Here is a 115,343-nt window from a genome sequence, read left to right on the forward strand (position 1 = left end):
CCGTTATTACGCGCCGTGGTTGCAGCGCTGGGTCAGTGCGGATCCGGCGGGGGATGTGGACGGTTTGAATCTGTATGGTTTTGTCGGTAACAACCCGATTCTGTTCATCGATAACGACGGTAACAAAAAAGACTTACCGTCTGACGTCAGGCAGGACATCGCGACCTACGCAAAAGTCCTGGATAACCTGGGCAATGAGCTGCAAACGTACAATCGGCAATTGAACGGACTGTTCAGCGCTACGGACATTTCCAAACGCATGGCCATAAACACCGGCTTCAACATTGGCAAGGGAGTTGCCACCACGACAGCAGGGAAAGGCGGCGAAGCACTTGGGACGCTGATATTGCCCGGAGTCGGGACATTTATCGGAGGGATCGTCGCCTCAAAAATCTCCGGCGCGGCAATCGACAAACTCGGCGAAATTACAACTGTTTCCACTCCCGTCCTGCCCGATGCCAAAAAACTGAACCCCGAGAGCATTCACAGCAATGCCACAACAAGCATTTTAACCCCTCTGAGATACGCAAAAAAAATAGCCAGATCTTATGATCCTCGGACTTCCGAGGGAGCAAATAAGCTGATCGGAACAGTAGCCGAGAAAACGCTCAGCAAGTTTGCGCAGGTACCCGCTGCGAGTGACATGATGGCCATTGCTTACGCGGGGAAGGACACAGCCACAGCGCTGGCCGGTTTAAGGGATATCGAAATTGATGACCTCGAGACAGCGTTGGGTTTGATTATCGACATGCTTGAACAGGACCAAAGCGACATCAATGCGGCTTTCAGTGAAATCGGAGTCAACGAATTTTATGACCAAGGCCTGGTGGGCTCATTCGGTTTTGCGCTGGACCTTGCAAAAGGTAGCGTCGGAACCCAGAACTCCAGCTCAATCAGCCGGGATCGGATCAAGAAAGAAATTTCCGTGCGCATGGCTGAAGCAAGGCGCGGTATTGAGTTGATTGGCAGGTATCGCCAATACAGCGGTCAAAAGACGGCGTAAACAAGTTCGCCTACCTTCAGGCAGTTTTGCCGTGGTTCTGCGCCTGGATAAATCATGAGCACCTGGCCCTTGAATAGATCAACGCATATCCATACGCCAAGCGTGCAGGTCAAGGATCCTCGGGCTTTGGTTGTCAGGCATATTGCCTATCTGTGTGCAACGACGCATGGAGAAATCAAGCCCCTGATCACCTGCCAGACTCACAACCCTGCCGGGCGCCTGCTAGAAAAACGGGATCCGCGCTTATCTGCACCCAACCTCACTACTCACTACTCGCTCAACGGCACCGTGTTGAAAATCGACAGCGTCGATGCCGGCTGGCGTTTGGTACTGCCGGGACTGGCCGGTGAGCCTCGGCAACGTTGGGACGAGCGCGGCCATGTCTGGCGATCGACCTTTGACGACCAGCTGCGTGTCGTCAGACTCCAGGTCACCAGAAAGGATGAGGAGGAAGAGGAAGAGGTCGAAACTTTCCTCTACGCCGGTGGCGCCGACACCACCAACCACAACCTGCGCGGACGGTTGATCAAGCAAACCGATGCGTCTGGTGTTCTGGCGATATCCAGCTATTCCCTCGCCGGCCAGCCGATGCAGGAAACCCGAACTTTCCAGGACACACAGGCTTTCACCAGCCATCAGGTGTTCAGCCCGCTGGGCACGGTGCTGGAGCAAACCGATGCCGGCGGCCATCGCAGAGCATCGCGCTATGGTCTTGCCGGGCAACTCAGGCAAATGGAGCTGCAAGTCGAGACGAAAGTCACGCAGGTCTTGCTGGATGCGCAGTACAACGCCAACAATCAGATCATCTCGCAACTGGCCGGTAACGGTGTCCTGAGTCAGTGGACGTATGACCCGGCCGATGGACGCCTGCATACGCGCACCAGTCAGAAAACCGCTCACCCCAGATTGCAGGATCTGCAATATTTCTACGATCGCGTCGGCAATATCATCCGCATCGAAGACCACGCCTTCGAGCCAACCTGGTTCGCCAATCAACGGGTCGACGGCCACCGTGAATTCGACTACGACTCCCTGTACCGTCTGATTCGTGCGACCGGTCATGACGACACCCTGCCCCCGGACATTCCCGGCCTGCCGCGACCGCCCGACGAGCGAAACCGCCTCAATTACACCCAGACGTATAGCTACGACGATGGCGGCAATCTGANGGATCCGCGTCCGTTGGTGAGCATGGACGACATGGGCATGGGCGGCATGGATCATGACGACGCCCTGCCCCCGGACATTCCCGGCCTGCCGCGACCGCCCGACGAGCGAAACCGCCTCAATTACACCCAGACGTATAGCTACGACGATGGCGGCAATCTGACCGAGTTGCGTCATCAGCGCGACGGCAACAGTCGTACCCGCACSATGCGCATCGACGACAAAAGCAATCGCGGGGTGCGTTGGCAAACAGGTGACGAGCCGCCGGACTTCGACATCTGGTTCGACCCGCACGGCAATCAACGCAAGCTGCRCCACGGTCCGTCATTGCACTGGAACAGCCGTGAYGAACTGGAGCGCGTGGATCTGGTTATCCGTCAGGACAGCGATAACGATGCCGAGTATTACCAGTACAGCGCGGGCCAGCGGGTCCTCAAATGTCATGAATGGTTYACCGACAAGGTCCGCCACTTCCACCAGGTGCGYTACCTGCCRGGGCTGGAAATTCGCAGCAARGACAACGGCGAAGAGCTGCACATCATCAGCCTCGGTAACGCGCGCTGCCTGCATTGGGCGCAACGTTCAGCRCCGATAGACGACCAGATGCGCTACACCCTCGAAGACCACCTAGGCTCTTGCGTGATGGAGCTCAATGAAGACGCTGTGGTCACCAGCGCAGAAGGCTATTACCCGTTCGGCGAAACCGCATGGATGGCGCCGGAATCGGAAATCGAATACCGCTTTATCCGTTATTCCGGCAAGGAAATGGATGTCAGCGGTTTGTATTACTACGGCGCCCGTTATTACGCGCCGTGGTTGCAGCGCTGGGTCAGTGCGGATCCGGCGGGGGATGTGGACGGTTTGAATCTGTATGGTTTTGTCGGTAACAACCCGATTCTGTTATTACGCGCCGTGGTTGCAGCGCTGGGTCAGTGCGGATCCGGCGGGGGATGTGGACGGTTTGAATCTGTATGGTTTTGTCGGTAACAACCCGATCGTCCATGTCGACCAGACCGGTGCCTTCAAAGTGGTGTTTGACCTGATCAGAAAAGCGGTGGGTATCTTTGATCAAGCGCAAACTGCGGCGGAGCAATTGCACAACCTGACTACCGAGTTCGATGGCCTGATTCCTGAAGGCCAGAACATCGAGGAGGTGCGCAAAAGCATGACGTTCGGCAAATTCATCACCTCACGGGCCGGCATCAAATCGGTCTTTTACGGTATCGGCAAAGGCATCGCCATCGGCAGTGTCATCGGCACCGTGGTACCCGGAATCGGCAACGCCATCGGTTCCGGCGCAGGGGCAATCGCGGGGGCAATAGTGTTTCCGGTATTGCGTTACCACTTTTTCAAGAAGGGTTTGAAAGCAGCGCAGACACTGCACACCCAAGAGCTCAAGGACGGGCTGAAAACGCTGGGCGACGGCGCTGCAAAAGCCGTCGACGGCGCGGGGGCTCTTCTCGATGGAGGTGCTGCGCTTATCGACAGCATCAAGACTTTCACGGATAACCTCAACAGCTACTCCGAGCACATCCAGAAGATGTTCTACGCCCAACTGGACGCACTGGATGCAGAAAAACAGCGTCAGGTCATGAAGCTGTCCAGGAATGGTGTAGACCCGTTCGAAGCCATCGACAAGGTCATGCAAACCGCCCAGGCGACTATCGAAGCGCCAAGCGAGGCGCAAGGCGTGACTGAACGCCTGCAGCAACTGGAGCGCTCGCTCGCTGCCGAACCTAAGCCAAGACCGGTGCCGAAGCCGAGGTTGAATCTTGTGCATCGACGTCAGGTACAGGAGACAGCTGTCTAGCAGACACGGCCGGCGCGAACAGCGCGCCCGGCCACCTCGGCCCATGCTATCGTGCCCGCCCGTCCTGCCGACCTTTCATCCAGCATGCTGCCGACTTCCCGTACCCTGCGTCTGTCGTTGTATTCCCTGCTGATCATCGCCGGCACGGTCATTGCCGCGACGCTCGCGATGCGCCACGCGGAACGTCAGGCGCTGGAAGAAGACGCCGCCCGCGCCAATCAGCAACTGGGGTTGTACGCCAACTCCTTGCACACCCTGATCGACCGCTATCGCGCCCTGCCCGCCGTACTGGCGCTGGATCCGCAATTGCGTTCGGCCCTCGCCGGCCCGGTCGATGCAGCGCAGCAAGCGGCATTGAATGTGAAGCTGGAAAAGATCAACGGCGCCGCGCAATCCTCGACCCTCGAACTGCTCGATCGCACCGGCCTGGCCGTGGCCGCCAGCAACTGGCGCTTGCCCAGCAGTTACGTTGGCCACAATTACGGCTTCCGCCCCTATTTCAGCCAGACCCGCACCCAAGGCACCGGGCGTTTTTACGCGGTAGGCGTGACCAGCGGCATTCCCGGGTATTTCCTTTCCAGCGCCGTACTTGGCGACAACGACGAGTTTCTCGGCGCGATGGTGGTCAAGCTGGAGTTTCCCGAACTGGAGCGCGAATGGAGCCAGGGCAGCGACACGCTGCTGGTCAGCGATGCACGCGGGATCATCTTTATCGCCAATCAGCCGGGCTGGCGTTATCGCGCCTTGCGGCCGTTGAGCGCTGATGATCTGGCCGAGATCAAAACCACCCGCCAGTACGACAAGCAATCGCTGCTGCCGCTGACCCATTTGCCGCTGCGGCGCTTCGATGACAACAGCGATCTGCGCCGGGTCGAAGGTCCACAAGGCACGGCGGATTATCTGTGGGAATCGCTGCCGCTGACGACCGAGGGCTGGACCCTGCATCTGCTGCGCCGTCCGCAAGTGGCCTTCGAGGATTTGCGCAACGCCGCGCTGGCCGCCGCTGGCGTGTGGCTGGCGCTGGTGTTCCTGTTGTTGTTCCTCAATCAGCGCTGGCGGCTGGCCAAGGTCCGTCAGCGCAATCGTGAAGAACTCGAGCGCCTGGTCGAGGAGCGCACCCGCGACTTGCGCACCGCGCAGGAAGGTCTGGTGCAGTCGGCCAAACTCGCCGCGCTGGGGCAGATGTCCGCCGCGCTGGCCCACGAAATCAATCAACCGCTGACCGCCCAGCGCATGCAACTGGCAACCCTGCGCCTGCTGCTCGAAAATGGCCGCGTCGATGACGCCTACAAGGCGCTGAAACCGGTGGACGACATGCTCACGCGCATGGCCGCCCTCACCGGCCACCTCAAGACCTTCGCCCGCAAAAGCCCGAGCGGCTTGCGCGAACGTCTGGATCTGGCGACGGTGGTCGATCAATCGCTGCAACTGCTCGATGCGCGACTGCGTGACGAACAGGTCAGTCTGGTCCTGCATCTGACCCGCCCGGCGTGGGTACGCGGTGATGCGATTCGTCTGGAACAGGTGTTGATCAATTTGCTGCGCAACGCGCTGGATGCGATGCAGGGTAAAGCCTGCAAGCGTCTGGAAATCCGTCTGGAGGCCGATGAGCAATTGTGGCGGCTCAGCGTCAGCGACAACGGCGGCGGCATTGCCGAGGAACATCTCGGCCAGGTGTTCGATCCGTTCTTTACCACCAAACCGGTGGGTGACGGTCTGGGCCTGGGGCTGGCAGTATCCTTCGCCATCGTGCATGAATCCGGCGGACGCCTGAGCGTCGAGAATGGCGACCACGGCGCGGTGTTCAGCCTGACCCTGCCAATCGATCTGGAGGCACATATCTGATGCTCAATTCGGTGATGGTGGTCGACGACGAAAGCAGCATTCGCGACGCCGTTGAACAGTGGCTGAGCCTGTCGGGGTTTCAGGTGCAATTGTTCAGCCGTGCCGAAGAATGCCTCGCCGCGCTCCCGGAACATTTTGCCGGGGTGATCCTCAGCGACGTGCGCATGCCCGGCATGGACGGTTTGCAATTGCTCGCCGAAGTGCAAAAGCGCGACGCCGATCTGCCGGTGATTCTGCTCACCGGCCATGGCGATGTGCCGATGGCGGTCGAAGCCATGCGCGACGGCGCCTACGACTTTCTGGAAAAACCGTTCAGCCCGGAGACCCTGCTCGGCAGTCTGCGCCGGGCGCTGGACAAACGCCGCCTGGTCCTGGAAAACCGCGCCCTGCACGAACTGGCCGACAATCGCGCGAAGCTCGATGCAACATTGCTCGGCGTGTCCCGAGGTTTGCAGACTTTGCGTCGGCAAGTGCTGGATCTGGCGACGTTGCCGGTCAATGTGCTGATTCGTGGCGAAACCGGCAGCGGCAAGGAACTGGTCGCGCGTTGCCTGCATGATTTCGGCCCGCGCGCCGGCAAACCTTTCGTGGCGCTGAACTGCGCGGCGATCCCGGAGCAACTGTTCGAGGCCGAGCTGTTCGGCCATGAGAGCGGCGCGTTTACCGGCGCCTCGGGCAAGCGCATCGGCAAGCTGGAATACGCCGATGGCGGCACGCTGTTTCTCGATGAGATCGAAAGCATGCCGCTGGCCCAGCAGGTGAAATTGCTGCGGGTCTTGCAGGAGCAAAAGCTTGAGCGGCTGGGGTCGAACCAGAGCATTCGCGTTGATTTGCGTATCGTCGCGGCGACCAAACCGGACCTGCTCGACGAAGCCCGCGCCGGGCGTTTTCGTGAGGACCTGGCTTATCGCCTCAACGTCGCCGAACTGCGCCTGCCGCCGCTGCGCGATCGCCGCGAAGACATTCCGTTGCTGTTCGAGACCTTCGCGCAGAATGCCGCTCAGCGTCTGGGCCGGACCTTTCCGCCGTTGACCGGTGCGCAGCTCAGTCACCTGCTCAGCCATGACTGGCCGGGCAATGTGCGCGAACTGGCCAACGTCGCGGAACGTCAGGTATTGGGGCTGGATGAACCGGTCGCCGGAATCGATCCGGGGCAATCGCTGGCGGCGCAGCAGGAAGCGTTCGAAGCGCAATGTCTGCGCGCGGCGTTGACCCGGCACAAAGGTGATGTGAAAGCCGTGCTCGAAGAACTGCAACTGCCGCGCCGCACGTTCAATGAAAAGATGCAGCGGCATGGGTTGAGTCGGGAGATGTTTCTGGCGGAGTGAGGCAGAGATTTGTGGTGTAGCTGAAATCCATCCCCCTCACCCCAGCCCTCTCCCCCAGGGGGGCGAGGGGGGAGGGAGCCGATCTCCATGCTTTCCCGAATCTGTATTCGACTCGATATTGCAGGTCGATGTAACCCACGAGAACACCTCGGTCAGTCCCCTCTCCCTCTGGGAGAGGGCTAGGGTGAGGGGCTTTTGATCTTCACGCGGTAAGCGGAAATCCGCTCACTCAGCCCAATCAGTCGGCACAAATCCGCTCACTCCTCCCCGCTACCCCCTCTAAACCGGCCCCTCACCCCTTGGCACACCTCCTGCTATAGCCCTGGCAGGCTGCGTTCCGACGCGCTCCACAAAAACAATTAAACGAAGGATCCTTCAATGGATAACTCCAACGCCCTGCCCCTTGGGTCGGCTGCCGTGCCGGCCAAACCGAGAACCACCGCCAGCCGGATCAAATCGATCTTCAGCGGCTCTGTCGGCAACATGGTCGAGTGGTACGACTGGTATGTGTATGCCGCCTTCTCCCTGTACTTCGCGAAAACCTTTTTCCCCGCCGGTTCCACCACTGCGCAACTGATGAACACCGCAGCGATCTTCGCCGTGGGCTTCCTGATGCGTCCGATCGGTGGCTGGCTGATGGGCATGTACGCCGACAAGGTCGGGCGCAAGAAAGCGCTGATGGCCTCGGTGTACCTGATGTGCTTCGGCTCGCTGCTGATTGCCCTGAGCCCGAACTATGAAACCATCGGCATCGGCGCGCCGATCCTCTTGGTGTTCGCCCGCCTGCTGCAAGGCCTGTCGGTCGGTGGCGAGTACGGCACCTCGGCGACTTATCTGTCCGAGATGGCGACCAAGGAACGTCGCGGCTTCTTCTCCAGCTTCCAGTACGTGACCCTGATCTCCGGCCAGCTCATCGCCCTTGGCGTCTTGATCGTGCTGCAAAACATGCTGACCACCGAACAGCTCTACGCGTGGGGCTGGCGTATCCCGTTCGCCATCGGTGCGCTGTGTGCGGTCGTGGCGCTGTACCTGCGTCGCGGCATGGAAGAAACCGAGTCGTTCACCAAAAAAGAGAAATCCAAGGAAAGCGCGATGCGCACCTTGATGCGCCACCCGAAAGAGCTGTTGACCGTGGTCGGCCTGACCATGGGCGGCACCCTGGCGTTCTACACCTACACCACCTACATGCAGAAATACCTGGTGAACACGGTCGGCATGAGCATCTCCGACTCGACCACCATTTCCGCCGCCACGCTGTTCCTGTTCATGTGCCTGCAACCGATCATCGGTGGCCTGTCGGACAAGATCGGTCGTCGCCCGATCCTGATCGCCTTCGGTGTGCTCGGTACGATCTTCACCGTGCCGATCCTGATGACCCTGCACACCATCCAGACCTGGTGGGGCGCGTTCTTCCTGATCATGGCGGCGCTGATCATCGTCAGCGGCTACACCTCGATCAACGCGGTGGTCAAAGCCGAATTGTTCCCGACCGAAATCCGCGCCCTGGGCGTTGGCCTGCCGTACGCACTGACCGTGTCGATCTTCGGCGGCACCGCCGAATACATCGCGCTGTGGTTCAAGAGCATCGGCATGGAAACCGGTTACTACTGGTACGTCACCGCGTGCATTGCCGTGTCGCTGCTGGTGTACATCACCATGAAAGATACCCAGAAGCATTCGCGGATCGTCACTGACTGATCGCACCGCATCGCTGGCAGGCCACAAAATCTGTGTCCTGCCACGAACCCTACGGGGTCTCGCGTCTGGCTGGAAATATGCGCTGGGTCCTTGCACTATGGCTGCATCCGAATGCAGCTCAGGAATCCGCTCCCCATGCCCGATGACATCCACTTCTACGAACCCGCCAACGGCCACGGCCTGCCTCACGATCCGTTCAACGCCATCGTCGGCCCGCGCCCCATCGGCTGGATTTCCTCGCAGGATGCCGAAGGCCGACTCAATCTCGCGCCGTACAGTTTCTTCAACGCCTTCAACTACGTGCCGCCGATCATTGGTTTTTCCAGTGTCGGGCGCAAAGACAGTCTGAACAACATCGAGCAGACCGGTGAGTTCGTCTGGAACCTCGCCACCCGCCCGTTGGCCGAGCAGATGAACCAGAGCTGCGCGATGGTCGCGCCTGAGGTCAACGAGTTTGAACTGGCGGGGCTGACCACCGTGGCGTCAAAGGTGATTTCGGTCCCACGGGTCGCCGAGAGTCCAGTGTCCTTCGAGTGCAAGGTCACGCAGATCGTCCAGCTGCAACGCGCCGATGGCGAAACGGTGCCGAGTTGGCTGATCCTCGGCGAGGTGGTCGCGGTGCACATCGCCAAATGGCTGCTGAAGGATGGCATCTACGACACCGCCGCCGCACAACCGATTCTGCGCGGCGGCGGGCCGGCGGATTATTTCCAGCTGGGGCCTGAGGCGCTGTTCAAGATGTGGCGCCCGGGCGCACAGAAGTAATTACCAGATCAGCTCGGCGTCGTCAGTGACGCCCTTGAGCTTGTCCAGTTCGTTGATGGCTGCATCATCGGCAGCAATGGCGCCGGGGAACACCTGCTCATTGAGCAATTTGTGAAAGCGTGGGGCGCCGCCATCGACCAGGGCCTTGACCGCGATCGCCGCGTAATAACCCTTGTTGCCGCCCAGCTCGACGGGGACGACTGCGGAGACTGCTTCGAAGCGTTCAAACTCTTTACGTGCCATGTCGCGGATCCTGGCTCAATCAAATAAGCCGGACATTAAACCCTCAACCGGCGAGTTTGTGTATCGGCGCCGCGCATTGACCGAGGGCCTGCGCGGCGGAAACGTCCCTGAACGTGTGGAAGTCGAGGCTGTTGACCACCAGGTCCTGCACCAGCTCGGCGAAGACTTCCATCGACGGACTGTTGAAATACGCCGTCATCATTTGCTGACTGCTCCAGTAGCCGCTGACCAGCCACAGGTCGGCGTCGCACTGCGATTGTTGCAGGGAAAAACTCAGGCAACCGGGCGCCGCGCGCGACACTTCGATCAATGCGCTCAGGCGCACACCGAGTTCCGCCGAACGCCCGGCCTGGGCACGAACGAAGGCCATATGACTGACAGGCATTTGCTTGGACATGATCAACCCTCCATGAAATCGCGTGGCAGCCGGGGGACGGGCTGCGACTGAAGCAAAGATTAAGGGCCGGGCCGGCTGCGCCGTTAGTCGATTCCTGCCTTCGCGTTGCACAATCCTGCGAGACTGCGCAGACGACCTGTAACAACCTGTAAACCCGCGCAACACGTCTGTCATACGCGTTTTGTGTAGGAGCTGCCGAAGGCTGCGATCTTGTGCTTTTGCCTCGAAGATCAACGGATCGCAGCCTTCGGCAGCTCCTACAGAATCGTATGGCGGGAGACCTGTGCGCACCTGCGGGCAGAATCAGGCAAGCATTTGGCAGAATGTGTCTACCGCCGCCGCTTGCACAAACATATGCTCTGCTGCATTCCCCCCTCACTTGCCGAGGATGCCGTGCATGACGTCATTCGATCGTTTTCAAGCCGAACCCAGCGCCGACATGGAAAAGCAGCGCGCGGAGCTGGCGGCGATCATCCGCCGCAACACCAGCGACGATGGCAGCTACCAGACCGCGATCGGTTCGCTGGTGATGTCGCGCCACACCCAGTCCCATGACTTTGCCCCGGTGCTCGCGCAGCCGGCGCTGTGCATCATGGCGCAGGGGCGCAAAGAGGTGCGCCTGGCCGACGAGTTCTTCAACTACGACCCGCTGAATTATCTGGTGGTGTCGGTCTCGATGCCGCTCAGCGGGCGCGTGGTCAATGTCTCGCCGGAAGAACCGATCCTCGCCGTGCGCCTCGACATTGATCCGACCGAAATCACCGCGCTGATCGCCGACGCCGGCCCGATGGGCGTACCGACGCGGCCGACCGGACGCGGTCTGTACGTGGAAAAAATCGACAGCGCCATGCTCGACGCGGTGCTGCGGCTGGCGCGGCTGCTCGACGCGCCGAAAGACATCGCCATGCTCGCGCCGCTGATTCGCCGGGAGATTCTCTATCGCCTGCTGCGCAGCCCACAGGGCCATCGTCTGTATGAGATTGCGATTGCCAACAGTCAGAGCCATCGCATCAGCCAGGCCATCAAATGGCTCAACGGCAATTTCGAACAACCACTGCGCATCGATGATCTGGCGCGGGAAGTGAACCTCAGCGTGTCGACGTTGCATCACCGTTTCAAGGCGATGACCGCGATGAGTCCGTTGCAATATCAGAAGCAGCTGCGCCTGCAAGAGGCGCGGCGGCTGATGTTGACTGAAGGGCTGGAAGCGTCGGCGGCGGGGTATCGGGTGGGCTATGAAAGTCCCTCGCAGTTCAGCCGCGAGTACAGCCGATTGTTTGGCGCGCCGCCGTTGCGGGATCTGGCGAGGTTGCGGCTTTCGGTGTGACTCCATAGAAGCCCCTCACCCTAGCCCTCTCCCAGAGGGAGAGGGAACCGATTGTGGGATATTGGAGAGGTTCATCGATTTGCGATATCGGTGCTGAATCCGGAATCAGCCAAGCCAGGCCAACCCGGCGTTGGATTGATGACCTTCAAATCCATAATCGACTCGGTTTTTCAGGTCGACGGAGAACGCAAGACACCTCGGTCAGCTCCCTCTCCCCCAGAGGGAGAGGGAACCGATTGTGGGATATTGGAGAGGTTCAGCGACTTGCGATATCGGTGCTGAATCCGGAATCAGCCAAGCCAGGCCAACCCAGCGTTGGGTTGATGACCTTCAAATCCATAATCGACTCGGTTTTTCAGGTCGACGGAGAACGCAAGACACCTCGGTCAGCTCCCTCTCCCCCCGGGAGAGGGCTGGGGTGAGGGCAGGCTTCTACACCGCGCGCACGACGTGCTTGATCTCCAAAAACGCCGCCAACCCCCAAGGCCCCAGTTCGCGGCCGACGCTGCTCTGCTTGTACCCACCCCATGCCGCCTGCGGGAAGATCACCTGCGGAGCATTGATCCACACCAGCCCTGCCTGCAACGCATTGGCCACACGATCCGCCGCTGTGGCATCGCGTGTCACTACGCTCGCGACCAGGCCGAACTGCGTGTCGTTGGCCAGCGCAATCGCCTCGTTCTCACTGGCGAAACCGCGCACACACACCACCGGGCCGAAAATCTCTTCACGCCATAACGCGCTGTCCAGCGACACGTCGGTGAACACCGTCGGTTGCAGGAAATAACCGCGCGGCAAATGCGCCGGACGATTACCGCCGCACACCAACCTCGCCCCGGCGCTCAAACCGCGATCAATATGCCCAAGCACCCGTTGGTACTGCGCCTGATTGACCAGCGCGCCCATCTCCATATCCGCATCAAACGGATCAGCGACTCGAATCGCCTCTGCGCGCTTTTGCAGACGCTGAAGAAATTCGTCCATCAATTCCTCGGCAACCAGCACCCGACTGGTGGCCGAGCACATTTGCCCGGCGTTGAAGAACGCCCCACCACAAGCCAGTTCCACCGCCAGCTGCAGATCGGCATCCGCCAGCACCAGCAACGACGATTTGCCACCCAGCTCCAGACTCACACCCTTCACGGTTTCAGCAGCGCGTTGCATTACCTGCACGCCAACCGCATTGCTGCCAGTGAAGGAAATCTTGGCGATGCGTGGATCCGCCGACAACGGCGCGCCCACCGCCAGACCAGTGCCGCAGACCAGATTGAACACGCCGTCGGGCAAACCGGATGCAGCGATGATCGCGGCCAGTTCCAGCTCCGGCAACGGCGTCACTTCAGAAGGTTTCAGCACCACGCAGCAACCGGCGGCGAGCGCTGGCGCCAGTTTCCACGCGGTGGTGACCATGGGGAAATTCCACGGCACGATCAGCCCGACCACTCCGCACGGCTCGCGCCGCAGGCGCGCACTGAAATCATCGCTGGGCAGCGGCACGTTGCTGTCCTGCCCGGCGTCGAGGCCTTCGGCGAGTTCGGCGTAATAGTCGAAAGTGGCGATCACGTCATCGACATCGATGGCCGCTTCAAACTGCGGTTTACCGTTATTACTCGACTGCAGATTCATCAAGTGATCGCGACCGTTGCGCACGCCGTTGGCAATGTTGCGCAGGATCGCAGCGCGTTCGGCGCCGGTGGTTGTCGACCAGTGTTTGAACGCCTCGGTCGCCGCGCTGATCGCCTGGTCGACGGCCTGTTCGTCGCCGCCATTGACGGTGGTCAGCAGCGCTTCGGTAGCGGGGTTGATCACCCGCAGATGTTCGCGGCCTGACGACCATTGGCCGTTGATGTAGAGGCCGTCGAGTGTGGTTGGAAAGCTGATCATTGGGCCACCGCCTGCATCCACTGGTTCTGGTCGATTTCAATCAGCGTCGGGCCTTGCCGGTCCGTCGCTTTACGCAGCGCTGCGCGCAATTCGTCGATATTGCTGATGGCTTGCGCGGCGCAACCGAGGCCCTTGGCCACGGCGACGAAGTCCGGGGTGTAGATGTCCACGCCGACCGGTTCAATGGCGCGGTTGACCATGTACTTTTTGATTTCCTCGTAACCCTGGTTATTCCACAGCAGCACGATCACCGGCACCCGTGCTTCAACGGCGCTGGCCAGTTCCGGCAGGGTGAACTGCAAGCCGCCGTCACCGATCAGGCACACCACTGGCGGGCGCGCGCCGTTATCGAGTTGTCCACCGAGCCACGCCCCTATCGCCGCCGGCAACGCATAGCCGAGGGTGCCGTAACCGGTGGATGCGTTGAACCAGCGACGCGGACGCTGGGGGTTGAACGTGAGGTTGCCGGTGTACACCGGTTGCGTGGAATCGCCGACGAACACCGCGTCAGGCAGCTCGTGCAACACGGTTTCGAGGAAACGCGTCTGCGCCAGCGTCGGTGCATCCCAGCTCGCCGCCAATTCATTACGCAGGCGCGCGGCGCGAACATGGCCCCAATCATTACGGCGCTCGGCCAGCGGCTTTTGCGTCAGCGTGCTGAGCAAGGCTTGCGCGGCGTTGCGCGAATCAGCGACCAGTGCGACGTGCGGCGGGTAGTTGCGCACGGTCTGATCGGCATCGATGTCGATGCGCAGCAGCTTGCCGGGAATCTCGAAGCCGCCGGCGAAGGTCACGTCGTAATCGGTCTCGGCCAGCTCCGTGCCGATCGCCAGCACCACGTCGGCTTCAGCGACCAGTGCGCGAGTGGCGACCAGGCTTTGCGTCGAACCGATCAACAACGGATGGCTGGTCGGCAGCATGCCTTTGGCGTTGATGGTCAGCGCCACTGGAGCGTCGAGCAGTTCGGCGAGTCGGGTCAGCTCCGGCGCCGCGTCGATAGCACCGCCGCCAGCAAGAATCAGTGGACGTTGCGCGCTGGCCAGCATTTCGCTCATGCGGCTCACGGCAGCCGGTGCGGCGCCGGCGCGATCGATATTCACCGGCAGGCTGGCGAGCAATTCATCGGCCTCTTCCACCAGCACGTCCAACGGAATTTCGATGTGCACCGGACGCGGTCGCCCGGCCTGGAACAGCGCGAAAGCGCGAGCAAGCACCACCGGCAGTTCGGCAGCGGACATCAGCGTGTGCGAGAACGCTGCGACGCCGCCGACCAGTGCGCTCTGGTTCGGCAGCTCATGCAACTTGCCGCGCCCACCGCCCAACTGACTGCGCGACTGCACGCTGGAGATCACCAGCATCGGAATCGAATCGGCGTAAGCCTGGCCCATGGCCGTGGTGATATTGGTCATGCCCGGGCCGGTGATGATGAAACACACACCGGGTTTGCCGCTGGTACGCGCGTAGCCGTCAGCCATGAACCCGGCGCCTTGTTCATGACGAGGCGTGACGTGGTTGATGCTTGAGCGGGCAAGGCCTCGGTACAGCTCAACGGTATGCACACCGGGAATGCCGAACACCTGCTCGACCCCGTAATTCTCCAATAGCTTGACCAGTACTTCGCCGCACGTTGCCATGTTGATTGCCCTTTCATTCACTGAACACTCCCTGTGGGAGCGAGCCTGCTCGCGAATAAGCGGTCCAGCCAACATCCGTGTCGAACCTTGAACCGTCTTCGCGAGCAGGCTCGCTCCCACAGGGTCCGTGGAGTGCCCATTGGAACGGTGCGCAACTGGCAGCAACAATCGATTAAAAGTCATACTAGCCATGTCCCCACGTCATACCTCGGATCGCCATGAAACGCCTGCCACCCCTGCCCGCTCTGCATACGTTCTGGATCACCGCGCAATGCTGCAATTTCACTCGCGCCGCCGAGCAGTTGCACATCACTCAGGGCGCGGTGAGCCGGCAGATCGCCGGGCTCGAAGAACAGCTCGGTTATCCGTTGTTCATTCGTCTGGCCCGAGGTCTGGCGCTGACGGCCGAAGGCCGCGAATGGCTGCCACAAGTGGAGAAGGTTTTCGGGCTGATCAGTGAAGCGACCGAGCAGATCGGGCTCAAACACCAGACGTTGCAACTCAAGGCCCCAAGCTGCGTGATGCGCTGGCTGCTGCCGCGCCTGCTGCAATGGCAGAAGGAACGCCCGGACGTGCCGGTGAAACTGACGGCGTCACTGCAACACGGTGTGGATTTCCAGCGCGAGCAATTCGACGCCGCGGTGATCTACGGTCCGCCGCCGGACAATTCGCCAGGCGCACTGCATCTGTTCGACGAGCAACTGACACCGGTCTGCTCGCCGCAACTGCTCAAAGGCTCGCCGGCGCTGAATTCACCAAAGGACCTGCAGGAACACTTGTTATTGCACCCGACCCACGACATTCAGGACTGGTCGGTGTGGCTCGACGCGGCGGGATTGCGACTGGGCAACCTTGGCAGCGGGCAGCATTTCGAAACGCTGGATCAGGCGATGTCGATGGCCTCGCACGGCACGGGGGTGGCGATCGGGGACTGGTCGCTGATTGGTGATGATCTGAACGCTGGACGACTGGTGATGCCGTTTGCGTTGAAGGTGAAGACGGGGTTGGCGTATTACGTGGTGGTGCCTGCTGGAGCCGAACCCTCGCCGCAACTTGAGGAACTGATGCTCTGGCTGGTTGAGCAGGCACATTTGCGCTGAAGCCTCTCCCCTCACCCTAGCCCTCTCCCCAGGGAGAGGGAACTGATTGGGGATACTCAAGAAATTCATCGACCTGACACAGCCACGCCGAATCCATAATCGACACGGCCGTTCAGGTCAATGCGTGACCCAAGACAACTCGGTCGGCTCCCTCTCCCCAGGGAGAGGGAACTGATTGGGGATACTCAAGAAATTCATCGACCTGACACAGCCACGCCGAATCCATAATCGACACGGTCGTTCAGGTCAATGTGTGACCCAAGACAACTCGGTCGGCTCCCTCTCCCCCGGGAGAGGGCTGGGGTGAGGGGAAAAGGCTTGACTCAATACCCGACGGTATAACGCTGCCGCGAATGCTTCGGCGTTTCCACTTCGTCAATCAGCGCAATCGCGTAATCGGCAAATGTGATCCAGCTGCGTCCTTCGGCACTGACCAACAGATGATCCTTGCCGACGCGGAATGTGCCACTGCGCTCACCCTCGACGAACTCCGCCGACGGCGACAAAAAGGTCCAGTCCAGTTCCTGCTCGTGACGCAACGCATCAAGAAACTCAGCACCTGCGCTCGCCTCGGCTTTGTATTCGGCCGGGAAACCGGCACTGTCGATCACTCGCGTGTCATCCGGCAGCAACAGCGAACCGGCGCCGCCGACCACCAGCAAGCGCTTCACGCCCGCCTGTTTTACCGGTCCGACAATCGCCGAGGCCGGGACGGTGGCGAAATGCGCTGCGCTGATCACTGCGTCGTGACCGGCCACCGCCGCTTGCAGCGCCGCCGAATCCAGCACGTCGAGGCTCTTGCTGACGACACCGGCGCGATCACCGACCTTTGAGGTATCGCGGGCAATGGCGGTGACGCTGTGGCCGCGACGCAGGGCTTCTTCCAGCAGTTGGCTACCGGCACGGCCGGTGGCGCCAATGATTGCGATCTTGCTCATGACATTCTCCAGTTGGCTTGAAAATGCTGCGTGTTCAGGTTCGGCTTACCACTGCATCTCGCCCTTGGCGACTTTCGCGCTGAGCTCCAGCGAGCTTTCCTCGCCCAGCTGCGGGTAGCGTTTTTTCATCGCCGCGATCAGTGCAGCGGAGTCTTTGGCCTTGGCGGTTTCGGCATCGAAGGCCTTGATGTAATCGGCGGTGAATTTCACGCTGGCCAGCGAGCGGCTGCTGTCACCCAGGTAATGACCGGGCACCACGGTTTGCGGTTTCAGGCTTTCGATGGTGTGCAGGGTGTGCAGCCAATCGGCGTGGGATTGCGCGGTCTGGGTGTCGGCCATCCACACATGAATGTTCTCGGCGACCACTACGCCACCGACCACTGCTTTGAGCGACGGGATCCATACGAAGCTGCGATCCGGTTGCTTGCCGTCGAGGCCGATCACCTGCAATTGCTTGCCTTCGAGGGTCAGGCTGTCGCCCTTGAGCACGTCCGGGACGATGGTTTTCGCCGGCACGTCGGCGCCCATTTTCGGCCCCCAGTAGGCCAGTTTGCCGTCGACGGTGTGCTTGATGTGATCGACAGTCGGCTGCGAAGCCAGCACTTTCGCCTGCGGGAATGCCTTGGTCAGGGTGTCGAGGCCAAAGTAGTAATCCGGGTCGCCATGGCTGATGTAGATGGTGGTCAATTGCTTGCCGCTGGCGCGGATCTTTTCCACGACCTGCTCAGCCTGGGATTTGCCGAATTGCGCGTCGACCAGAATCGCTTCTTTCTCACCGCTGACCAGCACCGAGCTGACCGGGAAAATCGCCTGGGTGCCCGGGTTGTAGACATCGAGGCTCAGCTCGGCGGCGGATGCATGGGCGGCAAAGCCGAAAAATGCTGCGGCGAGCAGAACGCGTTTGAAGGGGGTAAAGCCGATCATGTGTTGCTCCGGATTGCGAATGCCAGTCTGGCGATGCAACAGAGCTTAGTTGCCAGACTCAGTACAAAAAATGCGATGCTTGGACATAGTTTGTTTCTGAAAGCGGGCAAATCATGGATCGGCTTCAAGCAATGCGGGTATTCGTCACGGTCGTGGACCTGGGCAGCCAGTCGGCGGCGGCCGACCACCTCGACCTGTCGCGGCCGGTGGTGTCGCGCTATCTGGCGGAGCTGGAAGACTGGGTCGGCGCGCGGCTTATGCACCGCACCACGCGCAAATTGAGCCTGACCGCCGCCGGCAGCGAAATCCTCCCGCGCTGCCGGCAGATGATCGACCTGTCGCACGACATGCAGGCCGCCGTCAGTGAACCCCATGACGCGCCGCGCGGATTGCTGCGGATCAGCGTCAGCACCTCGTTTGGCCAGGCGCAACTGGCCGATGCGGTGGCGGCGTACGTCAGGGTTTACCCCGGTGTGAGTATCGATCTGCAAATGCTCGACCGCACGGTGAATCTGGTCGATGAGCGTATCGATCTGGCGATTCGCACCAGCAACGATCTTGATCCGAATCTGATCGCCAGACGCTTGACCGTGTGCCGTTCGGTGGTCTGCGCAGCACCGGCGTATCTGCTTAAGCATCCGGCGCCGTTGCGGGTGGAGGAACTGAGCCGACACAACTGCCTGACCCATTCCTATTTCGGCAAGAGCCTGTGGCATTTCGAGGAGGATGGCGAACCGGTTTCGGTGCCGGTGCAGGGCAACATCAGCGCCAACGAGGCCAGCACCCTCCTGCGCGCAACCCTGGCCGGCGCGGGCGTGGCGATGCTGCCGACCTACCAGGCTGGCGTGCATATTCACAGCGGCGAACTGCTGCGTTTGCTGCCACACGCAGAACCGCGCCAGATGAATATCTACGCGGTGTACGCCTCACGCAAACACATGCCGGCGGCACTGCGCAGCATGCTCGACTTTCTTGTGCAGCGCTTTCCCGAGGCCCCGGCCTGGGATGCCGGCCTGTAAACCCGATCCCTTGTGGGAGCGAGCCTGCTCGCGAAGAGGCCAGTACATTCAACATTGATGTCGCTTGGACCACCGCCTTCGCGAGCAGGCTCGCTCCCACATAGGCATCAATTCGCTGAATGGCCGGCTAAATCCTCAAGCGCACTCGCTGGCAAGTACGCGCCGCTGACCTATGCTCAAAGTAATACCGCAAGGTAGACGTTCAGAGGTCGAACACCATGAACATCAAAACAAAAAGATACGCCGCCATCTTCATCACCTGCGCCGCCACGCTGGCGCTGTACGGCACCGCTGCCTGGCGGGTCGAGCAGTTGCGCCAGCTGCCGCGTGAGTATGCGAGCTGCAACTATGAGCGGTGTATTCCGCACAATGCCACGCTGAACGCATTGCGCTGATAGACCTGCGCTGGAATGCAACTGCTGTGGGAGCGAGCCTGCTCGCGAATGCGCTGTGTCAGCCAGCCTAGTTGCTGAATGAAAGACCGTATTCGCGAGCAGGCTCGCTCCCACAGGGCTCATCAGCGCATCAGGATTGTTGCTCGGCCTTCAAGCGGTCGCGGAATGCCTTTGGCGAAATCCCCACCCGGCGACGGAACAGGCGCGTGAAGTTGGTCGGATCGGAAAAACCGAGCAACTCCGACATCTCGTAAATCGTCATGCTGGTGTAGGTCAGCAGGCGCTTGGCTTCCAGCAATTGACGCTCGTGCATGATCTGCAACGCCGGTTGCCCGGCCAGTTCACGGCAGGTGCCGTTGAGATGCGACACGGAGATGCCCAGGCGATGGGCGAGGTCTTCGACCTTGACGTGCTGGCGGTAAGTCTCTTCCACCAACTGAATGAAACCGTTGAGGTATTCGCGCTGGCGTTGCGGCCGTTGGCTGGCCTTGTGGCGGACGATCGCCTGGCGGCTGACCCAGACCATGATCACGCTGACCAGCGAATGCATGAGCATTTCCCGCGCCGGTTGATGACCGTTGTACTCGGCCTGCAAGGCTGAAAACAGGCTGTTGAGATAATCGCCATCCTTGCCGGCCGGGTAGTTCTCCGCCCGGGCCAGCGCGTGTACCGAATCGCCCAATTGCGCCTGCAAATGATTGATCAGCGGCGTGGCCAAGGTGACGATGAAGCCTTCAACATCCTCGGAAAAACGAAACCCGTGCACCGATAACGGTGGCAGCACCTGAATCGCTGGCGTCTCGAGTTGCGTGCGCTGGCCTTCGATTTCAAGCTCTGCCTGACCTTTGAAAACGAACAGCAGCTGGCACAGATCCGCGTGGCGGTGAGGTTTGATTTCCCATTGATGTTCGCGACTGCGCGAGGAAATGGTTTCACAGTGCAGCAAGTCCGGGGTCGGCCAGTCCAGGCTTTCACCGTAGAGCTTGAACACCGGAATAGAAGGCAGGGCAGGCTTGTTCATACTTCAATCCAGGCCTCTGGTTTTTGGGCGATAATCGCACCGATTGGCAGAATGTACAGGTATCGGCTCAGTTTTCACCTTCAATTGACAGACCCGCAAGGGAAAAATGCAAGCACTCGATCCATAAAATCATTCACCGGCTGTTGCTGCGTGAAGCTTGCGAGTCATAAAAACAATGAAAACCCTGAAAACCCAAGTCGCCATTATCGGCGCCGGTCCTTCCGGACTGCTCCTCGGCCAGTTGCTGCACAACGCTGGCATCGAAACCCTGATCCTCGAACGCCAGACGCCTGATTACATTCTTGGGCGCATCCGTGCCGGCGTGCTTGAACAAGGCATGGTAGAGCTGCTGCGTGAGGCCGGCGTCGGTCAGCGAATGGATGCCGAAGGTCTGGTTCATGGCGGCTTCGATCTGGCGCTGGAAGGGCGTCAGGTGCACATCGATCTGCACGCTCTGACCGACGGTAAAACAGTAATGGTCTACGGTCAGACCGAGGTCACCCGCGACCTGATGGCCGCTCGTCGGGACGCGGGGGCGCTGACAATTTATCAGGCAAGCAATGTCGTTCCCCACGGCATGAAAAGCGACGAAGCTTTCGTCACCTTTGAAAAGGACGGTGAAAGCTGGCGCGTCGATTGCGATTACATCGCCGGTTGCGATGGTTTCCATGGCGTCGCGCGGCAGTCGATTCCGGCCGATTGCCTGAAGATCTTCGAGCGGATCTACCCGTTCGGCTGGCTGGGCATTCTCGCCGACACGCCGCCGGTCCACGACGAATTGGTCTATGCCCGCCACGAGCGTGGCTTCGCTTTGTGCAGCATGCGTTCGGCCACCCGCACCCGCTATTACCTGCAAGTCCCGGCAGATGAAAACGTCGATGACTGGAGCGATCAGCGTTTCTGGGATGAGCTGAAAAAACGCCTGCCGGATGCCCTCGCGGAAAAACTGGTGACCGGCCCTTCGATCGAAAAAAGCATCGCGCCGCTGCGCAGTTTTGTCGTCGAACCGATGCAATACGGCCGGATGTTCCTGGTCGGCGACGCCGCCCACATCGTCCCGCCCACTGGCGCCAAGGGCTTGAACCTGGCGGCCAGCGATGTCAGCACGTTGTTCAATATTCTGCTGAAGGTCTATCGCGAAGGCCGCACTGATCTGCTGGAAAAATACTCGGAAATCTGCCTGCGCCGGGTGTGGAAAGCCGAACGGTTTTCCTGGTGGATGACGTCGATGCTGCATCGCTTCGACGAGCACGATGAATTCAGCCAGCGCATCTGCGCTTCGGAACTGGACTATTTTGTCAGCTCGCAAGCCGGGCAAAAAACCATTGCAGAAAATTACGTCGGGCTTCCGTACGAGGCTATCGAATAGCTTCCTACCGACTTACACTGCGAGCATCCACCCGCGCGCGATGGCCGCGCGGGTCCATCAATGCCCGCAGGCTCGCCCGTGACCACTCTCAATCAACCTGAAACGCCCAAACCGGCCATTCGCAGCGTGCTGGTCGCCTTGATGATGGCGATCTTCCTCGGTGCGCTGGACCAGACCATCGTCGCCGTGTCGATGCCGGCGATCTCCGCGCAATTCAAGGACGTCAGCCTGCTGGCCTGGGTGATTTCCGGTTACATGGTGGCGATGACCGTGGCGGTGCCGATCTACGGCAAACTCGGCGACCTGTACGGGCGGCGCAAACTGATGTTGTTCGGCATGGGCCTGTTCACCCTCGCCTCGCTGTTCTGCGGTATGGCGCAGAGCATGGAACAACTGGTGCTGGCGCGGATCCTTCAGGGCATCGGCGCCGGCGGCATGATTTCGGTGAGTCAGGCGATCATCGGCGACATCGTCCCGCCACGTGAACGCGGGCGCTATCAGGGTTACTTCAGCAGCATGTACGCCGTGGCCAGCGTCGCCGGCCCGGTGCTCGGCGGCTACATGACCGAATACCTGTCGTGGCGCTGGGTGTTTCTGATCAACCTGCCGCTGGGGCTTGGCGCGTGGTGGGTGGCACGGCGCAACCTGCGCGGCTTGCCGATTCCGCAGCGCAAACCGGTGATCGATTATCTCGGTACGGTGTTGATGATCATCGGCCTGACCTCGTTGTTGCTCGGTATCACCGAAGTCGGCCAGGGCCATTCATGGCGTAGCAGCGAAGTGCTCGGCCTGTTCGCTGGTGCCGTGGTGGTATTGGCGCTGTTCGTCTGGCATGAACGCCGGGCGCGGGAGCCGTTGCTGCCGATGCACTTGTTCACCAATCGCAGCGCGCTGCTGTGCTGGTGCACGATTTTCTTCACCAGTTTCCAGGCCATCTCGCTGATCGTGCTGATGCCATTGCGTTTCCAAAGCGTCACCGGGGCTGGCGCCGACAGTGCGGCGTTGCACTTGCTGCCATTGGCGATGGGCTTGCCGATCGGCGCCTATTTCGCCGGTCGCCGCACCTCGATTACCGGACGCTACAAACCGCAGATTCTCACCGGGGCGATCCTCATGCCGATCTCGATTCTCGGCATGGCCTTCAGTCCGCCCCAAGCAACCTTGCTCAGCGGTTTGTTCATGTTGCTCAGCGGCATCGCCGGCGGCATGCAGTTCCCGACCTCGCTGGTCGGCACACAAAACTCGGTGGAACAACGCGACATCGGCGTCGCCACCAGCACCACCAACCTGTTCCGCTCACTGGGCGGCGCGGTGGGCGTGGCTTTGATGTCGGCGCTGCTGCTGGCGTTGCTGCACCATTCCAGTTTCGCCCACCTGGCGAACAGTTCGCTGATCAGCGAAGGGCATTCGGGCAACGTCCTGCTCGATGGCCTGAACGCCGCACCCGGTGAAGCGCAGAACGCTTTGCGCGCGGAGCTGCTGGTGACCTTCCGCCACTTGCTCTGGGTCAGCACGGCAGTGTCGTTGCTGGGGCTGGCAGCGGCGATTGCCATGCCGAACAACCTGCTGCGCGGACGGGAGCACGGCGCGAAATAATTGCCGCAACAAATACCACTGTGGGAGCGAGCCTGCTCGCGAATGCGCGGTGTCAGCCGACACATAGCTGAATGACACACCGCTTCGCGAGCAGGCTCGCTCCCACAAGGGAACGGTGTTCTCTCAAGGGCTGTAGTAGCCCACCGCGACGAGGAAATGCCCGACCTTTTTCAGGTACGCATGCTTGTCCTCGATCTTGCCGGTTACCGGGTTTTTCCAGCGGTATTCATATTCGCCTTCATCCTGCTTGCCGATCAGCGCCAGAATCGGCTCGCCCACCGGTTTGCCTTCCGGGTCCTTGACCTTGCCAAAATCAGTGTTGATCAAGCGCAGATTGGTGCCGTGGGCGACATAACGCTGGTTGTTCAGATCGACCACGAAGACATACAGGTCATCCTGCAGATATCCGCCCTTGAGCGAGTTGATCGCAACCAGCGTGCCCTTCTCGTCCTTGCCCAGATCCGTCGCGGCTTTGTCCAGCAAGGCCTTGGCCTGCTCAGCCGAAGCCCGTGGCAAGTAGTAACCCACCGCGAGAATGCGCAGCCCGACGCGCTGATAAAACACATGCTTGCGCTCGACCTTGCCGTCGGCCCAATTCTGCCAGCGGTATTCGGCCTGCTGGATGCCGTTGCCTTCCGGCACTTTCAGCGCATCCTTGAACGCCTTCTGCAGATCCGGCCCGAGCACTTCGCTGACATCACGGCCGATCAGCGCCGATGACGGCCCGCCACTGGCAAGCATGACGCCTTTGGTGTCGAGGACGAACACGTAGCGATCCTTGTCGACGAACTCACCCTGGCGGCTGAAGGCGGCGAAGGCCTTGTCGCCATTGTCGTGGTAGTAGGCCAAGGCTTTTTCCAGCAGGGCGATGGCCGCCTGACTGTCATCCTTGGCGGCGGTGGCGGCGCTGGCCTGGCCGAAACCGGCCAACAGAATCAGGCCGAGCCAGGCCACTTTATGCAAAAACCCCATAGCGCATCCCTCGTTCTTTTTGGTGTCTCAAGAGCGTAGACGGCTTGGGCTGATGTACGAGTATTCAGAATGATGCAGGGGATTACAGGCCCCTGTGGTGAGGGGACAAAGCCCTCCGGGCAACAGATCAGTCGCTACGGGCGGGAATTGATCTGCTGCTGGAGATTCTGGATCTGCGCCTGCAAAGTGTTGAGGTTGCGGGTCATCTGCGCGCGGAACGCATCGAACTCGGCGGTATTGCCGCCACCCTGCGGCGCTGCCGGGCGATTGTCCTGCTGACTTTTCAGCACCACGATGTCCTGCTCCAGACGATCGATCGCCGCGCTCGGGTTGCCCTGTTTCTTCAGCGCGGCGATATCGGCACCAAGGCTTTTGAACTGGGCGTCGAAGGCTTTCAACTGCGCATCGACCTTGCTGGTATCGGCCGGGGTGCTCTTGATGGTCGCCAGCTCGGCGCTCAAGGCTTTGACCTGAGCCTGCAACTGCGTATTGGCGTTCTGCTGTTCGGTGGTCTGCGCGGTCATTTGCGCCAGCCGCTTGTCCAGTTCGCTGGCCTGACCGGCCACGCCTTGCTGCTGCTTGCTCTGGTCGAGCAGCTTGCCTTCGAGTTGTTTGATCTGCAGCTTCAGCGCTTCGCTGTCACTGTTGACGTTGCTCTGGCTGGCGACAACCTTGCCGGAAATATCCTGCAGGCGCCCCGCCGCTTCTTCGCTGATGCGGGCGAAGCTTTCCTGGGTGGCGACCAGTTGCTGTTCCATCAGCGAGATCTGCTGGAAGCTCCACCAGGCCAGACCGATGAAGGCGAAAAACAACGCACCGACCAGCGCCCACAGCGGCCCGGTGCTGGCGGCCTTGACCTTGACCACTGGCGCCGTGCGCGAATGCACGGAAGTGCGGGGGCCGGGCGCGATGTCATCGTCGTCGAACGGGTCAGCGCGCAGGCTTGGCACGTTATCGAAATCGTCGTCGTGGGCATCGTTTCGCATGGACATTGAGGCAACCTTTGGCAAACGCGGTGATGGCTAAATGCTGCGAAGTATAACCGCCGCAGCCGCAGGCATTGACCCTCAACCCGCAAGGCGGTTCATTGCCGCCCGGCCGAATCGTTTCAACGGATGTCCTGGGCTTTCCACCACGCACAGAACTCATCGAGGGCAGCCCAGAGGCTGACTTTCGGATCGTAGTCGAGATAATGCCGGGCGCGGCTGATGTCGAGGGTGAAATTTTTTTTCATGACCTGCATGCCCAGGCGCGACAGTGTCGGCTCCGGGCGTCCCGGCCAGAGCATGCACGCGCCTTCGTTGAGCGCCGCGACGCTGTACGCGAGACCGTAGGAGCGATATTTGCGCACCTGATCGACGTCCATCCGCCGCATCACGTAATTGACCACGTCCCACAGCGGCACCGGCGTACCGTTGCTGATGTTGTAAGCCTTGCCGAGCGCAGAACCTTGCGCCAACAGGCTGCTGAGCATGGCTTCGTTGAGGTTCTGCACGCTGGTGAAATCGACCTTGTTCAAGCCATTGCCGATGATCGCCAGCCGGCCCTTGCGTTGCATCTTCAGCAGGCGCGGGAAGATGCTCATGTCACCGGCACCGGTGACGAAACGCGGGCGCAGGGCGATGGTTTCCAGACCGAATTCCTGGGCGCCGAAGACTTTCTGCTCGGCCAGATACTTGGTCGCGGCGTAGGGATGCTTGAAGCGTTTGGGCACTTGCTCTTCGGTCAGACCGAGATGGTCGCGGCCATCGAAATAGATCGATGGCGACGACAGATGCACCAGCCGCCGCACCCTCTGCTTGAGGCAGGCTTCGACGACGTTTTCGGTGACTTCGACGTTGCCCTGATGAAAGTCCTGATAACGCCCCCACACGCCAACCGCACCGGCGCAATGCACCACGGCTTCGACGTCACGGCACAGGTCGCGCACCAGATCGGCGTCGCTCAGATCGCCTGGCACGAACTCCGCGCCCCGGCGCACCAGATGCTCTACGCTCTCGGCCCGGCGACCGTTGACCCGCACTTCAAGGCCCTGCTCCAGGGCGAAACGCGCAAAGCGCCCGCCAATAAAGCCGCTGGCGCCGGTAACCAAAATCTTCATCAAAAACTCCAGGGAAGCAGCTGCAAGCTTCGAGCTTTCAGCTGCAAGTTGAAACGGTGCGTGTTCTTGCCGCTTGCAGCTTGACGCTTGATGCTGCGTTCAAGCCACTAGCCATTGCTTTGACGAGCGCAGCAGTTGCTCGGTCAGTAGATTGAGCAACTGGCCGCCATTGCGCCAATGATGCCAGTACAGCGGCACGTCGATCGGTTTATCTGGCAGCAATTCCCGCAGCACCCCGCGTTGCAATTGCTCGCGCACTTGCAGTTCCGGCACCAGGCCCCAGCCCAGACCGGCTTCGGTCAGGCGGATGAAGCCTTCGGAGGACGGGCATAAATGGTGCTCGAACGCGCCGTCGACACCCAACAGCGCCAGATAGCGATGCTGAAGGAAATCGTCCGGACCAAACACCAGCGCCGGGGTGCGCGGCAGCTGTTCGGCGCGCACGCCATCGGGAAAATGCCGAGCGAGGAAGGCTGGACTGGCCAAGGCGCGATAACGCATGGCGCCGAGCAATACGCTGCGTGCGCCGGCCACCGGCCGCTCGCTGGCACACAGGCATGCGGCCACTTCACCGGCACGCATGCGCTTGAGGCCAACGGTCTGGTCTTCGACGATCAGGTCGAGCAGCAAATGCTGCTCGGCGCAGAAATCGCCGACGGCCTCGGCCCACCAAGTGGCGAGGCTGTCGGCGTTGAGGGCGATGCGCAGGCGATCGGGCAGGCCTTCTTCGTCCAGCGCCGGCACCACTGATTGCAAGTCGCGCTCCAGCAGACGCACCTGCTGCACATGGTTGAGCAAGCGTCGGCCGATCTCGGTCGGCGATGGCGGTGTTTCGCGCACCAGCACTGGCTGGCCGACCCGCGCTTCAAGCAATTTGATGCGCTGGGAGATCGCCGACTGCGACAGGCCGAGCACCTGTGCGGCGCGATCGAATCCGGCCTGCTCGACCACTGCGGCGAGCGCGGAAAGCAATTTATAGTCGAACATCAGTTTTCCTAATGGGCGATCAGCACTATTGGTTTTTCTTATACAGCGTCACACCGGAGAATAGCCAGCAAGCACTCTCTTTCAAGGATCTCTCCCATGTGGCAAAGCTACGTAAACGGCCTGTTGGTGGCGTTCGGCCTGATCATGGCGATCGGCACGCAGAACGCTTTTGTCTTGGCGCAAAGCCTGCGCCGTGAACACCATTTGCCGGTGGCGGCATTGTGCGTGGTGTGTGACGCAATTCTGGTCGCGGCCGGGGTGTTCGGCCTGGCGACGATCCTCGCGCAGAACCCGACCCTGCTGGCGATCGCCCGTTGGGGCGGTGCGACGTTTCTGATCTGGTACGGCAGCCAGGCACTGCGCCGGGCCTGCTCGAAACAGAGCCTTGAGCAAGGCGAAAACCAGAGCGTGCGTTCGCTGCGCGCGGTCATGCTCAGCGCGCTGGCGGTGACCTTGCTCAACCCTCATGTTTATCTCGATACGGTATTGCTGATCGGCTCGCTGGGCGCGCAGCAATCGGTGCCGGGCGCTTATGTGGTCGGTGCGGCGAGTGCATCGTTGCTGTGGTTTTTCACCCTGGCCCTCGGCGCGGCGTGGCTGGCACCGTGGCTGGCACGCCCGAGCACATGGCGCATTCTCGATCTGGTGGTGGCGTTGATGATGTTTGCCGTGGCCGCGCAGTTGATCATCGCCGGATGATTTATTCGCAAAGGCTCTGGAACCTCTATCCCACACAGTTGTTGCGTGGTTAAGGCGCGACCCCGGTGCTATGATCCGAACCCTGCGCCGCAAAGAGTAAAAACTCGCCGGTGCATTTCCGGCCGCCCGTGATCGGCCTTGCGCTCACCGCAACAGACCTGATTAGGAGAATCATCATGGCTTTCGAATTGCCGCCGCTGCCTTACGCACACGATGCCCTGCAGCCGCACATCTCCAAGGAAACCCTGGAGTTCCACCACGACAAGCACCACAACACCTATGTCGTGAACCTGAACAACCTGGTGCCAGGCACCGAGTTTGAAGGCAAGACCCTGGAAGAAATCGTCAAGACTTCTTCGGGCGGCATCTTCAACAACGCCGCTCAGGTCTGGAACCACACCTTCTACTGGAACTGCCTGGCGCCAAACGCCGGCGGTCAACCAACCGGCGCCCTGGCAGATGCCATCAACGCAGCGTTCGGTTCGTTCGACAAGTTCAAGGAAGAATTCAGCAAAACCTCGATCGGCACCTTCGGTTCCGGCTGGGGCTGGCTGGTGAAAAAGGCTGACGGTTCCCTGGCCCTGGCCAGCACCATCGGCGCCGGCAACCCGCTGACCAGCGGCGACACCCCGCTGCTGACCTGCGACGTCTGGGAACACGCTTACTACATCGACTACCGCAACCTGCGTCCGAAGTACGTTGAAGCGTTCTGGAACCTGGTCAACTGGAAGTTCGTGGCCGAGCAGTTCGAAGGCAAAACCTTCACCGCTTAAGCTGCGCGCCAGATGAAAAACCCGGCTTCGGCCGGGTTTTTTTATGCCTGGCGCATGGCGTTTCTCGCACGGTAAAAGCAGCTTCGCGCCGTTTGCCGCCAGCCCCCAGCGGTCTACCATCACAGACAGGAAAAAATCTTTGGCCCAGTGCTCAAGTTGAAGGCAATTGCAACCGACACAGTTAATTCAGAGCTATTACTCAAATGACGACATTGCGGCCAGGATCACGGCGACTTTTCCCGTGCCCGATTGTCCCTTTGACTGCCAACCCGGGATTGCCAATACTCATGGCAACTTGACGCTACCCGCACGGAACAAGGAATAACCCTTTGAAGCTGGAACTCAAGAACAGCTTGTCGGTGAAGTTGCTCCGGGTCGTGCTCCTGTCGGCATTGATCGTAGGCGTAGTCTTGAGCTGCGCGCAGATTGTCTTCGATGCCTACAAGACCCGTCAGGCGGTTGCCGGCGACGCCGAGCGCATCCTCGACATGTTCCGCGATCCATCGACCCAGGCCGTGTACAGCCTGGACCGGGAAATGGGCATGCAGGTGATCGAAGGGCTGTTCCAGGACGACGCCGTGCGTCAGGCCTCCATCGGCCACCCCAACGAAGCCATGCTCGCGCAGAAATCCCGCGAACTGCAGCATTCCAATAGCCGTTGGCTGACCGACCTGATTCTCGGCCAGGAACGCACCTTCACCACGCAACTGGTCGGCCGCGGCCCCTACAGCGAATACTACGGCGACCTGAGCATCACCCTCGACACCGCCACCTATGGCGAAGGGTTTATCGTCAGCTCAGTGATCATTTTCATTTCCGGGGTGTTGCGCGCACTGGCATTGGGGCTGGTGCTGTATCTGGTCTATCACTGGCTGCTGACCAAACCGCTGTCGCGAATCATCGAGCACCTCACCGAGATCAACCCCGATCGTCCCAGCGAGCACAAGATTCCGCAGATCAAGGGCCACGAAAAGAACGAACTGGGCCTGTGGATCAACACTGCCAACCAGTTGCTCGAGTCCATCGAACGCAACACCCACCTGCGCCACGAAGCGGAAAACAGCCTGCTGCGCATGGCCCAGTACGACTTCCTTACCGGTCTGCCGAACCGCCAGCAATTGCAGCAGCAACTGGACAAGATTCTCGTCGATGCCGGCAAATTGCAGCGCCGCGTCGCGGTGTTGTGCGTCGGCCTGGATGACTTCAAGGGCATCAACGAGCAATTCAGCTACCAGACCGGCGACCAATTGCTGCTGGCCCTGGCCGATCGTCTACGTGCCCACAGCGGTCGCCTGGGCGCCCTCGCTCGCTTGGGCGGCGATCAGTTCGCGCTGGTGCAGGCCGACATTGAACAGCCTTACGAAGCAGCGGAACTGGCGCAGAGCATTCTCGATGACCTCGAGGCGCCCTTCGCCCTCGACGATCAGGAAATCCGCCTGCGCGCGACCATCGGCATCACCCTGTTCCCCGAGGACGGCGACAGCACCGAGAAGCTGTTGCAGAAAGCCGAGCAGACCATGACCCTGGCCAAGACCCGCTCGCGCAATCGCTATCAGTTCTATATCGCCAGCGTCGACAGCGAGATGCGCCGTCGTCGCGAGCTGGAAAAGGATTTGCGCGATGCGCTGATCCGCGACCAGTTCTACCTCGTCTATCAGCCGCAGATCAGTTATCGCGATCACCGCGTGGTTGGCGTCGAAGCGCTGATTCGCTGGCAACATCCGGAACACGGGCTGGTGCCGCCGGACCTGTTCATTCCGCTGGCCGAACAGAACGGCACGATCATCGCCATCGGCGAGTGGGTGCTCGATCAGGCCTGCAAGCAATTGCGCGAATGGCACGATCAAGGTTTTGTCGATTTGCGCATGGCGGTCAATCTGTCCACCGTGCAACTGCACCACGCCGAGCTGCCACGGGTGGTCAACAACCTGTTGCAGATGTACCGCCTGCCGCCGCGCAGTCTGGAACTGGAAGTCACCGAAACCGGCCTGATGGAAGACATCACCACCGCCGCCCAGCATCTGCTCAGCCTGCGCCGCTCCGGTGCGCTGATCGCGATCGACGACTTCGGCACCGGCTACTCGTCCCTCAGCTATCTGAAAAGCCTGCCGCTGGACAAGATCAAGATCGACAAGAGCTTCGTGCAGGATCTGCTCGATGACGACGATGACGCGACTATCGTTCGGGCGATCATCCAGCTGGGCAAGAGCCTCGGCATGCAGGTGATTGCCGAGGGCGTGGAAACCGCCGAGCAGGAAACCTACATCATTTCCGAGGGTTGCCACGAAGGTCAGGGCTACCACTACAGCAAACCGCTGCCAGCGCGGGAGCTGGGCATTTACCTCAAGCAGGCGCAACGCAGCAACGCAGCTATTTTATAAGATCGCAGCCTTCGGCAGCTCCTACATTTGAAATGCGTTCCTCCTGTAGGAGCTGACGAGTGAAACGAGGCTGCGACTTTTGATTTTCATGCGCAAATAAGAAATATTTCCAAGCACGCCTTTACACATAATGCGAAAGATTTGCATTATGTCGCAGTTTTGCGCGCCCCCGGCGCCAGTCCATTCAACTACCGAAGCAGGATGTTCGCCATGATTCGTATGCCTCTGGCTACCGCCAGTCTGCTGGCCATCGCTATTTCCCTCGCCGGTTGCGGCGAAGGCAAGGACAAAGAAAAAGCCTCCGAAATGACTCCGGCTTCCAGCAGCGCTGCTCCAGCCCCTGCCGCTGCACCGGCTCCTGCTGCCGGTAAAGTTGACGATGCTGCCGCCAAGGCCGTGGTCGCGCACTATGCCGACATGGTCTTCGCCGTTTACAGCGATGCCGAATCCACTGCGAAAACCCTGCAAACTGCGGTCGACGCGTTCCTCGCCAAGCCGAATGCCGACACCCTCAAAGCAGCCAAGGCTGCCTGGGTCGCCGCGCGCGTGCCGTACCTGCAGAGCGAAGTGTTCCGCTTCGGCAACACCATCATTGACGATTGGGAAGGTCAGGTTAACGCCTGGCCGCTGGACGAAGGCCTGATCGACTACGTCGACAAATCCTACGAGCACGCACTGGGTAACCCGGGCGCCAGCGCCAATATCATTGCCAACACCGAAGTGCAGGTCGGCGAAGACAAAGTCGACGTGAAAGAAATCACCCCGGAAAAACTCGCCAGCCTCAACGAGCTGGGCGGTTCCGAAGCCAACGTCGCCACCGGCTACCACGCGATCGAATTCCTGCTCTGGGGCCAGGATCTGAACGGCACCGGCCCTGGCGCTGGCAACCGTCCGGCCTCGGACTACCTGGAAGGCGCTGGCGCCACCGGTGGTCACAACGAGCGTCGTCGCGCCTACCTGAAAGCCGTGACCCAACTGCTGGTCAGCGATCTGGAAGAAATGGTCGCCAACTGGAAGCCGAACGTCGCCGACAACTACCGCGCCACCCTGGAAGCCGAGCCAGGCGAAACCGGCCTGCGCAAAATGCTCTTCGGCATGGGCAGCCTGTCCCTGGGTGAACTGGCGGGCGAGCGCATGAAGGTTTCCCTGGAAGCCAACTCCCCTGAAGACGAGCAGGATTGCTTCAGCGACAACACCCACTACTCGCACTTCTACGACGCCAAAGGCGTGCGTAACGTTTACCTGGGCGAGTACACCCGTGTTGACGGCACCAAGATGACCGGCGCCAGCCTGTCGTCGCTGGTGGCCAAGGCCGATCCGGCTGCCGACACCGCGCTGAAAGCCGATCTGGCCGCGACCGAAGCGAAGATCCAGGTCATGGTCGATCACGCCAACAAGGGTGAGCACTACGACCAGTTGATCGCTGCCGGCAACACCGCTGGCAACCAGGTCGTTCGCGACGCCATCGCCGCGCTGGTCAAGCAGACCGGCTCGATCGAAGCCGCTGCGGGCAAACTGGGCATCAGCGACCTGAACCCGGACAGCGCCGATCACGAATTCTGATCGCAGCGTCCGCGTCAAAAAGAGGCGACCTTCGGGTCGCCTTTTTCATTATTGGCACACCACTATCCCTGTGGGAGCGAGCCTGCTCGCGAAGGCTTGATCCGGCGCAGCATTTTCAGCGCGTCGGGCATCGCTTTCGCGAGCAGGCTCGCTCCCACAGTGTTGGCATGCGCTTAAAGGCTTGCGCGATATCAAGCAAACGATAATTCCTCTTATTCAAACTCCCCCGCCCTGTTAGACTTTGCGCCTTCATTTTTGCCCGTCCGCAGGATGTCTGATGCCCTCGCTGCCTCTTCGCTTGTCCGCACTGTTGCTGGCCCTGGGCCTGAGTGCCTGCGATGACGCCCCGCGTTTCACCAAGGCCGAGCCGGGGGAAGCGCGTTCGGGCGGTGCGGCGACTGTGCGCAAGAGCGATCAGAACGCCTTCTCCCTGCCATCGGCCAACTTGCCGCCCTCGCGGCGGGTGGACTTCAGTGTGGGCAACAGTTTCTTTCGCAGCCCGTGGGTGATCGCGCCGTCGACCACCACGGCGCGCGACGGTCTCGGCCCGTTGTTCAATACCAACGCCTGCCAGAACTGCCACATCAAGGACGGTCGCGGTCATCCGCCGGCACCTGATGCAAGCAATGCAGTGTCGATGCTGGTGCGCCTGTCGATTCCCGACACGCCGCAATACGCCAAAGTCATCCAACAGCTCGGCGTAGTGCCGGAGCCGGTGTATGGCGGGCAGTTCCAGGACATGGCCGTGCCCGGCGTTGCCCCGGAAGGCAGGGTGCGGGTGGACTACACGCCGGTGCCGGTACGCTTCAAGGACGGCACTGAAGTCGAGCTGCGCAAACCGACCTTGCAGATCACTCAACTCGGTTACGGGCCGATGCACCCGGACACGCGTTTTTCCGCGCGGGTGGCGCCGCCGATGATTGGTCTGGGCCTGCTCGAAGCCATCCCTGAGCAAGCGATCCTCGCCAACGCCGCCGCCCAGGCGAAAGAGAGCAACGGCATCAATGGCCGACCCAACCAGGTCTGGGATGACCAGTTGCAGAAAACCGTTATCGGCCGGTTCGGCTGGAAAGCCGGGCAACCGAATCTCAATCAACAGAATGTTCACGCGTTCTCCGGTGACATGGGCCTGACCACCAGCCTGCGGCCGTTCGACGATTGCACCGAGGCGCAGACTGCCTGCAAACAGGCGCCGAACGGCAATGGCCCGGACGGTGAACCGGAGGTGAGCGACAACATCCTGCGGCTGGTGCTGTTCTACAGCCGCAATCTCGCAGTGCCGGCGCGCCGTGGCGTCAACGATCCACAGGTGCTGGCCGGCAAGAATCTGTTTTTCCAGGCCGGTTGCCAGTCGTGCCACACGCCGAAATACACCACTGCCGCCGATGCCGCCGAACCGGAATTGGCCAATCAGGTGATTCGTCCATACAGCGACTTGCTGCTGCATGACATGGGCGAAGGCCTGGCGGACAACCGCACCGAATTTCAGGCCTCCGGCCGCGACTGGCGCACGCCGCCGTTGTGGGGGATCGGTCTGACGCAAGCGGTCAGCGGTCACACCCAGTTTTTGCATGACGGTCGCGCACGCAACCTGCTCGAAGCGGTGCTCTGGCATGGCGGCGAGGCGACGGCGGCGCAGCAACAGGTTTTGTCTTTCAATGCCGAGCAGCGCGCTGCGTTGCTGGCTTTTCTGAACTCACTTTAAATACTGTAAAAGCATCGGGAGCCCGACATGTTCCGTCCCAAGTTACTGTTCACCAGCCTTGCCGCGCTCGCCCTCGGCGCCTGCTCGCCGCAGGACCCGCAAGCGGTCACTTCGGCGGCGATCGCCAAATCGGTGATCCTGCCGACCTACACTCGCTGGGTCGAAGCCGACCGGCAACTGGCGGTCAGCGCCCTCGCCTACTGCCAGGGCAAAGAGACCCTGGAAACCGCCCGTGCCGATTTCCTTCACGCGCAGAAAGCCTGGGCCGAGTTGCAACCGCTGCTGATCGGTCCGCTGGCCGAGGGCAATCGCTCGTGGCAAGTACAGTTCTGGCCGGACAAGAAAAATCTCGTCGGCCGTCAGGTCGAGCAACTGGTCGTCGCCCAGCCGCAGATCGACGCCGCCGCGCTGGCCAAATCCAGCGTCGTGGTGCAGGGCCTGTCGGCTTACGAATACATCCTCTTCGACGCCAAGCCTGACGTCGCCAACGATGCGCAGAAAGCCAAATACTGCCCGCTGCTGATCGCCATCGGCGAACGCCAGAAGCAACTGGCCGAAGAGATCCTGCAGGGCTGGAACAATACCGACGGCATGCTCGCGCAGATGAGCAAGTTCCCTAACCAGCGCTACGCCGACTCCCACGAAGCGATCGCCGATCTGCTGCGCGTACAAGTGACGGCACTGGATACCCTGAAGAAAAAACTCGGCACGCCTATGGGCCGCCAGAGCAAAGGCGTGCCGCAGCCATTCCAGGCGGATGCGTGGCGCAGCCAGTCGTCGCTGACGGCGCTGGAAGCCAGCCTTGCCGCCGCCAAAACCGTCTGGGAAGGCGTCGACAACAAAGGCCTGCGCGGTCTGCTGCCGGCCGAACAGAAGCCGTTGGCCGACAAGATCGACGCCGCCTATGCCGCTTCGCTGAAGCTGTTCGACAGCACCCAGCGTTCGCTCGGCGAAATGCTCGAGGACGACGCCGGGCGCCAGCAACTCAACGATATCTACGACAGCCTCAACGTCGTCCATCGCCTGCATGAAGGCGAGCTGGCCAAGGCGCTGGGCATCCAACTGGGCTTCAACGCCAACGACGGTGACTGATGAGGGCGAGTGCCATGCTGCGACGTCAGGTTCTGACTTTAGGTAGTGCACTGCTGGGAGCAGTGACGCTGGGCGGCTGGACGCTGTTCAAACGCAAGGATCAGAGCCCGCTGCTGCTGTCGGCGCGCGACGATACTGACGGCAAGCATTACGCAGTCGGCTATCGGCTCGACGGTACGCGGGTGTTCGCCACCCACGTCGGCCAGCGTTGCCACGACATCATCAATCATCCGACGCAGCCGCTGGCGCTGTTCGTCGCGCGGCGTCCGGGAACCGAGAGTTACCTGATCGACCTGCGCGACGGCAAGCTGCTGCAGACCGTGACCTCGCAGCCGGACCGGCACTTCTACGGCCACGCCGTGGTGCACAAGGACGGCGAATACCTGTACGCCACCGAGAATGACACGAGCGATCCCGGCCGTGGCCTGCTCGGCGTGTACAAGTTCGAGGGCGAACGGCTGGTGCACACGGGCGAGATTTCCACTCACGGTCTCGGCCCGCATCAGGTGTCGTGGATGCCAGACGGCGAGACGCTGGTAGTGGCCAACGGCGGCATTCGCACCGAGGCGGAAAGCCGCGTCGACATGAACCTTAACGCCATGGAACCGAGCCTGGTGCTGATGCAGCGCGACGGCACGTTGCTGAGCAAGGAAACCCTCGCCCAGCAGATGAACAGCGTCCGCCACCTGGGCATCGCCAGTGACGGCACCATCGTCGCCGGTCAGCAATTCATGGGGCCGTCCCACGAGCGTTCGGAGCTGTTGGCGATCAAGCGACCGGGACAAGCGTTCGTGGCGTTCCCGGTGGCCGAGCAGCAGTTGCAGGCGATGGGGCACTACACCGCCAGCGTCGCGGTGCACAGCGATCTGCGTCTGGTCGCGTTGACGGCGCCGCGCGGCAATCGTTTCTTTATCTGGGATCTGGACAGCGGCGAACTGCGCCTCGATGCGCCTTTGCCTGATTGCGCCGGTGTCGGTGCGGTAAAGGATGGCTTTGTCGTGACCTCGGGGCAGGGCCGTTGCCGTTACTACGATTGCCGCCAGGAACAACTGCTGGCCAAGCCGCTGGAATTGCCGGCGGGGCTCTGGGACAACCATCTTCATCTGATGGCCTGATACCCTCCCATTTTTGAGATGGCCCCCCATCCTGTGGCGAGGGGATTTATCCCCGTTGGGTGGCGCAGCCGCCCTTAAAACTGCAATTGCGGTATGACTGAAGGATTCAGGGGGCCGCTTCGCAGCCCAACGGGGATAAATCCCCTCGCCACAGGGTTCATATCCGGCCTTCACGTAATAACTGCCAGTTGGAATCCCCACCTGACTCGGAGTAATGTGCCCGCCTGTCTCATGATTTATCCAAGGAACTGGACATATGCTGCGTCGCCGCATGCTGATCATGTTGGGTGTTGTTTTGCTGATCGTCCTGGTACTGGGCGGATACAAAGCCTTTTCGATCTACACGATGATCCAGGGCTTTTCCAAGCCCAAGCCGCCGATCAGCGTCGCCGTGGCCACTGCCGGCGAACAGCCGTGGCAGATGCGCCTGCCCACCGTCGGCACGCTCAAGGCGCTGCAAGGTGTCGACTTGAGTCTGGAAGTCGCCGGCACCGTCACTGAACTCAAATTCGAATCCGGGCAGAAGGTCAAGGCCGGCCAACCGTTGCTGCAACTCGACAGCGCCGTCGAATCCGCCCTGCTGGAAACTGCCCGCGCCGACCTCGGCCTGGCGCAACTGGACTTCGGCCGTGGCGCGCAACTGGTCGACAGCCGTGCGATCTCCAAAGGCGAGTACGACCGCCTCTCCGCCGTGCTGCAAAAGAACAAGGCCACGGTCAATCAGCTCAACGCATCGCTGGCGAAAAAGCGCATCCTCGCGCCGTTCAGCGGCACTATCGGCATCCGTCAGGTCGATGTCGGCGACTACCTCGCCAGTGGCACCAAAATCGCCACGTTGCAGGACTTGAGCAGCCTTTACGCCGACTTCTACGTGCCCGAACAAGCGGTGCCGAAACTCGCTATCGGCCAGCCCGTGCAGTTCACCGTCGCCGCTTATCCGGGACAGAACTTTGCCGGCAAGATCAGCGCGATCAACCCGATCGTCGAAAGCACCACGCGTAATATTCTGGTCCGCGCCACCCTCGCCAACCCCGACGGCAAGCTGCTGCCGGGGATGTTCGCCAGCCTTGAAGTGCTGCTGCCGAATCCGCAGAAGCACATCGTCGTGCCGGAAAGCGCGATCACCTACACCCTGTACGGCAACTCGGTTTACGTGGTCGGGCAGAAGAAGGCCGAGGACGGCAGCGTCGCCAAGGATGACAACGGCCAACCGCTGCTGATTGCCGAGCGGCGCTTCGTCGAGACCGGCGAACGCCGCGATGGCCTGGTGATGATCAACAAGGGCGTGCAGAGCGGCGAACAAGTGGTGACGGCTGGCCAGATCAAACTGGACAACGGTGCCCCTATCGCCATCAGCGACGACAAGACCCTCGGCGAGCAGAACAGTCCGCCTCGCGCCGACTGATCAAGGAATCCCCATGGCTTTTACCGATCCGTTCATCCGCCGCCCGGTGCTCGCCACCGTGGTCAGCCTGCTGATTGTTCTGCTGGGCTTTCAGGCCTGGAGCAAGCTGCCGCTGCGCCAGTACCCGCAAATGGAAAACGCCCTGATCACGGTGACCACCGCTTATCCCGGGGCCAACGCCGAAACCATTCAGGGCTACATCACCCAGCCGATGCAACAGAGCCTGGCCAGCGCCGAAGGCATCGATTACATGACCTCGGTCAGCCGGCAGAACTTCTCGGTGATTTCGATCTACGCGCGCATCGGTGCCAACACCGACCGCTTGTTCACCGAACTGCTGGCCAAGGCCAACGAGGTGAAGAACAAGCTGCCGCAGGACGCCGAAGACCCGGTGCTGAGCAAGGAATCCGCCGACGCTTCGGCGCTGATGTACATCAGTTTCTTCAGCAAGGACCTGAGCAACCCGCAGATTACCGATTACCTGTCGCGGGTCATCCAGCCGAAACTGGCGACGCTGCCGGGCATGGCCGAAGCGGAGATTCTCGGCAACCAGGTGTTCGCCATGCGCCTGTGGCTCGACCCGGTGAAACTCGCCGGCTTCGGCCTCAGCGCCGCCGACGTGACCGCTGCGGTGCGCCAGTACAACTTCCTCTCCGCCGCCGGCGAGGTGAAAGGCGAGTACACCGTCACCAGCATCAACGCCAACACCGAACTGAAATCCGCCGAAGCCTTCGCGGCGATTCCGCTCAAGGTCGATGGCGACAGCCGCGTGTTGCTGCGTGATGTAGCGCGGGTGGAAATGGGCGCGGAAAACTACGATTCGATCAGCTCGTTCGGCGGCACGCCGTCGGTGTATATCGGCATCAAGGCCACCCCCGGCGCCAACCCGCTGGACGTGATCAAGGAAGTGCGCAAGCTGATGCCCGAGCTGGAAGCGCAGCTGCCGCCGAATCTGAAAAGCGAAATCGCCTACGACGCGACACTGTTCATTCAGGCCTCCATCGATGAGGTGGTGAAAACCCTGTTCGAAGCGGTGCTGATCGTTATCGTCGTGGTGTTCCTGTTCCTCGGCGCTCTGCGTTCGGTAGTGATCCCGGTGGTGACCATTCCGCTGTCGATGATCGGCGTGATGTTCTTCATGCAGATGATGGGTTACTCGATGAACCTGCTGACGCTGCTAGCCATGGTTCTCGCCATCGGTCTGGTGGTGGACGATGCGATCGTCGTTGTGGAAAACATCCACCGGCACATCGAGGAAGGCAAGACGCCGTTCGACGCAGCCCTGGAAGGCGCCCGGGAAATCGCCATGCCGGTGGTGTCGATGACCATCACCCTGGCGGCGGTGTATGCGCCGATCGGTTTCCTCACCGGGCTGACCGGGGCGCTGTTCAAGGAGTTCGCCCTGACCCTGGCCGGCGCGGTGGTGATTTCCGGCGTCGTCGCCCTGACACTGTCGCCGATGATGTGCGCGTTTCTGTTGCGCCACGAAGAGAATCCCAGCGGCCTGGCCCATCGCCTCGACCGCGTCTTTGAAGGCCTCAAGCGCCGTTATCAAAGCATGCTCCACGGCACGCTCAATACGCGGCCGGTGGTGCTGGTGTTTGCGGTGATCGTGCTGTGCCTGATTCCGGTGTTTCTCAAGTTCACCAAGTCGGAACTGGCCCCGGACGAAGACCAGGGCATCATTTTCATGATGGCCAGCGCGCCGCAGCCGACCAACCTCGACTACCTGAGCACCTACACCGACGAGTTCATCACCATCTTCAAGGAGTTTCCCGAGTACTACTCCTCATTCCAGATCAACGGCTACAGCGGCGTGCAGGCCGGTATCGGCGGTTTCCTGCTCAAGCCGTGGAATGAGCGCAGCCGCACGCAGATGGAAATCCTCCCCGAGGTGCAGAGCAAACTGGAGAGTATTCCCGGCCTGCAGATCTTCGGTTTCAACCTGCCCTCCCTGCCCGGCACCGGTGAAGGCCTGCCCTTCGAATTCGTGGTCAACACCGCCAATGACTACGAGCTGCTGCTGCAAGTCGCCGAGCGCATCGAGAAACGCGCCATGGAGTCGGGCAAGTTCGCCTTCGTCGACCTCGATCTGGCATTCGACAAGCCGGAAGTAGTGGTCGATATCGACCGCGACAAGGCCGCGCAGATGGGCGTGTCGATGCTTGACCTCGGCAGCACGCTGGCGACCTTGCTCGGCGAGGCGGAGATCAACCGCTTCACCATCGACGGGCGCAGCTACAAGGTCATCGCCCAGGTTGAACGGGCCTACCGCGACAACCCGGACTGGCTGAACAATTACTACGTGAAAAACACTCAGGGCGAATTGCTGCCGCTGTCGACCTTGATCAAGGTCAGCGACCGCGCACGGCCGCGCCAGCTCAATCAGTTCCAGCAGCTCAACGCGGCGAAGATTTCCGGTTTCCCGCTGGTGAGCATGGGAGAAGCCATCGACACCGTGCTACAGATTGCCCGCGAAGAAGCACCGGCCGGGTTTGCCTTCGATTACGGTGGTGCCTCGCGCCAGTACGTGCAGGAAGGCAGCGCATTGTGGGTCACGTTCGCCCTGGCGCTGGCGATCATCTTTCTGGTGCTGGCCGCACAGTTTGAAAGCTTCCGCGATCCGTTGGTGATTCTGGTGACCGTACCGCTGTCGATCTGCGGCGCGCTGATCCCGTTGTTCCTTGGCTGGTCGAGCATGAACATCTACACCCAGGTCGGGCTGGTGACGCTGATCGGCCTGATCAGCAAGCACGGCATCCTGATCGTCGAATTCGCCAACCAGTTGCGCAAGGACAAGGGCCTGAGCGCCCGTGAAGCGGTGGAGGAAGCAGCGGCAATTCGCTTGCGCCCGGTGCTGATGACAACGGCGGCAATGGTGTTCGGCATGGTGCCGCTGATTCTGGCCACCGGTGCGGGAGCCGTGAGCCGCTTTGATATTGGCATGGTGATTGCCACGGGGATGTCGATTGGCACACTGTTTACGCTGTTCGTGCTGCCGTGTGTTTATACCTTCCTTGCTAAGCCAGATGCCAGATAAGCACATTTCCCTGTGGGAGCGAGCCTGCTCGCGAATGCGGTATTTCAGTTGCATTGATGTCGACTGACACACCTTCGCGAGCAGGCTCGCTCCCACAGAGGACGGTATGTATCTTGAAAATTGTGGAATAAAAAAGGCCTCGCAATTGCGAGGCCTTTCATTTGGGCTTGAAGCGTGTCAACTGGCTGGCCTCATCCCTTGAGACAGTCCGAACATGAACAACAGCAAATCATGATCAGGCTGGGTCGCCACGGAAGCCTTGGCCACCCGTGGAACCGAACAATGAGCGTCGTTCCCGGACGCCCCTATGACCTGCATGCGCGGCTGCTCCCAGGCAGCCACCGCCAGTGAAGCAACTGCCAAGGCCCCGATCAGGAACAAACCTCGTGCAATTTCGAGTTTCATCGCTATAAACCTTTGATAGCGCTGCCAAACGCCGTCTCATAAAAGTAGACGAGTTTCTTCCAGTCGGCATCGCGGAACGACGAATGGCGACGCAATTGCTTCATGTCATGCTGCGCGGCGCGATAGGGGGTCAGACGCTGGCGGCACTTCTCCAGATCGATCAACGCCACTTCAACCTGCGCCGCTTCGCCCTCACCGGTGACGCGAACGAAAACGTGCTTGATGTAAATGCAGCTGTGCTGCCAGCGGCCCTTGTGCATGCGCGCCAAGTTCTCGGCGAGGTCCTTGAGGACTTTCTCGTAAACCACCTCGCCACACTGATCGCGACCACCGGCGGCGGCCAGCCAGTGTTCCAGTTCCTGGAAACCGTCGAGGGATTTGGTGACGAGCAGCGCGCGCCATTTGTGCTGCGGATCCGGCTGGGCGCCGCAAAAGACGATTTGCGGCACGCGCACACCCAGTTTGCTCACACCCGTCAGGGCATCGAGTTCGCGCAATACGGTCGGGCGACCGAAGGGGTGCAACCAACTGCGATAGATGTGCCCGGTCTGGCGCTTTGCGTACAAGAGTTGACCGTCACGGTCGACGATGCGCTGCACCCCGCTTTCGCCACCACGGCGCACATTGGGTTCTTCAACCCATTCGCCGCGCTGGTTCCAGTAATAATCGAAACGATCCTGGGGAGCGCCATCCGCTTCAACCGCTGCTTGCACTGCCATCCTCTACCTCTTGCGTAATACGTAAACTCGCCACATCGCATAGAGCGGTATGAAGTCCAGTTGTTCCTGAATGCGGAAACCCGCCTGTTCAAATTCTTTCTCGATCGTCGCCGCCGGAATCAGAAACCGATTCTGGTAATCATGACTTGGCCGATCCCGCTCGGCGCGCTTGCGCTTCCAGGCCTTGAAATTGCCGTCGACCCACAACGAAACAATCACGCTGTCACGGGTCACCCGCTCGAACTCGCGCAGGATCACCCGGCGGTGCTCGGCCTCGCCGATGTGGTGCAACAGACGCATGCAAAAGATGCTGTCGACCGAGTTATCCGGCAGAGCGATATCGAATGCCGAGGTGTGCAGCGGTTGTACACGCTTGACCACATCGGCCGGTTGTCCCTGCATCGCGGTCTTGATCATCGACTCGGAATTGTCCGCGCCGATGATCACCCGGTTGGGCTTCTCCGCGAGCATTGGCCAGAAACGCCCGGCACCGCAGGGCAGATCCAGCACCAGCCCGGGATCTCCCGCCAGCGCCAAGGCCTTGCGACCGACTTGCTCATCGCGCAAGTGCGACAGGCGGCGACCGAGGCTTTGCTGGTGCTTGCGCAGATATCGTTGTGCGTGTTGGTCGTCGTACTTTTCGGAAAAATCGAGCTTGATCGGGCCGGCCATCATCTGGACTCCTGTTCTGATGACGCCACCTTAAACAGCGGCGTGTCAGCGTCAGGTCATCCAATTGTGAAAAATCTGTCAGGTAAATCCGTAATTTATTACAACGTTATACAGGATTCAGACAGGTGTACGGGAGTAGCCTCGAGCCACTATTTGCTGGCATTCACGCCAAGATCTACCTCGAATCGGCAGCCATTGGGGTCCATCGTGCTCAGGCTGACCGTCCAGCCCTGGTTTTCGCAGATACGCTGCACCAGCGACAAACCCAGGCCCAGGCCTTCGCCACGCTTCTCGCTGCCGCGCACAAAGGGCTCGAACATCGCCTCGCGCTTTTCCTCGGGAATGCCCACCCCCGAATCCTCAACGACAAATCCGTTGGCGGTGAGCGTCAGGCGAATGAAGCCCTGTTCGGTGTAATGCAGTGCGTTACGCAAAAGGTTACCCATCACCGCGTTCAGCAAGGTCGCGTTGTAGCGAGTATCCGCTGGGGTGCCCGGCTCGAATATCAGTGTCAGCCCCTTGCGCTCGATCGGCTCACGCCACAGGCACAGCAGGCTCTCGGCCACTTGTGTGAGGTTCTGCTGGGGCGCCGCTGCGGCCTCTTCGTTCTGCGTGCGCGCCAGCATCAGGAAGGTCTGGACCAGTTCGCGCATCTCCTCGCTGGCCCGGGCAATGCGCTCGACCTGGGCGCGACCGCGCTGATCGATTCCGGGGTTTTCCAGCAGCAGTTCGCAGGAGCTGGCCAGGACCATCAGCGGCGTGCGCAATTCATGGCTGACGTCGCTGGTGAACAGACGTTCGCGGGTCAGTGCCTGACGCAAGCGCCCCAGGGTGGCATCGAACGCCACCGCCAGTTCACCGACTTCATCCGCCGCGTAGTCCGGCGCCAAGGGTGGCGCCAGCCCGAGCAGCTGGTCGCGATGCCGCACCTGCCGCGCCAGCCGCACCACCGGCGCCATCACCTTGCGCGCGAGCACCCAGCCAAGAAACACCGCCAGCGCCAGACTGAGCACGAAGCCCACCAGCACCACCGCAAACAGCACGCGCTCGCGCTCTTCGAAATCGCTTTGGTCCTGCAGCAAGACATAACGCCGACCATCCACCACTTCGACCATGGCGTGATAGGACAGCTGCTCGCGAAATACCTCGTGGAAACCGGCATCGAGGTGACGCAGATCCTTGGGCAGGTCGAAATCACCCGGCCCGCCGCTGAAGTAGAACAACTGATCCGGCTCGGGCCGATGGCTCCAGTCGGAGACATTGTCCATCAGCAGCAAACGTTGCAGGTCGCCGCCCAGCCCTGCGGAAATCAGTTTCTCTTCCACCAGGTGCACCGTCGCAACGATGCCCATGGCGAAAGCGCCGGCGACCAGTGCGCTCATCAACGCAAAGGCGATGATGATCCGCTGGGAAAGACTCTGCTTAAACTCCATCTCGGCCCTCGGCCAAGCGATAACCGACACCGTGCACGGTGTGCAGCAGTGGCTTGGCGAATGGCTTGTCGATCACCTGGCGCAATTGGTGAACATGGCTGCGCAGGCTGTCGCTGTCCGGGCAGTCATCGCCCCACAGCGCTTCCTCGAGAATCTCCCGACGCAGCACGTGCGGGCTCTTCTGCATCAACACCGCGAGCAGCTTGAGACCCACCGGGTTGAGCTTGAGCAGCTTGCCTTCGCGGGTCACTTCCAGGGTGTCGAGGTCGTAGCTCAGGTCACCGACCTGCAATGCGCGGCGACCGCCGCCCTGAGCACGGCGCATGACCGCTTCGACGCGGGCCGCTAGCTCAGACAGCGCAAACGGTTTGATCAGATAATCGTCGGCGCCGGACTTGAAGCCCTGCAGACGGTCGTCGAGTTGGTCGCGGGCGGTGAGCATGATCACCGGCGTGTCACGCCGGGCGTCTTCACGCAGGCGCTTGCACAAGGTGTAGCCGTCGATGCCGGGCAGCATGATGTCGAGCACGATCAGATCGTAATGCTCGGTCGCCGCCAGATGCAGACCGGACAAGCCGTCTTGTGCGCAATCGACGGTATAGCCTTTCATGCCCAGGTAATCGGCCAGATTGGCCAGGATGTCACGGTTGTCTTCGACCAGCAGAATTCGCATGGACATCTCCTCCGAACGGGGTAACGGCCGTCTTGGCCCGCGCAGCTTACGGCCAAGTGTGGCTCAGGGCTAGGGGCGTTTTTCGATAAACCTGCACTGCGCGCGCGGCGACGTTTTTTTCACTTTCGGTTAACAAATCGCCGACGCCAGCGCGCGCAGACTCCGCGCGATTACGCTCTCTCCTCCGTTCATCGACCAAGGAACCTGCCATGGTGTCGACCTCTGCCCTTCCCGCTTCAAGACCGCTGAACTGGTGGTTGTGTCTGGGCATTCCCGCAGCGGCGGCGATCATTCTGCTGTTGCTCGAACTGACCGATCTGGACATGGTTCTGGCGCAGATGTTCTACGACCCGGTCGCCGGGGATTTCATCGGACGGCACAGCTTTTTTCTTGAAGACATCCTGCATGACCGGGCAAAACAGCTGGTGATCGGTTTCTCGGTGTTTGCCATTCTGGGTTTCATCGGCGCGTTTTTCATCGCGAAGCTGAAACCGTTCAAGCGCGAATTGGGCTGTCTGGTGCTGTCGCTGGGGCTGGCGACTTCATTTGTCACTCCGGTCAAAGCCGTCACCGCTGTGCAGTGCCCATGGAGCCTGGAGCAATTCGGCGGTCACGAGACCTACAGCAAACTCATGGAACATCGCCCCGCCACGGACAAGCCGGGACGTTGCTGGCCCGGCGGCCACGCGGCGACCGGGTTCACCCTGTTTGCACTGTTCTTCGTGCTGCGCGACCGCCGTCCACGACTGGCGCGGCAGGCGTTTGTGTTCGCCTTTGCGCTGGGTTCGGTGTTCTCGATCAGTCGCATGATGCAAGGCGCGCACTTCTTTTCGCACAACGTGTGGACGGCGATTTTCTGCTGGCTGATTTGCCTGGGGGCTTATTACTGGGTGCTGTATCGCCCGTCGGGCAAGACTTCGACGGCGATGAACACACAGCCGATCAATGCCTGAAATAAAGCACCTGTGGGAGCGAGCCTGCTCGCGAATTGTCGGCTCAACGGGCTTGCATGTCGGATGACAGACCGCTTTCGCGAGCAGGCTCGCTCCCACAGGGGGATACCAGTGAGCTTCGAAATTGGGGCAATAAAAAACCCCGCTGACTTTCGCCAGCGGGGTTTTGCGTTACAGGGCCAGGGCTGGCTTACATCATGCCGCCCATGCCACCCATGCCGCCCATGTCTGGCATACCGCCGCCAGCTGCACCTTCTTTCTTCGGTGCGTCGGCAACCGCTGCTTCGGTGGTCAGGATCAGACCGCCGATGGAGGCTGCAGCTTGCAGAGCCGAACGGGTTACCTTGGTTGGGTCCAGGATACCCATTTCGATCATGTCGCCGTATTCGCCGGAAGCAGCGTTGTAACCGAAGTTACCTTTGCCGTTCTTCACTTCGTTGACGACTACGCTTGGCTCGTCACCGGAGTTGGCAGCGATCTGGCGCAGCGGCGCTTCAACAGCGCGACGCAGCACAGCAATACCAACGTTCTGGTCAGCGTTGTCGCCGGTCAGCTCGGTCAGTGCTTCCAGAGCACGGATCAGCGCCACGCCACCGCCAGGTACCACGCCTTCTTCAACGGCTGCGCGGGTTGCGTGCAGGGCGTCTTCAACGCGGGCTTTCTTCTCTTTCATTTCAACTTCGGAACCAGCGCCAACCTTGATCACTGCAACGCCGCCGGACAGCTTGGCCAGACGCTCTTGCAGTTTTTCACGGTCGTAGTCCGAGGAAGTTTCGGCAACCTGGGCGCGGATCTGGGCGATACGGCCTTCGATGTCTGCCTGCACGCCAGCACCGTCAACGATGATGGTGTTTTCCTTGGACAGGGTTACGCGCTTGGCGTTACCCAGGTGTTCCAGGGTGGTGCTTTCCAGGCTCAGACCGATCTCTTCGGAGATAACGGTACCGCCAGTCAGAACGGCGATGTCCTGCAGCATGGCCTTGCGACGGTCGCCGAAGCCCGGTGCCTTGACGGCAGCGACTTTGACGATGCCACGCATGTTGTTCACAACCAGAGTCGCCAGGGCTTCGCCTTCAACGTCTTCGGCCACGATCAGCAGTGGGCGGCCGGCTTTGGCAACGGCTTCCAGCACTGGCAGCATTTCGCGGATGTTCGAGATCTTCTTGTCGACCAGCAGGATCAGCGGGCCGTCGAGCTCGGCAACCATGGTGTCCGGCTTGTTGACGAAGTATGGCGACAGGTAGCCACGGTCGAACTGCATGCCTTCTACAACCGACAGTTCGTTTTCCAGGCCCGAGCCTTCTTCAACGGTGATCACGCCTTCTTTACCGACTTTTTCCATGGCTTCGGCAATGATGTCGCCGATGGAGTTGTCGGAGTTGGCCGAGATGGTGCCTACCTGAGCGATGGCTTTGAAGTCAGCGCATGGCTTGGACAGGGCTTTGAGTTCTTTGACAATGGCGATGGTCGCCTTGTCGATGCCGCGCTTGAGGTCCATCGGGTTCATGCCGGCAGCGACGGCTTTCAGGCCTTCGTTGACGATCGACTGAGCCAGAACGGTAGCGGTGGTAGTACCGTCACCAGCGTCATCGTTGGCACGGGAGGCAACGTCTTTGACCAGCTGCGCGCCCATGTTTTCGAAGCGGTCATCCAGTTCGATTTCTTTGGCAACGGAAACGCCGTCCTTGGTGATGGTCGGAGCGCCGAAGCTCTTCTCGATAACCACGTTACGGCCTTTCGGGCCCAGGGTCGCTTTTACCGCGTCAGCCAGAACGTTGACGCCTTTGAGCATCTTGGTACGGGCGGCATCGCCGAACTTAACTTCTTTAGCAGCCATGATCGATATTCCTTAAATACTTTGTAGTAGCGGGAAAATGAACGGGGATATCAGCCTTCGATAACCGCGAGGATTTCGTTCTCGCTCATTACCAGCAGGTCTTCGCCATCGACTTTCACAGTGTTGCTGCCGGAGTAAGGACCGAACACAACCTTGTCGCCTTCCTTCACGGACAGTGCACGCACTTCACCGTTTTCCAGAGCTTTGCCCGGGCCTACAGCGAGAATCACACCGTGGTTGGCTTTTTCAGCAGCCGAACCTGGCAGGACGATACCGCCAGCGGTTTTCTTTTCTTCTTCGCTGCGACGGATGACGACGCGGTCATGCAGAGGACGAAGCTTCATTGTCGATCTCTCCTAATTGTGGTTTTCATCGGCCGGTGTAGTCCCGGCGGGTTTAACGAATCCGGCCTGCGCCGGTTGCGGTCCGTCGAGCGAACCGCGCAAGTCTGTCCGGTTTGATACCGGAAACCTTTCGGTGACCGATACATAGGGGCGCACAAGCCGATTACAAGGGCTGGCGGAAAAAAATTTTCATCCAGACACGGTAAATAACAGCCATAAACGAGCACGGCACCCGCAGGTGCCGTGTCGATGCTGATGTCACTTGTTGTCGCGGTGTTCGAACTCGCCTTCGATCACATTCGGCTCACGACCGAGCGGCTCGCGCGGAGCCGGGCCGCCACGGGGTTGCAGGTCGTCGGCGAAGGCACGCTGGCGCATGGCCTGGTCTTCAGCACGCTGGCGCATTTTGTTCGCCAGCAGACGACGGGTGACCGGCAACAGCATCACCAGACCGACCACGTCACTGATGAAGCCGGGAATGATCAACAGGCCGCCGGCCAGTGCCAGCATCAGGCCTTCGAGCATGGTCTGCGCGGGCAACTCGCCGCGATTCAGGCTTTCCCGGGCACGCAATGCGGTGGCCAGACCGGCGACGCGCAGCACGAACACACCGAACATCGAGCCGAGAATGATCAGCAGCAGGGCCGGGAAGAACCCGATAGAGCCTGCCACTTTGACGAATACGAACAGCTCCAGCACTGGAAACAGCAGAAAGAGCAACAGAAAAGGGCGCATCAAAGTTTCCTCAACGCAAGAAATGCCTTGCAGTAAGCCTTAGATGACGTCGCCCTTGCGTGAATTCAAGCTTAACTTTGCGCTTTTTTCGGCCAGGACTGGGCGTGAGCCAGAGAAACCAAGGCCTCGCGCACTTGTGTCGGCGTATTACATGGCGCCGCGAAGGGCAACCAATAGACGGCCTGACCAATGCGCAAGTGCATGCCTTCGCTGTCGATCCCGGCCAGTTGCGCCGGCGTGCTGTTGGGCAGCCCGGCCAGCTCGACGTAATGGGCGATGGCCTTGGCATGGTCGCTGTTCATGTGCTCGACCATGCTGATTTCAGCCTTGCCGGCGAACGGGTTGGCCAGGGTCAGATCGTCGATCCAGTGGATCGCACCAAAGCCGCCGATGTAGCGATGGCGCACCGGATTGAGCACCCAGAAATCGAAATCGTGGGCCTGGTGATAATTCTGCGAGTCGGGGAAATAGCGGTAATAGCGTTCGGCGGCAGCCTCGATGGCTGCCGGTTCTGCGAGTTTTTGCGCTTCGGCCAGATAGGTCAGACGCCCGACCGCCTGCACATCGTCGGCCTCGCGCTCGCCCACCAGCATCGAGCACTTCGGATCTTTCTGCAGGTTATGCGTGTGCTGGGCGATGCGGCTGATCAGGATCAGCGGCCGGCCTTGCTCGTCCAGGCAATACGGCACAACCGAGCCAAAGGGAAAACCCGGCATCGATTTGGAGTGGGTCGACAGCACTCCACGGTATTCCTTGAGAAGCAATTCTCGGGCATTCTTCGCCACTTCAGCGCTCAATTTGTGACTCCTTAAATGGGTTCCGTCTAGAAAACGGACAGGCGCGCAGCGAAAAGTAACCGGCGCGCATCGGGCAAATGTTCGTGTGCTACCAGGCCTGACCGGTGCCGATCGAGCGTTGCCGACAACAAAAACAACTCAGACCTGCCAGCGGGACATGCGAATGCAACTCAACGACAAAGTAATCATTATCACCGGCGGTTGCCAGGGTTTGGGCCGTTCCATGGCCGAGTATTTCGCCGGCAAGGGCGCGAAGCTGGCCCTGGTCGATCTGAATCAGGAAAAACTCGACAACGCCGTGGCCGCCTGCAAAGCCAAAGGTGTCGAAGCGCGCAGCTACCTGTGCAACGTCGCCAATGAAGAACAGGTCGAGCACATGGTCGCGCAAGTGGCCGAAGACTTCGGCGCCATTCACGGCCTGATCAACAACGCCGGGATCCTGCGCGATGGTCTGCTGCTCAAGGTCAAGGACGGCGAGATGACCAAGATGAGCCTGGCCCAGTGGCAGGCGGTGATCGACGTCAACCTGACCGGCGTGTTCCTCTGCACCCGTGAGGTGGCGGCGAAGATGGTCGAGCTGAAAAACAGCGGCGCGATCATCAACATTTCGTCGATCTCCCGCGCAGGCAACGTCGGCCAGACCAACTATTCCGCAGCCAAGGCCGGCGTCGCAGCGGCGACCGTGACCTGGGCGAAGGAGCTGGCGCGTTACGGCATTCGCGTGGCGGGCATCGCACCGGGCTTCATCGAAACCGAAATGACTTTGGGCATGAAACCGGAAGCGCTGGAGAAGATGACGTCGGGGATTCCGCTCAAGCGCATGGGCAAGCCGGAAGAGATCGCCCATTCGGCGGCGTATATCTTCGAGAACGACTACTACACCGGGCGGATTCTGGAGATGGATGGCGGCTTGCGCATCTGACTGTCACCCTGAAACAAATGTGGGAGCGAGCCTGCTCGCGAATGCGGTGTGTCATTCAACCCATTGGTTGTCTGATCTACCGCTTTCGCGAGCAGGCTCGCTCCCACAGGTTTTTCAGCGCCGCTAATGGATCAATCGTCGCTGATGGTGATGTTCGGCATCGCCGGCGTGGCCGCTTCCTGCAAGACAATGCGCGCGCCGACGTGGCGGGCCAGTTCCTGATAAACCATGGCGATCTGGCTGTCCGGCTCGGCGATTACGGTTGGCTTGCCGCCATCGGCCTGTTCGCGGATCAGCATCGACAGCGGCAGCGAGGCCAGCAGTTCGACGCCGTACTGGGTGGCCAGTTTCTCGCCGCCGCCTTCACCGAACAGATGCTCGGCATGCCCGCAGTTCGAGCAGATGTGCACGGCCATGTTTTCCACCACGCCGAGCACCGGAATGTTGACCTTGCGGAACATTTCCACGCCTTTGCGTGCGTCGAGCAGCGCCAGATCCTGCGGCGTGGTGACGATCACCGCACCGGCCACCGGGACTTTCTGCGCCAGGGTCAGCTGGATGTCGCCGGTACCTGGCGGCATGTCGATGACCAGATAATCCAGATCGCCCCACGCGGTTTGCGTGACCAGTTGCAGCAGCGCCCCGGAAACCATCGGCCCGCGCCAGACCATCGGCGTGTTGTCGTCGGTCAGGAACGCCATCGACATGACTTCCACACCGTGGGCCTTGAGCGGCACGAACCACTTCTGATCCTTGACCTCGGGCCGGGTGCGCTCGGGAATGCCGAACATGATGCCCTGGCTCGGGCCGTAGATATCGGCGTCGAGGATGCCGACTTTGGCGCCTTCGCGGGCCAGCGCCAGCGCGAGGTTGGCAGCCGTAGTGGATTTGCCCACGCCGCCCTTGCCGGAAGCGACGGCGACGACGTTCTTGACATTGGCCAGCCCCGGAATCTGCGCCTGGGCCTTGTGCGCGGCGATCACGCTGGTGACCTCGACGCGGGCGATGACCACGCCGTCGAGGTTTTCGATGGCCAGTTGCAGCAATTGCGCCCAGCCGCTCTTGAACAGGCCGGCGGCGTAGCCGATTTCCAGCTGCACACTGACGCGGTCACCGATGATCTCGATGTTTTTCACGCAACCGGCGCTGACCGGATCCTGATTCAGATAGGGGTCGGTGTATTGGCTGAGGACGGCTTCCACCGCTGCGCGAGTGACGGCGCTCATGGGCAACTCCGATAACAAGACTGGAAAAGATGGCGGCTATCGTACGCTGGACACCGATTTGAGGCGAACAGATTACTTGCGCTGAAAAGCCACTGTGGTGAGGGGATTTATCCCCGTTCGGCTGCGCAGCCGCCCCAAAACTTCCGCCACCGGTACGTCAGGAGCTGCGTGTGTAACGATATCCACGACTGCTGCGCAGCCGAACGGGGATAAATCCCCTCACCACACGAGCTCTCAAAGTACCCAGTGGCGCAGGGGTGAAAAATATGCGCCGGCGCTTTATAGTGGCCGACCTCCGTTTCATCAAGTAGCGAAGCCCCATGTCCGAGCCACGCAAGATCCTCGTCACCAGCGCCCTGCCCTACGCCAACGGTTCGATCCACCTTGGCCACATGCTGGAATACATCCAGACCGATATGTGGGTGCGCTTCCAGAAGCATCGCGGCAACCAATGCATCTATGTCTGCGCCGACGACGCCCACGGTTCGGCGATCATGCTGCGCGCAGAAAAGGAAGGCATCACCCCGGAACAACTGATCGCCAACGTGCAGGCTGAACACAGCGCCGACTTTGCCGAATTTCTTGTCGATTTCGACAATTTCCACTCCACTCACGCCGAAGAAAACCGTGAGCTGTCGAGCCAGATCTACCTCAAGCTGCGTGACGCCGGGCACATCGCCCAGCGCTCGATCACGCAGTATTTCGACCCGGAAAAGAAAATGTTCCTGGCCGACCGCTTCATCAAGGGCACCTGCCCGAAATGCGGCACCGAAGATCAGTACGGCGACAACTGCGAAAAATGCGGCGCGACCTACGCACCGACCGACCTGAAGGATCCGAAGTCGGCTATCTCTGGCGCCACCCCGGTGCTCAAGGATTCCCAGCACTTCTTCTTCAAGCTGCCGGACTTCCAGGAAATGCTGCAGGCCTGGACCCGCAGCGGCACGCTGCAAGACGCCGTGGCCAACAAGATCGCCGAATGGCTGGATGCCGGCCTTCAGCAGTGGGACATCTCGCGCGATGCGCCGTACTTCGGCTTCGAGATCCCGGGCGAGCCGGGCAAGTATTTCTATGTATGGCTGGATGCGCCGATCGGTTACATGGCCAGCTTCAAGAACCTCTGCAACCGTACGCCGGAACTGGACTTCGACGCGTTCTGGGGCAAGGACTCGACTGCCGAGCTGTATCACTTCATCGGCAAGGACATCGTCAATTTCCACGCGCTGTTCTGGCCAGCGATGCTTGAAGGCGCCGGCTTCCGCAAGCCGACCGGCATCAACGTGCACGGCTACCTGACCGTCAACGGCCAGAAAATGTCCAAGTCGCGCGGCACCTTCATCAAGGCCCGCACTTATCTGGATCATCTGTCGCCGGAATACCTGCGCTACTACTACGCGGCCAAGCTTGGCCGTGGCGTCGATGACCTCGATCTGAACCTTGAAGACTTCGTGCAGAAGGTCAACTCCGACCTGGTCGGCAAAGTGGTCAACATCGCCAGCCGTTGCGCCGGGTTTATCCACAAAGGCAACGGCGGCCTGCTGGTCGACAACAATGCCGCGCCGGAGCTGACCGAGGCCTTCCTCGCCGCCGCGCCGAGCATTGCCGACGCCTACGAGGCCCGCGATTTTGCCCGCGCCATGCGTGAAATCATGGCCCTGGCTGACCGCGCCAACGCGTGGATCGCCGACAAGGCCCCGTGGTCGCTGAACAAGCAGGAAGGCAAGCAGGATGAAGTCCAGGCGATCTGCGCCACCGGCATCAACCTGTTCCGCCAGTTGGTGATCTTCCTCAAACCGGTACTGCCGCTGCTGGCCGCTGATGCCGAGGCGTTCCTCAACGTCGCGCCGCTGACCTGGAATGACCACACCACCCTGCTGGCCAATCACCAGCTCAACGAATTCAAACCGTTGATGACCCGCATCGACCCGGTAAAAGTGCAAGCCATGACCGACGCATCGAAAGAAGACCTGACCGCCAGCCAGACCGACACCGGCGAAGCCAAGCCTGCGGGCAACGGCGAACTGGCCAAGGATCCGCTGTCGCCGGAAATCGATTTCGACGCCTTTGCCGCCATCGATTTGCGCGTTGCTTTGATCGTCAAGGCCGAACACGTCGAAGGCGCCGACAAGCTGCTGCGCCTGACCCTCGACATCGGTGACGAACAACGCAACGTGTTCTCCGGGATCAAGAGCGCGTATCCGGACCCGTCCAAGCTCGACGGTCGCCTGACCATGATGATTGCCAACCTCAAGCCACGGAAAATGAAGTTCGGTATTTCCGAAGGCATGGTGATGGCGGCGGGCCCTGGTGGTGAAGAGATTTACCTGCTGAGCCCGGACAGCGGCGCCAAGCCGGGTCAGCGCATCAAGTAAGAGGTTGCCGTAAAACGATCCCACCGACGTGCTCTGCATGCCGGTGGGATTTTTCATATCTGGCCCGATAGTGCCTACCCTTAAGAGACACCCGCCCGTTTCGCTGGCAGAACCATGACCGAACTCGTGTTAACGCTGATCAGTGCTGCGCTGCTCAACAACTTCGTGTTGCACTGGCCGCTGGGCGTCGCTCCGCTGTTGGCGGGCAGCCGACGCCAGGTCCATGCGCTGGGGTTGGCGACGTTGTGCCTGATGGTGGTGGTCGGCGTTATCGGTCAGGCGATCTGGCAGTGGATACTGCTGCCGTTGCAGCTTGAAGCGCTGCGCCTGTTCGTGTTTCTGCCATTGAGTGTGTTGTTGATCGCGCCGCTGCTGAAACTGCTGGCGCGCGGGCTGCCGGATTGGCCGTTCGACGGATTGTGGCCGCTGCTGCTCGGCAATGCCGGCGTACTCGGGCTGGCGTTGATCAATGCGCAAAACGATCATGGCCTGCTGCACGCAACGGCGTTGAGCTTCGGCGCCGGGCTGGGTTTCTGGCTGGTATTGAGTGTGTTCTGCGACCTGCGCGAGCGCACGGTCGACAACGATATTCCCCTGCCCTTTCGCGGCCTGCCGATCGACCTGATCAGCGCCGGACTGATCGCAGTGATTTTTCTCGGATTCAGTGGATTGATCAAAACATGAGTCTGATTCAACGCATCGATGCCCTGCTGCCGCAGACCCAATGCGGCAAGTGCGGCCATCCCGGATGCAAACCCTATGCGCAAGGCATTGTTGATGGCGAGCCGATCAACAAGTGCCCGCCGGGCGGCGAGGAGACTATCGCCGCCCTGGCCGATCTGTTGAAAATACCGGTCCTGGAACTGGACATCAGCCGTGGCCAGGCACCGCCGCAAATCGCCTTCATCCGCGAGGCCGAATGCATCGGCTGCACCAAATGCATTCAGGCCTGCCCGGTCGACGCCATCGTCGGCGCGGCAAAACTCATGCACACGGTGCTGATCGACGAGTGCACCGGTTGTGATCTGTGCGTTGCGCCGTGCCCTGTCGACTGCATAGAAATGCATCCTTTGCCTGCGAACACGATCCCAGTGGTTGGCGGTCTCGCATTCGATCTCGAAGAACAGCGCGCACGCGCTGAAAAGCGTGACCATGCGCGCCAGCGTTTCGAGCGACGCAACCAGCGCTTGCTGCATGAAGAACAGCAAAAGCAGGCTGAACGTGAAGCGCGAGCCGCGCGTGCGGTACAACCGCAAGTATCGACCGGCGACCCGGTGCTGGCTGCGCTGGAGCGGGTGCGTGCGCAAAAAGCCGCGAACGCTGATGCGGCGCTGAAGAAGGCCAAGGTCGATGTGGCGATGAGTCGAGCGCAACTGCACAAATCGCTGAAAGCCTTCGGTCACCCGCCTACGTTCGAGCAGCAGTCGCAATTGATCGTCCTGCAGCAACAATTCGAAGCCGCCGAGCAGGCGCTGGCGAACCTGGAAAGCAGCCAACCGGCAATTCCCGCCGTTCCCGCACCGACCAACGACACCGAACTGAAGCGAGCCAAGATCCAGTTGGCCATGCGCCGCGCCGAATTGAAAAAAGCTCAGGCAGCGGAGGCTGCGCCGCGCCGAATTGAAAAAAGCTCAGGCAGCGGAGGCTGCGCCGGAGCAGATCGCAGCACTGGAGCAAGCCGTGAGTGACGCCGAGCGCCGGGTGCAAGACCATGCCGCCCCTTGAGCCAGTGGACGATCGCCTGCAACAGGCGATGAACACCGTGCTGCTGGCCGCTTTGCCGGGTCTGCTCGCATTATTCTGGCTGTATGGCTGGGGCGTGTTGATCAACCTTTCCCTGGCGGTTGTCAGTGCTTTGCTCGTCGAAGCGGGCGTCGCCTGTCTGCGTCGGCAAACGGTGCAAGCGGCAATGCGTGATGGCAGCGCGCTGGTCAGTGCGATGTTGCTGGCCGCCGCGCTGCCGGCTTATTGCCCTTGGTGGCTGACGGTCATTGCGACCGCTTCAGGTCTGTTGTTCGGCAAACATCTGTATGGCGGCGTCGGCAAAAACCCGTTCAACCCGGCGATGCTTGGCTTTGTCCTGAGCATGGTGCTGTTCCCGCAAGCGATGACCCATTGGCCCGCTCATGGCCTGGACTTTCTTGCGGCGCTGCAACAGGTTTTCAGTCCAGCGCAGGCGCCGGACGCTTGGGTGCAAGCCACGGCACTGGACAGTCTGCGCATCAATAAAAGCCTGACCATGCAGGAGCTGTTCGCCAGCAACCCGGCCTTCGGCCGCTTCGGCGGGCGCGGTGTGGAATGGGTGAATCTGGCGTTTCTGCTCGGCGGCCTGTGGCTGTTGCAGCGGCGGATCTTTTCCTGGCACGCACCGATGGGGATGCTCGCCAGCCTGTTCGTCATCAGCCTGTTGTGCTGGAACGGATCGGGTTCGGATTCCCATGGTTCGCCGCTGTTTCAGCTGTTCAGCGGCGCGACCATGCTCGGTGCATTTTTTATTGTGACCGAGCCGGTGTCCGGCGCGAAAAGCGCCCTTGCCCGCCTGCTGTTCGGTGTTGGCGTCGGCCTGCTGACTTATCTGATTCGCACGTGGGGTGGTTACCCGGACGGCGTCGCGTTTGCGGTATTGCTGATGAATCTTCTGGTGCCGGCACTCGAACGCTTCGCCCTCAGCCGCCAGTCGAAGGTGAACGCGTGAACCGCTCAGCGAGTGTCGCGACGGTGGTGCTGCTGGCACTCGTTGGCGTGAGTGCGACATACGTGTTGCAGCGCAGCAGTGCACCGCAGATTGCCAGCGAGCAGCGCTTGCTCGACAGCCGCAAATTGCTTGATGTCATGCCTGCCGCGCTCTACGACAATCAGCCGCTGGAGCAACCGCTGACGCTCGCCGAGCCTGCTTTGCGCCATAGCACGCTGTCAGGCGGCTATCGAGCGACCCGCTCCGGACAGACAGTTGCAGTGCTGTTGCGCAGTCGCAGTGAAGGTTACGCAGGTACTCTGGAACTGCTGATTGCCATTGATGCTAATGGCAAACTTTTAGGCGTGAAAACCCTTGAGCAGCGCGAAACGCCAGGATTGGGTGGTTACATCGGTGAATGGCCGAATGCCTGGCTTCAGGCCTTCGTCGGCAAATCCCGTACTGAGCCGACAGACGCCGGTTGGGCGCTGAAAAAGGATCAGGGGCAGTTCGATCAGATCGCTGGCGCGACCATTACCTCCCGTGCCGCCATTGACGCACTTCATGACGCACTGCGTTATTTCGACGAGCATCGGGCGCTGCTGTTGGGGACTGGCCCATGAAGCGCACGGTGAATTTATTGATGCTGGTGCCGCTACTGGGCGCCACACCAACATTCAGCGCTGCACTGGGGATAACCTTGATGCTCAGCGCGGTACTCGGTGTATTTGCCGTCTGCATGTCGCCGCTGCGCGAGCGCCTGACGGGCACCCGTGCCTTGCTCGCGAGCCTGATACTTGCTGCGACGTTGACCAGTTGCGCGGATATTGTGGCGCAACGCTGGTTTTTGCCATGGCAGCAGACGTCTGAGCTCTACATAGGGCTGATCGCCTTGCACTGCGTCGTGCTTGAATACCACGGTGCCTTCCGCGACCCCGTCGCTGTCAGCTTCAAACGCTGCGCCATGTTCGGCGCGCTCATGCTGGTAGTCGGCGGGCTGCGCGAGATTATCGGTTATGGCAGCCTTGGCCGAGGCCTTTCGGAGCATTGGCCAGGTCTGGTTTTGTTCCCCGAAGGGCTGCGTCTGATTACGCTGGTTCCCGGCGCTTTCGTTTTACTGGGCCTGCTTCTCGCCGCCCGTCAGGCGTGGACACGCCGCAACTCTGTCATCAAGGAAACGCATCGCCCATGAATGCTGCAAAACGTCTTGAGATATTTCGCCGACTGCACGAAGACAATCCCGAGCCGAAAACCGAACTGGCCTACTCTTCGCCGTTCGAGCTGCTGATTGCGGTGATTCTTTCGGCGCAGTCCACCGATGTCGGCGTCAACAAGGCGACTGCCAAACTCTTTCCCGTCGCCAATACACCCGCTGCTATTCATGCACTGGGTGTCGAGGGGCTGTCCGAGTACATCAAGACCATTGGCCTGTACAACAGCAAGGCGAAAAACGTCATCGAAACCTGCCGTCTGCTGGTTGAGCGTCATGGCGGTGAAGTCCCGCAAACCCGGGAAGAACTGGAAGCCCTGCCGGGCGTCGGACGCAAGACCGCCAACGTGGTGCTCAACACCGCTTTCCGTCAATTGACCATGGCGGTCGACACGCACATTTTCCGCGTCAGCAATCGCACCGGCATCGCGCCGGGGAAAAATGTGGTGGAAGTTGAAATGAAGCTGATGAAGTTTGTACCGAAAGAATTCCTGCTCGACTCCCATCACTGGCTGATTTTGCATGGCCGTTATGTGTGCCTGGCGCGTAAACCGCGCTGTGGCAGCTGCCGCATCGAAGACTTGTGCGAATACAAACACAAAACTTCCGACGATTGAGCGGTCATCGGTTTTTCGCATCCATCGATTGAAAAAATCTTTTTTACCCGCCGCAGTAATGTCGATATAAGGAGCGCCAAAGGCAGTCTTAGCCGGGAGTTGACTTCATGAGTACCGACACAGAGCAACTGGATGTAGAAGAAGATCTTATTGCCACCGACGCCGATGAGGTCGAACCGGTGGTTGAAGTGGCCAAGACCAACCTTAGCAAGCGTCGCACAATCGACAACCTGCTTGAGGAGCGCCGACTGCAAAGGCAATTGGCCGACTACGATTATGATCTGTGATATCTGAAGGCCTCCCGAGACGGAGGCTTTTCATTTTCTGCGACAACCGAGCTTGATCGGCCCATGACGTTCTCAGCTGTCGAATAGTTCAAACCAGGCCGTTACGCTGCGCCAGCTCGATCAGATCAACCAGAGAACGTGCATTGAGTTTCAGCAACAGACGAGTCTTGTATGTGCTCACAGTCTTGTTGCTCAAGAACATGCCATCAGCAATTTCCTTGTTGGTCTTGCCGCGCGCCAATTGCTGCAACACCATCATTTCCCGGCCGGACAGACGATCCACCATGTCCGCTTCGCTCGCATTGCCCAGACTGGTACGCACGGTGTGCAGCGCCTGATTGGGGAAATAACTGTAGCCGGACAGAACCGCCTTGATCGCACTGAGCAATTCGGTCAGATCCTGCTGTTTGCACACGTAACCCGCTGCGCCCGATTGCATGCAACGCATTGAAAAATGCCCGGGAGCCTGGGAAGTCAGCACCAGCACTTTCACCGGCATGGCAGTGGAGGTCAGGCGCGCAATAACTTCCAGTCCGTCGAGTTTGGGTATTCCAATATCCAGAATGACAAGATCCGGTATTTGTTCACGAGCAATTTGTAGTGCATCAACGCCATTATCCGTTTCTGCAATGACTTCGTAGCCATGCCGTTCCATCAGCATACGTACCGCAAGTCGAATGACGGGGTGGTCATCCACGATCAGCACTTTATTCATGGGCAAGTCCAGTTTTCGCTGTTCGAATTTTTAGAACACGCACGATATCCCAGTCACTTGCTTCAAGGCATGGCAACTTTTACACGCATTTGCATCCAGAGACATTCCCTACAGGCATTGAGGATAATTCCCACAAATTCGCTGCCCTTGCCCCATTGCAACCGCCTTCCGATCTTTCATACGACGGTGGAGTTTGATCTTCATGCAGCCGAGTCCTACGCCGTGGTGGGTCGTTGGAAAACTTCAACAGGTGCAATTACGAAACTTCATACACGATGATTTACCTGTCAAATTGGCCCTGGGCAAGCACTGGGACATATGACGTAACGAACCGACACAACCACCTGTTCGACACAACATCGTTGATTCTATAAAACTTTAGTTAACAGCCGCGCACTTACACAAGCGCCTTTGCTATCGCTGAAATAACCAACTCAAATTCGACAAACTACGTAGAAGCAAAACTATGCTAAAGATAAAAAACAAAATCACCAACCCCATGACAGTCATCGCCATATTTGCAATTCTTTCGGAAACTTCGGCGGCGGTATCGTTACCGTTTCTTGACAATAAAGACCGAGAAATTTATGTCTGGTTTTTGATCAGCTTTCCCTTTTACTTGTTATTCCTGTTCTTTATCACTCTCAACTTCAATCATCGCTCGCTTTATTCGCCTTCAGACTTCGGCAAAGACAAAAGCTTTTTGAAAACTACTCAAAATAACCAGAGGGACGAATCCTTTCGCGAAGCAGGCGAGCGTTGCGCTTTTGAGCTGACCAGTTGCATCGTGTCGGGTAAAACCGGACCAGGCCGATTCCCTATTCCCTGCAGAGTTCACAACGCGCCGGACCCACCGCTCGGTCCACGCGACCGAACCCATCCGGTTGTGCAGAATATCAAGCTGTCACCCTGGGTAAGTGAACTGAACATCATTGACGCAAGAGGCATTGATGCAGCGAAGGAATTCGATGCCATCTTCGAAACGCTAAAAGGCGTCGATAAAAAGCACGCGCGGGTTCTCGTATTTCTTTGTAATCATGCGTCAGACGCCCTTGCCCACTCCGCATTGCAACAGATCAGGCAGGCCAAGAAAGGCTCAGGAGCCACACTGTGCATCGTATATAACCTGTGTTCGCAGACGGTGACATTACTGGGACGAACCAGCTGAACCGGGTCAAGACTGCGCGCAGATACACGAGGGAGCCTGATGAACCAGAAAAAAAAGATGAAAAAAAGGCGGCCCTGAACAGGCCGCCTTTTTTATTGCGCGTCGGTCTGAGCCACTCAGAACAACTTGCGGCCCTTGTTGGCAGCAATGCGCATGCGCAGCGCGTTGAGCTTGATGAAGCCCGCCGCATCGGCTTGGTTGTAAGCGCCGCCATCTTCTTCGAAGGTGGCGATGTTGGCGTCGAACAGCGAATCGTCGGACTTGCGGCCGGTGACGATGACGTTGCCCTTGTACAGCTTCAGGCGCACTACGCCGTTCACGTTGACCTGCGAAGCGTCGATCATCTGTTGCAGCATCAGACGCTCAGGGCTCCACCAGTAGCCGGTGTAGATCAGGCTGGCGTACTTGGGCATCAGCTCGTCTTTGAGGTGAGCGACTTCGCGGTCCAGAGTGATCGATTCGATGGCGCGGTGAGCGCGCAGCATGATGGTGCCACCCGGGGTCTCGTAGCAGCCACGGGACTTCATGCCGACGTAACGGTTTTCGACGATGTCGAGACGACCGATGCCGTGCTCGCCGCCGATCTTGTTCAGCGTCGCCAGTACGGTGGCCGGGGTCATTTCGACGCCGTCCAGCGCGACGATGTCGCCGTTGCGGTAAGTCAGTTCCAGGTATTGCGGGGTGTCGGGAGCCTTCTCCGGGGAGACGGTCCAGCGCCACATGTCTTCTTCGTGCTCGGTCCAGGTGTCTTCCAGCACGCCGCCTTCATAGGAGATGTGCAGCAGGTTGGCGTCCATCGAGTACGGAGATTTTTTCTTGCCGTGGCGTTCGATCGGGATCGCGTGCTTCTCGGCGTAGTCCATCAGCTTCTCGCGCGACAGCAGGTCCCACTCGCGCCAAGGGGCGATGACTTTCACGCCTGGCTTGAGCGCGTAGGCGCCCAGTTCGAAGCGCACCTGGTCGTTGCCCTTGCCGGTGGCGCCATGGGAAATGGCGTCGGCGCCGGTTTCGTTGGCGATTTCGATCAGGCGCTTGGCGATCAGCGGACGGGCGATGGAAGTACCCAGCAGGTACTCGCCTTCGTAAACGGTGTTGGCGCGGAACATCGGGAACACGAAATCACGCACGAACTCTTCGCGCAGATCGTCGATGTAGATTTCTTTGACGCCCATGGCCTGAGCCTTGGCGCGGGCCGGCTCGACCTCTTCGCCTTGACCGAGATCGGCGGTGAAAGTCACCACTTCACAGTTATAAGTATCCTGCAGCCACTTGAGGATCACCGAAGTGTCCAGGCCGCCGGAATACGCCAGAACGACCTTGTTTACGTCCGCCATGCCATCACTCCACGGGGTTCTACGGAAAGCCGGGGAGTCTACCGCTCAAACGCGATAATTTACAGAGGCGCGACAGCTTAAGACGACAAAGCGACAGAATCTGTCGAGAGCGCGACGATGACCGGCGAGTCAGGAAGTCGCTGCGGCGGTGGCTGGCGTACTCGCTTGCGGCGCTGGCGCAGGGGCTGTGGTCGGTGCCACACGTGACAGTTTCACATTGACCCGGCGATTCTTCGCACGATTGGCTTTGCTGGTGTTCGGCACGATCGGATACTGCTCGCCGTGGAAACGCACGGTGATCTGCGATTCCTGAATGCCGTTGGCCTTGAAGAAATCGACTACCGCCAGCGCGCGGCGGCGCGACAATTCGCGGTTGGTCAGGCGATTGCCGCTGTTGTCGGAATGGCCGTCGAGGTCAATGTGGTTCACCGTCGGGTCGGCCTTCATGTATTCGAGCATCACTTGCAGCTTGGCCTTGGCAGCCGGGTCCAGCTCAACGCCTTCGCCGGGGAAGCCGATCTGCGACTGCTTGATCTGGTCGAAATTCTGCGGCAGCAATTTCGCCACGCAGCCTTGATAGTCGTTGAACGCCTTGCTGAATTTCACCGGCAACAAACGCACTTCCGACACCCGGCCATCGCCAGACGCACGGCGAACTACCGGGCTACGGCCGTCCAGCAGACCGCTGATCAGCCCACCGGCCTGGGATTGCGAGCTGTTGAACAACACATTGCCACTGCCCAGCCGTACCGAGCCCAGATTGATATCGCCGCGCCCCGGCTGCCACGGTGCAGCGGCAGCGAGCAACGTCGCCGAGCCGCCACCAAGCATGGCGTTGTAGGCATTCAGGCGAAAGATCGCCTGCTCACCGGCCTTGCGCACGAACTCGCCCGAGCCGAAATCAGTGATCGGTTGCGTCAGGCGGCATTCGAACTGGTCGCCGGCGACCGTCCACTCAATGTTCTCCAGACGGGTCTGGTAAGTCAGCGCCATCGCGGGAAGGCTGGCAAACACACTGAGCAGGGCTAAATAACGCTGGCGCACGGGAGGCTCCATTGGCTTGTGAAACACAAACACCGATTCACACAATGTTTACGGCATACCTTCGGGATATCGGACGCTTGTGGCAAAACTTGATAGCGGGTGCCTGCAAGAGTCTTTTCCGGTAGCATTCGCCTCAGTTTGACCCGCCTGGAATCCCCTCATGTCCGACCGCCTGACCCTGCTGCGTCCCGACGACTGGCACATTCATCTTCGCGATGGTGCCGTGTTGACCAATACCGTTGCCGATGTGGCCCGCACCTTCGGGCGCGCGATCATCATGCCGAACCTGGTACCGCCGGTGCGCAACGCCGCTGAAGCCGACGGCTATCGTCAGCGCATTCTCGCTGCCCGCCCGGCCGGCAGTCAGTTCGAGCCGTTGATGGTGCTGTACCTCACCGACCGCACCCAACCGGAAGAAATTCGTCAGGCCAAGGCCAGCGGTTTCGTCTACGCCGCCAAGCTTTACCCGGCCGGCGCGACCACCAATTCCGATTCCGGCGTGACCAGCATCGACAAGATCTTCCCGGCGCTCGAAGCCATGGCCGAAGTCGGCATGCCGCTGTTGATCCACGGTGAAGTCACCCGTGGCGACGTCGATGTGTTCGACCGCGAAAAAATCTTCATCGATGAGCACATGCGCCGCGTGGTCGAGCGCTTCCCGACGCTGAAAGTGGTGTTCGAGCACATCACCACCGGTGACGCCGTGCAATTCGTCAACGAGGCTTCGGCCAACGTCGGCGCGACCATCACCGCGCACCACCTGTTGTACAACCGTAACCACATGCTGGTGGGCGGGATTCGGCCACATTTCTATTGCTTGCCGATCCTCAAGCGCAACACCCATCAGGAAGCCTTGCTCGATGCCGCCACCAGCGGCAGCGCCAAGTTCTTCCTCGGCACCGACTCGGCGCCCCACGCCCAGCACGCCAAGGAAGCCGCCTGCGGTTGCGCCGGTTGCTACACCGCCTACGCCGCCATCGAGATGTATGCCGAAGCGTTTGAACAGCGTAATGCGCTGGACAAGCTCGAAGCCTTCGCCAGCCTCAACGGCCCGCGTTTCTACGGCCTGCCGGCAAACACCGATCGCATCACCCTGGTTCGCGAAGAATGGACTGCCCCAACCAGCCTGCCATTTGGCGAGCTGACCGTTATCCCGCTGCGCGCCGGTGAAAAACTGCGCTGGCGCCTGCTGGAGGAACACGCGTGAGTGAAGAGCATTTCGACGATGAGCTGGACGGTCAAAGTGGTGGCGGCGGCTCCCGTCACCCGATGGCAGCGCGTTTTCGCGGCTACCTGCCGGTTGTCGTCGACGTAGAAACCGGTGGCTTCAACGCAGCCACCGATGCCCTGCTGGAGATTGCCGCGACCACCATCGCCATGGATGAAAAGGGTTTCGTCTACCCGGATCACACCTACTTCTTCCGCGTCGAGCCATTCGAAGGTGCGAACGTTGAAGCGGCAGCGCTGGAGTTCACCGGGATCAAGCTCGATCACCCGCTGCGCATGGCCGTCAGTGAAGAAACCGCGCTGACCGATATTTTCCGTGGCATCCGCAAGGCCCTGAAAGCCAACGGCTGCAAGCGGGCGATTCTGGTCGGGCACAACAGCAGCTTCGATCTGGGCTTTCTCAACGCAGCAGTTGCGCGCCTGGACATGAAGCGCAACCCGTTCCACCCGTTCTCCAGTTTCGACACCGCGACCCTGGCGGGTCTGGCGTACGGTCAGACCGTGCTGGCGAAAGCCTGTCAGGCCGCCGGCATCGATTTCGACGGTCGTGAGGCGCACTCGGCGCGCTACGACACCGAAAAGACCGCTGAGCTGTTCTGCGGCATCGTCAATCGCTGGAAACAGATGGGCGGCTGGGAAGACTTCGACGACTGATCCTCGGCGAACAAATCCCGCGCATAAAAAAACCGGCCACATGGGCCGGTTTTTTTGTACCTCGACGTTGCGCCTTACAGGGCAGCAGCGTTTTCGGTCAGGTAAGCCGCAACGCCTTCTGGCGAAGCGTTCATGCCTTTGTCGCCTTTCTTCCAGTTGGCCGGGCAGACTTCGCCGTGCTCTTCGTGGAATTGCAGCGCGTCGACCAGACGGATCAGCTCTTCCATGTTACGGCCCAGCGGCAGGTCGTTGATGATCTGCGAGCGAACCACGCCTTTGTCGTCGATCAGGAACGCGCCACGGAAAGCCACGCCGCCTTCGGATTCAACGTCGTAAGCCTTGGCGATGTCGTGCTTCATGTCGGCAGCCATGGTGTATTTCACCTGGCCGATGCCGCCATTGTTCACTGGAGTGTTGCGCCAGGCGTTGTGGGTGAAGTGCGAGTCGATCGACACAGCGATCACTTCAACGTTGCGCGCCTTGAAGTCAGCCATGCGGTTGTCCAGAGCGATCAGCTCGGACGGGCAGACGAAGGTGAAGTCCAGCGGGTAGAAGAACACCAGGCCGTATTTGCCTTTGATGGCCGAGGACAGGGTGAAGCTGTCAACGATCTCGCCATTGCCGAGTACGGCCGGGACGGTGAAGTCTGGGGCTTGTTTGCCTACGAGTACGCTCATTGATATCTCCTGGTGTAGAAACTTGAAGTTCAGGGTCCGGGCCAGCCTGTCACCCTCAGGCGACAGCCCTGTGACACGAACCCTCTTCGCAAGGGACGACCATCATACACTGCGTGTTTGGCCTGTCCGTAACGGATTTTCCCTGTTCGGTTATCCACTGCGTATTCATGGGGTCAGACGCGCATTTAGAAAATACCGTTCGTCAGTCGCTGGGAAATTGGCTGGGAAGCGTTCCGAAAGCACTTTGACAATCATTCTCGTTAACATTAAGATCCATCGCAATTGAGTCACAACCAGCGACGGTTCTTACTTATGTATGTTTGCCTCTGCACTGGCGTCACCGACGGACAGATCCGCGAAGCGATCTATGAAGGTTGCTGCAGCTACAAAGAAGTTCGCCAGGCCACCGGCGTCGCCAGCCAGTGCGGCAAATGCGCCTGCCTTGCCAAGGAAGTGGTGCGCGAAACCCTGACCAAGCTGCAAACCGCCCAGGCCGCGATCCCTTACCCTGTAGAATTTACTGCTGCGTAAATGCCCCCATTTCAAAGAACCGGACTTCGCGTCCGGTTTTTTTATGCCTGAAAATCAATTGCTTAGCGTCCAGACGCGGAACACAAACATTCTTATTCCGATTAATTTTCATTTATTATTCAATAACTTAGGTTTGACACTTATAAACACCAAGCTCAAACTCCGCCTTATATACAGTTAATACAGGGCAGGACTCCGATCATGAAAGGCGACATTACAGTCATCCAGCATCTCAACAAGATCCTTGCCAATGAGCTGGTCGCGATCAATCAGTACTTCCTGCATGCGCGCATGTATGAAGATTGGGGTCTGAACAAGCTCGGCAAGCACGAATATCACGAATCCATCGACGAGATGAAACACGCGGACAAGCTGATCAAGCGCATCCTGTTCCTTGAAGGCCTGCCAAATGTGCAGGACCTGGGCAAGCTGCACATCGGCGAACACACCCGCGAAATGCTCGAATGCGACCTGCGCATCGAAAAGACCGGCCACGCTGACCTGAAAGCCGCCATCGCCCATTGCGAAACCGTTGGCGACTTCGGCAGCCGTGAACTGCTCGAAGACATTCTCGAGTCGGAAGAAGAACACATCGACTGGCTGGAAACCCAGCTCGGCCTGATCGACAAGATCGGCCTGGAAAACTATCTGCAGTCGCAGATGGGCGAAGAGTAGGAGCTGTCGAGTGAAACGAGGCGGCGATCTTTATCGATTTCAGCCTTGATACTCAGTCAACTCATATAACCAACAAAAAGCCCCGCCCTCTTTCGAGGTGCGGGGCTTTTTGTTGGCCGAAGATCAAAAGATCGCAGCCTCGTTTCACTCGACAGCTCCTACGGGAGACGCGTCGTCGAGCGAAACTCTATGAACGTAGAATCAGGCTTCGGACTTGTTCGCCGCTGCCGCTTCGACAGCCGCCTTGATGGTGCTTTGCAGCGAACCGTCTGCAGCCATCTCGGTCATGATGTCGCTGCCGCCGACCAGCTCACCGCCGACCCACAGTTGCGGGAAAGTCGGCCAGTTGGCGTACTTTGGCAGGTTGGCGCGGATTTCCGGGTTCTGCAGGATGTCCACGTACGCGAACTTTTCACCACAGGCCATCACGGCTTGCGCAGCTTTTGCGGAGAAGCCGCACTGCGGGGCATTCGGCGAGCCTTTCATGTAAAGCAGAATGGTGTTGTTGGCAATCTGCTCTTTAATCGTTTCGATGATATCCATGGAGCACCTCGGCTGAACTTTCCGACTCAGAGGTCGGCACGGTGGCGCATTGTAACGGAATCCCGAGCGCCATGCTCGGTCTCCCCGACAGACCCGCTCAAGCCGCCGCCACTGTCACCGGCACACCGTTCAACGCCGCGTTGCCCGACAGTTCGTCAAGCTGGCACTCGTCGGTCAGGTCGTTGGCGCTCGACCCCGGCTGGCCGCTGGCAATCGCCATCTGCACGCCCGGGCGCGCGTGGCCCCAACCGTGGGGCAGGCTGACCACGCCTTTCATCATGTCGAGACTGGCGAGCACTTCCACCTCGATCTGCCCGACCCGCGAACTCACCCGAACCCGCTGCCCGTCGGCCAGACCACGGCTGGCCAGGTCATCCGGGTGCATCAGCAACTGATGCCGTGGCTTACCCTTCACCAGTCGATGGAAATTATGCATCCACGAATTATTGCTGCGTACATGGCGGCGACCGATCATCAACAATTCATCGGCTGCCGGCGCCTGCAACGCGGCAAAGCGTGCGAGGTCGGCGAGAATTTCCGGCGGTGCGGCCTGGATACGCTGATTCGGCGTTTTCAGACGTGACGCCAGATTCGGCTTCAGCGCCCCAAGATCAATGCCGTGCGGATGATCGAACAGCGTCGCCAGCGACAACTTGTGCTCGGACGCATCGCCGTAGCGGCCCATGCGCAGGCCCATGTCGATCATCTTCGCCGGCGGCATCGTCGGTTTCAGTTCTTTACCGGTTTTCTCGGCGAAGGCCTTGGCCAGCCCGACGAAGATCTCCCAATCATGCAAAGCCCCCTCGGGCTTGCCGAGGATGGCGCGATTGAAGCGGGTCACGTTACGCACCGCGAACAGGTTGAAAGTGGTGTCGTAGTGGTCGTTTTCCAGCGCCGAGGTCGACGGCAGGATCAGATCGGCATAGCGCGTGGTTTCGTTGATGTACAGGTCGATGCTGAGCATGAAGTCGAGGCCGTCCAGCGCCTGCTCCAACTGCCGGCCGTTGGGTGTCGACAACACCGGGTTGCCGGCCACGGTGATCAGCGCGCGGATCTGCCCCTCGCCCTCCGTGAGCATCTCTTCGGCCAGTGCCGAGACCGGCAACTCGCCGCCGTATTCCGGACGACCGGAAACCCGGCTCTGCCATTTGTTGAAATGCCCGCCCGAGGTCGACGCCACCAGATCCACAGCGGGTTCGGTGCACAGTGCACCGCCAACGCGGTCGAGATTGCCGGTGACCAGATTGATCAACTGCACCACCCAATGACAGAGAGTGCCGAAGGCCTGGGTCGAGACGCCCATGCGCCCATAGCAGACGGCACTCGGTGCGGCAGCGAAGTCGCGCGCCAGTTGGCGAATCTGTTCGGCAGGCACCGCGCAGAGCGGGCTCATCGCTTCGGCGCTGAATTCAGCCACGGCGTTTCGCACTTCGTCGAGGCCATCGACCGGCAAATGGCTGTCGCGGGTCAGGCCTTCGCTGAACAGCGTATTGAGCATGCCGAACAGCAACGCCGCATCGCCGCCCGGGCGGACGAACACGTGCTGATCGGCCATCGCTGCGGTTTCGCTGCGGCGCGGATCGACTACCACCACTTTGCCACCGCGCGCCTGAATCGCCTTCAGGCGCTTCTCGACGTCCGGCACGGTCATGATGCTGCCGTTGGACGCCAGCGGATTACCGCCGAGGATCAGCATGAAATCGGTGTGATCGATGTCCGGAATCGGCAACAGCAAGCCGTGGCCGTACATCAGATAGCTGCTGAGGTGGTGCGGCAGTTGATCGACCGACGTTGCCGAATAGCGATTGCGGGTTTTCAGCAACCCCAGGAAGTAATTGCTGTGGGTCATCAGGCCGTAGTTGTGCACGCTCGGATTGCCCTGATACACCGCAACGGCGTTCTGGCCGTGACGTTCCTGAATCGCCGCGAGTTTCTCGGCCACCAAGGCAAACGCCTCGTCCCACTTGATCGGCAGCCATTCGCTGCCGACGCGGCGCATCGGCTGACGCAGGCGATCGGGATCGTTCTGAATATCTTGCAGGGCCACGGCTTTCGGGCAGATATGGCCGCGGCTGAAGGTGTCGAGGGCATCACCCTTGATCGAGGTGATCGCGACGTTGCCATCGGTTTCCGTGGTTTCGATGGTCAGGCCGCAAATGGCTTCGCACAGGTGGCATGCACGGTGGTGAAGAGTCTTGGTCATGGCCAGTCCCTGTCTTGTTCGGGAGCAGGCAATCACGCCCGCGGGAACAAAACTATGGCCCGTGCGCGGAACAGGCGCCAGCGACGTTCGTCTCGTGAATCGACGGTTATCAGGGCAGCCGATAAACCGTCGCGATCAGTTCGAAGGCAACTGCGGCGGTGCGGCCAGCTGGATTTCCTGGATGGTTTCGATCTGCTCGTGGGCGACGTGGACGCCGGTGAGCTCGCCGATCAACCGCCAGTGCTCATCGAGCCCGGCGCTGATGGTGGCCATGCGATCGATCATGTGTCGGCCGGCGGATTTGACCACTTCGTCGTCACTGCGCAGCAACTCGAAAGACATCGAGGTGACTGACGCGGTGAGATGGGTCAGAGAGCGAGCCGTGTGGCCCAGCAGTTCCATTAACAGTTGTTCTTTCGATTCCATGCGGAGGCTTCCTGCGTCGCTCGAAACTTATTTATAACCCAGCACTTTGCTTTAGCAAATGTTTCAGTCTGAACATCCGACCAAGCGAATCGGTGGCGCAGCGTTCGCAAACCGACCGGGACCGCTGCGTTGCCGTCGCGGCGCATTGCCAAGCGCGGCGGCGCCAGTGTACAAAGAGGCTCACCGCTGTACTGAATCCGGCTTCAACATGCGTGATCGAAATGCTCGGTCCGCGCTCCGAATCCCGCAGACAAAAGTACCCTATTGGAAAAACGCGACATTTAGTGTCAATATCGCGCCTTCCCCTATTTCGTCGCCCCGTGCGGCTTACGCCGCAGGTCTCGCCCGTTGTTCCGTTAAACAAGGCTTTGAGCATCTGCGGTCTGTAGCAAAAAGGTAGTCAATGATGAGCGCAAGGCACTTTCTCTCCCTGATGGATTGCACGCCCGAAGAGCTGGTCAGCGTGATCCGTCGAGGCGTTGAGCTCAAGGACCTGCGTAACCGCGGCGTACTGTTCGAGCCTCTGAAAAACCGCGTGCTGGGGATGATCTTCGAAAAATCCTCGACCCGTACCCGGATCTCCTTCGAGGCCGGCATGATCCAGCTCGGCGGCCAGGCAATCTTCCTGTCCCCGCGCGATACCCAACTGGGCCGTGGCGAGCCGATCAGCGACTGCGCCATCGTCATGTCGAGCATGCTCGATGCGGTGATGATCCGCACCTTCGCCCACAGCACCCTCACCGAATTCGCCGCCAACTCGCGGGTGCCGGTGATCAACGGCCTGTCCGATGATCTGCACCCGTGCCAGTTGCTCGCCGACATGCAGACCTTCCTTGAGCACCGTGGCTCGATCCAGGGCAAGACTGTGGCCTGGATCGGTGACGGCAACAACATGTGCAACAGCTATATAGAAGCGGCGATCCAGTTCGACTTCCAGTTGCGCGTTGCCTGCCCGGAAGGCTACGAGCCGAACCCGGAATTCGTCGCCCAGGCTGGTGATCGCGTGACCATCGTCCGCGATCCGCAAGACGCCGTGCGTGGCGCGCATCTGGTCAGCACCGACGTCTGGACTTCGATGGGTCAGGAAGAGGAAACTGCCAAGCGCCTCAAGCTGTTCGCGCCGTTTCAGGTCAACCGTGCCTTGCTCGACCTCGCTGCCGAGGACGTGCTGTTCATGCACTGCCTGCCGGCGCACCGTGGCGAAGAAATCAGTCTCGACCTGCTCGATGACCCGCGCTCCGTCGCCTGGGATCAGGCAGAAAACCGTCTCCACGCACAGAAGGCCCTGCTCGAGTTCCTCGTCGAACCGGCATATCACCACGCATGAGCCATGAATTACTGCTGAACCTGCGCAACCTCGCTTGCGGCTACCAAGATCAACGCGTGGTGCAGAACCTCAATCTGCACCTCAACGCCGGCGACATCGGCTGCCTGCTCGGCTCGTCCGGCTGCGGCAAGACCACCACCCTGCGCGCAATCGCCGGTTTCGAACCGGTGCATGAAGGCGAAATCACCCTCGGTGGCGAAACCCTCTCCAGCGCCGGTTTCACCCTGGCACCGGAGAAACGCCGGATCGGCATGGTGTTTCAGGACTACGCGCTGTTCCCGCACCTGAGCGTGGCCGACAACATCGCTTTCGGCATTCGCAAGCACCCGAACAAGGCGCGCGTGGTCGAAGAGCTGCTGGAACTGGTCAACCTGAAAAACCTCGGCAAGCGCTTCCCCCACGAATTGTCCGGCGGTCAGCAACAGCGCGTCGCCCTCGCCCGCGCCCTGGCGCCGGAGCCGCAGTTGCTGCTGCTCGACGAGCCGTTCTCCAATCTCGATGGCGAACTGCGCCGCAAGCTCAGCCATGAGGTGCGCGACATCCTCAAGGCCCGTGGTACCAGCGCGATTCTGGTCACCCACGATCAGGAAGAAGCCTTTGCCGTCAGCGATCACGTTGGCGTATTCAAGGAAGGTCGGCTGGAACAGTGGGATACGCCCTACAACCTCTACCACGAACCGGCGACGCCGTATGTCGCCAGTTTCATCGGTCAGGGCTATTTCATTCGCGGCCAGCTCGTCACCCCGGAATCGGTGCAGACCGAGCTGGGTGAACTGCGCGGCAACCGTGCTTACACTTGGCCGATTGGCGGTGCGGTGGATGTGCTGTTGCGTCCGGATGACATTGTTTATGGACCGGACAGCGCGTTGAAGGCGCAGATTGTCGGCAAGACATTCCTCGGCGCGGCGACCTTGTATCGCCTGCAACTGCCGACCGGCGCGCAGCTGGAATCGATCTTCCCCAGCCATGCCGATCATCTGGTTGGGGCGCAGGTCGGGATTCGCGTAGCGGCGGATCACCTGGTGCTGTTCCAGGCATCCGGCAGCACGGCGGCGCAGATTCCGGCGGTGGAAAACGGCGTCCGTCGGTTCAGCACCAGCCTTTGATCCGCACTGGATAAAAATTGTGGGAGCGAGCCTGCTCGCGAATGCGGTGTTTCAGTCGCCGAAGATGTTGACTGAAAGAGCGCTTTCGCGAGCAGGCTCGCTCCCACAGTTGGTATTGCCTCAGCCTAAAAACAGGGTACCGCTGGCCACAAGCGTCGCATTGCCGCCAATCTTCACCCGCTCACCTTCCAGCCGACAAAACAACTCGCCGCCCCGCGCCGAGCGCTGGCACGCGGTCAGATTCGTTTTGCCCAGACGCTTGGACCAGTACGGAATCAGGCTGCAATGCGTCGAACCGGTCACCGGATCTTCATTGATACCGATCGCCGGGGCGAAATAGCGCGAGACGAAATCATGCTGGTTGCCACGCGCGGTGACGATTGCACCCAGCCATGGCAGTTTCGCCAGCGCCGCCATGTCCGGTTTGCAGTCGAGCACGGCCTGCTCCGATTCCAGCACCACGAACAGTTCGTTGGAGCCGAGCACATCAACAGCCTCGACACCCAGCGCCCGCTCGACATCCAGCGTCACGCCGATTTCCGAAGGCACGATGGTCGGGAAATCCAGCCACAAGCGGTCGCCTTCGCGGCTGACACTCAACGGCCCGGACTTGCAGATGAAGTCGATGCGTTCGGCACTTTCCTTATAGATTTCGAACAGTACAAACGCGCTGGCCAGGGTCGCATGCCCGCACAGCGGCACTTCGGTGGTCGGGGTGAACCAGCGGATATGCCAGGCTTGCGCTTCGCGCACCAGAAACGCAGTCTCCGCCAGGTTGTGTTCGGCGGCGATCTTCTGCATCAAATCATCGGCCAGCCAGCTGTCGAGCCGATAGACCATCGCCGGATTGCCACTGAACGGCCGATCACTGAACGCGTCGACCTGATGAAACGCAAGCTGCATGATTTTCTCCCTGAATTGGTCGACCGAGCATGCAACGGCGGCCCGGATCAGTGCCAGTGACAGAAGCGCAATTTTTTCTTCATACAGCCGGCGCGCATTTTACGCCCGGCCGATATCGGCGAACTGCGCCTGGGTGTACTCGGCCAGCACCGCCGGTGCCAATTCCACTTCCAGTCCTCGCCGCCCGGCACTCACATAGATAGTCGCGAACCCCTGAGCGGAATTGTCGATGAAGGTGCGCAGGCGTTTCTTCTGCCCGAGCGGGCTGATGCCGCCCAACAGGTAGCCGGTGGAGCGTTGCGCTGCAGCGGGATCAGCCATTTCGGCTTTCTTCACTCCAGCGGCATGGGCCAGCCCTTTGAGGTCGAGCGTTCCGACGACCGGCACCACAGCCACCAGCAGTTCGCCTTTTTCACTGGCGGCCAGCAAGGTTTTGAACACTTGCGCCGGTTCGAGCCCGAGCTTCTCCGCCGCCTCCAGCCCATAGGACGCGGCTTTCGGATCATGTTCGTAACTGTGCACGCGATGTTCGGCACGAACTTTTTTCAACAAGTCCAACGCTGGGGTCATGGCAGCTCCGGGTTCGGCAATCTTTGAAAAAACCTGCGGCAGATTCTAGGTCATCGTTGGGCAAAAGGCTCTATTCCAAGCCGCGAATCCCGTGGCTTCACGCCGCATTCAAGCTGATCGCCGCGCTGATCATTCACATGGCGAATAGTTTTATTGTGACCGACAGTTCACTTTCGACCTTTGACAGGTTTGTTTCTTGTCTATATTTTTTCGAATCTGAATAATGTAAGAATCATGCTTCGCGCAGTACCCAGCAGTAACCCGGGAACCGAATGGGGATTCCGACCCGGTGAAGATCGCGCCCTGCTCCGTTGGCAAGGCGCCACACAAGAAAAAGAACCGAGGTTTTCAATGACAGCTGCTTTACCGCAACCATCGCTTTCCGGCCAATGCATGGCCGAATTCCTGGGCACCGCCCTTCTGATCTTCTTCGGCACCGGTTGTGTCGCCGCGCTCAAAGTCGCGGGCGCCAGCTTCGGCCTGTGGGAGATCAGCATCATCTGGGGCGTCGGCGTGAGCATGGCGATCTACCTCACCGCCGGGGTTTCCGGCGCGCATCTGAATCCGGCCGTGAGCATCGCTCTGGCAATCTTCGCTGACTTCGAAAAGCGCAAACTGCCGTTCTACATCCTTTCGCAGATTACCGGCGCCTTCTGCGGCGCATTGCTGGTCTACACGCTCTACAGCAATCTGTTCTTCGATTACGAACAAACCCACCAGATGATTCGTGGCTCGGCCGCCAGCCTGGAATTGGCGTCGGTGTTCTCCACCTACCCGAACCCGGTGCTGTCGACGGCCCAGGCCTTTCTGGTCGAGATGATCATCACCGCGATCCTGATGGGCGTGATCATGGCCCTGACCGATGACAACAACGGCCTGCCACGCGGCCCGATGGCGCCGCTGCTGATCGGTTTGCTGATCGCCGTGATCGGCAGTGCGATGGGCCCGCTGACCGGTTTCGCGATGAACCCTGCGCGTGACTTCGGTCCGAAACTGATGACTTTCTTTACCGGTTGGGGTGAAATTTCCTTCACCGGTGGTCGTGATATTCCGTACTTCCTGATTCCGATTTTTGCACCGATTGTCGGTGCCTGCCTCGGCGCTGCCGGGTATCGCGGGCTGATTGCCCGTCACCTGACCGGCGCCACACCTGCTACAAAGGATGCAGAACCGGCCATTGACGGCAAACCAAGAACATCTTGAAACAGTCGGCGCCGGCTCCTGCCCATCCGAGCCGGCGCCACGGCCCACTCTCGTTTTTTTCGTCCAAGGCAATCGACATGACCGACATTCAGAACAAGAACTACATCATTGCCCTTGATCAGGGTACGACCAGCTCGCGCGCGATCATCTTCGACCGCGACGCGAACGTGGTCTGCACCGCGCAGCGCGAATTCGTTCAGCACTATCCGCAGGCCGGTTGGGTCGAGCATGACCCGATGGAAATTTTCGCCACCCAGAGCGCGGTGATGGTTGAAGCGCTGGCCCAGGCCGGCCTGCATCATGACCAGGTCGCCGCGATCGGTATCACCAACCAGCGTGAAACCACCGTGGTCTGGGACAAGACCACTGGCCGTCCCGTGTATAACGCGATCGTCTGGCAGTGCCGCCGCAGCACCGAGATCTGCCAGCAGCTCAAGCGCGATGGTCACGAAGACTACATCCGCGACACCACCGGCCTGGTCACCGACCCGTACTTCTCCGGCACCAAACTGAAGTGGATCCTCGACAACGTCGAAGGCAGCCGCGAGCGTGCGCGCAACGGCGAACTGCTGTTCGGCACCGTCGATAGCTGGCTGATCTGGAAATTCACCGGCGGCAAGGTGCACGTCACCGACTACACCAACGCCTCGCGCACCATGCTCTTCAACATTCACTCGCTGGAGTGGGACTCGAAGATGCTGGAGATCCTAGACATCCCGCGCGAGATGCTCCCGGAAGTCAAAGCCTCCTCGGAAATCTACGGTCGCACCAAGAGCGGCATCGCCATCGGCGGTATCGCCGGCGACCAGCAAGCGGCGTTGTTCGGCCAGATGTGCGTGGAGCCGGGCCAAGCGAAAAACACTTACGGCACCGGTTGCTTCCTGCTGATGAACACCGGCGACAAAGCAGTGAAATCCCAGCACGGCATGCTCACCACCATCGCCTGCGGCCCGCGCGGCGAAGTGGCTTATGCTCTGGAAGGCGCCGTGTTCAACGGCGGCTCGACCGTGCAATGGCTGCGTGATGAACTGAAAATCGTCAACGACGCCCACGACACCGAATACTTCGCCAACAAGGTCAAGGACAGCAATGGCGTGTATCTGGTGCCGGCGTTTACCGGCCTTGGCGCACCGTACTGGGACCCGTATGCCCGTGGCGCACTGTTTGGCCTGACGCGCGGCGTACGCGTGGATCACATCATCCGCGCCGCGCTGGAATCGATCGCCTACCAGACCCGCGACGTACTCGACGCCATGCAACAGGATTCCGGCGAACGCCTCAAAGCCCTGCGCGTGGACGGCGGCGCGGTGGCGAACAACTTCCTCATGCAGTTCCAGGCCGACATCCTCGGCACCCAGGTCGAACGCCCGCAAATGCGCGAAACCACCGCACTCGGCGCGGCTTATCTGGCCGGTCTGGCCTGCGGTTTCTGGGGCAGCCTGGAAGAACTGCGCGGCAAGGCAGTGATCGAGCGCGAGTTCGAACCGAGCCTGGACGAAACCGAGAAAGAGAAACTCTACAAAGGCTGGAAAAAAGCCGTCAGCCGCACCCGTGACTGGGCGCGTGAGGACGCTGAATAAGCCAGCCTTGAGTTACACATAGGTATCTAACTGGTCGGGAGCGGATTCCTGCGGCATCATGGGCAAATTTTGCACGGCAGCCCAAAGGAAGCCCCATGAATCTGCCTCCCCGTCAGCAGCAAATCCTCGAGCTGGTCCGCGAACGCGGCTATGTGAGCATCGAGGAGATGGCGACGCTGTTCGTTGTCACCCCGCAAACCATCCGCCGCGACATCAATCAGCTCGCGGAAGCCAATCTGCTGCGTCGCTACCACGGTGGCGCCGCGTACGATTCCAGTGTCGAAAACACCGCGTATGCGATGCGAGCCGATCAGATGCGCGACGAAAAACAACGCATCGGCGAAGCCATCGCCGCACAAATCCCCGATCACGCCTCGCTGTTCATCAATATCGGTACCACCACCGAATCGATCGCCCGCGCCCTGCTCAATCACAGCCACCTGAAAATCATCACCAACAACCTGCACGTCGCCTCGATGCTCAGCGCCAAGGATGATTTCGATGTACTGCTGACCGGCGGCAACGTGCGCCGCGACGGCGGTGTGGTCGGTCAGGCGAGCGTGGACTTCATCAATCAGTTCAAGGTCGATTTCGCCTTGGTCGGCATCAGCGGGATCGATGAGGACGGCAGCCTGCTCGACTTCGATTATCAGGAAGTCCGGGTCAGCCAGGCGATCATCGCCAACGCGCGACAGGTGATTCTGGCAGCGGATTCGAGCAAGTTCGGGCGTAATGCGATGATTCGACTGGGGCCGATCAGCCTGATCGATTGCCTTGTCACCGATCAGCAGCCGGTACCGGCGCTGGCGCAATTGCTGAGTCAGCACAAGATTCGTCTGGAAGTCGTCTGATTCCTCTCCCTCGCTGACCGAACCGACGCCTTCGCGAGCAGGCTCGCTCCCACTCTTGGAATGCATTGCAAAATGTGGGAGCGAGCCTGCTCGCGAAAACAATCGATCAAACAACACATCTTCTGCGCCCCTGCGCGCGTTCATGTTCGAAAATTTTCTTTTAATCGCCCTTCGATGAGTTTTTTCAATCGAACTCGACTGGCTGCGCGCGTGTTTATGGGCTACCATTTTCGCAAATGAACATTTATGTTCGATTTCCAATACAAAATCAAAAGAACCGAGGCCAGCCGATGTCCACCTCTACCTTGCGTACTCCCCCTCTCTCCGAGATCTATGACGTTGCCGTGATTGGCGGCGGGATCAACGGCGTTGGGATCGCAGCGGATGCCGCCGGTCGCGGTCTTTCGGTGTTCCTTTGCGAAAAAGACGACTTGGCCAGCCACACCTCGTCGGCCAGCAGCAAGCTGATCCACGGTGGCCTGCGCTATCTGGAACATTACGAATTCCGTCTGGTGCGTGAAGCGCTCGCCGAGCGTGAAGTGTTGCTGGCCAAGGCGCCGCATATCGTCAAACCGATGCGTTTCGTACTGCCACACCGCCCGCACCTGCGTCCGGCGTGGATGATTCGTGCCGGCCTGTTCCTCTACGACAACCTTGGCAAACGCGAAAAGCTGCCAGGTTCGAAAAGCCTGAAATTCGGCGCCGACAGCGCGCTGAAAAGCGAAATCAAGAAAGGCTTCGAATACTCCGATTGCTGGGTCGATGACGCCCGCCTCGTGGTCCTGAACGCCATGGCCGCCCGTGAAAAAGGCGCGCATGTGCATACCCAGACCCGCTGTGTCAGTGCCCGCCGCACCAAAGGTTTGTGGCATCTGCATCTGGAGCGCGCCGACGGCAGTTTGTTTTCGATCACCGCCAAAGCACTGGTCAACGCCGCCGGCCCATGGGTGGCCAAGTTCATCCGTGACGACCTGAAGATGGAATCGCCGTATGGCATCCGTCTGATCCAGGGCAGCCACATCATCGTGCCGAAACTGTACGAAGGCGAACATGCGCATATTCTGCAAAACGAAGATCAGCGCATCGTTTTCACTATTCCGTACCTGAACCACTTCACTCTGATCGGCACTACCGACCGCGAATACACCGGCGACCCGGCGAAAGTAGCGATCACCGAAGGCGAAACCGATTACGTGCTGAAAGTGGTCAACGCCCACTTCAAGAAGCAGCTCAGCCGCGAAGACATCCTGCACAGCTACTCGGGCGTTCGGCCGCTGTGCAACGACGAATCCGACAACCCGTCTGCGGTCACTCGCGATTACACCCTGGCGCTGTCGGGCAACGCCGAGGAAGCGCCGCTGCTGTCGGTGTTCGGCGGCAAGCTGACCACTTACCGCAAGCTCGCCGAGTCGGCGATGGCGCAGTTGATGCCGTTCTTCACCCAGATGCGCCCGAGCTGGACCGCGACCGCCACCCTGCCCGGCGGCGAAGACATGACCACGCCAGAGGCCCTGAGCGCGCGGATTCGCGACAAGTTCGATTTCGTCCCGACCGAAATCGCCCGGCGCTGGGCCGTCACCTACGGCAGCCGCACCTGGCGCATGCTTGAAGGCGTGGAAAGCCTGGCCGACATGGGTGAGCACATCGGCGGCGGGCTCTACACCCGCGAAGTCGATTACCTGTGCAGCGAAGAGTGGGCCACTACGGCGCACGACATCCTGTGGCGCCGCACCAAGCTAGGCTTGTTCACCACACCGGAGGAACAGCAGACGCTGTCGACGTATCTGGGCAAGGTTGAGCAGAGCCGGAAGATCGAGGCGGCTTGATCTCACCGCTCAAACGAAAGCCCCTGAATCGAGAGGTTCAGGGGCTTTTTGCTAAGCCCGCAAGGCCCGGCTCCACTCCCTCACGAGCCTAAATGTGCCAAAAGAAAATCGATAAACACCCGCGACTTGGGCGGCAGGTGCGGCGTGTCCGCAAACACCAGGCTGATCGGCTGTGAGGGCAGCGAGTATTCCGGCAGCACACGTACCAGATGCCCACGGTCCCTATCGTCTTCAACCATCCACGCCGGCAGCACCGACACGCCCAGCGACGACAAGGTCATCGAACGAATCGCAGTCGATGAATTCGACTGGAAATGACGGCTACCATTGATTTCGACTGCTTCCCCCACACCATCGCGTAAAACCCACTGCGTCGGCGCTAACAGATTGCTGTTGGCAATCCACGGCACGGCATTGAGATCCTGCGGTGTTTTTACCGGGTAGCGGAGCAGAAACCCTTCAGTAGCCACCAGCACAATTTCATAGTCGGCCAGTTTCCGGCTCTTGAAAGCCGAGTCCGCCAGGTTGCCCAGGCGAACCACCAGATCGAGCCGGTCGGCAAGCAGATCATTGAGCGAGGAGTTGAAGTCGTAGCACAGGCGGATGTCGGGATAACGCTCGGCGAACAGCGGAATCAGCGGCAGGATGAATCGCTCGCCGTATTCACTGGTGGAACTGATCCGCAGCGTTCCCGAAACGCGGTTTGTGCGGTGCAATACCCTGTCAAACGCTGTGTCGATATCGGCAACGATGGTTTTGAATTCGTTGTAAAAGCTTTGCCCAGCCTCGGTCAGGGTCACGGCACGACTGTTGCGCAGCAACAGGCTGGTCGACAACGCTGCCTCCAGGGCCTTGATGTGCAGACTGACCATGGCCCGGCTGAGATTCAGATGGCTGGCAGCCTTGGTAAAAGAACCCAGTTCGGCAATCGCCAGAAACGTCTGCACCCGGTTCAAGTGCGTGTGCAGAGCGCCCTGAGTCACGGTTCAATCCCTTCAAACATTGTGTTCAGCTCCATTGCATCGACGATCGGAGTCTATCGCCCCTATGCTCGACGACAAAGGGGAAACACCATGAGTTACCGCTATAAAGTCGCGTCGATTTTCCTGCTCGGCTTCTTTATCGATTGCATCAACATCTTCATGTCGGCGGTGGCGCTGCCCAGTCTGTCAGCTACCTTGCAGGTCAGCAGCGCTTCGGTGGCGTGGGTCGCCAACGCGTACATTCTCGGACTGACGTTGATCATTGCGCTGAGCACCTGGCTGGCCGCGCGTTTTGGCAGTCGTGAAATCCTCACCGCTTCAATGCTGGTATTCAGTGGCTCGGTGTGGCTGTGCGGCCAGGCCGACAGCTTCCATGAACTGGTGATCTGGCGCTTCGTTCAGGGCATCGGCGGTGGCTTGTTGATCCCGGTCGGACAGGCGCTTACGTTCAATCTTTTTCATGGCGAGCAACGCGCGAAAATATCCACGCTGATCATGGCCGTTGCCCTGATTGCCCCGGCGATGTCACCCACCGTGGGCGGCCTCATTGTCGACATCAGCTCCTGGCGCTGGGTGTTCTACAGCACCCTCCCGTTTTCGCTGCTTGCCGCCGGGCTGTCGTGGTGGTGGATCAGGGAAGGCAAACCCGCCGAGCTTCAGCGTCCGGACATCAAAGGCCTGTTGCTGGTCAGCGCGGTGCTCGCCAGTTTGCTGATGGGTATGTCGCTGTACGGCGGCGATTACCCACCGCTGGCAGCGCTGGGTTTTGTCATCGCGGGCCTGACATTCATCGCGCTGTATCTGCTGCATTACCGCCGCTGCAGTAACGCGATCATCGACTTGAGCCTGCTCAGGAGCAGAAAACTCAGCACCTCGATCTTCATCTATTACGCAATTCCGGGGGTGTTCACCGGTGTCAACCTGATGAGTATTTTCTTTTTGCAGAACACCCTGCACTTCAGCGCCCGGCTGACCGGAATGTTCATGATCCTCTATGCCATCGGTGCGTTCATCGCAATGATCCTTTGCGGTCGCGTCTACAACCGGATCGGCGCCAGACGCCTGTTCACCCTCGGCATGCTGTTGCACAGCGCCGGCATCGCCACCCTGGTGCTGGTCAATGAGCCAACTGATCTTTGGCTCATCATGATCGCCTACAGCCTGATGGGCATTGGCGGTGGCATCGGTGCCAATACCGCGCAAACTACCTCACTGATGGACTTCACCGGCGGCGATACGCACAAGGCCAGTGTCATCTGGAACATCAATCGGCAGATGTCTTTCAGCCTCGGCGCCGCACTGTTTCTGATGATCTTCAACGTGCTGCTCCCGCCGCTCGGCACCACGCCGGCCTATCAAGCGACCTTCGCGATTGCCGCGCTGGTCGGGCTGCTGCCGTTGCTGCAGATGAATCAACTGCCCTGCGCAAAGGAACGCCCATGACATACGATCTGATCGAACAAGCCGAACACAGTATCCACCACGTCCACGAGCTGATCCTTCGGGTATTCACTGATGCCGACGGCGCTGGCGCCGCGAGCATCGAGCCGTTGATGCAGGCATTTGCTGAGGATTTCAGCATGGTTGGTATTTCGGGGGACGCATTGACCCGCGTCGAAGTAGAACAACTGTTCAAAGGAGCCGTAGGCGCCAAGGCGGGACTCGATATCGAGATCAGCGATTTGCACACGGTGTGGCAGGAGGACGACATGCTGGCTGTGAGCTACGTCGAAACCCAACGCTTGGACGGCGCTCAACACTCGCGGGTCGCAGTGGCGATCCTGAGCGGACAACCTGAAGGGGTGAAGTGGGTGTATTTGCATGAAACGCCACTGAGCCGGCAAGTCTGAGACCAGGCCACAAGATATTCGGTTTTCCGAACGCGACTCCACAGTCGATTCGGTTAACCGGATCATGCGTTCATAAAATTACCGCCATAAAACTTTAATAACGTTATAAAACAACCGCTTAACTGAGTTCGACTGCTCTGGCACGAGTCATGCTCTACACTCTCTCGACGAATGCCTGCTGTGCCAGCACTTCAGGAGCCGTCAGGCATTCGAAGCACAAAAAGGGCCGACAAACTGGCTCCATAAAAAAAACAATGTCGAGGAAAATTTGATGCGCATCGTTCCCCATATCCTGGGCGCAGCCATTGCTGCCGCTCTGATCAGCACGCCAGTTTTCGCCGCCGAACTCACCGGCACCCTGAAGAAGATCAAAGAGTCCGGTGTCATCACCCTGGGCCACCGTGACGCCTCCATTCCGTTCTCCTATATCGCTGATGCGTCCGGCAAGCCGGTCGGCTACTCGCACGATATCCAGCTGAAGATCGTCGAAGCGATCAAGAAAGACCTCGACCTGCCGAACCTGCAAGTCAAATACAACCTCGTCACCTCGCAGACCCGTATCCCGCTGGTGCAGAACGGCACCGTGGACGTCGAGTGCGGTTCGACCACCAACAACGTCGAGCGTCAGCAGCAGGTCGACTTCTCCGTCGGCATCTTTGAAATCGGTACCCGCCTGCTGTCCAAGAAAGACTCCAAGTACAAGGATTTCGACGATCTGAAAGGCAAGAACGTCGTAACCACCGCCGGCACTACCTCCGAGCGCATCCTCAAGGCGATGAACGCCGACAAGCAGATGGGCATGAACGTCATCTCCGCCAAAGACCACGGCGAGTCCTTCCAGATGCTGGAATCGGGCCGTGCCGTTGCCTTCATGATGGATGACGCACTGCTGGCCGGCGAAGCCGCCAAGGCCAAGAAAGCCGCCGATTGGGAAGTGACCGGCACGCCACAGTCGTACGAAATCTACGGCTGCATGATGCGCAAAGGCGACGAGCCGTTCAAAAAGGCTGTGGATGACGCGATCAAGGCCACCTACGCTTCGGGCGAAATCAACAAGATCTACGAGAAGTGGTTCATGCAGCCGATTCCGCCAAAAGGCCTGAACCTGAACTTCCCGATGAGCGACGAGCTCAAGGCGCTGATCGCCAATCCGACCGACAAAGCGGCTGACGACAAGAAGTCCTGATTTTCTGACTAACCTTATCCCCTGAGGAGGCGCCTGCCTTTTCAGGGGATGGTCACTCCCTGCTGGCATTTTTCTGGAAACACTCGAACCGGTGGCTGTCGAGCCGATCGCGTGTGCCCGGTCTTTGAAAAAAGACTGGGGAGGGAACGGAGTTCCCCAGGCGGGCACTTGTACATCGATCGAATCGAGGGGAGACCCTAATGAATTACAACTGGGACTGGGGCGTGTTCTTCAAGTCCACCGGTGTGGGCAGCGAGACCTATCTCGACTGGTTCATCTCCGGTCTGGGCTGGACCATCGCCATCGCCGTCGTGGCGTGGATCATCGCCCTGCTGCTCGGCTCGCTGCTGGGCATCATGCGCACTGTGCCGAACCGCATCGTATCGGGCATCGCGACCTGCTACGTCGAGCTGTTCCGTAACGTGCCGCTGCTGGTGCAGCTGTTCATCTGGTACTTCCTGGTACCCGATCTGCTGCCGCCGGATCTGCAGGAGTGGTACAAGCAGGACCTCAATCCGACCACCTCGGCCTACCTGAGCGTTGTCGTCTGCCTCGGTCTGTTCACCGCCGCCCGTGTCTGCGAGCAAGTGCGCACCGGTATCCAGGCGCTGCCCCGTGGTCAGGAATCCGCCGCCCGCGCGATGGGTTTCAAGCTGCCGCAGATCTACTGGAACGTGCTGCTGCCCCAAGCCTACCGGATCATCATTCCGCCGCTCACCTCGGAATTCCTCAACGTGTTCAAGAACTCCTCCGTGGCGTCCTTGATCGGTTTGATGGAATTGCTGGCGCAGACCAAACAGACCGCCGAGTTCTCGGCCAACCTGTTCGAAGCGTTCACCCTGGCGACCCTGATCTATTTCACCCTCAACATGAGCCTGATGCTGCTGATGCGCCTGGTCGAGAAGAAAGTCGCGGTGCCCGGCCTGATCTCCGTGGGGGGTAAATAATGGAATTCGATTTCAGTGGCATCGTCCCGGCCATTCCCGGTTTGTGGAACGGCATGGTGATGACCCTCAAGCTGATGGCCATGGGCGTGATCGGCGGGATGATTCTCGGCACGATCCTCGCGCTGTGTCGTTTGTCGCACAACAAGCTGCTGTCGAGCATCGCTGGCGCCTACGTCAACTATTTCCGCTCGATTCCGCTGCTGCTGGTGATCACCTGGTTCTACCTGGCGGTGCCGTTCGTGCTGCGCTGGATCACCGGCGAAGACACGCCGATCGGCGCGTTCACCTCGTGCGTCGTGGCGTTCATGATGTTCGAAGCGGCGTACTTCTGCGAAATCGTCCGGGCCGGTGTGCAGTCGATTTCCAAGGGCCAGATGGGTGCTGCTCAGGCACTGGGCATGAACTACGGGCAGATGATGCGCCTGATCATCCTGCCGCAGGCGTTCCGCAAGATGACCCCGCTGCTGCTGCAGCAGAGCATCATCCTGTTCCAGGACACCTCGCTGGTCTACACCGTGGGCCTGGTGGATTTCCTCAACGCCTCGCGTGCCAGCGGCGACATCATCGGCCGCTCCAATGAGTTCCTGATTTTCGCCGGTCTCGTGTACTTCATCATCAGCTTCGCCGCCTCGCGGTTGGTCAAGCGTCTGCAAAAAAGGTTCGCCGTATGATCTCTATCAAAAACATCAACAAGTGGTATGGGGACTTCCAGGTGCTGACTGATTGCAGCACCGAGGTCAAGAAAGGCGAAGTGATCGTGGTCTGCGGCCCGTCGGGTTCCGGCAAGTCGACGCTGATCAAATGCGTCAACGCCCTGGAGCCGTTCCAGAAAGGTGATGTCGTGGTTGACGGCACGTCGATCGCCGACCCGAAAACCAACCTGCCGAAACTGCGTTCGCGCGTGGGCATGGTGTTCCAGCATTTCGAGCTTTTCCCGCACCTGACCATCACCGAAAACCTGACCATCGCGCAGATCAAGGTGCTCGGCCGCAGCAAGGAAGAGGCGACCAAAAAAGGTCTGCAGTTGCTTGAGCGCGTCGGCCTGTCGGCGCACGCCCACAAGCATCCGGGGCAACTGTCCGGTGGTCAGCAACAGCGTGTGGCGATTGCCCGTGCGCTGGCGATGGACCCGATCGTCATGCTGTTCGACGAACCGACCTCGGCGCTCGACCCGGAAATGGTCAACGAAGTGCTCGACGTGATGGTGCAACTGGCCCACGAAGGCATGACCATGATGTGCGTGACCCACGAAATGGGCTTCGCCCGTAAAGTCGCCGACCGGGTGATCTTCATGGATCAGGGCAAGATCATCGAAGACTGCCCGAAAGAGGAATTCTTCGGCGACATCAGCGCCCGCTCCGAACGCGCGCAGCACTTCCTCGAGAAAATCCTGCAGCACTAAAAGCAACACACCCGCACCCTGTCTGTGGGGTGCGGGCAGCCTGACAATGAGATCCCCTGTGGCGAGGGGATTTATCCCCGTCCGGCTGCGCAGCAGTCGTAAACCCTGTGCATGCGGTCTTTCAGTTAAACCGCAGTGATGGTTTTGGGGCCGCTTCGCGGCCCAACGGGGATAAATCCCCTCGCCACAGGCACAAACAAGTGTTGTGGTTGACCCAAGGCATCTGTGATGAAATGCGACCCCACTCTTTATCGCGCTGCCGAGCCATCACTTGCCGTGAAGCCCCGTCTGATCCGTCATCTGTTCCTGCCGCCGCTGATCATCGCCCTGATGGTCGGCCTGGGTTTCATCGGCTTCTGGACCAGTGAACACTTCGGCATCCGCAGCCTCGGCGAAAACGGCCAGCGTCAGCTGGAGCTGCACGCCCGCGCGGTCGAAAGCGAGATCAGCAAATACACCTACCTGCCCAGCCTGCTGGAACTCGAAACCAGTGTGCCGCAGTTGCTGGCCGATCCGACTCCGGAGCACCGGCAGACGGTCAACGATTACCTCGAGGGCCTGAACCGCCGCAGCCGCAGCCGGGCCATCTACGTGATGGACACCACCGGCCGGGTCATGGCCACCAGCAACTGGCGCGATGTCGACAGTTATCTGGGTGAAGACTTGTCCTTCCGCGCCTATTTCAAAGACGCCGTGCGCGGCCAGCCCGGGCGCTTCTACGGCATCGGCAGCACCAATGGCGAACCCGGTTACTACCTCGCCCACGGCCTCGAAGAGCACGGCAAGATCATCGGTGTCGCGGTGGTCAAGGTGCGTCTGGAAGCCATGGAAGAACGCTGGCAGCGGGCGCGACTGGAAGCGTTCGTCAGCGATGAGAACGGCATCATCATTCTCTCCAGCGATCCGGCCAGGCGGCTGAAATCGGTGATCCCGCTCAGCGATGAGGTCAAGGAAAAACTCGCCCGCAGCCTGCAGTATTACTGGTTTCCACTCAACGAACTGCAACCGCTGGCCCGCGAGACACTGGCCGAAGGCGTGGAGAAACTGACTTTCCCGGCCAACAGCGAATTGCAGCCCGACGAAGACGACATCAGTTATCTGGCGCAAACCCGACTGCTGAGCGACACGCCGTGGAATTTCACCCTGCTCACGCCATTGCAGGACCTGCGCCGCGAAGCCATCAACCAAGGCATTCTGGTGGCGGTGGCGTTTGCCCTGTTCGCCTTCCTGCTGATTGCCTGGAACGAGCGGCGCAAAGTCCTCGCCACCCGCCTCGCCGCCCGCGAAGCGTTGCAGGAAGCCAACAGCCAACTCGAACGTCGGATTACCGAACGCACCGCCGATCTGCGCGCCAGCAACGAACGGCTGAAGAGTCAGATCCGCGAGCGCCGTCAGGCCGAGGAGACGTTGCGCCGCGCCCAGGATGAACTGGTTCAGGCCGGCAAACTCGCGGCTATCGGTCAGATGTCGACCAGCATTGCCCATGAATTGAACCAGCCCCTGGCGGCCATGCGCACGCTGTCGGGCAACACCGTGCGCTTTCTCGAGCGCGGCCAGCTCGACGTCGCCAGCACCAACCTCAAGACCATCAACGACCTGATCGACCGCATGGGCCGGATCACCGCCAGCCTGCGTTCGTTTGCCCGGCGTGGTGACAACAAGGGTCAGGCCAGTCTCGGCAAAGCCGTCGACGCCGCGTTGCAAGTGCTCGGCGCGCGCGTGGAAAACACCGCGCTGCAGATTCACCGGCAGTTTGCCGATGTGCAGTTGCTGATCGATCAGACCCGTCTCGAACAGATCCTCGTCAACCTGATCGGCAACGCCCTCGACGCCATGCACGCGCAACCGCAGCCGCAGCTGTGGCTGGAGGGTGAAGAATTCAACGGCAAGTATCGCTTGCGGGTGCGCGACAACGGCCACGGCATCGACGCCGAAGCGCGCAAGCATCTGTTCGAACCGTTCTTCACCACCAAACCCGGCGAGCAAGGCCTGGGACTGGGCCTGACCCTGTCCGCCAGCCTCGCCGCCGCCACCGGCGGGCACCTGGGTGTCGAACACCCGGCCGGCGGTGGCACCACTTTCGTCCTCAGTTTACCGTTGGTAAGCCCTCTTTCTGCCGAGCCAATATGAACCCCGAACTCAGTGTGCTGATTGTCGAAGACGACCCCCATGTGCTGCTCGGCTGCCAACAGGCGCTGACCCTCGAAGACATTCCGTGCATCGGCGTCGGCAGTGCCGAAGAGGCGCTGGCGCAGGTCGGCGACAACTTTGCCGGCATCGTCATCAGCGACATCCGCCTGCCGGGCATTGATGGGCTGGAATTGCTCACCCGCCTCAAGCAGCGTGATCGCAGCCTGCCGGTGGTGCTGATAACCGGCCACGGCGACATTTCCATGGCTGTCGGCGCGATGCAGAAAGGCGCCTACGATTTCATGGAAAAACCGTTCTCGCCGGAACGCCTGGTCGATGTCGCGCGGCGGGCGCTGGAGCAACGCAGCCTCGCCCGTGAAGTGTCATCGCTACGTCGGCAACTGGCCGAACGCGATTCGCTGGAAGGGCGGATTATCGGCCGCTCACCGGCGATGCAGAACCTGCGCGAGCTGATCGCCAACGTCGCCGACACCTCGGCCAACGTCTTGATCGAAGGCGAGACCGGCACCGGCAAGGAACTGGTCGCTCGTTGCCTGCACGATTTCAGTCGGCGCCACAGCAAACAGTTCGTCGCGCTGAACTGCGGCGGCCTGCCGGAAAACCTTTTTGAAAGCGAGATCTTCGGCCACGAAGCCAATGCCTTCACCGGCGCCGGCAAACGGCGCATCGGCAAGATCGAGCACGCCGACGGCGGCACGCTGTTCCTCGATGAAGTGGAAAGCATGCCGCTGCCGTTGCAGATCAAGTTGCTGCGCGTACTGCAGGAACGCACCCTTGAACGCCTCGGCTCGAACCAGAGCGTGGCCGTGGATTGCCGGGTGATTGCGGCGACCAAATCCGACCTTGATGAGTCGAGCAAGGCTGGGGAATTTCGCAGCGACTTGTACTACCGCCTCAACGTCGTGACCCTGGAATTGCCACCGCTGCGCGAACGCCGCGAAGACATCCTGCAACTGTTCGAGCATTTCACCCAGCAGTCGGCGCTGCGCTTCGACCGCGCGCTGCCGGAGCTGGACAACCAGACCCTGTCGAACCTGATGAGCCACGACTGGCCGGGCAACGTGCGCGAACTGCGCAACGTCGCCGAACGCTTCGCCCTCGGCCTGCCGGCTTTCAAGAAATCCGGGGCCAGCGCCGGCCAGGGTCTGGCGTTTGCCGAAGCGGTGGAAGCGTTCGAGCGCAATCTGCTGGTCGACGCCTTGCAACGCAGCGGCGGCAACCTGACCCAGGCCAGCCAGGAACTGGGCATGGCCAAGACCACGCTGTTCGACAAAGTCAAAAAGTACGGGCTGAGCCACTGATGGATCTGATTCTCAAAGCCGCTATCGGCGCCGCAGTCGTGCTGATCCTCGCTGCGCTGTCGAAGACCAGAAACTACTACATCGCCGGGCTGGTGCCGCTGTTCCCGACCTTTGCCCTGATTGCGCACTACATCGTCGGCAAGGGCCGCTCGGTCGACGATCTGAAAACCACGATCGTGTTTGGGATGTGGTCGATCATTCCCTACTTCGTGTATCTGGCGACGCTGTATGTGATGGTCGACCGCATGCGCCTGGAAGCATCGCTGGCCGTGGCGGCGGTGGCGTGGCTGATGGCGGCGACGGTATTGGTGAGCGTGTGGGTCCGGCTGCATGCCTGAACCCACGCGCATCAGCCACTAGCGACCGTAGACTCTGGCCAGTTGCGCGGACGACAGAGCATCCTCGAACGGCACTGGCACTGACTTCACCGCACCGTAGAGATTGCGGTAGCGCCAGTAGTTGCCGTTCTGCGCCAGTTGATAACCGCGCTCGACCACGCGCTGGCCGTCGAGCACGTAACGCAGGGTTTCCTGCGCGGCGGGCGGTGGCGTCGGTTGCATCAGGTCGGCGCTCAACACGCGCATGGATTCGTCAATGCATTCATCCAGCACGGCGGTGACCTTGGCCAGGTCAAGGGCGCCGTCATCAATGCATTGCTTGCCGCAACGACGAATCGGCTGACTGGCCACTTCGATGCGCATGCGGTACAGCGGCGAGCCGGCGATATCCTGTAATTGCACCTGATTGACCAGCACGAAACTGCCGCGATCGGGCGTCAGCATCAGCTTCGGTTCGATCAGCAACCGTGCCGTGACCGCACCTGCCCCCTGCTTGAATCCGGACACCTGAGACGCCGCCTGAAAACGCTGTTGCAAGCGCTCCTGCAACGGCACGCCAGCGAGCAGGTCGGCCAGCGGCCGCGATTCGTTCAGCGCGGCTTTTTCGGCATCGCGCTGTAACGTACCGGAACCCATTTGCGTGTTGATCAGACTGGCCACCAGAATCCCCGCCAGCCCGGCGCCTGCGCCGGAGCTCGATACCAGCGTGTAACTGGAATTGGCCGCGTTCACTGCCGCCTTGCTGTCGATCACCGTGCTGGCACCAACAAATTCCGCCGGCAGTTGCACGTCGACCTTCAGCCCGTGAGCCTGTACATAGCTCATGGCGGCCTGATCCTTGAAACCGGCCTCGGGTGGCGGTTTCTGCGCACAGCCAGGCAACGCCAGCAGCGAGATCACCGCGAGGGTCAGGGCCAGACGTTTCATTGCGCGAACGGGGCGATCATTTGCTGCCGGCTGTTATCCATCGCCTGATAAAACGCGTTGGACAGGTTGGTGTAGGACGGCTCGTCCCACTCGCCTTGCGCGGCCTGCACAGCGGCGAATGGCTGGTACCACAAGAGTTTGTTGTCCGACAGATCGATCACCATGCCCTGGCCGCCGACCTGGGCCATCGGCACGCTGGTGGGCACGATGCTGTAGTAGCTGCGGGTGGCACCGGTGGCATAGATCGACACCAGCAACAGACGGTCGATGCCGTGGGCAGCTTTCATCGGCGACAGGTCCTTGGTCATGTAGCCCTCGCGGAAATCGACTTCCTTGAAGGTCTTCAGATCGACCTTTTCATCAATGCGCTTGGCCTTGTAGCCCTTGGCTTGCAGCTTGGCGACGATGGCGTCGGGCAGGGTTTCCAGATCGCGCACCTGCCAGGTCTCGACATTGGCGCTGAGCTTGCTGTTGACGCCGGCATTGATGGCGTAATCGAGGATGCCCTGATTGCCGGTCAGCGCCAGCACCGGCGACGGTACGACGGTAATGGCCACACCGATGGTCGGCTCTTTGGCATCCCAGAACTGTTTGTCCAGGGCCACGGGCGGTTGCACATGGGCGCAGCCGGTGAGAGTCAGTACGGCGAGCAGGGCCAGCGCGGCCCATTGACGTGTAGCGCGAAAAATCATGGATCAAGTCCCTATGTCTGAAAACGTTCCTGCGCCTTATCGGCAACAACGCGGCAAACAATAGTGGCACATTGATATTTTTTTGGCGACAGGATGCTGGCGCACTCTTACAGCAGATTGTTCGGCGCCGGCGGATCGACCCGAGCCCAATGCGAAGTGTCCTCGCGATGCGCCTGCAAATACGGCAGCACCGCCGCCAGCAACGGCTCCTTGAACGCCTCCTGAAAGCGATGCGCCAGTCCCGGAATCAGTTTCAACTGACTGCCCTGAATGTGCGCCGCCAGATGCACGCCGTGCATCACCGGCAGCAGCGGATCTGCCGTGCCGTGCACCACCAGGGTCGGTACGCGCAGCTGATTGAGCAATGCCACCCGGCTCGGTTCGGCAAGGATCGCCATGATCTGGCGCTTGACGCCTTCGGGGTTGAACGCGCGGTCGTAGGACGCCGCCGCCTGTTGCAACAGCGCTTGGCGATCATCGGTTACCGCCGGGCTACCGAGTGCCGCGAGCAGATCGGCCTGTTGCTCCAGTGCCACTTCGCGGTTCGGCGCACCTCGGCGCGAGAGCAACTGCACCAGCGCCGCACTTGGTGCCGGCAGGCCTTCAGCGCCGGAAGTGGTCATGATCAGCGTCAGGCTTTCCACCCGCTGCGGCGCCATCGCCGCCATGTGCTGGGCGATCATCCCGCCCATGCTCGCGCCCAGCACGTGGAATTGCTCAACCTTCAGCGCCGTCATCAAACCCAGCGCATCGTCGGCCATGTCAGTCAGGCTGTACGGGGCCGAGACCGGTAAACCGAGCTTGTAACGCAGCACTTCGAAGGTCAGGTTGGCCTCGATCGGCGCCTGCCGCCAGGTCGACAATCCGACGTCGCGGTTGTCATAACGGATCACCCGGAAACCCTGCTGACACAGCGCGACCACGACTTCGTCCGGCCAGTGGATCAACTGCCCACCCAGGCCCATGACCAGCAACAGCGCCGGGTCTGATGCACGGCCGATACTTTGATAGGCAAGACTGACCTGCGCCAGCTCGGCGTGCTCGGTCGGCACGTTAACATCACAGCGTCCGGCTGCAAACGAGCCGGCCCCGAACAAAAGCGCGGCCAACGCGGCCGCGACTGAAAAAACTCTCTTGAACATGAAAAACACCAAAACGCAGCACCCCAGTAGAGCGCGAGTCTGATGAAGTTCGTGCGAGCGCGCTGCCACAGTTGCATGACAGTTTGATGAAGAGTGCGGAGCGGTCGTCTGTCGAATGACCTCCGGATCCTGGCCGACAGATCGACAAAGCCAGCGTCATGAGACAAACTCACCTTCCCCGCATTCGTCACAAGTTTTCTTCATGGAGCCCCGCCGGTGCTTGAAATCCGACATCTGAAAACCCTGCACGCCCTGCGCGAAGCCGACAGCCTGGTGGATGCCGCTGATCGCCTGCATCTGACGCAATCCGCTCTATCGCATCAATTCAAAGAGCTGGAAGAGCGCATGGGCATGCAGTTGTTCGTGCGCAAGACCAAACCGGTGCGCTTCACCAGCGCCGGTTTGCGCCTGCTGCAACTGGCCGACGCCACCCTGCCGCTGTTGCGCGCCGCTGAACGGGACATCGGTCGGCTGGCCGGTGGCACCGCCGGGCGTCTGCACATGGCTATCGAATGTCACAGCTGCTTTCAATGGCTGATGCCGACCATCGACCAGTTCCGCGATGCCTGGCCGGAGGTCGAGCTGGACCTGGCTTCGGGTTTCGCTTTCGCCCCACTGCCGGCACTGGCGCGCGGCGATCTGGATCTGGTGGTGACCTCCGATCCGCTGGAAATTGCCGGCATCACTTACGTGCCGCTGTTCACTTACGAAGCCATGCTCGCGGTGGCCAATCAGCATGCGCTGGCGAGCAAGCCGTACATCGTTCCCGAAGATTTGTTGACGGAAACGCTGATCACCTACCCGGTCGAGCGTGATCGCCTGGACATCTTCACCCGCTTCCTCGAACCGGCCGACATCGAACCTGCGCAGGTGCGCACTTCAGAACTGACGGTGATGATGATGCAACTGGTCGCCAGCGGCCGTGGCGTCTGCGGGATGCCGCACTGGGCGCTGCATGAATACAGCTCGCGCGGCTATGTGAAGGGCAAACGGTTGGGTGAGAAAGGCTTGTTCGCGACGCTGTACGCGGCGATTCGCACGGACATGCTCGACGCGCCGTACATGCGCGATTTCCTGCTGACCGCCAAGGACACCTCGTTCTCGACCCTCGATGGGGTCAGTGCCGTACGCTGATTCTCCAGAACAAGAGATCTCCCTGTGGGAGCGAGCCTGCTCGCGAAAGCGGTGGATGATTCAGCGATGATGTCGGCTGGACGGACGCCTTCGCGAGCAGGCTCGCTCCCACAAGGATTGTCGTGGTGGGTCAGAGCTGGCACCACATGTGGATCTTGTCGAAGTAGTCTTCGCCCACCCGCACGGCGAGTGGCTCGAGGCCGAACTGAATGAAGCCGCAACGCTGATACAACTGAAAAGCCGCGTCATTACCGGCAGTCACGGTGAGCTGCAGCAATTTCAGCGCCGGATGCTTTTGCGCTTCGACCAGTGCCGCCTGCACCAGATCAAAGCCCAGCCCCTTGCGACGAAAATCCGCCGAGACATACATGCCGAACAGCGTGGCCTTGTGTCGTGCCTTCTCGCGCGGTTCAAAGGCCAGGCCGACAATCCCGGCCAACGTCCCGGCATCGAATGCCCCCAGCACCACATCGAGCTTGCTAATCAGGCGCCCTTCCCACCAACTCAATGGCATCACCGCGCGTTCGCGCACGCTGGAGGTGAACGCCTGCGGATGCCGGTCGTAGGCTTGCAGCATCAGTTCGCGGTAAGCCAGGGCATGGCTGGCGTCCAGCCGCTCGATCCACATGTCAGGCGGTCCGGCGTTGTTCGAGCATCAGCCGTACGGCGAGGCCACCGAGGACCATGCCCATGAAATAACGCTGCATCACCAGCCACGTCGGGTTGCGCACAAACCATGAGGCGATGCCTGCGGCGAACAGCGCGATCAACAGATTGACGCTGAAGCTGACGCTGATCTGCGTCAGGCCGAGGACGATGCTTTGAGTGAACACCGAGCCGTGCTCAGGGCTGATGAATTGCGGGAACACCGAGAGATAGAACACGGCGATTTTCGGGTTCAGCGCGCTGGTGAGAAAGCCCATGGTGATCAGCTTGCGCGACGAGTCCGGCGGCAATTGCTGCGCTTCGAACGGCGAACGCGCGCCGGGTTTCAGCGCTTGCCAGGCCAGCCACAGCAGGTACAGCGCACCGGCCCATTTCAACACTTCATAAGCCATCGGCACGGCAAGAAACACCGCCGTCAAACCCGCCGCCGCGGCGAACATATGCACGAAGAACCCGCCGACCACGCCAAGCAACGAAGTCACCCCCGCGCGGCGTCCCTGACAGATCGAACGCGAGATCAGATAGATCATGTTCGGCCCCGGCGTCAGCACCATCAGCAGCGCGGCGGCGGCGAAGATCAGCAGGTCTTGCAACGGGATCATGGCAACGTCCTTTGCGGGAATGATCAGGCGAGTGCAGTCAGTGAACGGCGATAAAACGGCAGGATGTGCTCGCGTGTCAATGGCGCCAGCTCGAGCGCCGGATCAGTGGCCGGATCGACCCAGATCACCTCTTCGATTTCCGCCGCTGGGCAGACGTCGCTATCGATGGTCAGTTGAAAGATTTCCGCATGGACGATGAAGCCCGGCTCGTTGGCGGCGGGGGCGGAAAAACTGTTGAGGAAAATCGCCTGCGCCGGGTCGATCTGCAGCCCGAGTTCCTCTTCCAGTTCACGGGCCAATGCGTGTACTGGCAACTCGTGGGCTTCGATCTTGCCACCCGGTTGCATGAAGGCCGTGGTGCCGCGCTTGCGCACCAGCAGGGTGTGGCCCTTAGCGTTGAGCAACAGCGCGGCGGCGATATGGATGATGCAGGGCGAAACGGCGGATGTCGGCGTCATGAGTCGAAAAATGCCTTGTGCGAAAAGATCGCAGGATCCCACGCCCGACGCGCCTGCGTCATCAGAAGATCCCTACAAGGAGCATCAGTGATCAGCCTGACTCTGACGACAAGTCCGCCCAAAGGCTCGGAAATTTCCCACTCGCGAATTTGGTAGCGTTATTCATCGCTGCCCGGCAGCCATTCGCTACATCGCCTAAGAGGGAAAACGCTGCATGTCTGACATTTCGACGCTCAAGGAAAAGAACAATCTCAAGACGCTCCATTTCATTCTCCTGACCGTAGTCACCATGGGTCTCTACTCGGTTGTATGGCTGCACAAAACAACAACCGTGGTTGAGGAGGTCACTCAAATCAAGACACTGAGCCAGACCGGTCTGGTCGTTTATCTGGCGCTCTGTGGTATCGGAGGGATCTTTTTCACCGTATCTGATCCGCGGTTCATAGCCACGGGGTATGCGATGACGGTCATTGCCCAGCTCATCGCCATTGCTTGGTGCTTTCGAGTTCGCAGAGCCTTGCGCGCCTACACGCTGACCAAACACAACTTCGAACCGCGAATGAACCGCTTGTATTCAGTCCTGTTCACCTTCTATCACATCAATTACTGCATCAACGATATGGCCAGGGCCAAGCACAAACATGACCAGAAACGGCAAACGCCTCAGGAATCGGTCGCGGCATAAACAAAAAGGCAATCGTCGATTTCGCGTGCAAGTTAGCTTCCACCTTTCACTGCAATTCCTTGTGCGAGCTTGCTCGCGAAGGCGTTCGTCAATGCCACAAGTTTGCCCACCAGTATTGCTGCATGGCTGCTTCTCGCGTTCAACAGCCAAGTCAACTGGCATCGTAAGCGAGACGGCTCCGATGTAGGCGAGGAGAGGGAAGTCTGCCTGTTCACGGTTCCGTCGTTGGCGCAATATGCCTGCCAGCCACAAACAATCCGAACCAAGGAAACCGTATGAGCCTGTCGCTGCTGAGCCGCTACGCCTTCTTTGCCGTCTGCGTGATTTTCACCCTCGCCAGCCTGCCCTTTCTCGAACATGACTGGCTGTGGCCGATCACCGCCGCCACCGCTGTGCTGAGCCTGCTCGGCGTGTTCGACCTGTTGCAGACGCGCCATGCAGTGCGCCGCAATTATCCGATTCTGGGCAACATCCGTTATCTGGTCGAAGGCATCCGCCCGGAGATTCGCCAGTACCTGCTCGAGTCCGACAGCGATGCCCTGCCCTTCTCCCGCGCGCAGCGTTCGCTGGTGTACTCGCGAGCGAAAAACGAAACTGCCGACAAACCGTTCGGCACGCTGATCGACGTTTACCAGTCCGGCTTCGAATTCATCGGCCACTCGATGCGCCCCGCGCCGTTGAGTGACCCGAACGGTTTCCGCGTCACTGTCGGGGGTCCGCAGTGCACGCAGCCGTACTCGGCGTCGATCTTCAATATTTCGGCGATGAGCTTCGGCTCGCTCAGCGCGAACGCGATCAGGGCGCTGAATCAGGGGGCGAAACTCGGCAACTTCGCCCACGACACAGGCGAAGGCAGCATCAGCCCGTATCACCGCGAACACGGTGGTGATCTGACCTGGGAGCTGGGCAGCGGCTATTTCGGCTGCCGCACCAGCGACGGCCGTTTCGACCCTGAGCGCTTCGCCGTGCAGGCGCAGAATCCGCAAGTGCGCATGATCGAAATCAAGATGAGCCAGGGCGCCAAACCCGGCCATGGCGGGATCTTGCCCAAGCACAAGGTCACCAGGGAGATTGCGGAAACACGCGGCATCCTGATGGGCGAGGACTGCGTCTCGCCGTCGCGCCACAGTGCGTTTTCCACGCCGATCGAGATGATGCAGTTCATCCAGCAACTGCGCGAACTGTCCGGTGGCAAACCAGTCGGCTTCAAATTTTGCCTCGGCCATCCGTGGGAGTTCATGGGCATTGCCAAGGCCATGCTGGAAACCGGCATCCTTCCCGACTTTATCGTCGTCGATGGCAAGGAAGGCGGCACTGGCGCAGCCCCTGTCGAATTCACCGACCACATCGGCGTGCCGATGCGCGAAGGCCTGCTGTTCGTGCACAACACGCTGGTCGGCCTCAACCTGCGCGACAAGATCAAACTCGGTGCGAGCGGCAAGATCGTCAGCGCCTTCGACATCGCCAGCGTGCTGGCAATCGGCGCTGACTGGGCCAACTCGGCGCGCGGCTTCATGTTCGCCATCGGCTGCATCCAGTCGCAGTCGTGCCACACCAACAAATGCCCGACCGGCGTTGCCACCCAGGACGCCTTGCGCCAACGCGCTCTGGTGGTACCGGACAAAGCCCAGCGCGTCTACAACTTCCATCGCAGCACGCTCAAAGCACTGGCGGAAATGCTCGCGGCGGCCGGGCTTGAGCATCCGTCGCAACTGTCGGCCAAGCATCTGGTACGACGCATGTCGGCGACCGAGATCAAACTGTTCTCGCAGTTGCACGTATTTTTGAAACCGGGGGAATTGCTCACCGGCGAAGTGAATGGCGAGTTCTATTCGCGGATGTGGCAGATGGCGCGGGCGGATAGTTTTGAGCCGAGCGAGGTCGTCGCTGCGTAACTGCTCAAAGGTGTGCATTTCCATTCGGAATGCCCACCGCTACCGATCATGGTTCAAATGTACGGATCTTGAATAATCGCACATGACCTATTTCTTCCTTATCGATAATTTTTGCTTCGTACCTTTCTAGATTTTTGATTCCCTGAGCAAAACCAGGACCATAGTTCGTCTCCAGAACATAAAATTCTTTCGGGTGACTGGGCAACGACAAATCAGTTTTCAGCTTCTCTAAATTACTAACAAGCAGCGGAGATCCCAGCAACTTGAAATAGACACCAAACTGAATCGCATCAAGCGAATAGATTGGCAACACGTTTGACTTATTCATTACAGAGATGACGATATCTCTCATGTGCGTCTCGCGTGAGTACGGATTTTCAGGATCCCTCAGATAACTGATATCCCTGAATAAAGGCGTAGCAGAAAATGTCATCAATACCACCAGCATTAACACTTTTACTGGCACATCTCTTATATTGCCAACTGCGTACGCAGCCACCAGCAATACGGCGGGCAGAAGAAAAATAAAATTGCGTTGAGTTGTCACCGGGCGTAAGTAAACAGAACAGACATAGGGCACCACAATTCCTACTACCCCCCAGAACACAATCAGCCTGCAAGCAATTGCGCTTTCAGGATTTTGAGCCATCGACGCCAGCCCTGAAATTAAAATTACAGCGAGCAAAGCGGCCAGAAACGTATCTCCGAAATACAACAGGAAAACCTTGAAGAAAAAAACAGTTTCGGGTGGTTGAATCCAGAAATCCCGTGAAAAGCTACTCTCAGCGTACGATAAACCAGGAATTACGGTTAATGCGGCAAAAAATCCGGCGCAAATGAACCTGTATATAACTTGGCTGTGGACCTCGCTGCGCAAGATCATGTGAAGCAACACAAGCACTTGAGCAAAGACCGGCAGATAACCGAAGTAATGAGTATTTATCAGCGCGGCGGAAGTCAGCCAATAGCAAAAAAAATCCTGCCCTCTGCCTCGACTTAAGCAGCGCAAGAAGATCACAAAAGACAAAACGGTAAGCAACGACAGAAGCGCATAAGAGCGAGTCTCTTGCGAATACTGAACCAAGAAACTATTGACCGCTGCCAACCACGCAACGATGAGCCCTACTTGTTCATCAAACAATTTGCGCCCGAGGAGGAATACAGAGGGAATCAACAGCACGCCGATTACCGCAGAGAGATACCGCCCTGTGTGTTCGCCAAACCCGACAGCCTGATAATAAGTCCACAGTAAAATCTGATAAAAGGGAGGATGAACGTCACTCAATGTAGTTCGATACACGTCAAAGAATCCATTTTGCGGATCGCTTACCGATACACTGAAGGCCTCATCCAGCCACAGGCCAGTAGCATCGATGTTGCGCAACCTTACATACAGGCCAAATCCAATTGCGCCAATCAGACACAGGTACATTGCCAATTTGTACTTTCGCGACGCAGTGTCCATTGTCATCTCCTCAGTAGTTACTCAGCCATGATCAAAACCGGCTACCGACCTCTTCCATAAAAGTGCAAGCATTCCCACCCCGACCGCCAACCACAACGTTACCAGCCGTAACAAAACCGTCGCCGCGATCGCATCTGCCAACCCGACTCCGCCTGAAACCAGCAGCGCTAGCATCGCTGCTTCGGCACTGCCCAAACCGCCCGGCATGAAACTCAGAGCCCCCGCCAACATGGCCACCGCATAAATAAAGATCGCCAACGTTAGGCCCACGTCCGCGCCCATCGCCTGCAAAATCCAGTAAAACGCCAATGCTTCAAGCCCCCAGGCCAGCAGGCTCAATAGCGTTGCGCCCATGAAGCGACGAGGGGAATGACAGCGGCGCGACTGACGCAATACCTGAACGGCATGCCCCAGCAACCGCGAGAATCTGTCGTGCCGTTGCTCAGTGCGACGATCAATCGCGCTGGCAAGGCTTGGCGAAAACATCATCGATGCACCGCATGCCAGGAGGACGAGACTGGCAACGACCATCGACAACCATTGCGGATGCGCGCTCAAGCCGAACAACGCCAGGCCCGTCATCGCCAGCAGGTCCGCAAGCCGCTCACTGAACAGCGCGGCAAAGCTCTGTGCGTAAGGCACCTCCAAACGTTTGAGCAAAACACCGCGCAACGCCTCCCCGGCCTTGCCGGGAGTAGTCGTCAGGGCGAATCCGGCCAGGTAGATGTTCAAGCTCGCCCGCCAGGGCAACCGGTGGCCCAGGGCAGACAGATAACCCTGCCAACGCAAAAAACGCAGACCGTATCCAAGCAAAACCACGCAGACGATTTGCCCGCACTGCCACCAACCCACTCGACTGACCGCCGCGCTCACCGCCGACCACCCACCCCACAGGGAAACAGCGAGATAAGCGAGGGCGGAGCAGATCACCGAGCCAATCAAAACGCGGTAACGCCACCCGGATAACATCAGCGTCTGATTCACAGGTTCAGCCTCTTGAACAGCGGCTGCGGCATCACCCGAATCAGCCACATGATCACCGCCCAAAAGCCGGGCACATACAGCACCGCCACCTGTCGATTGATCCCTCTGACTATTCGCCGGGCAACCGTATCCGGTTGCGCTACAAGCACGGAGGGCAGCGCCAACCCTCGCGTCATGGGCGTGTCGACTAACCCAGGCTTTATCGTGATCACATGCACACCCGCTTTGAACAAGCGTACCCGCAAGCCTTCGCAGAACGTGGAAACCGCCGCCTTTGCCGCGCCGTACAGGTAATTGGAAGGTCGTCCTCGATCCCCGGCCACCGAGGAAATGACCGCCAGCGTGCCGTGCTGCTGGACAACCATGCGATTTGCCAACAGCGTCAACAGCGCGATCATTGAACTGCCGTTATTGGCGAACTGCTCCATAGCCTGTTCAACGTGTTGTTCGCACGCGTACTGATCTGGCAGCGAGCCATAGGCAATCAGACAGATATCCACCGTCTGCAACGTCGCCAGGCATTTCTCGTACATGACCGGATGTGCCGCGATATCACTGGCGTCCATGACGTACGTGGTCACGGCTCTGGCACCTCGAACCTGAAGATCGACGCTGGTTTGCTGGAGTTTTTGCGCATCCCTGCCGACCAGGAACAATTCGCTGCGATCAGCCGCCCACAATCGTGCGCAAGCGCAGGCAATCGCCGAGGTGGCGCCCACAATCAGTATTTTTTTCATCGAGTGACTCGCTGCCAGAAACGGGACATCAGGGTCGGATCGCGCATCGCTTCCAACTGCTCCCAGGCGGGATAGGCCTGGCGAAAATCGCTGCCGCTCATGTGAGCGTCCTTGGCCGGATACAAGCGCCCCCCGGCTTCACGGACGATGGCATCGAGACGCGACAGAAGTTTTCTCGTCAGTTCATTGTTCTGTGGAAAGTCCAGCGCCAATGAAGTACCGGGCATAGGAAAGGAAAGCCATCCCGGCGAAGGAATGTCGCCACAACGCTTGAGCACCGCGAGGAAGGAGCCACTGCCGCTACGCGCAATCGACTTGAGTAATTCGGCCAGTGCCACGGCTGCAACCGAGGCCGGCAATACGCACTGAAATTGCTGGAAACCTCTGCGTCCGTAGATGCGATTCCAGTTTTCGATACGGTCCAACGGATAGAAGAACGAGCTGTAGGCAACCTTTTGATGTTGTCCGTTCGTTGGCTGCCGTTTCCAGTAGTGATCGTTGAACAGTTTCAAGGTGAGCGAATTGATCAGCGATACCGGAGGGCGGATCGGGACAGACAGAGAACGTGGTGCAGCGACCTCAAGGGGCCCCGCCTCGCAATGATCCCCAGCCGTGAAGCATCCGCGCCCTAGCGCATTGCCCTTGGCCAGGCAATCGATCCACGCGACGCTGTATTCATGCCGCGCATCCATGTCGACCGACAGGGCAAAAAAGTCATCCAGACAGTCAAAACGCACCCGTGTGCTGTCGATCAGGCTGGACTGGATTTTGCGCAGACGAATGCGCACCCAGGTAATCACGCCCGTCAGGCCGAGCCCGCCGATGGTGGCGGCAAACCACTGTGGGTTTAGCGTCGCCGAGCACACCATCGGCGATTGCATGGAACGGTGCAGCCCGAAACACACCAGCGAATGGGCAAACGTGCCGCAGCGATGGTGATTTTTCCCGTGGACGTCATTGGCCACCGCCCCACCCAGCGTTACATGCCGCGTACCGGGTGTGACGGGCAAAAACCAGCCACGGGGAATGGCGAGTTGTAAAATCTCGCCCAGTGTCACGCCGGCCTCAGCGCAGATCTCACCCTTTTCCCAGTCGGCTTCGATGAAGCGGTTCAGGGGACGTAATTGCAGCACATGATCGCTTGCGGCCATGCAGCTATCGCCATAGCTGCGCCCATTGCCAAACGGCAAAGTTGTCCCGTGTGATTCGATCAACTGCTGCCACTGCGGTCCGATATCCGCTTGCCAGTGGCAGGGACGACCACTCTGCGGGGCATAGGGATAGTTTCCCCAGGAAGCCAGCGAGGCCATCATGCCGCCACCCAGAAAATCAGACAGAACACTGTTCCCATCACCAGACTCAAGCGATCACGCAGTGCGAAAACCACCGGATCCTCATTCATGCGGCCGCGATGCGTCAGCAGCCAGATACGAGTGATCCAGAACAGCATCAATGGGCAGGCAAACCAGAGCCATCGGGGATATGCATACAACTCGGTAGTTGCGCTGTCATGGATGTAAAGCGCCAGCACCAGGACAGCGAGATAACCGGATGCGGCCCCCAAAGAGGAGAGCATTGCCAGGTCCGCAGGAAAGTAGTCGCGGCCGCCGGTCTTACCGGTGATGCCGCCGTGCAGCGCCAGCAACAGCTCGGCATAGCGCTTGACCAGCGCGAGGCTCAAAAACATGAACATGGAAAAAGCCAGCATCCACCCCGTCAGGTCGAGCCCGAAAGCGGCGCCACCGGCAATGATGCGCAAGGTGTAAAGCAGCGCCAAAGCGATGACATCCAGCGCCATCAACCTCTTGAGCACCAGCGAATACACCAGCGTCAGGCCGTAATAGCAGGCCAGCACGGCAATGAATGGGTGAGGCAGCCACAACCACGCGCCGATGAACGACACTGACAACAGCAGGGGGAAAATCAGCAGACCGGACTGGATGGATAACGAACCATTGGCGAAGGGTCGATTGCGTTTGCTCGGGTGCCTGCGATCATCGTTCAGGTCGAGCAAGTCGTTCAGAAGATAGACGCTGGATGCACACAAGCCGAAAAGCATGAAGGCCAGCAAGCCGCGCCCCAATAGCAGCGGGTTGGCCACTTGATGCGCTGCAAGCAGGGGAACGAAAATCAGCACATTCTTCATCCATTGATGAATGCGCAAGGCTTTGTACAAACTTCTGAAATACGTAACGCGAGAGTGAACCACCTGGGCTACGTTATCCAGATGCCGGGCGGCACGTTGGACGCCCGCTAGCGGATTGACGATATAAGCTTGCCTGGCCGACCGCCAGATCGGCAGATCGTCCAGCGAATTGCCGATGTAATCGAAACTTTTCTCCCCATATAACGCCACCAGCGCATCACGTTTGTTCGTTCCCGAAAGGTTCTGCTCGAGGGTTGAACCCAGAACGTCATCAAACACCTGCAGATGCTCGGCGATCCGCACTGCCAATGTGTAATGACTGGCTGTGGCGAGAACAATTTTCCGACCGGCGTTGCGCTGTTCCTCGATCATCCGGAGTACGTCGGGATCATAGGGCAAAGTCGCGAGATCGACGTCCGATGTCATTGCCAGTCGATCTTTCAGATACGCCTTGCCGTGCCAGAGCCAGGGAAAGAGTTTCAGGCAGTGCAATGGTTTGCTGCGGACAAAGGACATCACGCATTCGAACAGCAGATCAGATTTGACGAGGGTACCGTCCAGATCAACTACGAAGGGCATTGAAGCAGCGCAGGACGCTGACATCGGCAGTACGTCAGGCGGAGAGACGTTCATGCCCGTCGCCCTCGAAAAAGGACAAAGCGGAAAACGCAGTACCCTAAAAAAATATTCACCAGCGAAAACGAAGCGACCGTCACAAGCCCCGACAAGCGCCAGACGTCCCCGATGACACCCACGCCAAAACTGACGCCGCCCATCAGGCCGATGAACATCAGATAGGGAAATACCGGCGTTTCCCTTTCAAAGATATAAAGCATGTTCAGATAGAAAGAGAGCGCAGCAGCTACGCAGAACGCCGCAAAGTTGCTGGCCGCCTGACTCAGGGCGGCCGCCTGACAGAGCACGAAAAATATTTGCCAATGGATGAGCGCATCGGCCACTCCGATGGCGGTGGTTGCAGAGAATCCTTTCATGGTGAGGGCCAGCCGCTGCCAGAGGACGGACCTCCAAACTAGGCCAGAGCTTGAAGACGGTCTACTGTCAGAAATTACAGGTCGAGGGCTTTATCCGACCAGCGGTCATCTTGTCGTATTCACGTGTCAATAGCTCTTCCCGTGCGATTTTAAGGCGTTGACCGTTAATCGCCTTGCCTATAAAACTCAAAAGCCCCGATCTCTCGATCAGGGCTTCGTTGTTTACGCACTTAAGGTTCAAGAAACCGAACGCACCGAACCTTGCGTCACTTGCGTCGGCTGCAACTTGAACACATAAAACAACACCGTCAGCAGCACAAGAAACGCCGGTCCCACATACAGTGCCACGCGGGTATCCGGGAAGTACGCCATCAGGCCGACCACCAGTACCAGGAACGCCAGCGCGAAGTACGAGCTGACCGGGTACAGCCACATCTTGTACTTGAGCCCGGCACGTTCGCTGGCGCTCAGGCCTTTGCGGAATTTCAGCTGGGCGAGGAGGATCATCACCCAGGTCCAGATCGCACCGAAGGTGGCGATCGAGGTGACCCAGACAAAGACTTTTTCCGGTACCAGATAGTTGAGCATTACGCCCAGCAGCAACACCGCGATCGACAGCAGCAGTGCCCGGCGTGGCACACCGTTGTTCGAGGTCTTGGCGAAGCCCGCCGGGGCCTGACCGTTCTGCGCCAGGCTGTAGAGCATGCGCCCGGTGCTGAAGATGCCGCCGTTGCATGACGACAGCGCCGCAGTAATCACCACGAAATTGATGATGCCGGCGGCGGTCTTGATGCCCAGACGCTCGAAGGTCATCACGAACGGGCTGCCCTGGGTGCCGATTTCATTCCACGGGTAGATCGACAGGATGACGAACAGCGCGCCGACGTAGAACAGCAGGATCCGCCAGAACACCGAGCCGATTGCGTCAGGAATGGTCTTCTGTGGGTTCTTCGCCTCACCGGCAGTCAGGCCGATCATCTCGACACCGAGGTAGGCGAACATGACCATTTGCAGTGACATCAGCACACCGGTCACGCCGTTGGGCATGAAACCGCCGTGCGCCCACAGGTTGGAAATGCCCAGCGCCACGCCATCGTTACCGAAACCGAAGGCGATGATGCCGACGCCGCCAATGACCATGGCGATGATGGTGACGATCTTGATCAGGGCGAACCAGAATTCGAATTCGCCGAAGGCTTTGACTGCGATCAGGTTGATCGAGCCCATGCTGACCAGCGCTGCCAAGGCCCAGATCCAGCGCGGCACATCGGGGAACCAGATGCCCATGTACACGGCCACGGCGGTGATTTCCGCGACGCAGGTCACCAGCCACAGAAACCAGTAGTTCCAGCCGGTGAGAAAGCCGGCCAGCGGACCGAGATAATCCTGCGCGTAGCGGCTGAACGAACCGGCCACCGGGTTATGCACGGCCATTTCACCGAGGGCGCGCATGATCACCAGGATCGCCAGACCGCCAAGGATGTAAGAGAGCATGATCGCCGGCCCGGCCATCTGGATGGCTTTGGCCGAACCGAGAAACAGACCGACGCCGATACAGGCACCGAGCGCCATCAGGCGGATATGCCGTTCGCCGAGTTCACGTTTGAGCGGACCGCCCGAAGCGGTGTCGCCGTGCGGCAGAGGATTGCCAACTGGCATAGGGGTACAACCTCGTCTTGTTATTGGATATGACCACCGGGTTTCGAAGCATCGGCCGATAGGCCTTGGCTGGGCAGGAAACCGCGTCGGCTTCGTGGGCAGACGCGTCTTGCAGGGCAGGCCTGAAAGATCAGCGGGGCGTGCAGTATAAAAAGCTCAGGGCAGGATTTTTCACTCTTAAAGTCACAACATTCAGCGACAACTCTCGGCAATAGTGGGTTCTGCGGAGAGGCATTACCTGCATTACGTAGGAAAAGTCGCCACTGAAAAAGCCGCGAAGTATTGCACAGACATGGTGCAGCGTCATGTTCCAGCCCCGGTGCATTTGATTCACCGCGCGATGTCTCCCCTCGCGCTTGATCACGGATAAATCGCCCGGCGGATTCAGAAATTTCGCTCAACAGTTGCAGCGCCGACCGGGGCGGCCAACCACTAACCTTTGAAAAAGTCAGGAGCATATGCAAGGAAGCTCACATGCCAGTTCGTCCCAATTCCCACCGTTTGCGCCAAGGTCGTTTCTCGGAAAACGGTCGTGCCTACTTCATCACCTCTGTCATCCACGAACGCCAGCCTGTATTTGCAGATTGGCGGACAGGCCGATTACTGGTTGCAGAACTGCGCCGGGCTCATGAGCAAGGAGTCGCGCAGTCCATCGCCTGGGTTGTCATGCCTGACCACTTTCATTGGCTGATGCAATTGCAACGCGGCTCACTTGGTGAAGTCATTGGCGGTGTAAAGGCTCGCTGTACGCATGCGGTTAACAGAAAAACCGGACGTCACGGACCGCTGTGGCAAACCGGCTACCATGACCGAGCGATCCGTGACGGCGAGGACCTGGAGCCCATCGCCCGCTATATCATCAATAATCCCTTGCGAGCCGGGCTGGTCGATAACCTCGGTGATTACCCGCTTTGGGATACCTGCTGGCTCTGAGCGCAACAGCTCTCTGGAATAAGTGCATCTATTGTGGCGAGGGGATTTATCCCCGCTCGGCTGCGCAGCAGGCGCAACTTGCTCACATGCGGTGTGCCTGTAGAAACCGTGCTGGCAGGTTTTGGGGCAGCTTTGCAGCCCAACGGGGATGAATCCCCTCGCCACAGGGAGTCCCCGTATGACTGATAAATCGGCTAGCCATCTAAATCCATCGCTCGCACAGACACATCATGAGGATGTGAACAGCATCCTTGTGGCGAGGGGATTTATCCCCGCTCGGCTGCGCAGCAGGCGCAACTTGCTCACATGCGGTGGGCCTGTAGAAACTGTGGTGGCAGGTTTTGGGGCTGCTTTGCAGCCCAGCGGGGATGAATCCCCTCGCCACAGGGAGTCCATCGCTCGCACAGACACATCATGGGGATGTGAGCAGCCTCTTTGTGGCGAGGGGATTTATCCCCGCTCGGCTGCGCAGCAGTCGCAACTTGCTCACATGCGGTGCGCCTGTAGAAACCGTGCTGGCAGGTTTTGGGGCTGCTTTGCAGCCCAACGGGGATAAATCCCCTCGCCACATGGAGTCCCTGCAAGACTGATAAATCGGCTAGCCACAGGGAGTCCATCGCTCGCACAGACACATCATGAGGATGTGAACAGCCTCTTTGTGGCGAGGGGATTTATCCCCGCTCGGCTGCGCAGCAGGCGCAACTTGCTCACATGCCGTGTGCCTGTAGAAACCGTGCTGGCAGGTTTTGGGGCTGTTTTGCAGCCCAACGGGGATAAATCCCCTCGCCACAGGGAGTCCCCGCATGACTGATAAATCGGCTAGCCGCCTGAATCCCTCACACTGACAACATCCCGGCATGTGAACAGCCACAGGGAGTCCCTGCAAGACTGATAAATCTGCTAGCCACAGGGAGTCCATCGCTCGCACAGACACATCATGGGGATGGGAGCAGCCTTTTTGTGGCGAGGGGATTCATCCCCGCTCGGCTGCGCAGCAGTCGCAACTTGCTCACATGCGGTGYGCCTGTAGAAACCGTSCTGGCAGGTTTTGGGGTTGCTTCGCAGCCCARCGGGGATRAATCCCCTCGCCACAGGGAGTCCCTGCAAGACTGATAAATCTGCTAGCCACAGGGAGTCCATCGCTCGCACAGACACATCATGGGGATGGGAGCAGCCTTTTTGTGGCGAGGGGATTNCACAGGGAGTCCCTGCAAGACTGATAAATCTGCTAGCCACAGGGAGTCCATCGCTCGCACAGACACATCATGGGGATGGGAGCAGCCTTTTTGTGGCGAGGGGATTTATCCCCGCTCGGCTGCGCAGCAGTCGCAACTTCCTCAGACTCGGTGTGCCTGTAGAAACCGTGCTGGCAGGTTTTGGGGCTGCTTTGCAGCCCAACGGGGATAAATCCCCTCGCCACAGGGAGTCCCCGCATGACTGATAAATCGGCTAGCCACAGGGAGTCCATCGCTCGCACAGACACATCATGGGGATGTGAGCAGCCTCTTTGTGGCGAGGGGATTCATCCCAGCTCGGCTGCGTAGCAGGCGCAATTTGCTCACATTCGGTGGGCCTGTAGAAACCGTGCTGGCAGGTTTTGGGGCTGCTTTGCAGCCCAGCGGGGATAAATCCCCTCGCCACAGGGAGTCCCCGCATGACTGATAAATCGGCTAGCCGCCTGAATCCCTCACACTGACAACATCCCGGCATGTGAACANCGGGGATAAATCCCCTCGCCACAGGGAGTCCCCGCATGACTGATAAATCGGCTAGCCGCCTGAATCCCTCACACTGACAACATCCCGGCATGTGAACAGCCTTTTTGTGGCGAGGGGATTTATCCCCGCTCGGCTGCGTAGCAGGCGCAACTTCCTCAGACTCGGTGTGCCTGTAGGAACCGTGCTGGCAGGTTTTGGGGCTGCTTCGCAGCCCAACGGGGATAAATCCCCTCGCCACAGTGTGTGTTCCAGTTATTCAGACAAGCCGTCTCCTCCGCTCTGCACATTTTCTTCACCGGCTCCAACCACCGTCTAAGCTTCAGACAAGTCCGATCAATCTGCGTGAATGGATCAGTCGACTATGGGCGCTTTGTGGCAAACCGATTCGAGTAAAACCGTGGTTCAGACTGGACGTGTGAATGAAGCGCCTGTCCCTGAAAAACCCCGTCGTCAGCGGCACGGGTGGAAGGCTTTCTGGTTGCTGTTTTTGATCATTGCGGTGGTGGTGGGGCTCGCCGCGTCCAAGGAAATGCGCACTTCGCGCTTTCAGGCGCGGGAGCTGAGCCAGTACGCCGCTTCGCTGACCTACAAGCTTGAACCCGGCCCCAGCGAAGCGATTCGTTATCCGGGCAACGGCCCTTTCGATCTGCGCCTGGGTTACAGCTCTCTGGACGAATTCCTGCCACGCCTGCTCAAGCGCAATTACGTGATCACCGAGCAGACGCGCTTCTCCCCCGCCCTGCTCGGTTACACCGACAAAGGCCTGTTCGTGCCGTATTCGGAAAAGATCCAGGCCGGGTTGTCGATCACCGACTGCCGAGGCGCGCCGCTGTATCGATACAACTATCCGCAGCAACTGTATGCCGACTTCGCGGCGATTCCGCCGGTGGTGGTCAGCAGCCTGCTGTTCATCGAAAACCGCTTTCTCCTCGACCCGAAACAGCCGCTGGCCAACCCGGCGGTGGACTGGCCGCGCTTCGGCATGGCCGCGTGGTCGCAAGTGGCGAAGTTGCTGCACCTGCCCGGGCAATCGGCCGGCGGCAGCACCCTGGCAACGCAACTGGAGAAGTATCGCCACTCACCCGACGGCCTCACCGTGTCGGGCGCGGAGAAGATCCGCCAGATGATTTCCGCCAGCGTGCGCGCCTATCAGGATGGCCCGCAGACTCTCGGTTCGCGGCAGAACATCGTGCGCGACTACCTCAACAGCGTGCCGCTCTCGGCGGTGCCCGGCCACGGTGAAGTGCACGGCATGGCCGAAGGTTTGCGGGTCTGGTACGGCAGTGATTTCAACAAGGCCAACGAGCAACTGAACAGCCCGAAGACCGACCCGCAGACCATGGCCGCCAAAGGCCTGGCCTTGCGTGAAATGCTCTCGCTGATGATCGCCCAGCGCCGCCCTTCGCATTACCTGACCAAGGGTCGCGACGAATTGGCCAGCCTCACCGACAGCCACCTGCGCCTGCTCAAGCAGAACGGAGTGATCGACACCGCCCTCGCTGACGCTGCGCTGGCGAGCACCGTGTCGTATCGCGACTGGCAGACCCAGCCAACGATGCAGCCGATTGAAACCAACAAGGGCATAAGTGTTGCCCGCAGCCGCCTGGCGAGCATGCTCAACCGGCCGCTGTACGACCTTGATCGCCTCGACCTGTCGGCCACCAGCACCCTGCAGGGCGACCTGCAAACGCAGGCCACGGCTTATCTGAAAAAACTCGCCGATCCGGCCTACGCTGCCGAAATCGGCCTGCTCGGCGAACGCCTGCTGACGCCGACCAGCACCACGCAAGTGCGCTACAGCTTCACCCTGTTCGAACTGACCCCGGACGGCTCGCGGGTGCGCGTGCAGACCGACAGCACTGATCAGCCGTTCGACATCAACGAAGGCAGCAAGCTTGAACTCGGCTCGACGGCGAAAATGCGTGTGCTGACCACGTACCTGCAAATCGTCGCCGAGCTGCACGACAAATACGGCGCGATGGGCGTGGCAGAATTGAAAAAAGTCGAAGTGCCCGATCAAGACCGCCTCAGCCGCTGGGTCATCGACTACCTGATCCAGAACAAGGATCACGACCTGTCGAAGCTGCTCGGCGCCGCGCTGGATCGCAAATACTCGGCCAGCCCCGGCGAGGCGTTTTTTACCGGCGGTGGGCTGCACAGATTCAACAACTTCCGCAAAGAGGACAACGGTCGCCTGCCGACCCTGCGCGATTCGCTGCGCGAGTCGATCAACCTGCCGTTCATTCGCCTGATGCGCGACATCGTCCGCTACACCACCTACTCAGGCCCCAACGGCGAATTGCTCAAGGATGATCGCGATCCGCGCCGTCAGGAATACCTAGCCAGTTTCGCCGACCGCGAAGGCACCTCGTTCCTGCTCAAGTTCTGGAAGAAGTACAAGAACAAGGACACCCAGGCGCGCCTGGAAACCTTCCTCGACAGCATCCGCCCGACGCCGATTCGCATGGCGGCGGTGCATCGCTATCTGCTGCCGGAGGCCAGTCAGGAAGACTTCAACCGTTTCGTGCGCTCGCACCTCAAAGGCGCCAAACTCAACGAAAAACTCACCGACGACCGTCTGATCCGCCTCTACGATTCCTATGGCCCCGGCAGTTACGATTTGCCTGACCAAGGCTTCATCGCCAAGGTGCATCCGCTGGACCTGTGGATGATGGGTTATCTGTTGCATCACCCGGAAGCGACCTTCAGCGAGATCGTCAAGGCCAGCCATTTCGAGCGCCAGGAAGTCTACAGCTGGCTGTTCAAGAGCCGGCACAAGGGTGCGCGCGACAGTCGTATTCGCACCATGCTCGAGATCGAAGCGTTCCTCGACATTCATCAGCGCTGGCAGAAAGTCGGCTACCCGTTCGATCACCTGGTGCCGTCACTGGCCACGGCCATCGGCAGTTCCGGCGACCGTCCCGCCGCGCTCGCCGAGCTGATCGGCACCATCCTCAATGACGGCGTGCGCATGCCGACGCTGCGCATCGACAGCCTGCACTTTGCTGCCGATACGCCGTATGAAACCAGGCTGATCAACGACCCGCACGTGGGCAAACGCGTGATGCCGGTGGAAGTGGCCCGGGCCATGCGCGAGGCGCTGTCGCAAGTGGTCGACGCCGGTACCGCCAAACGGCTGTCCGGCAGTTTCAAACTGCCCGACGGCACACCGCTGGCCATGGGCGGCAAGACCGGCACCGGCGATAACCGCATTGCGGCGATCGGGTCTGGCGGGCGGATCATCAGTTCGAAGTCGATCAACCGCACGGCGACCTTTGTGTTCTACATCGGCGACCACCATTTCGGCACCCTCACCGCGTTCGTCCCGGGGCGCTCGGCGGAGAACTTCAAGTTCACCTCGGCTCTGCCCACGCAGGTACTCAAAGGCATGGCGCCGATTCTCACGCCGTATCTGCAACCGGGCAGCGACTCACAGTGCCAACCGCCACAGGCGCCCGTGGTGGCATCGGCGCTGCACTGACCGAACGTGGTCTGCACGTCGCGCCGAAGGCCATCGGCGCAAAAGGTGGTATTCGTGCATTGTTCCGATTCGAATTCTTGTCGCATCGCTGAGGCGATCACACGATTGTCTCCCGATCTTTGAACTTTTGTTTTGCCCTGCCGCCGGTACGCTGATCATTCCTCAAACAATCAAGGATGATTGGCCATGTCTGACTCCCCTCAGCCTGCCGAAGCCGCCGACAAAGGCCGGCATTACGCGTTCATCGAATCGGCTGTCAGCGCGCCGTTCAAAACTGCAACGCTCAGCCGCAGCCTGGCACTCGCCGCCACGCCACTGAAGCGCGAACCCTGGTACAGCGCACCCGGTACGTTTGCCAGCCGACTCGCCGCCGCCAATCTCAAGGCCTGGGACTCGCAGAACAAGGTCGATCATCTGCTGGCCAGGACCGACCTGTACGCCTTCGCCGAGCCGCTGCTCAAAGCAAGGATCAAGCAATGCCATGGCATCGAGCCGGACGTCAGGAAGACCTGGCTGCGCCTGTATATCCCCGCCAGCAGTCCCTGGTATGCAATCGACGTGGTCGACGGTTCGACGACCCGTACGGTCTCACTGCTCGATGCCGCTCTGCACAACTTTGCCGCCAACGAGACGGTCGGTGCAGGCTCGGACTACATCAGCCAGCCTGATGCGCGCGGCCACTTCGACGTCTTGCCGCTCAAAAACCAAATGCCCATCAGCCAGTTCCAGACACTGTGTCGCGACCTCGACCTGGGCGGGCAATATGCCAGGCACTTGCAGGGCTACTTGCTGCCCGGCGAAGCGCTGGCCGAGAGCCTTCTGCAATACAAGATCGGCACCAGCCTCAAAGACGCCCTCGCCGTCGCGGCGCACATCGCCTTGCTCAAGGCAGAGATCCAGTACGACACCTTCATGATGGTGCTCAGCTTCAGCACAGAGGAAAACCCGCGCTTGCGTCTCAACAACCGTTCGATTCGCTGCAATGACCTGTCCATGCTCGGTACCCGCCTGACCGGCATTCTGTTGCTGATGCATGGCCACCCCGACAGTCGTGGCGTTCGACGCCTGATCGTCTACGTGCCGCACGATCCGGATCATCCACTCAAGGAGTACGAGTCGCTGGCTGCGTTTCGTGAAGAACTGACCCGCCAGTTGCGCGAGGACCGCCTGAGCGCCTCGACCGGGCATACGTACCGGCAATTCTTCAGCCAGTTTGTCGATCAGCAGCAACGTGGGCATTTTTTTGCCGAACTCGAACAGCGGTTGTTCGTCGTCCGCCATCACGAACGCGAGCAGAGCACCGACCAGCGCCCGGTGTGGCGCAAGGACCCGGTGGAAAAGCCCAGGTTGCAGTTCACGCGCTTGCCGTTGCAGGGCGATTACTGGCGGCACGTCTATCAGCAGAAACTCAACAAGGTCATCAATGATGCGCGGCAAATCGCTGTCTCGACCGCCGATGCCGATAGCAACGCACGCTGGGCATGGTGGGACAACTTCAAGCGGATCGTCTCGGACATCTTCAACGTCGCCCTGCTGATTGCCACGCCCTTTGTGCCTGGTCTGGGCGAGGTGATGATGGCCTATACCGCCTATCAACTGACCAGCGATGTGATTGAAGGCATCGTCGATCTGGCCGAAGGCGTCTGGGAGGAAGCTGCCGGACATGTCATCAGTGTGGTGACCGATGTCATTCAACTGGCGGCGTTCGGCGCCGGCGCGCAGATTGGCGAAACGTTGCGGATAAAACTTTCACCGCAGGTCGATGCCATGCAACAGGTCAAATTGCCCGACGGCAAACCAAGCCTGTGGCATCGCGACCTCAGCCCTTATGCACGCGACGAGCTGAGCCTGGCAGCGCAATCGAAGCCCGATCGTCACGGCCTGCATCAACATGCCAGCGCCAGCGTCCTGCCGCTGGAAGGCAAGCTCTATGTGGTGGAAAAAGCCTCCGCCGATGCCACCAGCAAAACCCACCGGATCAAACATCCGAATCGAGAAAATGCCTACCAGCCACGGATCGAACACAACGGTCACGGCGCCTGGCTGCATGAAGCAGAATCGCCAGGCGACTGGCCCGACGCCCGGCTGATGCCTCGCCTGGGTCACAGCGTCGAGCGCTTCACGCCTGTGCAACTGGAGGACATCCGGCGCAGCAGCGGCACCAGCCACGATGAACTGCGTCGCATGCACAGCGACAACAGCCCGCCACCGCCGCTGCTGGCCGACACGGTCAGGCGCGTCAGTGCATACGAGGATGTCATCGAGGCTGTGCAGAACCTGCGTAACGGCAAACCGATCGATGCCGATGCGGTATGGCTGGAGCCGATGCTGACCAGCCTGCCGGGCTGGCCGCCGCGACGCGCGCTGGAGGTTTTCGCGCGTCAGGACCTGACCGGCTACTCGCATAAATACGGCAACCCGCTGGCGTCCGAAGCCGACACGTTGCGCATCAGCCAGGCTGATCTCAACGCCGGACACTTGCCCGAGCGGGTCGCCGGGTTCCTGCGCGACGACGAGTTCAATCATCTGCTCGGCCCGATGGTCACTGCCGAGCAACGGGTCGAGGTCCTGCGCAGTCAACTGGCCGACGCACTCAATCAGCAGCGCAGCGCCGTCGCCCGCCATCTGTACCAAGCCGGGCAGCGCAACGGCCACGCCGACATTGCCGTGATCAGACAGTCGTTTCCGGATCTGCCATTGCCCTTGGCCGAGACGGTTCTGAGCCAGGCTCGCGTCGCCGAACGGCAACGCATCAGCGACGAACAGCACTTGCCGCTACGCCTGAAGAATCAGGCCCGGGAGCTGGATTTCGAGGCGTCGGCCAGTCGCGCTTACGACGGTTTTTACCGGGACGATCTGATGACTGAACAGACCGAACGCCTGGCGCTCAATACGCTGAAAATCCACACCGACACCTTTGCCGACCTGCGCATCGAAGTGTTCGACGGCAGCCCGCACGGTCCGTTGCGCTGCAGTGTCGGGCCGCAGGACGCCAGTACTGTAAGGCAGCTGCTGAGGCGTGGCGAAGGCCGTTATGAAGTGCGCGACGCCAAGGGTCAGGTGCTGCATGACAGTAGCGATTTCCACGAAGCCATCCTGCGCGCCGTACCGCTCGAAACGCTGGCGAGTACCGG

Annotated in this window: 100 protein-coding genes and 2 pseudogenes (1 of these 102 running past the window's edge); 58 read left to right on the forward strand and 44 right to left on the reverse strand. The window is 59.9% G+C overall.

Translation table 11 applies throughout. From position 1 onward, the window contains the following. The 7 genes and pseudogenes from ASG55_RS20545 to ASG55_RS20575 all read left to right on the forward strand — a co-directional run. Positions 1–1,003: RHS repeat-associated core domain-containing protein (locus ASG55_RS20545; protein WP_156388216.1), on the forward strand; the 1,003-nt coding region annotated here is incomplete at its 5' end. Between the two features lie 1,169 nt (positions 1,004–2,172). Continuing rightward, a pseudogene (locus ASG55_RS27740) lies at positions 2,173–3,067 on the forward strand (RHS repeat-associated core domain-containing protein); the annotation flags it as partial. Next, entirely contained in the window at positions 3,042–3,980 is a 939-nt protein-coding gene (locus ASG55_RS20555) for an RHS repeat-associated core domain-containing protein (RefSeq protein WP_236708190.1), read from the forward strand. The pseudogene ASG55_RS27740 and the gene ASG55_RS20555, both read left to right, overlap by 26 nt. Positions 3,981–4,064: 84 nt before the next feature. After that, on the forward strand, positions 4,065–5,825 hold the full coding sequence (locus tag ASG55_RS20560; RefSeq protein WP_056789924.1) for an ATP-binding protein: 1,761 nt from the start codon (positions 4,065–4,067) through the stop codon (positions 5,823–5,825). Further along, positions 5,825–7,153 (forward strand): sigma-54-dependent transcriptional regulator, encoded by a 1,329-nt coding sequence (locus ASG55_RS20565; RefSeq protein ID WP_056789927.1) that lies wholly within the window; start codon positions 5,825–5,827, stop codon positions 7,151–7,153. Before ASG55_RS20560 ends, ASG55_RS20565 begins: the two co-directional genes overlap by 1 nt. A 378-nt stretch (positions 7,154–7,531) precedes the next feature. Further along, complete coding sequence (locus ASG55_RS20570; RefSeq protein ID WP_024014128.1) at positions 7,532–8,851, forward strand: MFS transporter; 1,320 nt, start codon at positions 7,532–7,534, stop codon at positions 8,849–8,851. A 135-nt stretch (positions 8,852–8,986) separates the two neighbouring features. Next, complete coding sequence (locus tag ASG55_RS20575) at positions 8,987–9,616, forward strand: flavin reductase family protein (RefSeq protein ID WP_041479830.1); 630 nt, start codon at positions 8,987–8,989, stop codon at positions 9,614–9,616. Here ASG55_RS20575 and ASG55_RS20580 read toward each other — a convergent pair whose 3' ends face one another. Then, positions 9,617–9,859: a hypothetical protein gene (locus tag ASG55_RS20580; RefSeq protein WP_041479831.1), complete on the reverse strand. Its 243-nt coding sequence runs from the start codon at positions 9,857–9,859 to the stop codon at positions 9,617–9,619. Positions 9,860–9,902: 43 nt separating this feature from the next. Then, positions 9,903–10,256 (reverse strand): putative quinol monooxygenase, encoded by a 354-nt coding sequence (locus ASG55_RS20585; protein ID WP_056789930.1) that lies wholly within the window; start codon positions 10,254–10,256, stop codon positions 9,903–9,905. Between the two features lie 397 nt (positions 10,257–10,653). On the opposite strand from ASG55_RS20585, the gene ASG55_RS20590 reads away from it, so the two are divergent. Then, positions 10,654–11,583 carry an AraC family transcriptional regulator gene (locus ASG55_RS20590; RefSeq protein ID WP_016773445.1) on the forward strand — a complete coding sequence of 310 codons (930 nt, stop codon included), beginning with the start codon at positions 10,654–10,656 and terminating at the stop codon, positions 11,581–11,583. 432 nt (positions 11,584–12,015) lie between these two features. Here the strand turns inward: ASG55_RS20590 and ASG55_RS20595 are convergent, their stop codons facing one another. Further along, on the reverse strand, positions 12,016–13,467 hold the full coding sequence (locus tag ASG55_RS20595) for an aldehyde dehydrogenase family protein (protein ID WP_056789934.1): 1,452 nt from the start codon (positions 13,465–13,467) through the stop codon (positions 12,016–12,018). After that, on the reverse strand, positions 13,464–15,101 hold the full coding sequence (locus ASG55_RS20600; protein WP_056789939.1) for a 5-guanidino-2-oxopentanoate decarboxylase: 1,638 nt from the start codon (positions 15,099–15,101) through the stop codon (positions 13,464–13,466). The genes ASG55_RS20595 and ASG55_RS20600 overlap by 4 nt, the downstream gene beginning before the upstream one ends. A gap of 218 nt (positions 15,102–15,319) precedes the next feature. Between ASG55_RS20600 and ASG55_RS20605 the strand changes: the two genes are divergently transcribed. Then, complete coding sequence (locus tag ASG55_RS20605; RefSeq protein ID WP_056789943.1) at positions 15,320–16,201, forward strand: LysR substrate-binding domain-containing protein; 882 nt, start codon at positions 15,320–15,322, stop codon at positions 16,199–16,201. A gap of 323 nt (positions 16,202–16,524) precedes the next feature. Here the strand turns inward: ASG55_RS20605 and ASG55_RS20610 are convergent, their stop codons facing one another. Continuing rightward, entirely contained in the window at positions 16,525–17,139 is a 615-nt protein-coding gene (locus tag ASG55_RS20610; protein ID WP_056789947.1) for an NAD(P)-dependent oxidoreductase, read from the reverse strand. 45 nt (positions 17,140–17,184) lie between these two features. Then, positions 17,185–18,063, reverse strand: coding sequence for an MBL fold metallo-hydrolase (locus ASG55_RS20615; RefSeq protein ID WP_056789950.1), 879 nt, complete (start codon positions 18,061–18,063; stop codon positions 17,185–17,187). A 113-nt stretch (positions 18,064–18,176) separates the two neighbouring features. On the opposite strand from ASG55_RS20615, the gene ASG55_RS20620 reads away from it, so the two are divergent. Continuing rightward, positions 18,177–19,082 carry a LysR family transcriptional regulator gene (locus ASG55_RS20620; protein WP_201783061.1) on the forward strand — a complete coding sequence of 302 codons (906 nt, stop codon included), beginning with the start codon at positions 18,177–18,179 and terminating at the stop codon, positions 19,080–19,082. Positions 19,083–19,300: 218 nt separating this feature from the next. Next, positions 19,301–19,477 (forward strand): hypothetical protein, encoded by a 177-nt coding sequence (locus tag ASG55_RS27035; RefSeq protein ID WP_016773438.1) that lies wholly within the window; start codon positions 19,301–19,303, stop codon positions 19,475–19,477. A 130-nt stretch (positions 19,478–19,607) separates the two neighbouring features. Here ASG55_RS27035 and ASG55_RS20625 read toward each other — a convergent pair whose 3' ends face one another. Further along, positions 19,608–20,498 carry a helix-turn-helix domain-containing protein gene (locus ASG55_RS20625; RefSeq protein WP_024014136.1) on the reverse strand — a complete coding sequence of 297 codons (891 nt, stop codon included), beginning with the start codon at positions 20,496–20,498 and terminating at the stop codon, positions 19,608–19,610. A 175-nt stretch (positions 20,499–20,673) separates the two neighbouring features. Between ASG55_RS20625 and pobA the strand changes: the two genes are divergently transcribed. Next, positions 20,674–21,867 (forward strand): 4-hydroxybenzoate 3-monooxygenase, encoded by a 1,194-nt coding sequence (gene pobA, locus ASG55_RS20630; protein ID WP_056789954.1) that lies wholly within the window; start codon positions 20,674–20,676, stop codon positions 21,865–21,867. A gap of 78 nt (positions 21,868–21,945) precedes the next feature. Next, positions 21,946–23,463: an MDR family MFS transporter gene (locus ASG55_RS20635; protein WP_056789957.1), complete on the forward strand. Its 1,518-nt coding sequence runs from the start codon at positions 21,946–21,948 to the stop codon at positions 23,461–23,463. Between the two features lie 123 nt (positions 23,464–23,586). On the opposite strand, the gene ASG55_RS20640 is transcribed toward ASG55_RS20635, so the two are convergent. The 4 genes from ASG55_RS20640 to ASG55_RS20655 form a co-directional block, all read right to left on the reverse strand. After that, positions 23,587–24,435: a cache domain-containing protein gene (locus ASG55_RS20640; protein ID WP_056789959.1), complete on the reverse strand. Its 849-nt coding sequence runs from the start codon at positions 24,433–24,435 to the stop codon at positions 23,587–23,589. A 134-nt stretch (positions 24,436–24,569) separates the two neighbouring features. Then, positions 24,570–25,427: a hypothetical protein gene (locus tag ASG55_RS20645; RefSeq protein WP_056789961.1), complete on the reverse strand. Its 858-nt coding sequence runs from the start codon at positions 25,425–25,427 to the stop codon at positions 24,570–24,572. A 116-nt stretch (positions 25,428–25,543) separates the two neighbouring features. Then, positions 25,544–26,536, reverse strand: coding sequence for an NAD-dependent epimerase/dehydratase family protein (locus tag ASG55_RS20650; protein WP_056789964.1), 993 nt, complete (start codon positions 26,534–26,536; stop codon positions 25,544–25,546). 99 nt (positions 26,537–26,635) lie between these two features. Continuing rightward, positions 26,636–27,523, reverse strand: coding sequence for a LysR family transcriptional regulator ArgP (locus tag ASG55_RS20655; RefSeq protein WP_056789967.1), 888 nt, complete (start codon positions 27,521–27,523; stop codon positions 26,636–26,638). A gap of 96 nt (positions 27,524–27,619) precedes the next feature. Here ASG55_RS20655 and ASG55_RS20660 point away from each other — a divergent pair, with 96 nt between their 5' ends. The 9 genes from ASG55_RS20660 (at position 27,620) to ASG55_RS20700 (ending at position 41,296) form a co-directional block, all read left to right on the forward strand. Beyond that, entirely contained in the window at positions 27,620–28,222 is a 603-nt protein-coding gene (locus ASG55_RS20660) for a LysE/ArgO family amino acid transporter (RefSeq protein ID WP_056789970.1), read from the forward strand. 176 nt (positions 28,223–28,398) lie between these two features. Beyond that, positions 28,399–28,995, forward strand: a complete 597-nt coding sequence (locus ASG55_RS20665) for a superoxide dismutase (protein ID WP_016773431.1) — start codon at positions 28,399–28,401, stop codon at positions 28,993–28,995. 329 nt (positions 28,996–29,324) lie between these two features. After that, positions 29,325–31,376: a putative bifunctional diguanylate cyclase/phosphodiesterase gene (locus tag ASG55_RS20670; RefSeq protein ID WP_016773430.1), complete on the forward strand. Its 2,052-nt coding sequence runs from the start codon at positions 29,325–29,327 to the stop codon at positions 31,374–31,376. 210 nt (positions 31,377–31,586) lie between these two features. Then, entirely contained in the window at positions 31,587–32,939 is a 1,353-nt protein-coding gene (locus ASG55_RS20675; protein WP_056789973.1) for an imelysin family protein, read from the forward strand. 277 nt (positions 32,940–33,216) lie between these two features. Then, entirely contained in the window at positions 33,217–34,644 is a 1,428-nt protein-coding gene (locus tag ASG55_RS20680) for a di-heme oxidoreductase family protein (protein ID WP_056789975.1), read from the forward strand. A gap of 27 nt (positions 34,645–34,671) precedes the next feature. Further along, positions 34,672–35,736, forward strand: coding sequence for an imelysin family protein (locus ASG55_RS20685; RefSeq protein ID WP_056789978.1), 1,065 nt, complete (start codon positions 34,672–34,674; stop codon positions 35,734–35,736). Positions 35,737–35,750: 14 nt separating this feature from the next. After that, positions 35,751–36,851 (forward strand): DUF1513 domain-containing protein, encoded by a 1,101-nt coding sequence (locus ASG55_RS20690; RefSeq protein ID WP_056789981.1) that lies wholly within the window; start codon positions 35,751–35,753, stop codon positions 36,849–36,851. Positions 36,852–37,107: 256 nt separating this feature from the next. After that, positions 37,108–38,256 carry an efflux RND transporter periplasmic adaptor subunit gene (locus tag ASG55_RS20695; protein ID WP_056789983.1) on the forward strand — a complete coding sequence of 383 codons (1,149 nt, stop codon included), beginning with the start codon at positions 37,108–37,110 and terminating at the stop codon, positions 38,254–38,256. Between the two features lie 13 nt (positions 38,257–38,269). Then, positions 38,270–41,296 carry a multidrug efflux RND transporter permease subunit gene (locus ASG55_RS20700; protein WP_056789986.1) on the forward strand — a complete coding sequence of 1,009 codons (3,027 nt, stop codon included), beginning with the start codon at positions 38,270–38,272 and terminating at the stop codon, positions 41,294–41,296. 177 nt (positions 41,297–41,473) lie between these two features. Here ASG55_RS20700 and ASG55_RS20705 read toward each other — a convergent pair whose 3' ends face one another. From ASG55_RS20705 to colR, 5 genes are all read right to left on the reverse strand, one after another. Beyond that, positions 41,474–41,701: a hypothetical protein gene (locus ASG55_RS20705; RefSeq protein ID WP_041479852.1), complete on the reverse strand. Its 228-nt coding sequence runs from the start codon at positions 41,699–41,701 to the stop codon at positions 41,474–41,476. A gap of 2 nt (positions 41,702–41,703) precedes the next feature. After that, positions 41,704–42,420: a lipopolysaccharide kinase InaA family protein gene (locus tag ASG55_RS20710; protein WP_056789989.1), complete on the reverse strand. Its 717-nt coding sequence runs from the start codon at positions 42,418–42,420 to the stop codon at positions 41,704–41,706. A gap of 3 nt (positions 42,421–42,423) precedes the next feature. Beyond that, positions 42,424–43,092 carry a class I SAM-dependent methyltransferase gene (locus tag ASG55_RS20715; RefSeq protein WP_056790353.1) on the reverse strand — a complete coding sequence of 223 codons (669 nt, stop codon included), beginning with the start codon at positions 43,090–43,092 and terminating at the stop codon, positions 42,424–42,426. Between the two features lie 149 nt (positions 43,093–43,241). Beyond that, a complete protein-coding gene (locus ASG55_RS20720; protein WP_041479854.1) occupies positions 43,242–44,525 on the reverse strand; it encodes a sensor histidine kinase in 1,284 nt (427 codons plus the stop codon). Next, positions 44,515–45,198 carry a two-component system response regulator ColR gene (gene colR, locus ASG55_RS20725; protein ID WP_016773421.1) on the reverse strand — a complete coding sequence of 228 codons (684 nt, stop codon included), beginning with the start codon at positions 45,196–45,198 and terminating at the stop codon, positions 44,515–44,517. The genes ASG55_RS20720 and colR overlap by 11 nt, the downstream gene beginning before the upstream one ends. 209 nt (positions 45,199–45,407) lie before the next feature. Here colR and ASG55_RS20730 point away from each other — a divergent pair, with 209 nt between their 5' ends. After that, a complete protein-coding gene (locus ASG55_RS20730; protein ID WP_056789991.1) occupies positions 45,408–46,151 on the forward strand; it encodes a phosphatase PAP2 family protein in 744 nt (247 codons plus the stop codon). Between the two features lie 190 nt (positions 46,152–46,341). Here ASG55_RS20730 and groL read toward each other — a convergent pair whose 3' ends face one another. From groL to ASG55_RS20750, 4 genes are all read right to left on the reverse strand, one after another. After that, positions 46,342–47,988, reverse strand: a complete 1,647-nt coding sequence (groL, locus tag ASG55_RS20735) for a chaperonin GroEL (protein ID WP_016773419.1) — start codon at positions 47,986–47,988, stop codon at positions 46,342–46,344. 50 nt (positions 47,989–48,038) lie between these two features. Continuing rightward, the gene (locus ASG55_RS20740) at positions 48,039–48,332 is read right to left on the reverse strand and encodes a co-chaperone GroES (protein ID WP_007916610.1); all 294 of its coding nucleotides are present in this window, start codon (positions 48,330–48,332) and stop codon (positions 48,039–48,041) included. Between the two features lie 258 nt (positions 48,333–48,590). After that, entirely contained in the window at positions 48,591–49,067 is a 477-nt protein-coding gene (locus ASG55_RS20745; RefSeq protein ID WP_016773418.1) for an FxsA family protein, read from the reverse strand. A 71-nt stretch (positions 49,068–49,138) separates the two neighbouring features. Further along, complete coding sequence (locus tag ASG55_RS20750) at positions 49,139–49,864, reverse strand: HugZ family pyridoxamine 5'-phosphate oxidase (RefSeq protein ID WP_056789994.1); 726 nt, start codon at positions 49,862–49,864, stop codon at positions 49,139–49,141. Between the two features lie 163 nt (positions 49,865–50,027). Between ASG55_RS20750 and ASG55_RS20755 the strand changes: the two genes are divergently transcribed. After that, positions 50,028–50,786 (forward strand): SDR family oxidoreductase, encoded by a 759-nt coding sequence (locus tag ASG55_RS20755; RefSeq protein WP_056789997.1) that lies wholly within the window; start codon positions 50,028–50,030, stop codon positions 50,784–50,786. Between the two features lie 131 nt (positions 50,787–50,917). On the opposite strand, the gene apbC is transcribed toward ASG55_RS20755, so the two are convergent. After that, entirely contained in the window at positions 50,918–52,012 is a 1,095-nt protein-coding gene (apbC, locus tag ASG55_RS20760; protein ID WP_056789999.1) for an iron-sulfur cluster carrier protein ApbC, read from the reverse strand. 320 nt (positions 52,013–52,332) lie between these two features. Between apbC and metG the strand changes: the two genes are divergently transcribed. The 8 genes and pseudogenes from metG (at position 52,333) to ASG55_RS20800 (ending at position 59,172) form a co-directional block, all read left to right on the forward strand. Next, positions 52,333–54,384, forward strand: coding sequence for a methionine--tRNA ligase (metG, locus tag ASG55_RS20765; protein WP_056790002.1), 2,052 nt, complete (start codon positions 52,333–52,335; stop codon positions 54,382–54,384). A 114-nt stretch (positions 54,385–54,498) separates the two neighbouring features. After that, on the forward strand, positions 54,499–55,068 hold the full coding sequence (locus ASG55_RS20770; RefSeq protein WP_056790005.1) for an Rnf-Nqr domain containing protein: 570 nt from the start codon (positions 54,499–54,501) through the stop codon (positions 55,066–55,068). Beyond that, positions 55,065–56,109: pseudogene (gene rsxB / locus ASG55_RS20775) on the forward strand (electron transport complex subunit RsxB). The gene ASG55_RS20770 and the pseudogene rsxB overlap by 4 nt, the downstream one beginning before the upstream one ends. Then, positions 56,096–57,079, forward strand: a complete 984-nt coding sequence (locus tag ASG55_RS20780; RefSeq protein ID WP_056790356.1) for an RnfABCDGE type electron transport complex subunit D — start codon at positions 56,096–56,098, stop codon at positions 57,077–57,079. Before rsxB ends, ASG55_RS20780 begins: the two are co-directional and overlap by 14 nt. Next, positions 57,076–57,681 (forward strand): RnfABCDGE type electron transport complex subunit G, encoded by a 606-nt coding sequence (locus ASG55_RS20785; protein ID WP_056790008.1) that lies wholly within the window; start codon positions 57,076–57,078, stop codon positions 57,679–57,681. Before ASG55_RS20780 ends, ASG55_RS20785 begins: the two co-directional genes overlap by 4 nt. Further along, the gene (locus ASG55_RS20790; RefSeq protein ID WP_056790011.1) at positions 57,678–58,250 is read left to right on the forward strand and encodes an Rnf-Nqr domain containing protein; all 573 of its coding nucleotides are present in this window, start codon (positions 57,678–57,680) and stop codon (positions 58,248–58,250) included. Before ASG55_RS20785 ends, ASG55_RS20790 begins: the two co-directional genes overlap by 4 nt. Next, a complete protein-coding gene (nth, locus tag ASG55_RS20795; RefSeq protein ID WP_016773410.1) occupies positions 58,247–58,885 on the forward strand; it encodes an endonuclease III in 639 nt (212 codons plus the stop codon). The genes ASG55_RS20790 and nth overlap by 4 nt, the downstream gene beginning before the upstream one ends. A 107-nt stretch (positions 58,886–58,992) precedes the next feature. Next, the gene (locus tag ASG55_RS20800) at positions 58,993–59,172 is read left to right on the forward strand and encodes a PA3496 family putative envelope integrity protein (protein WP_041479865.1); all 180 of its coding nucleotides are present in this window, start codon (positions 58,993–58,995) and stop codon (positions 59,170–59,172) included. Between the two features lie 88 nt (positions 59,173–59,260). On the opposite strand, the gene ASG55_RS20805 is transcribed toward ASG55_RS20800, so the two are convergent. After that, positions 59,261–59,887 carry a response regulator transcription factor gene (locus tag ASG55_RS20805; RefSeq protein ID WP_016773408.1) on the reverse strand — a complete coding sequence of 209 codons (627 nt, stop codon included), beginning with the start codon at positions 59,885–59,887 and terminating at the stop codon, positions 59,261–59,263. A 466-nt stretch (positions 59,888–60,353) separates the two neighbouring features. On the opposite strand from ASG55_RS20805, the gene ASG55_RS20810 reads away from it, so the two are divergent. After that, positions 60,354–61,055 carry a hypothetical protein gene (locus ASG55_RS20810; RefSeq protein ID WP_056790013.1) on the forward strand — a complete coding sequence of 234 codons (702 nt, stop codon included), beginning with the start codon at positions 60,354–60,356 and terminating at the stop codon, positions 61,053–61,055. 116 nt (positions 61,056–61,171) lie between these two features. Here ASG55_RS20810 and ASG55_RS20815 read toward each other — a convergent pair whose 3' ends face one another. Together ASG55_RS20815 and ASG55_RS20820 are read right to left on the reverse strand one after the other, a co-directional pair. Continuing rightward, on the reverse strand, positions 61,172–62,389 hold the full coding sequence (locus ASG55_RS20815) for an argininosuccinate synthase (protein WP_007953201.1): 1,218 nt from the start codon (positions 62,387–62,389) through the stop codon (positions 61,172–61,174). A 129-nt stretch (positions 62,390–62,518) separates the two neighbouring features. Continuing rightward, complete coding sequence (locus tag ASG55_RS20820) at positions 62,519–63,433, reverse strand: flagellar protein MotY (RefSeq protein ID WP_041479867.1); 915 nt, start codon at positions 63,431–63,433, stop codon at positions 62,519–62,521. A 160-nt stretch (positions 63,434–63,593) separates the two neighbouring features. Here ASG55_RS20820 and pyrC point away from each other — a divergent pair, with 160 nt between their 5' ends. Together pyrC and rnt are read left to right on the forward strand one after the other, a co-directional pair. Continuing rightward, complete coding sequence (gene pyrC / locus ASG55_RS20825) at positions 63,594–64,640, forward strand: dihydroorotase (protein ID WP_016773405.1); 1,047 nt, start codon at positions 63,594–63,596, stop codon at positions 64,638–64,640. Then, positions 64,637–65,314: a ribonuclease T gene (gene rnt / locus ASG55_RS20830; protein WP_041479868.1), complete on the forward strand. Its 678-nt coding sequence runs from the start codon at positions 64,637–64,639 to the stop codon at positions 65,312–65,314. The genes pyrC and rnt overlap by 4 nt, the downstream gene beginning before the upstream one ends. A 74-nt stretch (positions 65,315–65,388) precedes the next feature. Here rnt and ASG55_RS20835 read toward each other — a convergent pair whose 3' ends face one another. Then, on the reverse strand, positions 65,389–65,991 hold the full coding sequence (locus ASG55_RS20835; RefSeq protein WP_003227723.1) for a peroxiredoxin: 603 nt from the start codon (positions 65,989–65,991) through the stop codon (positions 65,389–65,391). 312 nt (positions 65,992–66,303) lie between these two features. Here ASG55_RS20835 and ASG55_RS20840 point away from each other — a divergent pair, with 312 nt between their 5' ends. Both ASG55_RS20840 and bfr read left to right on the forward strand, forming a co-directional pair. Next, positions 66,304–66,522, forward strand: a complete 219-nt coding sequence (locus tag ASG55_RS20840) for a bacterioferritin-associated ferredoxin (RefSeq protein WP_003227725.1) — start codon at positions 66,304–66,306, stop codon at positions 66,520–66,522. Between the two features lie 201 nt (positions 66,523–66,723). Next, positions 66,724–67,197 carry a bacterioferritin gene (gene bfr / locus ASG55_RS20845; RefSeq protein WP_016773403.1) on the forward strand — a complete coding sequence of 158 codons (474 nt, stop codon included), beginning with the start codon at positions 66,724–66,726 and terminating at the stop codon, positions 67,195–67,197. A 201-nt stretch (positions 67,198–67,398) separates the two neighbouring features. On the opposite strand, the gene grxD is transcribed toward bfr, so the two are convergent. The 3 genes from grxD to ASG55_RS20860 form a co-directional block, all read right to left on the reverse strand. Then, on the reverse strand, positions 67,399–67,740 hold the full coding sequence (gene grxD / locus ASG55_RS20850) for a Grx4 family monothiol glutaredoxin (RefSeq protein WP_016773402.1): 342 nt from the start codon (positions 67,738–67,740) through the stop codon (positions 67,399–67,401). 97 nt (positions 67,741–67,837) lie between these two features. Beyond that, the gene (locus ASG55_RS20855; protein ID WP_056790016.1) at positions 67,838–69,943 is read right to left on the reverse strand and encodes a molybdopterin oxidoreductase family protein; all 2,106 of its coding nucleotides are present in this window, start codon (positions 69,941–69,943) and stop codon (positions 67,838–67,840) included. A gap of 135 nt (positions 69,944–70,078) precedes the next feature. Then, positions 70,079–70,369 carry a hypothetical protein gene (locus ASG55_RS20860; protein ID WP_041479870.1) on the reverse strand — a complete coding sequence of 97 codons (291 nt, stop codon included), beginning with the start codon at positions 70,367–70,369 and terminating at the stop codon, positions 70,079–70,081. A 406-nt stretch (positions 70,370–70,775) separates the two neighbouring features. On the opposite strand from ASG55_RS20860, the gene argF reads away from it, so the two are divergent. Continuing rightward, a complete protein-coding gene (gene argF, locus ASG55_RS20865) occupies positions 70,776–71,696 on the forward strand; it encodes an ornithine carbamoyltransferase (protein WP_024014160.1) in 921 nt (306 codons plus the stop codon). Next, positions 71,693–72,802 (forward strand): ABC transporter ATP-binding protein, encoded by a 1,110-nt coding sequence (locus ASG55_RS20870; RefSeq protein ID WP_056790019.1) that lies wholly within the window; start codon positions 71,693–71,695, stop codon positions 72,800–72,802. The genes argF and ASG55_RS20870 overlap by 4 nt, the downstream gene beginning before the upstream one ends. Positions 72,803–72,922: 120 nt before the next feature. On the opposite strand, the gene ASG55_RS20875 is transcribed toward ASG55_RS20870, so the two are convergent. Then, positions 72,923–73,705 (reverse strand): PhzF family phenazine biosynthesis protein, encoded by a 783-nt coding sequence (locus tag ASG55_RS20875; protein ID WP_056790022.1) that lies wholly within the window; start codon positions 73,703–73,705, stop codon positions 72,923–72,925. 99 nt (positions 73,706–73,804) lie between these two features. Continuing rightward, the gene (gene ybaK / locus ASG55_RS20880; protein ID WP_056790025.1) at positions 73,805–74,275 is read right to left on the reverse strand and encodes a Cys-tRNA(Pro) deacylase; all 471 of its coding nucleotides are present in this window, start codon (positions 74,273–74,275) and stop codon (positions 73,805–73,807) included. A gap of 351 nt (positions 74,276–74,626) precedes the next feature. On the opposite strand from ybaK, the gene ASG55_RS20885 reads away from it, so the two are divergent. The 4 genes from ASG55_RS20885 to glpD all read left to right on the forward strand — a co-directional run bounded on the left by ASG55_RS20885 (position 74,627) and on the right by glpD (position 79,735). Then, on the forward strand, positions 74,627–75,478 hold the full coding sequence (locus ASG55_RS20885; protein WP_056790028.1) for an MIP/aquaporin family protein: 852 nt from the start codon (positions 74,627–74,629) through the stop codon (positions 75,476–75,478). A 77-nt stretch (positions 75,479–75,555) separates the two neighbouring features. Beyond that, entirely contained in the window at positions 75,556–77,058 is a 1,503-nt protein-coding gene (gene glpK, locus ASG55_RS20890; RefSeq protein WP_024014162.1) for a glycerol kinase GlpK, read from the forward strand. A 95-nt stretch (positions 77,059–77,153) separates the two neighbouring features. Continuing rightward, positions 77,154–77,909 (forward strand): DeoR/GlpR family transcriptional regulator, encoded by a 756-nt coding sequence (locus tag ASG55_RS20895; protein ID WP_007953179.1) that lies wholly within the window; start codon positions 77,154–77,156, stop codon positions 77,907–77,909. Positions 77,910–78,199: 290 nt separating this feature from the next. After that, complete coding sequence (glpD, locus tag ASG55_RS20900) at positions 78,200–79,735, forward strand: glycerol-3-phosphate dehydrogenase (RefSeq protein WP_056790032.1); 1,536 nt, start codon at positions 78,200–78,202, stop codon at positions 79,733–79,735. 80 nt (positions 79,736–79,815) lie between these two features. Here glpD and ASG55_RS20905 read toward each other — a convergent pair whose 3' ends face one another. Then, positions 79,816–80,703, reverse strand: coding sequence for a LysR family transcriptional regulator (locus ASG55_RS20905; RefSeq protein WP_056790359.1), 888 nt, complete (start codon positions 80,701–80,703; stop codon positions 79,816–79,818). A 105-nt stretch (positions 80,704–80,808) separates the two neighbouring features. On the opposite strand from ASG55_RS20905, the gene ASG55_RS20910 reads away from it, so the two are divergent. The 9 genes from ASG55_RS20910 (at position 80,809) to ASG55_RS20950 (ending at position 89,893) form a co-directional block, all read left to right on the forward strand. Further along, positions 80,809–82,161: an MFS transporter gene (locus tag ASG55_RS20910; protein ID WP_056790036.1), complete on the forward strand. Its 1,353-nt coding sequence runs from the start codon at positions 80,809–80,811 to the stop codon at positions 82,159–82,161. After that, on the forward strand, positions 82,158–82,568 hold the full coding sequence (locus ASG55_RS20915) for a hypothetical protein (RefSeq protein WP_056790039.1): 411 nt from the start codon (positions 82,158–82,160) through the stop codon (positions 82,566–82,568). The genes ASG55_RS20910 and ASG55_RS20915 overlap by 4 nt, the downstream gene beginning before the upstream one ends. 271 nt (positions 82,569–82,839) lie before the next feature. After that, positions 82,840–83,754: a glutamate/aspartate ABC transporter substrate-binding protein gene (locus ASG55_RS20920; protein ID WP_056790042.1), complete on the forward strand. Its 915-nt coding sequence runs from the start codon at positions 82,840–82,842 to the stop codon at positions 83,752–83,754. A 200-nt stretch (positions 83,755–83,954) separates the two neighbouring features. Continuing rightward, positions 83,955–84,701: an amino acid ABC transporter permease gene (locus ASG55_RS20925; RefSeq protein WP_056790046.1), complete on the forward strand. Its 747-nt coding sequence runs from the start codon at positions 83,955–83,957 to the stop codon at positions 84,699–84,701. Further along, positions 84,701–85,372, forward strand: a complete 672-nt coding sequence (locus tag ASG55_RS20930) for an amino acid ABC transporter permease (protein ID WP_016773391.1) — start codon at positions 84,701–84,703, stop codon at positions 85,370–85,372. The genes ASG55_RS20925 and ASG55_RS20930 overlap by 1 nt, the downstream gene beginning before the upstream one ends. After that, complete coding sequence (locus ASG55_RS20935; RefSeq protein ID WP_016773390.1) at positions 85,369–86,103, forward strand: amino acid ABC transporter ATP-binding protein; 735 nt, start codon at positions 85,369–85,371, stop codon at positions 86,101–86,103. The genes ASG55_RS20930 and ASG55_RS20935 overlap by 4 nt, the downstream gene beginning before the upstream one ends. A 228-nt stretch (positions 86,104–86,331) precedes the next feature. After that, positions 86,332–88,233 carry a sensor histidine kinase gene (locus tag ASG55_RS20940; RefSeq protein WP_056790048.1) on the forward strand — a complete coding sequence of 634 codons (1,902 nt, stop codon included), beginning with the start codon at positions 86,332–86,334 and terminating at the stop codon, positions 88,231–88,233. Then, positions 88,230–89,555, forward strand: a complete 1,326-nt coding sequence (locus tag ASG55_RS20945) for a sigma-54-dependent transcriptional regulator (RefSeq protein WP_024014166.1) — start codon at positions 88,230–88,232, stop codon at positions 89,553–89,555. Before ASG55_RS20940 ends, ASG55_RS20945 begins: the two co-directional genes overlap by 4 nt. An 8-nt stretch (positions 89,556–89,563) precedes the next feature. After that, a complete protein-coding gene (locus ASG55_RS20950) occupies positions 89,564–89,893 on the forward strand; it encodes a GlpM family protein (protein ID WP_177342732.1) in 330 nt (109 codons plus the stop codon). A gap of 18 nt (positions 89,894–89,911) precedes the next feature. Here ASG55_RS20950 and ASG55_RS20955 read toward each other — a convergent pair whose 3' ends face one another. From ASG55_RS20955 to ASG55_RS20965, 3 genes are all read right to left on the reverse strand, one after another. Continuing rightward, the gene (locus ASG55_RS20955) at positions 89,912–90,820 is read right to left on the reverse strand and encodes a hypothetical protein (protein WP_056790054.1); all 909 of its coding nucleotides are present in this window, start codon (positions 90,818–90,820) and stop codon (positions 89,912–89,914) included. Further along, the gene (locus ASG55_RS20960) at positions 90,817–91,512 is read right to left on the reverse strand and encodes a hypothetical protein (RefSeq protein ID WP_024014168.1); all 696 of its coding nucleotides are present in this window, start codon (positions 91,510–91,512) and stop codon (positions 90,817–90,819) included. Before ASG55_RS20960 ends, ASG55_RS20955 begins: the two co-directional genes overlap by 4 nt. Before the next feature lie 107 nt (positions 91,513–91,619). Beyond that, a complete protein-coding gene (locus ASG55_RS20965) occupies positions 91,620–92,654 on the reverse strand; it encodes an alpha/beta fold hydrolase (protein WP_056790057.1) in 1,035 nt (344 codons plus the stop codon). Positions 92,655–92,870: 216 nt separating this feature from the next. Here ASG55_RS20965 and metR point away from each other — a divergent pair, with 216 nt between their 5' ends. Then, positions 92,871–93,788, forward strand: a complete 918-nt coding sequence (metR, locus tag ASG55_RS20970) for a transcriptional regulator MetR (RefSeq protein WP_016773382.1) — start codon at positions 92,871–92,873, stop codon at positions 93,786–93,788. Positions 93,789–93,918: 130 nt separating this feature from the next. Here the strand turns inward: metR and ASG55_RS20975 are convergent, their stop codons facing one another. The 3 genes from ASG55_RS20975 to ASG55_RS20985 are packed head-to-tail and all read right to left on the reverse strand — an operon-like array spanning position 93,919 to position 95,514. Continuing rightward, a complete protein-coding gene (locus ASG55_RS20975) occupies positions 93,919–94,416 on the reverse strand; it encodes a GNAT family N-acetyltransferase (RefSeq protein WP_056790061.1) in 498 nt (165 codons plus the stop codon). 1 nt (position 94,417) lies between these two features. Next, positions 94,418–95,056, reverse strand: a complete 639-nt coding sequence (locus tag ASG55_RS20980) for a LysE family translocator (protein ID WP_056790063.1) — start codon at positions 95,054–95,056, stop codon at positions 94,418–94,420. Positions 95,057–95,079: 23 nt separating this feature from the next. After that, on the reverse strand, positions 95,080–95,514 hold the full coding sequence (locus ASG55_RS20985) for an NUDIX hydrolase (protein ID WP_056790066.1): 435 nt from the start codon (positions 95,512–95,514) through the stop codon (positions 95,080–95,082). Between the two features lie 214 nt (positions 95,515–95,728). Between ASG55_RS20985 and ASG55_RS20990 the strand changes: the two genes are divergently transcribed. Together ASG55_RS20990 and ASG55_RS20995 are read left to right on the forward strand one after the other, a co-directional pair. Beyond that, positions 95,729–96,199: a DUF4234 domain-containing protein gene (locus tag ASG55_RS20990; protein ID WP_056790069.1), complete on the forward strand. Its 471-nt coding sequence runs from the start codon at positions 95,729–95,731 to the stop codon at positions 96,197–96,199. A 275-nt stretch (positions 96,200–96,474) separates the two neighbouring features. Further along, positions 96,475–98,094 (forward strand): FMN-binding glutamate synthase family protein, encoded by a 1,620-nt coding sequence (locus ASG55_RS20995; RefSeq protein ID WP_056790072.1) that lies wholly within the window; start codon positions 96,475–96,477, stop codon positions 98,092–98,094. A gap of 46 nt (positions 98,095–98,140) precedes the next feature. Here ASG55_RS20995 and ASG55_RS21000 read toward each other — a convergent pair whose 3' ends face one another. The 7 genes from ASG55_RS21000 to ASG55_RS21030 form a co-directional block, all read right to left on the reverse strand. Then, positions 98,141–99,559, reverse strand: a complete 1,419-nt coding sequence (locus tag ASG55_RS21000; protein ID WP_056790075.1) for a glycosyltransferase family 39 protein — start codon at positions 99,557–99,559, stop codon at positions 98,141–98,143. Between the two features lie 21 nt (positions 99,560–99,580). After that, the gene (locus ASG55_RS21005) at positions 99,581–100,543 is read right to left on the reverse strand and encodes a lysylphosphatidylglycerol synthase transmembrane domain-containing protein (RefSeq protein WP_056790077.1); all 963 of its coding nucleotides are present in this window, start codon (positions 100,541–100,543) and stop codon (positions 99,581–99,583) included. After that, a complete protein-coding gene (locus tag ASG55_RS21010) occupies positions 100,540–101,280 on the reverse strand; it encodes an SDR family oxidoreductase (RefSeq protein ID WP_041479891.1) in 741 nt (246 codons plus the stop codon). The genes ASG55_RS21005 and ASG55_RS21010 overlap by 4 nt, the downstream gene beginning before the upstream one ends. Next, complete coding sequence (locus tag ASG55_RS21015) at positions 101,277–102,593, reverse strand: FAD-binding oxidoreductase (RefSeq protein WP_056790079.1); 1,317 nt, start codon at positions 102,591–102,593, stop codon at positions 101,277–101,279. Before ASG55_RS21015 ends, ASG55_RS21010 begins: the two co-directional genes overlap by 4 nt. Next, positions 102,590–104,029, reverse strand: coding sequence for a UbiA family prenyltransferase (locus tag ASG55_RS21020; RefSeq protein WP_056790362.1), 1,440 nt, complete (start codon positions 104,027–104,029; stop codon positions 102,590–102,592). Before ASG55_RS21020 ends, ASG55_RS21015 begins: the two co-directional genes overlap by 4 nt. A 26-nt stretch (positions 104,030–104,055) precedes the next feature. Further along, positions 104,056–104,418, reverse strand: a complete 363-nt coding sequence (locus ASG55_RS21025) for a GtrA family protein (protein WP_082530330.1) — start codon at positions 104,416–104,418, stop codon at positions 104,056–104,058. A gap of 237 nt (positions 104,419–104,655) precedes the next feature. Continuing rightward, positions 104,656–106,077, reverse strand: a complete 1,422-nt coding sequence (locus tag ASG55_RS21030; protein ID WP_056790085.1) for an amino acid permease — start codon at positions 106,075–106,077, stop codon at positions 104,656–104,658. A 474-nt stretch (positions 106,078–106,551) separates the two neighbouring features. Here ASG55_RS21030 and ASG55_RS21035 point away from each other — a divergent pair, with 474 nt between their 5' ends. The 3 genes from ASG55_RS21035 to ASG55_RS21045 all read left to right on the forward strand — a co-directional run. Beyond that, entirely contained in the window at positions 106,552–107,010 is a 459-nt protein-coding gene (locus tag ASG55_RS21035) for an REP-associated tyrosine transposase (protein WP_056790088.1), read from the forward strand. Between the two features lie 2,079 nt (positions 107,011–109,089). Next, positions 109,090–112,209 carry a transglycosylase domain-containing protein gene (locus ASG55_RS21040; RefSeq protein WP_056790090.1) on the forward strand — a complete coding sequence of 1,040 codons (3,120 nt, stop codon included), beginning with the start codon at positions 109,090–109,092 and terminating at the stop codon, positions 112,207–112,209. A gap of 186 nt (positions 112,210–112,395) precedes the next feature. After that, positions 112,396–115,343 carry the 5' portion of a dermonecrotic toxin domain-containing protein gene (locus tag ASG55_RS21045; protein WP_056790093.1) on the forward strand. It continues 2,044 nt past the right edge of the window, so the window shows 2,948 of its 4,992 coding nt (coding positions 1–2,948); the start codon lies at positions 112,396–112,398; its stop codon lies off the right edge, out of view.

This window comes from Pseudomonas sp. Leaf434 (assembly GCF_001425545.1).
Classification (GTDB): Bacteria; Pseudomonadota; Gammaproteobacteria; order Pseudomonadales; family Pseudomonadaceae; genus Aquipseudomonas; species Aquipseudomonas siliginis.

Coding starts and splice junctions, on each gene's coding strand:
- ASG55_RS20555 (WP_236708190.1), top strand. CDS start 3,042: ATGGTTTTGTCGGTAACAACCCGATTCTGTTATTACGCGCCGTGGTTG.
- ASG55_RS20560 (WP_056789924.1), top strand. CDS start 4,065: ATGCTGCCGACTTCCCGTACCCTGCGTCTGTCGTTGTATTCCCTGCTG.
- ASG55_RS20565 (WP_056789927.1), top strand. CDS start 5,825: ATGCTCAATTCGGTGATGGTGGTCGACGACGAAAGCAGCATTCGCGAC.
- ASG55_RS20570 (WP_024014128.1), top strand. CDS start 7,532: ATGGATAACTCCAACGCCCTGCCCCTTGGGTCGGCTGCCGTGCCGGCC.
- ASG55_RS20575 (WP_041479830.1), top strand. CDS start 8,987: ATGCCCGATGACATCCACTTCTACGAACCCGCCAACGGCCACGGCCTG.
- ASG55_RS20580 (WP_041479831.1), bottom strand. CDS start 9,859: ATGGCACGTAAAGAGTTTGAACGCTTCGAAGCAGTCTCCGCAGTCGTC.
- ASG55_RS20585 (WP_056789930.1), bottom strand. CDS start 10,256: ATGTCCAAGCAAATGCCTGTCAGTCATATGGCCTTCGTTCGTGCCCAG.
- ASG55_RS20590 (WP_016773445.1), top strand. CDS start 10,654: ATGACGTCATTCGATCGTTTTCAAGCCGAACCCAGCGCCGACATGGAA.
- ASG55_RS20595 (WP_056789934.1), bottom strand. CDS start 13,467: ATGATCAGCTTTCCAACCACACTCGACGGCCTCTACATCAACGGCCAA.
- ASG55_RS20600 (WP_056789939.1), bottom strand. CDS start 15,101: ATGGCAACGTGCGGCGAAGTACTGGTCAAGCTATTGGAGAATTACGGG.
- ASG55_RS20605 (WP_056789943.1), top strand. CDS start 15,320: ATGAAACGCCTGCCACCCCTGCCCGCTCTGCATACGTTCTGGATCACC.
- ASG55_RS20610 (WP_056789947.1), bottom strand. CDS start 17,139: ATGAGCAAGATCGCAATCATTGGCGCCACCGGCCGTGCCGGTAGCCAA.
- ASG55_RS20615 (WP_056789950.1), bottom strand. CDS start 18,063: ATGATCGGCTTTACCCCCTTCAAACGCGTTCTGCTCGCCGCAGCATTT.
- ASG55_RS20620 (WP_201783061.1), top strand. CDS start 18,177: ATGGATCGGCTTCAAGCAATGCGGGTATTCGTCACGGTCGTGGACCTG.
- ASG55_RS27035 (WP_016773438.1), top strand. CDS start 19,301: ATGAACATCAAAACAAAAAGATACGCCGCCATCTTCATCACCTGCGCC.
- ASG55_RS20625 (WP_024014136.1), bottom strand. CDS start 20,498: ATGAACAAGCCTGCCCTGCCTTCTATTCCGGTGTTCAAGCTCTACGGT.
- pobA (WP_056789954.1), top strand. CDS start 20,674: ATGAAAACCCTGAAAACCCAAGTCGCCATTATCGGCGCCGGTCCTTCC.
- ASG55_RS20640 (WP_056789959.1), bottom strand. CDS start 24,435: ATGGGGTTTTTGCATAAAGTGGCCTGGCTCGGCCTGATTCTGTTGGCC.
- ASG55_RS20645 (WP_056789961.1), bottom strand. CDS start 25,427: ATGTCCATGCGAAACGATGCCCACGACGACGATTTCGATAACGTGCCA.
- ASG55_RS20650 (WP_056789964.1), bottom strand. CDS start 26,536: ATGAAGATTTTGGTTACCGGCGCCAGCGGCTTTATTGGCGGGCGCTTT.
- ASG55_RS20655 (WP_056789967.1), bottom strand. CDS start 27,523: ATGTTCGACTATAAATTGCTTTCCGCGCTCGCCGCAGTGGTCGAGCAG.
- ASG55_RS20660 (WP_056789970.1), top strand. CDS start 27,620: ATGTGGCAAAGCTACGTAAACGGCCTGTTGGTGGCGTTCGGCCTGATC.
- ASG55_RS20665 (WP_016773431.1), top strand. CDS start 28,399: ATGGCTTTCGAATTGCCGCCGCTGCCTTACGCACACGATGCCCTGCAG.
- ASG55_RS20675 (WP_056789973.1), top strand. CDS start 31,587: ATGATTCGTATGCCTCTGGCTACCGCCAGTCTGCTGGCCATCGCTATT.
- ASG55_RS20680 (WP_056789975.1), top strand. CDS start 33,217: ATGCCCTCGCTGCCTCTTCGCTTGTCCGCACTGTTGCTGGCCCTGGGC.
- ASG55_RS20685 (WP_056789978.1), top strand. CDS start 34,672: ATGTTCCGTCCCAAGTTACTGTTCACCAGCCTTGCCGCGCTCGCCCTC.
- ASG55_RS20690 (WP_056789981.1), top strand. CDS start 35,751: ATGCTGCGACGTCAGGTTCTGACTTTAGGTAGTGCACTGCTGGGAGCA.
- ASG55_RS20695 (WP_056789983.1), top strand. CDS start 37,108: ATGCTGCGTCGCCGCATGCTGATCATGTTGGGTGTTGTTTTGCTGATC.
- ASG55_RS20700 (WP_056789986.1), top strand. CDS start 38,270: ATGGCTTTTACCGATCCGTTCATCCGCCGCCCGGTGCTCGCCACCGTG.
- ASG55_RS20705 (WP_041479852.1), bottom strand. CDS start 41,701: ATGAAACTCGAAATTGCACGAGGTTTGTTCCTGATCGGGGCCTTGGCA.
- ASG55_RS20710 (WP_056789989.1), bottom strand. CDS start 42,420: ATGGCAGTGCAAGCAGCGGTTGAAGCGGATGGCGCTCCCCAGGATCGT.
- ASG55_RS20715 (WP_056790353.1), bottom strand. CDS start 43,092: ATGGCCGGCCCGATCAAGCTCGATTTTTCCGAAAAGTACGACGACCAA.
- ASG55_RS20720 (WP_041479854.1), bottom strand. CDS start 44,525: ATGGAGTTTAAGCAGAGTCTTTCCCAGCGGATCATCATCGCCTTTGCG.
- colR (WP_016773421.1), bottom strand. CDS start 45,198: ATGCGAATTCTGCTGGTCGAAGACAACCGTGACATCCTGGCCAATCTG.
- ASG55_RS20730 (WP_056789991.1), top strand. CDS start 45,408: ATGGTGTCGACCTCTGCCCTTCCCGCTTCAAGACCGCTGAACTGGTGG.
- groL (WP_016773419.1), bottom strand. CDS start 47,988: ATGGCTGCTAAAGAAGTTAAGTTCGGCGATGCCGCCCGTACCAAGATG.
- ASG55_RS20740 (WP_007916610.1), bottom strand. CDS start 48,332: ATGAAGCTTCGTCCTCTGCATGACCGCGTCGTCATCCGTCGCAGCGAA.
- ASG55_RS20745 (WP_016773418.1), bottom strand. CDS start 49,067: ATGCGCCCTTTTCTGTTGCTCTTTCTGCTGTTTCCAGTGCTGGAGCTG.
- ASG55_RS20755 (WP_056789997.1), top strand. CDS start 50,028: ATGCAACTCAACGACAAAGTAATCATTATCACCGGCGGTTGCCAGGGT.
- apbC (WP_056789999.1), bottom strand. CDS start 52,012: ATGAGCGCCGTCACTCGCGCAGCGGTGGAAGCCGTCCTCAGCCAATAC.
- metG (WP_056790002.1), top strand. CDS start 52,333: ATGTCCGAGCCACGCAAGATCCTCGTCACCAGCGCCCTGCCCTACGCC.
- ASG55_RS20770 (WP_056790005.1), top strand. CDS start 54,499: ATGACCGAACTCGTGTTAACGCTGATCAGTGCTGCGCTGCTCAACAAC.
- ASG55_RS20780 (WP_056790356.1), top strand. CDS start 56,096: ATGCCGCCCCTTGAGCCAGTGGACGATCGCCTGCAACAGGCGATGAAC.
- ASG55_RS20790 (WP_056790011.1), top strand. CDS start 57,678: ATGAAGCGCACGGTGAATTTATTGATGCTGGTGCCGCTACTGGGCGCC.
- nth (WP_016773410.1), top strand. CDS start 58,247: ATGAATGCTGCAAAACGTCTTGAGATATTTCGCCGACTGCACGAAGAC.
- ASG55_RS20800 (WP_041479865.1), top strand. CDS start 58,993: ATGAGTACCGACACAGAGCAACTGGATGTAGAAGAAGATCTTATTGCC.
- ASG55_RS20805 (WP_016773408.1), bottom strand. CDS start 59,887: ATGAATAAAGTGCTGATCGTGGATGACCACCCCGTCATTCGACTTGCG.
- ASG55_RS20810 (WP_056790013.1), top strand. CDS start 60,354: ATGCTAAAGATAAAAAACAAAATCACCAACCCCATGACAGTCATCGCC.
- ASG55_RS20815 (WP_007953201.1), bottom strand. CDS start 62,389: ATGGCGGACGTAAACAAGGTCGTTCTGGCGTATTCCGGCGGCCTGGAC.
- pyrC (WP_016773405.1), top strand. CDS start 63,594: ATGTCCGACCGCCTGACCCTGCTGCGTCCCGACGACTGGCACATTCAT.
- ASG55_RS20835 (WP_003227723.1), bottom strand. CDS start 65,991: ATGAGCGTACTCGTAGGCAAACAAGCCCCAGACTTCACCGTCCCGGCC.
- ASG55_RS20840 (WP_003227725.1), top strand. CDS start 66,304: ATGTATGTTTGCCTCTGCACTGGCGTCACCGACGGACAGATCCGCGAA.
- bfr (WP_016773403.1), top strand. CDS start 66,724: ATGAAAGGCGACATTACAGTCATCCAGCATCTCAACAAGATCCTTGCC.
- grxD (WP_016773402.1), bottom strand. CDS start 67,740: ATGGATATCATCGAAACGATTAAAGAGCAGATTGCCAACAACACCATT.
- ASG55_RS20855 (WP_056790016.1), bottom strand. CDS start 69,943: ATGACCAAGACTCTTCACCACCGTGCATGCCACCTGTGCGAAGCCATT.
- ASG55_RS20860 (WP_041479870.1), bottom strand. CDS start 70,369: ATGGAATCGAAAGAACAACTGTTAATGGAACTGCTGGGCCACACGGCT.
- argF (WP_024014160.1), top strand. CDS start 70,776: ATGAGCGCAAGGCACTTTCTCTCCCTGATGGATTGCACGCCCGAAGAG.
- ASG55_RS20870 (WP_056790019.1), top strand. CDS start 71,693: ATGAGCCATGAATTACTGCTGAACCTGCGCAACCTCGCTTGCGGCTAC.
- ASG55_RS20875 (WP_056790022.1), bottom strand. CDS start 73,705: ATGCAGCTTGCGTTTCATCAGGTCGACGCGTTCAGTGATCGGCCGTTC.
- ybaK (WP_056790025.1), bottom strand. CDS start 74,275: ATGACCCCAGCGTTGGACTTGTTGAAAAAAGTTCGTGCCGAACATCGC.
- ASG55_RS20885 (WP_056790028.1), top strand. CDS start 74,627: ATGACAGCTGCTTTACCGCAACCATCGCTTTCCGGCCAATGCATGGCC.
- glpK (WP_024014162.1), top strand. CDS start 75,556: ATGACCGACATTCAGAACAAGAACTACATCATTGCCCTTGATCAGGGT.
- ASG55_RS20895 (WP_007953179.1), top strand. CDS start 77,154: ATGAATCTGCCTCCCCGTCAGCAGCAAATCCTCGAGCTGGTCCGCGAA.
- glpD (WP_056790032.1), top strand. CDS start 78,200: ATGTCCACCTCTACCTTGCGTACTCCCCCTCTCTCCGAGATCTATGAC.
- ASG55_RS20910 (WP_056790036.1), top strand. CDS start 80,809: ATGAGTTACCGCTATAAAGTCGCGTCGATTTTCCTGCTCGGCTTCTTT.
- ASG55_RS20915 (WP_056790039.1), top strand. CDS start 82,158: ATGACATACGATCTGATCGAACAAGCCGAACACAGTATCCACCACGTC.
- ASG55_RS20920 (WP_056790042.1), top strand. CDS start 82,840: ATGCGCATCGTTCCCCATATCCTGGGCGCAGCCATTGCTGCCGCTCTG.
- ASG55_RS20925 (WP_056790046.1), top strand. CDS start 83,955: ATGAATTACAACTGGGACTGGGGCGTGTTCTTCAAGTCCACCGGTGTG.
- ASG55_RS20930 (WP_016773391.1), top strand. CDS start 84,701: ATGGAATTCGATTTCAGTGGCATCGTCCCGGCCATTCCCGGTTTGTGG.
- ASG55_RS20935 (WP_016773390.1), top strand. CDS start 85,369: ATGATCTCTATCAAAAACATCAACAAGTGGTATGGGGACTTCCAGGTG.
- ASG55_RS20940 (WP_056790048.1), top strand. CDS start 86,332: ATGAAATGCGACCCCACTCTTTATCGCGCTGCCGAGCCATCACTTGCC.
- ASG55_RS20945 (WP_024014166.1), top strand. CDS start 88,230: ATGAACCCCGAACTCAGTGTGCTGATTGTCGAAGACGACCCCCATGTG.
- ASG55_RS20955 (WP_056790054.1), bottom strand. CDS start 90,820: ATGAAACGTCTGGCCCTGACCCTCGCGGTGATCTCGCTGCTGGCGTTG.
- ASG55_RS20960 (WP_024014168.1), bottom strand. CDS start 91,512: ATGATTTTTCGCGCTACACGTCAATGGGCCGCGCTGGCCCTGCTCGCC.
- ASG55_RS20965 (WP_056790057.1), bottom strand. CDS start 92,654: ATGTTCAAGAGAGTTTTTTCAGTCGCGGCCGCGTTGGCCGCGCTTTTG.
- ASG55_RS20975 (WP_056790061.1), bottom strand. CDS start 94,416: ATGTGGATCGAGCGGCTGGACGCCAGCCATGCCCTGGCTTACCGCGAA.
- ASG55_RS20980 (WP_056790063.1), bottom strand. CDS start 95,056: ATGATCCCGTTGCAAGACCTGCTGATCTTCGCCGCCGCCGCGCTGCTG.
- ASG55_RS20985 (WP_056790066.1), bottom strand. CDS start 95,514: ATGACGCCGACATCCGCCGTTTCGCCCTGCATCATCCATATCGCCGCC.
- ASG55_RS20990 (WP_056790069.1), top strand. CDS start 95,729: ATGTCTGACATTTCGACGCTCAAGGAAAAGAACAATCTCAAGACGCTC.
- ASG55_RS20995 (WP_056790072.1), top strand. CDS start 96,475: ATGAGCCTGTCGCTGCTGAGCCGCTACGCCTTCTTTGCCGTCTGCGTG.
- ASG55_RS21000 (WP_056790075.1), bottom strand. CDS start 99,559: ATGGACACTGCGTCGCGAAAGTACAAATTGGCAATGTACCTGTGTCTG.
- ASG55_RS21010 (WP_041479891.1), bottom strand. CDS start 101,280: ATGAAAAAAATACTGATTGTGGGCGCCACCTCGGCGATTGCCTGCGCT.
- ASG55_RS21015 (WP_056790079.1), bottom strand. CDS start 102,593: ATGATGGCCTCGCTGGCTTCCTGGGGAAACTATCCCTATGCCCCGCAG.
- ASG55_RS21020 (WP_056790362.1), bottom strand. CDS start 104,029: ATGTCAGCGTCCTGCGCTGCTTCAATGCCCTTCGTAGTTGATCTGGAC.
- ASG55_RS21025 (WP_082530330.1), bottom strand. CDS start 104,418: ATGAAAGGATTCTCTGCAACCACCGCCATCGGAGTGGCCGATGCGCTC.
- ASG55_RS21030 (WP_056790085.1), bottom strand. CDS start 106,077: ATGCCAGTTGGCAATCCTCTGCCGCACGGCGACACCGCTTCGGGCGGT.
- ASG55_RS21035 (WP_056790088.1), top strand. CDS start 106,552: ATGCCAGTTCGTCCCAATTCCCACCGTTTGCGCCAAGGTCGTTTCTCG.
- ASG55_RS21040 (WP_056790090.1), top strand. CDS start 109,090: ATGGGCGCTTTGTGGCAAACCGATTCGAGTAAAACCGTGGTTCAGACT.